The 112698-nt window shown below is 64.3% G+C and carries 105 protein-coding genes, 5 tRNA genes, 1 other RNA gene and 2 pseudogenes (1 of these 113 cut by a window edge); 59 read left to right on the forward strand and 54 right to left on the reverse strand.

Features of this window, described 5'->3' with window-relative positions; translation table 11 throughout:
- Positions 1-161: 161 nt before the first annotated feature.
- Together uvrA and HGK27_RS03745 are read left to right on the forward strand one after the other, a co-directional pair.
- On the forward strand, positions 162-3059 hold the full coding sequence (uvrA, locus tag HGK27_RS03740; protein WP_206238833.1) for an excinuclease ABC subunit UvrA: 2898 nt from the start codon (positions 162-164) through the stop codon (positions 3057-3059).
- Between the two features lie 251 nt (positions 3060-3310).
- Positions 3311-3808, forward strand: coding sequence for a hypothetical protein (locus HGK27_RS03745; protein ID WP_206238835.1), 498 nt, complete (start codon positions 3311-3313; stop codon positions 3806-3808).
- A 112-nt stretch (positions 3809-3920) separates the two neighbouring features.
- Here the strand turns inward: HGK27_RS03745 and HGK27_RS03750 are convergent, their stop codons facing one another.
- The 3 genes from HGK27_RS03750 to HGK27_RS03760 all read right to left on the reverse strand — a co-directional run bounded on the left by HGK27_RS03750 (position 3921) and on the right by HGK27_RS03760 (position 6749).
- Positions 3921-5132 (reverse strand): argininosuccinate synthase, encoded by a 1212-nt coding sequence (locus tag HGK27_RS03750; RefSeq protein WP_068080859.1) that lies wholly within the window; start codon positions 5130-5132, stop codon positions 3921-3923.
- Between the two features lie 193 nt (positions 5133-5325).
- Positions 5326-6012, reverse strand: a complete 687-nt coding sequence (locus tag HGK27_RS03755) for an alpha/beta fold hydrolase (protein ID WP_206238837.1) — start codon at positions 6010-6012, stop codon at positions 5326-5328.
- Positions 6009-6749 (reverse strand): SDR family oxidoreductase, encoded by a 741-nt coding sequence (locus tag HGK27_RS03760; RefSeq protein ID WP_206238839.1) that lies wholly within the window; start codon positions 6747-6749, stop codon positions 6009-6011. Before HGK27_RS03760 ends, HGK27_RS03755 begins: the two co-directional genes overlap by 4 nt.
- A 309-nt stretch (positions 6750-7058) precedes the next feature.
- Here HGK27_RS03760 and HGK27_RS03765 point away from each other — a divergent pair, with 309 nt between their 5' ends.
- Complete coding sequence (locus HGK27_RS03765; protein WP_206238841.1) at positions 7059-7886, forward strand: PhzF family phenazine biosynthesis protein; 828 nt, start codon at positions 7059-7061, stop codon at positions 7884-7886.
- Here the strand turns inward: HGK27_RS03765 and HGK27_RS03770 are convergent.
- The 6 genes from HGK27_RS03770 to HGK27_RS03795 form a co-directional block, all read right to left on the reverse strand.
- Positions 7819-8481 (reverse strand): hypothetical protein, encoded by a 663-nt coding sequence (locus HGK27_RS03770; protein WP_206238843.1) that lies wholly within the window; start codon positions 8479-8481, stop codon positions 7819-7821. The two genes, HGK27_RS03765 and HGK27_RS03770, sit on opposite strands and share 68 nt — an antisense overlap.
- 42 nt (positions 8482-8523) lie before the next feature.
- A complete protein-coding gene (gene rlmN / locus HGK27_RS03775) occupies positions 8524-9786 on the reverse strand; it encodes a 23S rRNA (adenine(2503)-C(2))-methyltransferase RlmN (RefSeq protein WP_206238845.1) in 1263 nt (420 codons plus the stop codon).
- A 284-nt stretch (positions 9787-10070) separates the two neighbouring features.
- Positions 10071-10559, reverse strand: coding sequence for a hypothetical protein (locus HGK27_RS03780; protein WP_206238847.1), 489 nt, complete (start codon positions 10557-10559; stop codon positions 10071-10073).
- Between the two features lie 32 nt (positions 10560-10591).
- Complete coding sequence (locus tag HGK27_RS03785; protein WP_206238849.1) at positions 10592-11437, reverse strand: hypothetical protein; 846 nt, start codon at positions 11435-11437, stop codon at positions 10592-10594.
- 43 nt (positions 11438-11480) lie between these two features.
- Complete coding sequence (locus HGK27_RS03790) at positions 11481-12797, reverse strand: ammonium transporter (RefSeq protein WP_206238851.1); 1317 nt, start codon at positions 12795-12797, stop codon at positions 11481-11483.
- Between the two features lie 634 nt (positions 12798-13431).
- Positions 13432-13935: a GreA/GreB family elongation factor gene (locus HGK27_RS03795; RefSeq protein WP_206238856.1), complete on the reverse strand. Its 504-nt coding sequence runs from the start codon at positions 13933-13935 to the stop codon at positions 13432-13434.
- Positions 13936-14063: 128 nt separating this feature from the next.
- Between HGK27_RS03795 and HGK27_RS03800 the strand changes: the two genes are divergently transcribed.
- The gene (locus tag HGK27_RS03800) at positions 14064-14999 is read left to right on the forward strand and encodes an AEC family transporter (RefSeq protein WP_206238857.1); all 936 of its coding nucleotides are present in this window, start codon (positions 14064-14066) and stop codon (positions 14997-14999) included.
- Between the two features lie 3 nt (positions 15000-15002).
- Here HGK27_RS03800 and HGK27_RS03805 read toward each other — a convergent pair whose 3' ends face one another.
- Positions 15003-16778, reverse strand: coding sequence for a cation:proton antiporter domain-containing protein (locus HGK27_RS03805; RefSeq protein WP_206238859.1), 1776 nt, complete (start codon positions 16776-16778; stop codon positions 15003-15005).
- Between the two features lie 177 nt (positions 16779-16955).
- On the opposite strand from HGK27_RS03805, the gene HGK27_RS03810 reads away from it, so the two are divergent.
- Positions 16956-17032: transfer RNA gene (locus HGK27_RS03810), tRNA-Pro, on the forward strand.
- 316 nt (positions 17033-17348) lie between these two features.
- Here the strand turns inward: HGK27_RS03810 and HGK27_RS03815 are convergent.
- The 4 genes from HGK27_RS03815 to HGK27_RS03830 form a co-directional block, all read right to left on the reverse strand.
- Positions 17349-17879: an HD domain-containing protein gene (locus HGK27_RS03815; RefSeq protein WP_206238861.1), complete on the reverse strand. Its 531-nt coding sequence runs from the start codon at positions 17877-17879 to the stop codon at positions 17349-17351.
- A 42-nt stretch (positions 17880-17921) separates the two neighbouring features.
- Complete coding sequence (gene rtcA / locus HGK27_RS03820; RefSeq protein ID WP_206238863.1) at positions 17922-18938, reverse strand: RNA 3'-terminal phosphate cyclase; 1017 nt, start codon at positions 18936-18938, stop codon at positions 17922-17924.
- A gap of 42 nt (positions 18939-18980) precedes the next feature.
- Entirely contained in the window at positions 18981-20207 is a 1227-nt protein-coding gene (locus HGK27_RS03825; protein ID WP_206238865.1) for an RtcB family protein, read from the reverse strand.
- A 627-nt stretch (positions 20208-20834) separates the two neighbouring features.
- Positions 20835-22382 carry a vWA domain-containing protein gene (locus tag HGK27_RS03830; protein ID WP_206238867.1) on the reverse strand — a complete coding sequence of 516 codons (1548 nt, stop codon included), beginning with the start codon at positions 22380-22382 and terminating at the stop codon, positions 20835-20837.
- Positions 22383-22642: 260 nt separating this feature from the next.
- Between HGK27_RS03830 and rtcR the strand changes: the two are divergent.
- A pseudogene (rtcR, locus tag HGK27_RS03835) lies at positions 22643-24160 on the forward strand (RNA repair transcriptional activator RtcR); the annotation flags it as partial.
- 96 nt (positions 24161-24256) lie between these two features.
- On the opposite strand, the gene HGK27_RS03840 reads toward rtcR, so the two are convergent.
- Complete coding sequence (locus HGK27_RS03840) at positions 24257-25168, reverse strand: acyl-CoA desaturase (RefSeq protein ID WP_206238871.1); 912 nt, start codon at positions 25166-25168, stop codon at positions 24257-24259.
- An 85-nt stretch (positions 25169-25253) separates the two neighbouring features.
- On the opposite strand from HGK27_RS03840, the gene HGK27_RS03845 reads away from it, so the two are divergent.
- Complete coding sequence (locus HGK27_RS03845; RefSeq protein WP_206238873.1) at positions 25254-25577, forward strand: metalloregulator ArsR/SmtB family transcription factor; 324 nt, start codon at positions 25254-25256, stop codon at positions 25575-25577.
- 15 nt (positions 25578-25592) lie between these two features.
- Here the strand turns inward: HGK27_RS03845 and HGK27_RS03850 are convergent, their stop codons facing one another.
- From HGK27_RS03850 to HGK27_RS03880, 7 genes are all read right to left on the reverse strand, one after another.
- Entirely contained in the window at positions 25593-26108 is a 516-nt protein-coding gene (locus HGK27_RS03850) for a hypothetical protein (RefSeq protein WP_206238875.1), read from the reverse strand.
- Positions 26109-26146: 38 nt separating this feature from the next.
- The gene (locus HGK27_RS03855) at positions 26147-26566 is read right to left on the reverse strand and encodes a diacylglycerol kinase family protein (protein ID WP_206238877.1); all 420 of its coding nucleotides are present in this window, start codon (positions 26564-26566) and stop codon (positions 26147-26149) included.
- A gap of 23 nt (positions 26567-26589) precedes the next feature.
- Positions 26590-26967, reverse strand: a complete 378-nt coding sequence (locus HGK27_RS03860) for a winged helix-turn-helix domain-containing protein (RefSeq protein ID WP_206238879.1) — start codon at positions 26965-26967, stop codon at positions 26590-26592.
- Positions 26954-27571 (reverse strand): hypothetical protein, encoded by a 618-nt coding sequence (locus tag HGK27_RS03865; RefSeq protein ID WP_206238881.1) that lies wholly within the window; start codon positions 27569-27571, stop codon positions 26954-26956. Before HGK27_RS03865 ends, HGK27_RS03860 begins: the two co-directional genes overlap by 14 nt.
- A 161-nt stretch (positions 27572-27732) precedes the next feature.
- On the reverse strand, positions 27733-28353 hold the full coding sequence (gene prfH, locus HGK27_RS03870; protein ID WP_206238883.1) for a peptide chain release factor H: 621 nt from the start codon (positions 28351-28353) through the stop codon (positions 27733-27735).
- Positions 28350-29450, reverse strand: coding sequence for an RNA ligase RtcB family protein (locus HGK27_RS03875; protein ID WP_206238884.1), 1101 nt, complete (start codon positions 29448-29450; stop codon positions 28350-28352). Before HGK27_RS03875 ends, prfH begins: the two co-directional genes overlap by 4 nt.
- Positions 29447-29935, reverse strand: coding sequence for a hypothetical protein (locus tag HGK27_RS03880; protein ID WP_206238886.1), 489 nt, complete (start codon positions 29933-29935; stop codon positions 29447-29449). The genes HGK27_RS03875 and HGK27_RS03880 overlap by 4 nt, the downstream gene beginning before the upstream one ends.
- A gap of 307 nt (positions 29936-30242) precedes the next feature.
- On the opposite strand from HGK27_RS03880, the gene HGK27_RS03885 reads away from it, so the two are divergent.
- Positions 30243-30446 (forward strand): hypothetical protein, encoded by a 204-nt coding sequence (locus HGK27_RS03885; protein WP_206238887.1) that lies wholly within the window; start codon positions 30243-30245, stop codon positions 30444-30446.
- Between the two features lie 81 nt (positions 30447-30527).
- Here HGK27_RS03885 and HGK27_RS03890 read toward each other — a convergent pair whose 3' ends face one another.
- The 5 genes from HGK27_RS03890 to HGK27_RS03910 all read right to left on the reverse strand — a co-directional run bounded on the left by HGK27_RS03890 (position 30528) and on the right by HGK27_RS03910 (position 34983).
- A complete protein-coding gene (locus HGK27_RS03890; protein ID WP_241127322.1) occupies positions 30528-31475 on the reverse strand; it encodes a GIY-YIG nuclease family protein in 948 nt (315 codons plus the stop codon).
- 17 nt (positions 31476-31492) lie between these two features.
- Positions 31493-31798 carry a hypothetical protein gene (locus tag HGK27_RS03895; RefSeq protein ID WP_206238891.1) on the reverse strand — a complete coding sequence of 102 codons (306 nt, stop codon included), beginning with the start codon at positions 31796-31798 and terminating at the stop codon, positions 31493-31495.
- A gap of 302 nt (positions 31799-32100) precedes the next feature.
- Positions 32101-32176, reverse strand: a tRNA-Ile gene (locus HGK27_RS03900).
- Between the two features lie 34 nt (positions 32177-32210).
- On the reverse strand, positions 32211-33215 hold the full coding sequence (locus HGK27_RS03905) for a polysaccharide deacetylase family protein (protein WP_407674585.1): 1005 nt from the start codon (positions 33213-33215) through the stop codon (positions 32211-32213).
- Between the two features lie 22 nt (positions 33216-33237).
- Positions 33238-34983: a HAMP domain-containing histidine kinase gene (locus HGK27_RS03910; RefSeq protein WP_206238896.1), complete on the reverse strand. Its 1746-nt coding sequence runs from the start codon at positions 34981-34983 to the stop codon at positions 33238-33240.
- A gap of 290 nt (positions 34984-35273) precedes the next feature.
- On the opposite strand from HGK27_RS03910, the gene HGK27_RS03915 reads away from it, so the two are divergent.
- Positions 35274-35741 carry an Lrp/AsnC family transcriptional regulator gene (locus HGK27_RS03915; RefSeq protein WP_068080770.1) on the forward strand — a complete coding sequence of 156 codons (468 nt, stop codon included), beginning with the start codon at positions 35274-35276 and terminating at the stop codon, positions 35739-35741.
- A 264-nt stretch (positions 35742-36005) separates the two neighbouring features.
- On the opposite strand, the gene accC is transcribed toward HGK27_RS03915, so the two are convergent.
- The 6 genes from accC to HGK27_RS03945 all read right to left on the reverse strand — a co-directional run bounded on the left by accC (position 36006) and on the right by HGK27_RS03945 (position 40458).
- On the reverse strand, positions 36006-37355 hold the full coding sequence (gene accC, locus HGK27_RS03920; protein WP_206238898.1) for an acetyl-CoA carboxylase biotin carboxylase subunit: 1350 nt from the start codon (positions 37353-37355) through the stop codon (positions 36006-36008).
- A 7-nt stretch (positions 37356-37362) separates the two neighbouring features.
- Positions 37363-37818: an acetyl-CoA carboxylase biotin carboxyl carrier protein gene (gene accB, locus HGK27_RS03925; protein ID WP_206242783.1), complete on the reverse strand. Its 456-nt coding sequence runs from the start codon at positions 37816-37818 to the stop codon at positions 37363-37365.
- A 148-nt stretch (positions 37819-37966) separates the two neighbouring features.
- Positions 37967-38404: a type II 3-dehydroquinate dehydratase gene (gene aroQ / locus HGK27_RS03930; RefSeq protein ID WP_206238900.1), complete on the reverse strand. Its 438-nt coding sequence runs from the start codon at positions 38402-38404 to the stop codon at positions 37967-37969.
- A 99-nt stretch (positions 38405-38503) separates the two neighbouring features.
- Entirely contained in the window at positions 38504-38917 is a 414-nt protein-coding gene (locus HGK27_RS03935) for a holin family protein (RefSeq protein WP_206238901.1), read from the reverse strand.
- Positions 38918-39020: 103 nt separating this feature from the next.
- Complete coding sequence (locus HGK27_RS03940) at positions 39021-40244, reverse strand: NAD(P)/FAD-dependent oxidoreductase (RefSeq protein WP_206238903.1); 1224 nt, start codon at positions 40242-40244, stop codon at positions 39021-39023.
- Positions 40245-40381: 137 nt separating this feature from the next.
- Positions 40382-40458: transfer RNA gene (locus HGK27_RS03945), tRNA-Pro, on the reverse strand.
- Positions 40459-40729: 271 nt separating this feature from the next.
- On the opposite strand from HGK27_RS03945, the gene yajC reads away from it, so the two are divergent.
- The 3 genes from yajC to secF all read left to right on the forward strand — a co-directional run bounded on the left by yajC (position 40730) and on the right by secF (position 43754).
- On the forward strand, positions 40730-41062 hold the full coding sequence (gene yajC, locus HGK27_RS03950; protein ID WP_206238905.1) for a preprotein translocase subunit YajC: 333 nt from the start codon (positions 40730-40732) through the stop codon (positions 41060-41062).
- Between the two features lie 109 nt (positions 41063-41171).
- Positions 41172-42764 (forward strand): protein translocase subunit SecD, encoded by a 1593-nt coding sequence (gene secD / locus HGK27_RS03955; protein WP_206238907.1) that lies wholly within the window; start codon positions 41172-41174, stop codon positions 42762-42764.
- A 12-nt stretch (positions 42765-42776) separates the two neighbouring features.
- A complete protein-coding gene (gene secF, locus HGK27_RS03960) occupies positions 42777-43754 on the forward strand; it encodes a protein translocase subunit SecF (RefSeq protein WP_206238909.1) in 978 nt (325 codons plus the stop codon).
- A 66-nt stretch (positions 43755-43820) separates the two neighbouring features.
- On the opposite strand, the gene HGK27_RS03965 is transcribed toward secF, so the two are convergent.
- From HGK27_RS03965 to HGK27_RS03975, 3 genes are all read right to left on the reverse strand, one after another.
- Positions 43821-45011, reverse strand: coding sequence for a glycosyltransferase (locus HGK27_RS03965; RefSeq protein WP_241126824.1), 1191 nt, complete (start codon positions 45009-45011; stop codon positions 43821-43823).
- A 49-nt stretch (positions 45012-45060) separates the two neighbouring features.
- Positions 45061-45633, reverse strand: a complete 573-nt coding sequence (locus HGK27_RS03970) for a helix-turn-helix domain-containing protein (protein WP_068080740.1) — start codon at positions 45631-45633, stop codon at positions 45061-45063.
- 340 nt (positions 45634-45973) lie between these two features.
- Positions 45974-47758, reverse strand: a complete 1785-nt coding sequence (locus HGK27_RS03975; RefSeq protein ID WP_206238911.1) for an ABC-F family ATP-binding cassette domain-containing protein — start codon at positions 47756-47758, stop codon at positions 45974-45976.
- Positions 47759-47905: 147 nt separating this feature from the next.
- Here HGK27_RS03975 and HGK27_RS03980 point away from each other — a divergent pair, with 147 nt between their 5' ends.
- The 3 genes from HGK27_RS03980 (at position 47906) to HGK27_RS03990 (ending at position 50526) form a co-directional block, all read left to right on the forward strand.
- On the forward strand, positions 47906-48241 hold the full coding sequence (locus HGK27_RS03980; RefSeq protein WP_241126826.1) for a PepSY domain-containing protein: 336 nt from the start codon (positions 47906-47908) through the stop codon (positions 48239-48241).
- 132 nt (positions 48242-48373) lie between these two features.
- Complete coding sequence (locus HGK27_RS03985) at positions 48374-49048, forward strand: response regulator transcription factor (protein WP_068080732.1); 675 nt, start codon at positions 48374-48376, stop codon at positions 49046-49048.
- Between the two features lie 32 nt (positions 49049-49080).
- Positions 49081-50526 carry a sensor histidine kinase gene (locus HGK27_RS03990; RefSeq protein ID WP_407674586.1) on the forward strand — a complete coding sequence of 482 codons (1446 nt, stop codon included), beginning with the start codon at positions 49081-49083 and terminating at the stop codon, positions 50524-50526.
- 260 nt (positions 50527-50786) lie between these two features.
- Here HGK27_RS03990 and HGK27_RS03995 read toward each other — a convergent pair whose 3' ends face one another.
- The 3 genes from HGK27_RS03995 to HGK27_RS04005 all read right to left on the reverse strand — a co-directional run bounded on the left by HGK27_RS03995 (position 50787) and on the right by HGK27_RS04005 (position 52290).
- A complete protein-coding gene (locus HGK27_RS03995) occupies positions 50787-51152 on the reverse strand; it encodes a hypothetical protein (protein ID WP_206238913.1) in 366 nt (121 codons plus the stop codon).
- A 21-nt stretch (positions 51153-51173) separates the two neighbouring features.
- Positions 51174-51845 (reverse strand): acyltransferase family protein, encoded by a 672-nt coding sequence (locus tag HGK27_RS04000; RefSeq protein WP_206238915.1) that lies wholly within the window; start codon positions 51843-51845, stop codon positions 51174-51176.
- Between the two features lie 142 nt (positions 51846-51987).
- Positions 51988-52290 (reverse strand): chorismate mutase, encoded by a 303-nt coding sequence (locus HGK27_RS04005; RefSeq protein WP_068080730.1) that lies wholly within the window; start codon positions 52288-52290, stop codon positions 51988-51990.
- Between the two features lie 180 nt (positions 52291-52470).
- Between HGK27_RS04005 and HGK27_RS04010 the strand changes: the two genes are divergently transcribed.
- From HGK27_RS04010 to HGK27_RS04045, 8 genes are all read left to right on the forward strand, one after another.
- Positions 52471-53499 carry a polyprenyl synthetase family protein gene (locus HGK27_RS04010; RefSeq protein ID WP_206238917.1) on the forward strand — a complete coding sequence of 343 codons (1029 nt, stop codon included), beginning with the start codon at positions 52471-52473 and terminating at the stop codon, positions 53497-53499.
- Between the two features lie 281 nt (positions 53500-53780).
- Positions 53781-56231 carry an ATP-dependent helicase HrpB gene (hrpB, locus tag HGK27_RS04015; protein WP_206238919.1) on the forward strand — a complete coding sequence of 817 codons (2451 nt, stop codon included), beginning with the start codon at positions 53781-53783 and terminating at the stop codon, positions 56229-56231.
- Between the two features lie 159 nt (positions 56232-56390).
- Positions 56391-56669, forward strand: coding sequence for an ETC complex I subunit (locus HGK27_RS04020; RefSeq protein ID WP_206238921.1), 279 nt, complete (start codon positions 56391-56393; stop codon positions 56667-56669).
- Between the two features lie 175 nt (positions 56670-56844).
- Positions 56845-56939: signal recognition particle sRNA small type (ffs, locus tag HGK27_RS04025), an RNA gene on the forward strand.
- A 107-nt stretch (positions 56940-57046) separates the two neighbouring features.
- Complete coding sequence (locus HGK27_RS04030; protein ID WP_206238923.1) at positions 57047-58852, forward strand: DNA polymerase III subunit gamma/tau; 1806 nt, start codon at positions 57047-57049, stop codon at positions 58850-58852.
- 1 nt (position 58853) lies between these two features.
- The gene (locus HGK27_RS04035; RefSeq protein ID WP_206238925.1) at positions 58854-59189 is read left to right on the forward strand and encodes a YbaB/EbfC family nucleoid-associated protein; all 336 of its coding nucleotides are present in this window, start codon (positions 58854-58856) and stop codon (positions 59187-59189) included.
- Between the two features lie 182 nt (positions 59190-59371).
- Entirely contained in the window at positions 59372-61774 is a 2403-nt protein-coding gene (lon, locus tag HGK27_RS04040) for an endopeptidase La (RefSeq protein WP_206238927.1), read from the forward strand.
- A gap of 382 nt (positions 61775-62156) precedes the next feature.
- A complete protein-coding gene (locus HGK27_RS04045; RefSeq protein WP_068080671.1) occupies positions 62157-62429 on the forward strand; it encodes an HU family DNA-binding protein in 273 nt (90 codons plus the stop codon).
- A 241-nt stretch (positions 62430-62670) separates the two neighbouring features.
- Here the strand turns inward: HGK27_RS04045 and rlmB are convergent, their stop codons facing one another.
- Complete coding sequence (gene rlmB, locus HGK27_RS04050) at positions 62671-63501, reverse strand: 23S rRNA (guanosine(2251)-2'-O)-methyltransferase RlmB (protein ID WP_206238929.1); 831 nt, start codon at positions 63499-63501, stop codon at positions 62671-62673.
- A 172-nt stretch (positions 63502-63673) separates the two neighbouring features.
- On the opposite strand from rlmB, the gene HGK27_RS04055 reads away from it, so the two are divergent.
- The 3 genes from HGK27_RS04055 (at position 63674) to HGK27_RS04065 (ending at position 65604) form a co-directional block, all read left to right on the forward strand.
- Positions 63674-63759: transfer RNA gene (locus tag HGK27_RS04055), tRNA-Tyr, on the forward strand.
- Positions 63760-64051: 292 nt separating this feature from the next.
- Positions 64052-64801: a phosphatidylserine decarboxylase gene (locus HGK27_RS04060; protein ID WP_206238931.1), complete on the forward strand. Its 750-nt coding sequence runs from the start codon at positions 64052-64054 to the stop codon at positions 64799-64801.
- Positions 64798-65604, forward strand: coding sequence for a CDP-alcohol phosphatidyltransferase family protein (locus HGK27_RS04065; RefSeq protein ID WP_206238933.1), 807 nt, complete (start codon positions 64798-64800; stop codon positions 65602-65604). The genes HGK27_RS04060 and HGK27_RS04065 overlap by 4 nt, the downstream gene beginning before the upstream one ends.
- Here the strand turns inward: HGK27_RS04065 and HGK27_RS04070 are convergent.
- Positions 65549-65860, reverse strand: coding sequence for a hypothetical protein (locus HGK27_RS04070; protein WP_206238935.1), 312 nt, complete (start codon positions 65858-65860; stop codon positions 65549-65551). The two genes, HGK27_RS04065 and HGK27_RS04070, sit on opposite strands and share 56 nt — an antisense overlap.
- A 453-nt stretch (positions 65861-66313) precedes the next feature.
- Here HGK27_RS04070 and rpsB point away from each other — a divergent pair, with 453 nt between their 5' ends.
- Positions 66314-67069 carry a 30S ribosomal protein S2 gene (gene rpsB / locus HGK27_RS04075; protein WP_068080653.1) on the forward strand — a complete coding sequence of 252 codons (756 nt, stop codon included), beginning with the start codon at positions 66314-66316 and terminating at the stop codon, positions 67067-67069.
- Positions 67070-67230: 161 nt separating this feature from the next.
- Positions 67231-68157, forward strand: a complete 927-nt coding sequence (tsf, locus tag HGK27_RS04080; protein ID WP_206238936.1) for a translation elongation factor Ts — start codon at positions 67231-67233, stop codon at positions 68155-68157.
- A gap of 72 nt (positions 68158-68229) precedes the next feature.
- Here the strand turns inward: tsf and HGK27_RS04085 are convergent, their stop codons facing one another.
- Complete coding sequence (locus HGK27_RS04085; protein ID WP_206238938.1) at positions 68230-69051, reverse strand: metallophosphoesterase; 822 nt, start codon at positions 69049-69051, stop codon at positions 68230-68232.
- Between the two features lie 115 nt (positions 69052-69166).
- Between HGK27_RS04085 and pyrH the strand changes: the two are divergent.
- The 21 genes and pseudogenes from pyrH to HGK27_RS04190 form a co-directional block, all read left to right on the forward strand.
- Positions 69167-69874, forward strand: a pseudogene (pyrH, locus tag HGK27_RS04090) (UMP kinase); the annotation flags it as partial.
- 157 nt (positions 69875-70031) lie between these two features.
- Complete coding sequence (frr, locus tag HGK27_RS04095) at positions 70032-70595, forward strand: ribosome recycling factor (RefSeq protein ID WP_206238941.1); 564 nt, start codon at positions 70032-70034, stop codon at positions 70593-70595.
- A 59-nt stretch (positions 70596-70654) separates the two neighbouring features.
- Positions 70655-71299 (forward strand): polyprenyl diphosphate synthase, encoded by a 645-nt coding sequence (gene uppS / locus HGK27_RS04100; RefSeq protein ID WP_241127326.1) that lies wholly within the window; start codon positions 70655-70657, stop codon positions 71297-71299.
- Positions 71289-71996: a phosphatidate cytidylyltransferase gene (locus tag HGK27_RS04105; RefSeq protein ID WP_322099017.1), complete on the forward strand. Its 708-nt coding sequence runs from the start codon at positions 71289-71291 to the stop codon at positions 71994-71996. Before uppS ends, HGK27_RS04105 begins: the two co-directional genes overlap by 11 nt.
- Positions 71997-72002: 6 nt before the next feature.
- Complete coding sequence (locus HGK27_RS04110) at positions 72003-73157, forward strand: 1-deoxy-D-xylulose-5-phosphate reductoisomerase (protein ID WP_206242792.1); 1155 nt, start codon at positions 72003-72005, stop codon at positions 73155-73157.
- A 3-nt stretch (positions 73158-73160) separates the two neighbouring features.
- Positions 73161-74267 (forward strand): RIP metalloprotease RseP, encoded by a 1107-nt coding sequence (gene rseP / locus HGK27_RS04115; RefSeq protein WP_206238945.1) that lies wholly within the window; start codon positions 73161-73163, stop codon positions 74265-74267.
- Between the two features lie 206 nt (positions 74268-74473).
- Positions 74474-77200, forward strand: coding sequence for an outer membrane protein assembly factor BamA (bamA, locus tag HGK27_RS04120; protein WP_206238947.1), 2727 nt, complete (start codon positions 74474-74476; stop codon positions 77198-77200).
- Positions 77200-77928, forward strand: a complete 729-nt coding sequence (locus HGK27_RS04125; protein WP_206238949.1) for an OmpH family outer membrane protein — start codon at positions 77200-77202, stop codon at positions 77926-77928. The genes bamA and HGK27_RS04125 overlap by 1 nt, the downstream gene beginning before the upstream one ends.
- A 21-nt stretch (positions 77929-77949) precedes the next feature.
- The gene (gene fabZ / locus HGK27_RS04130; RefSeq protein WP_206238951.1) at positions 77950-78441 is read left to right on the forward strand and encodes a 3-hydroxyacyl-ACP dehydratase FabZ; all 492 of its coding nucleotides are present in this window, start codon (positions 77950-77952) and stop codon (positions 78439-78441) included.
- 206 nt (positions 78442-78647) lie between these two features.
- A complete protein-coding gene (gene rpmE / locus HGK27_RS04135; RefSeq protein ID WP_206238952.1) occupies positions 78648-78878 on the forward strand; it encodes a 50S ribosomal protein L31 in 231 nt (76 codons plus the stop codon).
- A gap of 210 nt (positions 78879-79088) precedes the next feature.
- A tRNA-His gene (locus HGK27_RS04140) sits at positions 79089-79165 on the forward strand.
- Between the two features lie 172 nt (positions 79166-79337).
- Entirely contained in the window at positions 79338-80117 is a 780-nt protein-coding gene (gene ccmC / locus HGK27_RS04145; protein WP_206238958.1) for a heme ABC transporter permease CcmC, read from the forward strand.
- Entirely contained in the window at positions 80117-80260 is a 144-nt protein-coding gene (locus HGK27_RS04150) for a hypothetical protein (protein ID WP_206238960.1), read from the forward strand. The genes ccmC and HGK27_RS04150 overlap by 1 nt, the downstream gene beginning before the upstream one ends.
- Positions 80257-80715: a cytochrome c maturation protein CcmE gene (ccmE, locus tag HGK27_RS04155; RefSeq protein WP_206238961.1), complete on the forward strand. Its 459-nt coding sequence runs from the start codon at positions 80257-80259 to the stop codon at positions 80713-80715. Before HGK27_RS04150 ends, ccmE begins: the two co-directional genes overlap by 4 nt.
- Positions 80716-80735: 20 nt before the next feature.
- Complete coding sequence (locus tag HGK27_RS04160) at positions 80736-82718, forward strand: heme lyase CcmF/NrfE family subunit (protein WP_206238963.1); 1983 nt, start codon at positions 80736-80738, stop codon at positions 82716-82718.
- Positions 82715-83278 (forward strand): redoxin family protein, encoded by a 564-nt coding sequence (locus HGK27_RS04165; RefSeq protein ID WP_206238964.1) that lies wholly within the window; start codon positions 82715-82717, stop codon positions 83276-83278. The genes HGK27_RS04160 and HGK27_RS04165 overlap by 4 nt, the downstream gene beginning before the upstream one ends.
- A 44-nt stretch (positions 83279-83322) precedes the next feature.
- Positions 83323-83691, forward strand: a complete 369-nt coding sequence (locus HGK27_RS04170) for a cytochrome c-type biogenesis protein (RefSeq protein WP_206242794.1) — start codon at positions 83323-83325, stop codon at positions 83689-83691.
- Entirely contained in the window at positions 83688-84449 is a 762-nt protein-coding gene (locus HGK27_RS04175) for a tetratricopeptide repeat protein (RefSeq protein WP_206238966.1), read from the forward strand. The genes HGK27_RS04170 and HGK27_RS04175 overlap by 4 nt, the downstream gene beginning before the upstream one ends.
- Before the next feature lie 65 nt (positions 84450-84514).
- Positions 84515-86488, forward strand: a complete 1974-nt coding sequence (locus HGK27_RS04180) for a potassium transporter Kup (RefSeq protein ID WP_241126828.1) — start codon at positions 84515-84517, stop codon at positions 86486-86488.
- A 182-nt stretch (positions 86489-86670) separates the two neighbouring features.
- Complete coding sequence (locus tag HGK27_RS04185) at positions 86671-87288, forward strand: superoxide dismutase (RefSeq protein WP_206238968.1); 618 nt, start codon at positions 86671-86673, stop codon at positions 87286-87288.
- 182 nt (positions 87289-87470) lie between these two features.
- Complete coding sequence (locus HGK27_RS04190) at positions 87471-88436, forward strand: magnesium and cobalt transport protein CorA (protein WP_206238969.1); 966 nt, start codon at positions 87471-87473, stop codon at positions 88434-88436.
- A gap of 39 nt (positions 88437-88475) precedes the next feature.
- On the opposite strand, the gene HGK27_RS04195 is transcribed toward HGK27_RS04190, so the two are convergent.
- From HGK27_RS04195 to HGK27_RS04205, 3 genes are all read right to left on the reverse strand, one after another.
- Complete coding sequence (locus HGK27_RS04195) at positions 88476-88772, reverse strand: hypothetical protein (RefSeq protein ID WP_206238971.1); 297 nt, start codon at positions 88770-88772, stop codon at positions 88476-88478.
- Positions 88773-88948: 176 nt separating this feature from the next.
- Positions 88949-89308, reverse strand: coding sequence for a hypothetical protein (locus HGK27_RS04200; RefSeq protein WP_206238972.1), 360 nt, complete (start codon positions 89306-89308; stop codon positions 88949-88951).
- Positions 89305-90213 (reverse strand): hypothetical protein, encoded by a 909-nt coding sequence (locus HGK27_RS04205; protein ID WP_206238974.1) that lies wholly within the window; start codon positions 90211-90213, stop codon positions 89305-89307. Before HGK27_RS04205 ends, HGK27_RS04200 begins: the two co-directional genes overlap by 4 nt.
- Before the next feature lie 360 nt (positions 90214-90573).
- On the opposite strand from HGK27_RS04205, the gene HGK27_RS04210 reads away from it, so the two are divergent.
- Both HGK27_RS04210 and HGK27_RS04215 read left to right on the forward strand, forming a co-directional pair.
- Positions 90574-90768 (forward strand): hypothetical protein, encoded by a 195-nt coding sequence (locus HGK27_RS04210; RefSeq protein WP_206238975.1) that lies wholly within the window; start codon positions 90574-90576, stop codon positions 90766-90768.
- Positions 90769-90875: 107 nt separating this feature from the next.
- The gene (locus HGK27_RS04215; RefSeq protein WP_206238977.1) at positions 90876-91484 is read left to right on the forward strand and encodes a flavin reductase family protein; all 609 of its coding nucleotides are present in this window, start codon (positions 90876-90878) and stop codon (positions 91482-91484) included.
- 181 nt (positions 91485-91665) lie between these two features.
- On the opposite strand, the gene HGK27_RS04220 is transcribed toward HGK27_RS04215, so the two are convergent.
- Positions 91666-92790 (reverse strand): hypothetical protein, encoded by a 1125-nt coding sequence (locus tag HGK27_RS04220; RefSeq protein WP_206238979.1) that lies wholly within the window; start codon positions 92788-92790, stop codon positions 91666-91668.
- 219 nt (positions 92791-93009) lie between these two features.
- Between HGK27_RS04220 and HGK27_RS04225 the strand changes: the two genes are divergently transcribed.
- Positions 93010-94290: a metallophosphoesterase family protein gene (locus HGK27_RS04225; RefSeq protein WP_206238981.1), complete on the forward strand. Its 1281-nt coding sequence runs from the start codon at positions 93010-93012 to the stop codon at positions 94288-94290.
- 296 nt (positions 94291-94586) lie between these two features.
- On the forward strand, positions 94587-96491 hold the full coding sequence (locus HGK27_RS04230) for a putative bifunctional diguanylate cyclase/phosphodiesterase (protein ID WP_241126830.1): 1905 nt from the start codon (positions 94587-94589) through the stop codon (positions 96489-96491).
- 58 nt (positions 96492-96549) lie between these two features.
- On the opposite strand, the gene HGK27_RS04235 is transcribed toward HGK27_RS04230, so the two are convergent.
- The 6 genes from HGK27_RS04235 to HGK27_RS04260 all read right to left on the reverse strand — a co-directional run bounded on the left by HGK27_RS04235 (position 96550) and on the right by HGK27_RS04260 (position 102970).
- Positions 96550-97899, reverse strand: a complete 1350-nt coding sequence (locus tag HGK27_RS04235) for an NtaA/DmoA family FMN-dependent monooxygenase (protein ID WP_206238983.1) — start codon at positions 97897-97899, stop codon at positions 96550-96552.
- Between the two features lie 99 nt (positions 97900-97998).
- Positions 97999-99051, reverse strand: a complete 1053-nt coding sequence (locus HGK27_RS04240) for an aldo/keto reductase (protein WP_206238985.1) — start codon at positions 99049-99051, stop codon at positions 97999-98001.
- Between the two features lie 14 nt (positions 99052-99065).
- The gene (locus HGK27_RS04245) at positions 99066-99998 is read right to left on the reverse strand and encodes an ABC transporter ATP-binding protein (protein ID WP_241126832.1); all 933 of its coding nucleotides are present in this window, start codon (positions 99996-99998) and stop codon (positions 99066-99068) included.
- 5 nt (positions 99999-100003) lie between these two features.
- The gene (locus tag HGK27_RS04250; RefSeq protein WP_241126835.1) at positions 100004-101014 is read right to left on the reverse strand and encodes an ABC transporter ATP-binding protein; all 1011 of its coding nucleotides are present in this window, start codon (positions 101012-101014) and stop codon (positions 100004-100006) included.
- Positions 101011-101979, reverse strand: a complete 969-nt coding sequence (locus HGK27_RS04255; protein ID WP_206238987.1) for an ABC transporter permease — start codon at positions 101977-101979, stop codon at positions 101011-101013. The genes HGK27_RS04250 and HGK27_RS04255 overlap by 4 nt, the downstream gene beginning before the upstream one ends.
- Positions 101969-102970, reverse strand: coding sequence for an ABC transporter permease (locus HGK27_RS04260; protein WP_206238989.1), 1002 nt, complete (start codon positions 102968-102970; stop codon positions 101969-101971). Before HGK27_RS04260 ends, HGK27_RS04255 begins: the two co-directional genes overlap by 11 nt.
- A 390-nt stretch (positions 102971-103360) precedes the next feature.
- Between HGK27_RS04260 and HGK27_RS04265 the strand changes: the two genes are divergently transcribed.
- The 5 genes from HGK27_RS04265 to HGK27_RS04285 all read left to right on the forward strand — a co-directional run bounded on the left by HGK27_RS04265 (position 103361) and on the right by HGK27_RS04285 (position 109590).
- Positions 103361-104290, forward strand: coding sequence for an oxidoreductase (locus tag HGK27_RS04265; RefSeq protein WP_206238990.1), 930 nt, complete (start codon positions 103361-103363; stop codon positions 104288-104290).
- A 5-nt stretch (positions 104291-104295) separates the two neighbouring features.
- Positions 104296-105900, forward strand: coding sequence for an ABC transporter substrate-binding protein (locus HGK27_RS04270; RefSeq protein ID WP_206238992.1), 1605 nt, complete (start codon positions 104296-104298; stop codon positions 105898-105900).
- 38 nt (positions 105901-105938) lie between these two features.
- A complete protein-coding gene (locus tag HGK27_RS04275) occupies positions 105939-106994 on the forward strand; it encodes an ABC transporter substrate-binding protein (protein WP_206238994.1) in 1056 nt (351 codons plus the stop codon).
- 107 nt (positions 106995-107101) lie between these two features.
- Positions 107102-108397 (forward strand): MFS transporter, encoded by a 1296-nt coding sequence (locus HGK27_RS04280; RefSeq protein WP_206238996.1) that lies wholly within the window; start codon positions 107102-107104, stop codon positions 108395-108397.
- Between the two features lie 86 nt (positions 108398-108483).
- On the forward strand, positions 108484-109590 hold the full coding sequence (locus HGK27_RS04285) for a rhodanese-like domain-containing protein (protein ID WP_206238998.1): 1107 nt from the start codon (positions 108484-108486) through the stop codon (positions 109588-109590).
- Between the two features lie 66 nt (positions 109591-109656).
- On the opposite strand, the gene HGK27_RS04290 is transcribed toward HGK27_RS04285, so the two are convergent.
- Together HGK27_RS04290 and HGK27_RS04295 are read right to left on the reverse strand one after the other, a co-directional pair.
- Positions 109657-110913, reverse strand: a complete 1257-nt coding sequence (locus HGK27_RS04290; RefSeq protein ID WP_206239000.1) for an acyl-CoA dehydrogenase family protein — start codon at positions 110911-110913, stop codon at positions 109657-109659.
- A 192-nt stretch (positions 110914-111105) separates the two neighbouring features.
- A complete protein-coding gene (locus tag HGK27_RS04295) occupies positions 111106-112050 on the reverse strand; it encodes an aldo/keto reductase (protein WP_206239003.1) in 945 nt (314 codons plus the stop codon).
- 232 nt (positions 112051-112282) lie between these two features.
- Here HGK27_RS04295 and HGK27_RS04300 point away from each other — a divergent pair, with 232 nt between their 5' ends.
- Positions 112283-112698: the 5' portion of an FAD/NAD(P)-binding protein gene (locus HGK27_RS04300; RefSeq protein WP_206239005.1), read on the forward strand. 958 nt of this gene lie beyond the right edge of the window; only the first 416 of its 1374 coding nucleotides appear in the window; it begins with the start codon at positions 112283-112285; the stop codon falls past the right edge of the window.

Genomic DNA, 112698 nt, shown 5'->3' on the forward strand with positions numbered 1-112698 from the left:
AATCGCTTAACGCCGGCCCGACTTGCATGGTTAAGAAGGGCTTGTCGCGGTGGGGTCTCGTTACCACATTATGGAAGACGCGCGTGGGCTTGTGCCCTTTGCCCTTTCGGGCGAGCGCTTCGGTCTTGCCACAATCGAACAAATCTGGAACACGGGCCTTCATGAGTCTCTCCCATATTACCGTGCGCGGCGCGCGTGAGCACAATCTCAAGGGCGTGGACATCACGCTGCCGCGAGACAGTCTGATCGTCATCACCGGGCTTTCGGGCTCGGGGAAATCGTCCTTGGCGTTCGATACGATCTATGCCGAGGGGCAGCGGCGCTATGTCGAGAGTCTCTCGGCCTATGCGCGCCAGTTTCTGGAGATGATGCAGAAGCCCGATGTCGAGCATATCGACGGGCTTAGCCCCGCGATCTCCATCGAGCAGAAGACCACCAGCCGCAACCCGCGCTCCACCGTGGCGACGGTGACCGAGATTTACGACTATATGCGCCTGCTCTGGGCGCGGGTGGGTGTGCCTTATTCGCCCGCCACCGGCCTGCCGATTGCCGCGCAGACCGTCAGCCAGATGGTGGACCGCGTGATGGCCCTGCCCGAGGGCACGCGCGCCTATCTGCTGGCGCCTGCCGTGCGCGGCCGCAAGGGCGAGTATCGCAAGGAAATCGCCGAGTGGCAGAAGGCGGGTTACACCCGCCTGCGCATCGATGGCGAGATGTATGCCATCGAGGACGCGCCTGCGCTCGACAAGAAGTACAAGCATGACATCGAGGTGGTGGTCGACCGCGTGGCGGTGAAGGATGGCATCCAGAGCCGCCTGGCCGACAGTTTCGAGCAGGCTTTGAAGCTGGCCGATGGGCTGGCCTATATCGATCTGGCCGATGGCGTGGTGCCGGGGCGCGAGGGTGAGGCCAAGTCGAAGAATTTGAAGGGCGCGGGTGTGCCGCTGAACCGCATCGTGTTCAGCGAGAAGTTTGCCTGCCCGGTGTCCGGCTTCACGATTGAGAGCATCGAGCCGCGCCTGTTCTCCTTCAACGCGCCTCAGGGGGCCTGCCCGGCCTGCGATGGTCTGGGCGAGAAGCTGCTGTTCGATCCGCAGCTGGTGGTGCCCAATGAGGGGCTGTCGATCAAGGCGGGGGCGGTGGTGCCCTGGGCCAAGTCGAACCCGCCGTCGCCTTATTATATGCAGGTGCTGGCTTCGCTGGCCAAGCATTACGGTTTCGCGCTGGAAACGCCGTGGATCGATCTGCCCGCCGAGGCCAAGATCGTGATCCTCTATGGCACGGGCAAGACGCCGGTGCCGCTGACCTTTATGGACGGCAAGAAGCTCTACACCGTGACCAAGCCCTTCGAGGGCGTGATCGGCAATTTGAACCGCCGCATGCTGCAGACCGAAAGCGCATTTATGCGCGAGGAGCTGAGCAAATATCAGACCGCCCAGCCTTGCGAGGTCTGCGATGGCAAGCGCCTGAAGCCCGAAGCTCTGGCCGTGAAGGTGGCGGGCAGCGATATTGCCGATGGCGTGCGGTTGAGCGTGCAGGATGCTCTGGCGTGGTTCTCCACGCTGGAGGAGCATCTGACCGATCAGCAGAAGCAGATCGCCAAGGCCATTCTGAAGGAAATCAACGAAAGGCTTGGTTTCCTGAACAATGTGGGTCTGGATTACCTCAATCTGGATCGCACCAGCGGCACGCTGTCGGGCGGTGAATCGCAGCGTATCCGTCTGGCCAGCCAGATCGGCAGCGGGCTCTCGGGCGTGCTGTACGTGCTGGATGAGCCAAGCATCGGCCTGCATCAGCGCGACAATGATATGCTGCTGGCGACGCTGAAGCGCCTGCGCGATCTGGGCAACACGGTCATCGTGGTCGAGCATGATGAGGATGCGATCCGCGCTGCCGATCATGTCGTCGATCTGGGGCCGGGCGCGGGCGTGCATGGCGGCGAGGTGGTTGCCGAGGGCACGCTGGAGGATATTCTGGCGAACCCGAACAGCCTGACCGGCCAGTATCTGACCGGCGCGCGCAAGATCGAGGTGCCCAAGGAACGCCGCAAGGGTAACGGGCTGTCGATTGTGGTCGAGAATGCCCGGGCCAACAATCTGAAGGGCGTGACGGCGCGCTTTCCGCTGGGCACTTTCTGCTGCGTGACCGGTGTGTCGGGCTCGGGCAAGTCGACGCTGACTTTGGACACGTTGCAGGCTGGCGCAAGCCGCACGCTGAATGGCGCGCGGGTGATCGCCGGGGCGCATGACAAGATCGTCGGCCTCGAAAACTGCGACAAGGTGATCGAGATCGACCAGTCGCCGATCGGGCGCACGCCGCGTTCGAACCCGGCCACTTATACGGGCGCCTTTACTCTGATCCGTGACTGGTTTGCGGGGCTGCCCGAGGCTCAGGCGCGCGGGTACAAGGCCGGGCGTTTCAGCTTCAACGTCAAGGGCGGGCGTTGCGAGGCCTGTCAGGGCGATGGGCTCATCAAGATCGAGATGCACTTCCTGCCCGACGTTTACGTTACCTGCGAGGAGTGCAACGGCAAGCGCTACAACCGCGAGACGCTGGAGGTGAAGTTCAAGGGCCATTCCATCGCTGATGTGCTGGATATGACCATCGAGGACGCCGAAAGCTTCTTCGCCAATGTGCCGCCGATCCGCGAGCGTATGCATATGCTCAATGAGGTGGGTCTGGGCTATGTGAAGGTGGGCCAGCAGGCGACCACCCTGTCGGGCGGTGAGGCCCAGCGTGTCAAGCTGGCCAAGGAGCTGGCGCGCAGGTCCACGGGCAAGACGCTCTATGTGCTGGATGAGCCGACCACCGGCCTGCATTTCGAGGATGTGCGCAAGCTGCTGGAGGTGCTGCACCGCCTTGTCGATCAGGGCAACAGCGTGGTGGTGATCGAACACAATCTGGACGTCATCAAGACCGCCGACTGGCTGATCGATATGGGCCCGGAAGGCGGTGTGCGCGGCGGCACCATCGTGGCCGAGGGCACGCCCGAGCAGGTGGCCAAGAACAAGGCCAGCTTCACCGGGCATTATCTCAAGCCGCTGTTGAAGCGGAGGTGATATGCTCTTCCGGCGGGACGGGGCGTCTCGCCGGAAGGCTGACTGATCCAAAGGGGGAAGAGATGATGCGAGGCGGGGTGTGGCTGGGGGTGGCTGCAATCTTGGGGACCAGTGTTCTGCACGCGGGTCCGCCAGCATCTGAGAAGCCGGGCATCCAGCTTCCCCTAGCGCCCGATAAGGCGCGCTATTTTCCCGAAGCTCTGAGGCGACAAGTCTTGGCCTGTCCTGACGGAGGAGCCGATCTACCGTCGATGACGGTGATGAATGAATTTCAGGAAGGCTGGTTTTCAGAGCATCTCGCGGCTGCCGGGGAGCCGTCCTTGGCCAAGCTGGCGGAGACAGCGCCTGCTAGCGGGCGTGCGGTGGTGCGCTTCACCTGGCTGCCAAGCTTCGATCATCCGGTGACGGTGCGGCTGGAATGGGTGCCATCAGGTGCCATGCATCTGACGGCCCGAATGTTGTCGGGAGCAGGCGGATATGCGCCAGGCGTGGTGAAGCAAAAAGTCGATCGCGATCTGACTGAGGCTGAGAAGGCAACCATGAACAAGCTGTTTGCCAGCCTGCTTCTATGGCGACAGCCCGCTGCGCTTTGCGATCTGGGCAGCGACGGGGCGGAATGGATCTTTGATGGGGCGGACAGCGCGGGTTATCATTTTGTGAAGCGCTGGAGCCCGAACAATGGCCCTGTGAAAGAAGCTGGCATGGCCATGCTCAAACTGACCGGCTGGCACTTCAAAGACATCTACTGAAACGAAAAACCCCGCCGGTGAGGGCGGGGCACTTCGTTCCAACAGAAAGCAATCTCTCGTCGGAAGACGTTATGGGAGCGCGAGGGTGTAACACCCTCGCACCTATCCCTTCTTACTTCTGATTGGCCAGCAGCTTCAAACGCAGCGCGTTCAGCTTGATGAAGCCCGCGGCGTCCTTCTGGTCGTACGCACCGGCGTCATCCTCGAACGTCACATGCCGCTCGGAATACAGCGAGTGCGGCGACTTGCGGCCCACCACATAGGCGCCGCCCTTGTACAGCTTCAGCCGCACCGTGCCGGACACCTTCGCCTGCGAATGGTCGATGGCGGCCTGCAGCATCTCGCGCTCGGGGCTGAACCAGAAGCCGTTGTAGATCAGCTCGGCATACTTGGGCATGATCTCATCCTTCAGATGAGCCGCGCCGCGATCCAGCGTGATCGATTCGATGCCGCGATGCGCGCGGGCATAGATCTCGCCGCCGGGGGTCTCATACATGCCGCGCGACTTCATGCCCACGAAGCGGTTCTCGACCAGATCGAGGCGGCCGATGCCATGCTTGCGGCCCAGATCGTTCAGAGCAGCCAGCAGGGTGGCGGGGCTCATCGCCTCGCCGTTCAGGGCCACGCCATCACCCTTTTCGAATTCGATCTCGATGTATTCGGGGGCGTCAGGCGCGTCCTCGGGGTTGACCGTGCGCGAGTAGACGTAGTCCGGCACTTCCGACCACGGATCTTCCAGCACCTTGCCCTCGGACGAGGTGTGCAGCAGGTTGGCGTCGGTGCTGAACGGGCTCTCGCCGCGCTTGTCCTTGGGGACGGGGATCTGGTGCTGCTCGGCCCAGGCGATCAGCGCGGTGCGGCTGGTCAGATCCCACTCACGCCACGGCGCGATGACCTTGATACCCGGCTCCAGCGCATAGGCCGAAAGCTCGAAACGCACCTGATCGTTGCCCTTGCCGGTGGCGCCATGCGACACGGCGTCGGCGCCAGTCTCACGCGCGATCTCGATCAGGCGCTTGGAGATCAGCGGGCGGGCGATGGAGGTGCCCAGCAGATAGTCGCCCTCGTAGCGGGCATTGGCGCGCATCATCGGGAAGACGAAATCGCGCACGAATTCCTCGCGCAGGTCGTCGATGTAGATATGCTCGGGCTTCACGCCCATCAGCTCGGCCTTGGCGCGGGCCGGCCCGAGTTCCTCACCCTGGCCGAGGTCGGCGGTGAAGGTCACCACCTCGCAATTGTAGGTGACCTGAAGCCACTTGAGGATGACCGAAGTGTCGAGGCCGCCGGAATAGGCCAGGACGACGCGCTTGATGTCGGACATGAGGCAGGCGCTCCGCTGGGAGGGAAGGGATCAGCGCGGGCGACTAGCAGGGCGGGGGGGAAGGGGCAAGGAGGAAGGGTTAGGGAGGAAAGGGAAGATGCGAGGGTGTTACACCCTCGCGCTCCCATGACGTCTTCCGGCGAGAGGCTGGCGCTATGTTGAAGCCGAACAGGCCGCCTTCACCGGCAGTTTATTAGCCCTGCCACTTGCGGATCGCGCCGATAAAGGCAGCCGGGTCTTCGGCAGGCAGCATATGGCCCGCGCCGGCAATAACCGACAGCGCCGCACCGGGGATCAGCGCCGCGATTTGCTCATGCTGAACCACCGGGCTCCAGCGATCCAGCTCGCCCACGATGGAGAGTGTGGGGCAAGTGATTGAGGGCAGCAGATCCTCCACCTCGGGACGGGCCAGGAGGGCCTCGATCTGCTCCTCGAAACGGGCCTGCCCAGCGGAAATGCACATGGTGCGCAGATCAGCCACCAGCGCGGCATCGGTCAGAGCAGCAGGCGTCAGCATCGGCGGCAGCCATGCATCGACCAGCGCCGCAAATCCCTGCTCACGCCCGATATCGCGCAGGGCATAGCGCTTCTCGCGCTCCTTGGGCTGGATCGGATGGATGCCGGTGTCGGCCAGCACCAGCGCCTCGACGCGTTCGGGCGCGCGGCGCATGATCTCCAGAGCAATGCGCGCGCCCATCGAATGGCCCAGCAGCACAAAGCGCTCCGGCGCGCGGGCCAGAGCATAATCCGCCATCGCGCCAAGGCTGGTTTCGCGCCCGTAGAAATCGTCGATCCCGCTGGCGCCGGGGAAGGCCTCCATCGTGGCCGAGAACATCGACAGATTGCACAAAAGGCCGGGCAGGATGAAAAACGGGCTCATGCCCGAGCGAGGTAAAGCACGTCGCGCGGTTGCGAAAGCAGGAATTGCCCCGAATCGATAAACAAGGTCTCGCCGCTGGCCAGCACCCCATCGGCCATGAACAGCGCGGCATCGGCCAACTCGACCGGATCGGTCAGCCGCTGCAGCAGATTCATCCGCCCGCTGGTAAGATGCTCGTCCGGCTGCTGATCCCAACTGGGCATCATCGCGCCGGGCGCCAGACCGTAAACGCGATGCGCCGGATAGGCCATCGCCAGCATCCGCACCGTGGCGGAAAGCGCATGCTTGGCCATGGTGTAGCTGAAGAAATCCGGGTTGGGATTGGCCAGCTTCATATCCAGCATGTTGATCACCATACGGCCATGCGGGGTGCCCTTCAGAAAGGCCTGAGCCATCCGCGCCGGAGTCTGGGCATTCACCTGCATTGCCTCGGCAAAGATTGCAGGATCGATGGCGTCGCCCCCGTCATAGCGGAACACCGCCGCTGAATTGATCAGCAGGCGCAGATTTTGATGCGTATCGGAAAGGCGCTGCACCATCGCCACCGCCGCATCGCCATCGGCCAGATCGCATTGCGCGGTTTCGGCGCTGGGCAGGGTCTGGGCCAAGGCCTCAGCGTCCTCGCGCGAGTGGCCGTAATGGATGATCACATGCCAGCCCGCCGCTCCGAAAGCGCGCGCCATCTGCGCGCCGATGCGCTTGGCGCCGCCAGTAATAAGGACGGTGGGAGTGGTCATTCGCGTTTGGGTAAGGGGAGGGAAGGGTGGGAGCAAGAAGGAAAAGAACAATGCGAGGGTGTTACACCCTCGCGCTCCCGGGTGTTGTCAGCGTTGCGCTATGGGTTCGGCGTTGGAGCAACGTCGCCGCGCCGCAGGCAGGAAATCCCGATGCCTGCGGCGCCATAGGTGGCGCAGATGGAGAGGTTGGGGGCATCATTTCGGCACGACTGCCCATGCGTCGGAAGACGTTCCGGGAGCGCGAGGGGGTAACCCCCTCGCATCTTTCTTTTTTCCCCTTAGACTGACGTCTTGAAAGGATCTTCACCCATGAATTTCGATCTGGTCGATGTCTTCCCGAGCGAGCGCCCGCTGACTGGCAACCCGCTGGCCGTGGTCCATGGCGCCGAGGCGCTGAGCGATCAGCAGATGATCACGCTGACCCGCTGGCTGGGCTTTTCGGAGACGACCTTTCTGCTGCCGCCCACGGATCCGGGCGCGGATTATCATGTCCGTATTTTTTGCCCGCGCGGCGAGCTGCCCTTTGCCGGCCACCCCACGCTGGGCACGGCTTGGGCATGGTTGAACGCTGGCGGCAAGCCTGTGCGTGAGGGCGTGGTGATGCAGCAATGCGGTGTGGGGCTGGTCGAGGTGCGCGTCACGGGTGAAAAGCTGGCCTTCCGTGCACCGCCGCTGATCCGCTCCGGCCCGCTGGAGGAAGCTGAATTGGCCGAGGCGCTCAAGCTGCTCAAGCTGCCGCGTGAGGCGGTGCTCGATGCTGTCTGGGCGGATAATGGTCCGGGCTGGCAGCTGCTGCGACTGGCCAGCGCCGAGGCGGTGCTGGCGGTGGAATGCCCCGCACGCGGACCGGTGCCGATGGATCTGGCACTTGTCGGGCCGTCGCGGGAATTCGGCATCGATTGGGAGGTGCGGACCTTCTTTACCGGGGAGACAGGCGCGGTCGTCGAGGACCCGGTGACGGGCAGCCTGAACGCCAGTCTCGGCCAGTATCTGTTCGAAACCGGGCTGGCGACGGAGGCCTATGTCGCCGCGCAGGGGCGCTGCGTGGGCGCCGATGGCCGGGCCTATGTCAGCCGTGAGGGCGATGATGTCTGGGTCGGCGGCAGGGTGGCGGCGGTGTCGCTGGGGGCACGCTGACGGGCGTCTGATCCGGTGCGAACAGGCGCTGAAAGGCGCGGTCGTGGAAGATCCAGACTTCGGGGAAGTGGGTTTGCGCTTCGGCGCAGGCCGCTTCCCACCATACCTGCGGCGGCGTGGGCATGCCCGCAATCCATGCCGCGTGAGAGATCAGCACCAGCCCGTCGCAGCGCGCATAATGCTTGGCGCATTTCTTCGCGACCAGCCTTGCGATCTCCTGCGCATACACATCCGGCGCAACCGGGCCGGGGCCCAGCACCGCATAATCGGCCTGCGAGAGGAAGAGGTGGCAGGCGTCCAGATAGTCCTGATTGCGCAGGCGGGTCGGGTCGTCGGCCTCGGTGCTTTCGAAGAGCAGGTAGCGATTGTCGAGATGGATCGCGAAATCGGGCGTTTGCCAGTGTTTTTCACCGATCAGCCGCACGGCCTGGGCGCCGCGCATCAAGGCAAAACGCGCCGCGATCCATGCCTCACGATAGGGCTTGCCGATCTGGGAGCGGATATCGCAGGTCTCGGCCAGCTGCGCGCCAACGCGGTCCGTCAGCGCGATCAGCTCGGCGGGCGTGAACCAGTGGTCGTAGGCGATGGTGTCCATGCGGGCGCAAGGCTAGACCCGCGCCCGCATTGCGCCAAGGGTTTAGCCCAGAGCGGCCTGCTTTTCCTCGACCAGACGGTCCAGATCGGCGCGGCTCATCTTCTTGGCGGCGGTCTTCAGCTGGCCGCAGGCGGCATCGATGTCGCGACCGCGCGGCGTGCGCACCGGCGCGCTGATCCCCGCCTCGAAGACGATCTCCGAGAAACGGCGAATCCGCTCGGGCGTCGAGCATTCGTAATTCGCGCCCGGCCACGGGTTGAAGGGGATCAGATTGACCTTGGCGGGCAGCTTGTACTGCTTGATCAGGCGCACCAGCTCATGGGCGTCCTCATCGCTGTCGTTCTTGTCCTTCAGCATCACATATTCAAAGGTGATGCGGCGGGCGTTGCTGGCGCTGGGGTAATCCGCGCAAGCCTGAAGCAGCTCTTCGATGCCGTATTTGCGGTTGATCGGCACGATCTCGTCGCGCACATCCTTGTTCACGGCATGCAGCGACACGGCCAGATTGACGCCGATTTCCTCACCCGCACGGGCCATCATGGGCACCACGCCGCTGGTCGACAGCGTAATACGGCGCTTGGACAGAGCCAGCCCATCGCCATCCATCACGATCTTCAGGGCATCGCGCACATTGTCGAAATTATACAGCGGCTCGCCCATGCCCATCATCACGATGTTGGTCAGCAGGCGCCCGTCCGCCGAGTAATCGCCCTCGGTTTCCTCGTCGTCGAGCCCGTTCATCGCGCCCTTGGGCCACTCGCCCAGCGCATCGCGCGCCAGCATCACCTGGCCCACGATCTCGCCCGGCGTCAGATTGCGCACCAGGCGCATCGTGCCCGTATGGCAAAAACGGCAGTTCAGCGTGCAGCCCACCTGCGAGGACACGCAGAGCGTCCCGCGATCGGCGTCGGGAATGAACACCATCTCGAACTCATGGCCGTCCGCCGTGCTGAGCAGCCACTTGCGCGTGCCATCCTCGCTGTGCTGCGAGACGACGATCTCCGGGCGGCCCACCACAAAGCGCTCGGCCAGCCAGGGGCGCATGGCCTTGGCGATGTCGGTCATCGCCTCGAACTCGCTGATGCCGCGGTGGTAGATCCAGTGGAACACCTGCTTGCCGCGCAGCTTCGCCGCCTTCACATCCAGACCGGCCTCGGTGAAGAGGCGCGTGATCTCCGCCCGGGGCAGGCCGAGCAGGTCGATCTTGCCATCGGGCCTTGCGGTGACCGCGCGCGGCGTCACCACCGGGTCGATGTGACCGGCAATGGGCATGGAGGTGGGAAGCTGGATGTCGATGTCTGCCATGGCGCGGGCCCTTACGCCGTTTTGCGGGAAAAAGATAGGTAGGGAGGAGAAGGGGAAATGCGAGGGTGTTACACCCTCGCGCTCCCGGGTTTTGTCAGCGTTGCGCTACGGGTTCGGCGTCGGAGCAACGTCGCCGCGCCGCAGGCAGGAAATCCTGATGCCTGCGGCGCCTGAGGTGGCGCAGGTGGAGAGGTTGGGCGCATCATTTCGGCGCCACTGCCCGCGCGTCGGAAGACGTCATGGGAGCGCGAGGGGGTAACCCCCTCGCATCTTCCTTTCCTTACTTATCTATCCCCCGCACACCCCAGCAACGCCGCATCCATCGCCGTCGCTGCCCCGTCCAGCACATAACTATCGCTGAACACATGCCCATCCGCCCCATGCGCGCTCACGGTCATCCCGCTGGCCGAGCGCATCGCGGCGGTGATGGCGGCGTCCTCGCGCGGGGAGGGGGCCCATGCGTCGCCCCCGCCCGAGGCGAGGCGCCATTTCTGACCGTTGATGGACAGCACCACGGGGCGATTGGGCTCCAGATGGCGCGAGAGGCGCATATGGAACTGCCCGCGCATCCCGCGCCTGGGCCATGAGCCGACATCGGCATAGGGGGTGAAGGCGCGGGGGCCTCTGCCGGGTTCGGCCATGGCGATGGCGTAGCAGCGGGGCACGGCGGCGTCGCGGAAGGCGCCCCATGCGCCGAACATGCCGAGGCTGTCGCGGGCGAGGGCGGAAGAGGGCACAGCCAGAAGGGGGAGCAGCAGGAGCAGGCGCTTCATCGCGCCCTCATGGCAGAAAGGCATGGCGGGGGCTAGATCACCTTGCGGGAGAGGCGGCGGGGTTTGGTCTTGGTCTTGCCCGGCTTGGCGGTGTGGCTGGCGGAAGGCGGAGCCTTGCAGGCGAATTGGTCCATCGTGCCGTGGATCTGGCCTTTGTCGGCGGCGATGGTCAGCATGGAGCGGCGGTCGTTGCCGTGGTCGTTGCACTGCCAGTCGATGATGGGGGCGGGGTGGGGCGAGGCGGCCAGCGCCTGCCATTCGTGGAATTGCAGCAGCAGCGGGCGGCGTGGGTGGGCCTTGCTGGTGAAGGCGTGGAGGTGCGGGTTGTCGCGCGTGATGCCCACCACGATGGCGTAGCGGTGGCCGCAGGTGGAATTGCCCATGGGGAGCAGGAATTCGCTGGCGATGCCGTCATGGTTGTAATCGGCGAGGCGCATGATGGTGGGGGCCGGGCGGGCACGGATCTGGGCGCGCAGGGCGGTGTTGTTTTCGCTCATGCGGCCGATGTCGGAGACGTCGAAGGGCCAGCGTTGCAGCAAGGCGGTGCCGGTGTCACTGGGGCTGAAGTCCGCCTGCGCGAAGAAGGGGGCGAGGGGCAGCCGTTCCGGCCTGGCGTGGGGGCGGCGGCGTTCGAGGAAAGCGATGCCCTCCTGCGCATAGGCGAAGCTGTTGCAGGGGCAGGCGACGGCGGTGTCGAGGTCTTGCGGGCTGCAGGCGCCCTCTTTGGGCTTGCCGCGCCAGATCAGGCGCCATGTTTCTTTCACACCGTGGATGACGACCTGTCGTTCTTCGCGCACCACATCCTTGGCGGGAGCGGCGGCCAGCAAAGGCGCGGCGAAGAGGGCCAGAATCGGGGCAAGAAAAAGGGGCAGTCGCATCGACCGCCCCTTTAGCAGTTCCACTGCGTTTTAGTGTATTATTTCAATCCATCTCCCAGGCGCGTTCGCCATGGGCGGTGATGTCGAGGCCTTCGCGCTCTTCATCGGCGTCGGCGCGCATCGGCAGGATTTTCGCCACGCCCCAGCCCAGCGCCAGACTGGCCAGCGCCGACCACGCTGCGGTGACGACCACGCCCAGCACCTGACCTTCAAGTTGCTTCGTGAAATCCATGCCCGGCGCATAGCCCGCGCCGCCCAGCGAGGGGGCGATGAAGATCGCCAGCAGGATCGAGCCGGTCATGCCGCCCACGCCATGCACGGCGAAGACGTCGAGCGAATCGTCGATGCGCCAGCGGTTCTTCACCAGATGGATCATCGGGAAGCAGATCGCGACCGACAGAACGCCGAACACCACCGCAGCACCGGGAGCAATAAAGCCCGCCGCCGGGGTGACCGTGGCGAGGCCCGCAACCGCGCCCGTGGCGAAACCGATGCTGGTGGGCTTGCCGACCACGATGCGCTCCAGCGCCAGCCATGTGAGGGCGGCGGTGGCGGCGGCGGTATGCGTGGCGAGGATCGCACTGGCGGCGGCGCCATTGCCGGTGAAGGTCGATCCGCCGTTGAAGCCGAACCAGCCGACCCACAGCAGACCCGCGCCGATCATCGTCAGCGAGGGGCTATGCGGCAGCATCAGCGTCTTGGGCCAGCCCATGCGCGGCCCCAGCAGCCATGCCGCCACCAGCGCCGAAACGCCCGCTGTGGTATGCACCACGATGCCGCCCGCGAAATCCAGCGTGCCAAAGCGCGTGGCCATCCAGCCATTGCCCCAGATCCAGTGCGCCACGGGCACATAGACCACCAGCCCCCACAGGGCGCAGAAGCCCACAACCCAGCCGAAGCGCGCACGGTCCACCCATGCGCCCGCCATCAGCGCCGGGGTGATCGCGGCAAAGCAGAGCTGGAACAGGGCGAAGCTGTTTTCGGGCAAATTGGTGCCGCTGCGCACCGGTGCCAGATGAGCGAGGCCAAACTGGCCCAATCCGCCGATCCAGCCGCCGATGTCGCCGTTGAAGGTCAGCGAATAGCCCACCAGCACCCACAGCAGCGAGGCCGCCGCCGCAATCGCGCCGACCTGCACCAGCACCGAGAGGAAGTTCTTCCCCCGCACCAGACCGCCGTAAAACAAGCTGAGCCCCGGCAGGCACATCAGCAGCACCAGCGCCGATGCGGTCATGATCCACACCGTGTCCGACCCGCTGGGCCCCGTTGTGGCCGCTGCGGCCCGAGCAGGCGACGACAGCGCCAGAGCTGCCGCAAAGGGCGCCACGAAACCCGGCCGCCAGACCGCGCGAAGTTGCATCGAAATCCCTCCAGATTCGCGCCGTGCCAGCAGGCGCGACGTTTTTCATCCTGAAGCGCCTTTGTGATGTTGGAAAAGATCACGCAATGACATTTTTATGATGGAATGCGTTATCGTTGTAAAATTGCGCAGAGCGTCTGTTGCTTGAAAGATACGCTGTTGCGGGAAAGTGACGGGCCCTGCGTTTAAAAAGCATCCAAGCCGCCGGAATTGGTTTAGACAGAATACGTAAGCGAGATGCAGTCAGCGAGAGGCGCGGGCAGTCAAGCCTGTCCGCGCCATGTCTCAAGCGAGCGGGCCGCAAGGGGAAGGGAAGCTCCTTGCGGCCCGATTTCTTTTCAAGACTTTAGAAGAGATTATGCGAGGGTGTTACACCCTCGCGCTCCCTTTAATGTCTGCGTTGCGTATCGGGTTCGGCGTTTGAGCAACGTCGCCGCGCCGCAGGCAGGATTCGCGACGCGGTGCTATCCTGTTAAAGCCTGCGGCGCTTAAGGTGGCGCAGGTGGAGAGCCGGGGCGCAACAATCGGGAACCGCTGCTCTATCGTCGGGAGACGGAATGGGAGCGCGAGGGGGCGTTTTTGTTGGTCGCATTTTTCAAGAAAAATGCTCCGGGCCCCTCGCATCTTCTCTTCTTCATCCCTTAACCGGATACTCAATCCCGATCACTTCCCACTCCTTGTCGCCCCCCGGCAGCACAACCCGGCGCAAATCCCCCACAGCCGCCCCGCGCAAAGCCCGAGACAGAGGCGCCGACCAGCCGATCATGCCCTTGCCCGCGTCCTGCTCGTCATCGCCGACCAGCGTTAGCGTGCGGTGGTTGTCGTCCTCATCCGCGATGGTCACGGTCGCGCCGAACCAGCAGCGCGACTGGTCCTGCTGCCCGGCCGGGTCCACCACGCGCACGGCCTTCATGCGGCGGGCGAGATGGGCGAGTTCGCGGTCGATCTCGCGCATGCGCTTGCGGCCATAGAGGTAGTCGCCGTTTTCGGAGCGGTCGCCATTGCCCGCCGCCCAGCTGACGACTTCGACGATCTGGGGGCGCTCGGTGCCGAGGAGGTGGTCGTAGCGGGCGCGCAGCACGGCAAAGCCGGCGGGGGTGATCGGCGGGCCTTCGTTGAGGGGGCGGGTCGGTTTCATCAGGGGCTTGTGGGGCAGGGGAAGCGGCCTCGCAAGGGGGCGCTATCGACCAAAGTCTGCCGGAAAGGTGCTGGCATGGGGGAGGCGGGGCGGTTAAGCGGCTTGGCCTGGCCAGTGGAGACCTGTTGATGCTGTCGGTTGTGGGCATCGTTCTGCCCATCTTTGCGCTGATTTTCGCCGGATGGGGCGCAAGGCGGACGGGCGTGCTGGGGCCGCATGCCACCGGAGAGCTGAACCGCTTCGTGGTGTGGCTGGCGCTGCCCGCGCTGCTGTTCGACATCGTGGCGAAAGCGCATTGGCATGACATCTGGCAGCCGGGCTTTGTGGCGGTCTGCGGGCTGGGGATGGGCGTGGTCTTCGCGCTGGCTCTGGCGCTGCGGTGGCGCAAGGGGCGTCCGCTGGCCGATGCCACGATCGACGGGCTGAACGCGGCCTATGCCAACACCGGCTTTATCGGCTTTCCGCTGCTGCTGGCGGTGTTCGGGCCGAGCGCGATGGCGCCCACGCTGATCTCGGCGATCCTGACGGTCTGCGTGCTGTTTGCCGTGGCGCTGGTGCTGATCGAGGTGGGGCTGCAGGCCGAGGCGCATCCGCTGCATATGGCGCGCAAGGTGGCGCTGTCTCTGGCGCGCAATCCGCTGCTGGTGGCGCCGGTGCTGGGCGGGGTGCCGCTGGCGTTCGGGCTGGCGATGCCGGGGCCGGTGGATGCCTTCCTCAAGCTGCTGGGCGGGGCGGCTTCGCCTTGCGCGCTGGTGGCGTTGGGGCTGTTTCTGGCCGAAAAGCGCGAGGGCGGTTCCGCAGAGACCGGCGCCACCACGGTGCTGGTGGTGCTGAAGTTGCTCGCCCAGCCTGTGGCGACATGGGCGCTGGCCACCTATGTCTTCCATCTGCCGCGTCCGCTGGTGGAGATGGCCACGCTGCTGGCCGCGCTGCCCACCGGCACCGGGCCCTTTATGGTGGCCGAGTTCTACAGCCGTGAGGCAGCGATCACCGCGCGGGCGGTGCTGGTGTCCACCGTGCTGTCGCTGGTGACGGTGACGCTTTACCTCAGCCTGATCCGGTAAGCCTCAGCTCTCGGTCTCGATCGGGACGGAGGGCGTGTCGGTGATCGGTGCGGTGATGATCCTGTCACGCGCGGCGCGGATATCGCCGCCCTCGATCTGGATCTTCAGGCGTTCGCGGTCGCGGGTGCGGTACATGTCCTCGGCGCGGTTGATGGCATCGATGCTTACGCCGCTGTCCGCCAGTGCCAGCTTGGCCATCTTGATCGCCGATTCCATCAGTTCGCGCACCACGCGGCTGACGGGCGACTTCTTCAGCCGGATCAGCGCGCGGCGGTCATAGGCGCGCACATAGATCCCCGCCTGAGGGAAGGCCTGATGCACGGCCTCGACCAGATCGGGCGAAATCTGGTCGCCATCGAGGCAGAAGAGGATCAGCTGGGCTTCGTCGGCCCCTGCCTGACGCAGCAGGTCCAGCCGCGTGCCGTCACCGAAATAGACCTTGGCGCCGAAGCTTTCGGCGATGTCGATCATCTCGATGTCCATATCGACCAGTGTGACGGTGATCTCGCTGGCGATCAGCATCTGCGCCACCGTCTGGCCAAAGCGGCCATAGCCCACGATGATGGCTGTGGCCTGATCGGCGGCTTGCGGCCCCTCGCGCTCGCCCTGAGGCTTGGCGGGCTCCTTGCGCAGCGGCTTGGTCAGCGCCATCAGGAACGGCGTGGTGGCCATGGAGACGGTGACGATGGCGCCGAACAGGCTGGCTGCATCCGGGGCGATCAGATAGGCGTTCTGGGCCTGCGCAAACAGCACGAAGCCGAATTCGCCGCCTTGCGAGAGCAGCAGGCCCAGCGCCAGCGCGCCGCGCCATGTCATGCGGAAGGCAAGGCCGATCAGCGAGATCACCAGCGTCTTCATCAGCACCAGCGCCAGTGCCATGGCGATGACGAACAGCGGTCGCTCGGCAATGGCATGCAGGTTGAGCATCATGCCGACGGTGAGGAAGAACAGGCCGAGCAGGATCGAGCGGAAGGGCTCGACATCGGCCTCCAGCTCATGGCGATAGGGGGAATCGGCCAGCATCACACCGGCCACGAAGGCGCCCAGCGCGGTGGAGAGGCCCAGGGTCTCCATCACGGCGGCGGATGCCATCACGGTGAAGAGCGCGGCGACGATGAACATCTCGCGCTCGCCCAGATTGCCGATCAGGCGGAACAGGGGGCGGATCAGATAGCGGCCCGCAAGGATCAGCCCAGCCACCGCCAGCAGCGTGAAGAGCGCCAGCTGCCAGCCCGGAGGGCCATTGGCGTCCGCCGGATTGCGGCTGAGTGTGGCAATGATGGTGATCAGCGGGATGATCGAGAGGTCCTGAAACAGCAGGATGGCGAAGGTCCGCTCACCAAAGGGCGTTCGCATCCGGCCAGAAGCCTGCAGCATCGGCAGCACCTGCGCCGTGGAGGAGAGCGCCAGCGGCAGACCCAGCGCCAGAGCGGCGGTGGTGGAAAAGCCGGTGCCAAGCCAGATCATGCCCGCCAGCGCCAGCCCGCACAGCGTGACCTGCAACAGGCCGAGGCCCAGAATATCGCGCTTCATGCGCCACAGGCGGGCGGGGTTCAGTTCAAGCCCGACAAGGAACAGCAGCAAAGTGATGCCCAGTTCGGCGATGCCCATCTTCTGGTCGGCCTCACCCACCAGACCCAGCACCTGCGGGCCCACCACCGCGCCCGCCACCAGATAGCCCAGCGTGGCGCCTAGACCCAGCCGCCGGAACAGCAGCACAAAGACCATGGCGAAACCAAGCAGCAGGAAACCGTCGTGAAGCAGCGAGTGATGGGTCATGAGGGGGCAAGAATCCTTTCGCTGCCGGTGTAGCGGCAATTGCGTGACGGGCAAATGTCAGGATGGGACATTGACTGTGTCCGGGGGGCATGCACAGCTTTTGCACAGTGGTCTGTCACAGACGTGTCGCTTTCCGCTTGCGCTGTGTGTTTGGCAAACCTAAGGGCGGTTGCGCGTCGGGGAGTGGCGCAGCCCGGTAGCGCGCTTGCTTTGGGAGCAAGATGTCGCAGGTTCGAATCCTGTCTCCCCGACCATTTCCTGCTAAAGCCTTGAAAACGCACCTGTTAATTCCGGTGGAGTAGAGTCTGTACCCCAGGCTGTACCACCCGTTGTACGACGGATGTGTTTGAATATGGGTACTCCCAATCTTAGCTTATGGCGCCGCAACCTGATTGCCGGTGGTCATCGCATTCCCCTGTCGGACAGGAAATTTTATCAAGCGTGGGTCACTGCTGGAAGCCTTACGGCAGCAGTCGAGGCATTATGAATGGCTTGTGGTGCCCTTGAAGTCCTGATCAGAGCTGGGCGTCGAGGTGCCGCGAGCCATGCGCACCAGCGGCACGACCAGCTTCATGGATTGAACCCGATCGTATCCTTCGCCTTCTCGATTTGCGCCATGGCGCGGGCATGCAAGCCGGCATCGCCTTGCGTCATCGCTTCAAGCGCACGCAGCACCTCGCGCAGATATTTCATCGCAAAGCCCGGATCATGAGCCACGATGGACGCCGTGTTGCTGATGATATCGGCCAGCTTCACGGTCTGCGCGCCCGATGAGATCGTGCCAAGCCGCGCCGCCTCGGCAGCCTTGCGGGCGGCGCGATTGCCTTCATGGCACTGATCGGTCAGATCCCAGACCATCTGCGCGACTTCGGCACCGAACTCCCGCTCGACATCCTCGCGCGTGACCGGCGTGTCCTCGATCGTGTCATGCAGCAGAGCGGCGGCCAACATTACATCATTGTGATGGGCCGCCGTCTTTACGATGCCCATCACCTCGATGGGGTGGTTGATATAGGGCTCGCCGGTGTATTTGCGGATTTGCTCCACGCTGGTGTGCGCTTCGGTTGCAAAGCTCAGGGCGCGGGACACGAGATCATTCATACAAGCCCTTTCGCATGATTGCCCCATGAACCCAACGCCTTGTTAGGCCACCGTAACGAGATGCTCACCCTCCGGCTGCTGCGCCACGCTGATCCGCTTGCCCGTGAAGCGCTGGGCGATATCGATGGCCGTCAGCAGATGCTGGCTCGGCTTGACGGTGGTGAAACCGCCTCCACCCGCCAGCACGAAAGGCAGGATCAACTGATCGGCCAGATAGGGCCCGGCAAAAGCCTTCGCCTCCAGATAGCCCTTCATCCGCGCCGAGGCCGTCTTGGCCAGCCTTTCGGCAGGCACGCCCAACTGGCCGAAACCGCTGACGATCTCGGTGGTGTGAGCATAGCGCGCCTCCAGCATCAGGATGACGCCCGGCCCCTGATCCTCGGGCAACTGGCGCAAGGCGAAAGCATCCTGCGCCCAATCCGGCAAGCCTTCCGCCGCCCGTGCCAGCATCCGCTGGGCAACGTTGAAGGGCAGGCCGGTGAACAGGGCTTGGCCCGCCACATCCAGCGTTTCGCCACGATCAAGGCACTTGATCGGGCGCAGCGGAGCCGGGGCGATCTCCACCTCGATCCGCCCACCACCGCGCGGATAGAAGCCATGCCGCAGCAGACGCGCCGAAACCTGCGGCCCCATCCGGTTGATCACCGGCAGGAACACACGCTCGATAAAATCGAAGGGCGGCGCCATCATGTTATGCGTGCCGCCCTCCAGCACCAGCCGCGAGGGACCATCGGCCAGCACCAGCGGCATCAGCACCGTCTGCAGCACCAGCCCGGTGCTGCCCGCCGTACCGACAGCGAAGTGGTACTCGCCGGGCGTCACCTTGCCGGGGCGGAAGGTCAGCTCCGAGGAACCGACCGTCAGCCCGCTGCATTCGCTGCCGGAGATCGCGCAGGCGGCCTCCACTGCTGTCACATGCTGGCGCATCAGGCCGGGGCGGGAACGCTTGCCGCGAATATCGGTGATGCGGAAAGGCTTGGCCGTAACCAGCGACAGAGCGCATGAATTGCGCACCATCTGCCCGCCGCCTTCGCCTTCCGATCCATCAATCGTAATCATCTGTCTCTTCATTCAATCAGGGCAGGTGCCCTGCGCCAAGGGTTATCCCTTCACGCAGACCACCTGCTTCAACGTATGGACGATCTCCACCAGATCGGCTTGCGCCGCCATCACAGCTTCGATCGGCTTGTAGGCGCGGGGCGTCTCATCGATCACGCCCACATCCTTGCGGCATTCCACGCCCGCCGTATCGCGGATATGTTCATCGAGCGTGACCAGCTTTTTCGCTGCAGTGCGCGACATGATCCGCCCCGCGCCATGGCTGCAGCTGTCGAAGCTCTCCGGGTTGCCCAGCCCGCGCACGATAAAGCTCTTCGCCCCCATCGAGCCCGGGATGATCCCCAGAGTGCCCTTGGCCGCACGCACCGCCCCCTTGCGGGTGACCAGCACGTTCTCGCCAAAGTGGTTTTCCCGCGTCACATAGTTGTGATGGCAGTTCACCGCTTCCATCTCGGCCTCGAAAGGCTTGCTGATCTGCTTGCGCAGGGCGGCGATGACATTCACCATCATCATCCTGCGGTTCAGGGCGGCAAAGTCCTGAGCCCAGCCGACCGCCTCGACATAATCGTCGAAATGGTCGGTGCCTTCCGGGAAGTAGGCCAGATCCTGATCGGGCAGGTTGATATGCCATTTGCGCATGTCCTGCTTGGCCAGCTCGATGAAGAAGGTGCCGATGGCATTGCCCACTCCCCGCGAGCCGGAATGCAGCATCACCCAGACCCGCGCCTCAGTATCAAGGCACAGTTCGATAAAGTGATTGCCCGTGCCCAGCGTGCCCAGATGCGTCAGATTGTTGGTGTTCTTTAGCCGGGGATGCTTGGCGCAGATCCGTTCGAACCGCACGGCCAGCGTGGCCCAGGCCTCGACGATCGTCGGGGGCGGACTGCCCCATGAGCCATTGTCGCGCTGGCCGCGCCCCACGCTGCGCCCATGGGGCACAGCCTGCTCGATGGCGCTGCGGATGCCCTCCAGCGAGTCAGGCAGATCATGCGCCATCAGCGAGGTGCGCGCCGCCATCATGCCGCAGCCGATATCGACACCCACTGCCGCCGGGATTACCGCGCCCCTGGTGGGGATCACCGATCCCACCGTGGCGCCGATCCCCACATGCACGTCGGGCATCGCCGCCACATGCTTGAAGACAAAGGGCATCTGCGCGGCGCGCGACAGCTGGTCGCGCGCTTCGTCCTCCACGGGAACGCCGCGCGTCCACATCTTCACAGGCACACCGCCTTCACGGGCCATCACATCATAGGTCGTCTGGGTCATGGCTGACCTCCTTTGCGTATCATGGTGCCGGCGACGAGATTTGGCGAGACTTCCGGATTGCTCCGGCGCGGAATTGAACCGCTCGGCCCTTGGGCCTTACCCGATGTAGTCCCACCGGCATTCGCCAGCGTTAAAATGGGTCACGGCGACGAGGTATGGGAAAGACATTGCCCAAAAGGGCGCCGCTCTGCCGTTAAGCTACGGGGCCTCACAGTGGTGGCCCCGGCAGGATTCGAACCCGCACCTGCATCGTGAGAGGATGTAGTCCTTGCCCGGCATTCGCCGTGAATGAACAGTGGGCCGTGGCGACGAGGTATGGCGAGACGCGGTCCTTAAGCTACGTGTCGTCGGCGGGATTCGAACCCGCATCTCCCTTTCGGCATCAGCCTCAAGGGCGCTTTGACTCGTCGGACCTCGGTTTGGTGACATGTAGTCCCGCCGGCATTCGCCACTTCTATCTAGTAAAATGGTTCGATAGGATCACGGCGACGAGGATTGGAACAGACCGCCCCGAAGGGCTGGTGCTCTACCAGGCTGAGCTACCGCCCGTTTCCGGGCGAGCGGGATTCGAACCCGCGACATCCACAGTGACAATGTAGTCCGTTCCGGCATTCGCCGTGATCTTTCTCACACCTCCGTTTGGTTGACGATGCTGATCCAATCGCGCGTCTCACCCCTGGCGAAACGTGCCATCGCGTCGAACACCGCATCGGTGAAGCCACCGACATTCATGATGTCCTTGCCGTCCCTGGCCTGCGTGGTGCCATAGGGCTGGATGTCGATGCAGATCAGCTTCGCGCCCGGGTTGCGGGCCTTCAGCTTGCTCCACTCCGCCATCGTCGCCGTAGCGCCGTATCGCGAGGGATCGACCCAGGACTGATTGTCCGAGACGATCACCACCATATCCACCTTCGCCCGCTCCTTGTTGAGGAGCGCCAAAGGCGCCGAGACATTGGTGCCACCCCCGCCGATCCCCGCCAGCTTCGCCGCATTCACGGCAACGCGGGCATGGGGATCGAGGTCCAACGCCACCACCTGCTGCTCGAAGGGGATGACCCGAGCCTTGCTGTTCCGGCGCAGCACAGCGGCGGCAACCAGAGCGGCAACATCGATGCAACGCACCTTCGAACTGGCACCCTTGCGATAGCCGGTGACAGGCGAACCCATCGAACCCGACACGTCGGGGCATATCGCGATCCGCCCTTCCAGCGCGGGCACCAGCGCCAGCGAGGTTTCCAGCGCACTTTCCAAAGCGGCCTGAACCGCTAGTGGCACGCCATCACCAGCCTGCCCCAACGCCACCATCAGCTGATAGGGCATGGGGCGAACGCGCGCGATGGCCTCCACATCGGCCAGCCTTGCGGCCACCGCTTCGGTCACGCCCGTCACGCTGAAAGCACCGTTACGCGCCAGCGTGTTGAGGTTCATGCGCAGCGCCTGCCAGCCCATGCGGCTGGCCAGCACGGCCCACTGCTTGCCCGAAAGCGGGAAAGCAGTCAGCCATTCGAAAGGCACCGGAGGCAGTTCGCCCTTGGGCTCACGCTTCCATGCTTCGAAGGCGGCGATCTCCTGCGGCAGGGCAGCGACATCATAAGGCTTGCCGATCAGCCAGCCATAGAACGCACGCCGCGCCGCATCCGCCGGAGCGGGATGCACCATCTTTACCACATCGGCCAGACTGGGGCTGGTGCCCGTCGCCGCCGCCATCAGGCGAGGCATCGAGGCCTGCTCCAGCCATTCCTTGACCAGCCGCTTGGGGCGGGTGCCCAGCGAGGTGCGGCCCACCTGACCCGAACGCATGATCTGCACAAAGCTGCGCAGCATGCGCCCATTGTCGATCACGCGGCGGAACACGGGAACCGCCAGATCGGGATCGGCGACGGTCAGCCAGGCCGCCAGCAGGGCAGGCATATCCTTCATCGCGCCGGAGGTGCGGGCATAGACCGCAGCCTTGGCCACAAACTCGGGCGAAACCGCCTGAGCCACTGCCAACACATCGGCCAGCTGAGCCTCGGCGCCGGAATAGAAGCCATCGGCCAGCGTGCCCGTTGCAGCCAGCTGGGCCAGCTTGGCCTCGGGGCCATAGGCGTAGGCGGGCGCGCCGGACTGGTTGGCCATATCGGCGCGCGGCCAGACCTTGGCGGTCGGCGATGCAAAAAGGCTCTGATTGGCCATGACGAAAAATCCTTCCGGTCTTCCGGGGCGGATGGCCTATTCCATCCGCCCCGTCTCACCTGCCTGTCGGGCTGTTCGACCGACCCGACGCCCAATGAATTGCAGAGGGCGTGCCAGTTTGAAGAAGGGGCTTTCCAGAAAAATACATAACGCTGGTTTTAAACGATAATTTTTTAAATTCCCAAGATTGGCGCAAAGAATGCTGTTTTGAGATTTCTTGAATTTGTATCCTATGGGATAAGATGATAGAAATCTGGCGCATGAAGTCGACCACTGTCATCAGCTTTCTTGGCTCCACGCTGGATGCCTCCAAATTCGGCCCTTCGCGCTGGACTAAATGGCGGCCCTCGGTGGGGCTGTGCATGCATGAGGATCTGCGGATCGACCGCTTCATGATGATCCATGGCTCGGGCCACAGCCGTCTGGCCGACTATGTGGCGGAAGATATCGCCTCGGTCTCACCCGAGACGCTGGTTGAGCGCCACACCATCGACTTCAAGGACCCTTGGGATTTCGAGGAGGTCTATGGCAAGCTGCTGGACTTCGCGCGGGCCCAGCCCTTCGATCCGGAGGCGGAGGATCTGCTGATCCACATCACCACCGGCACGCATGTCGCGCAGATCTGCCTGTTCCTGCTGACCGAGGCGCATTACCTGCCCGGCCGCCTGCTCCAGACCCAGCCCAAGCGCGGCGCGCCCGATGCCCTGGGCACATGGAGCGTGATCGACCTCGATCTCTCGCGCTACGACAGCATTGCGACACGCTTCGCCAGCGAAAGCGCGGAGAGCACCTCCTTCCTGAAATCGGGCATCGAAACCCGCAACCCGGCCTTCAACACGATGATCGACGAGATCGAGCAGGTCGCCAGCCGCACCCGCGCGCCGATCCTGCTCATGGGGCCGACGGGGGCAGGCAAGAGCCAGCTCGCCCGCCGCATCTTCGATCTGAAAAAGCTGAAGCGCCAAGCTGGCGGCGCTTTCGTGGAGGTCAACTGCGCCACCTTGCGCGGCGACAGCGCCATGTCCGCCCTGTTCGGCCACAAGAAGGGTGCCTTCACCGGGGCTGCGGCGGATCGCGCGGGTCTGCTGCGCAGCGCCGATGGCGGCATGCTGTTCCTCGACGAGATCGGCGAACTCGGGCTGGACGAGCAGGCGATGATCCTGCGCGCCATTGAAGACAAGCGCTTCCTCCCCGTCGGCGCAGACCGGGAAACGGAAAGCGATTTCCAGCTGATCGCCGGCACCAACCGTGATTTGGCCCGCTGTGTGGCCGAAGGGACCTTCCGCGAGGATCTGTTCGCCCGCCTCAACCTCTGGACCTTCGCTCTGCCGGGTCTTGCCCAGCGGCGTGAGGACATTGCCCCCAATCTCGATTACGAACTCGACCGCCATGCTGAGCGCGAGGGCGAGCGCATCACCTTCAACAAGGAGGCGCGCACCCGCTACCTCTCCTTTGCAACCTCGCCTCTGGCGCGTTGGCCGGGCAATTTTCGTGATCTGGCGGCCAGCGTCACCCGCATGGCCACCTTTTCGCCCAAAGGTCGCATCGATGTGGAGACAGCGGCAAAGGAAATCACCCGCCTCACTCACCTCTGGTCCGGCGCGGATCACGGCACTGATGGGCTCGACGCCCTGCTGGGCGCTGAAATGCTGGCTGAGATCGATCCCTTCGACCGCATCCAACTCGCCTATGTGATCGAGACCTGCCAGGCCAGCCGCTCGCTGTCGGAGGCCGGGCGGCAGTTGTTCGCGGCCTCACGCGAGAAGCGCGCCAGCACCAATGATGCGGACCGGCTGCGCAAATATCTGGCTCGATTCGCGCTGGATTGGGAAGCGATCGGTAGAGCCAAAGGCTGACGTCTACGTCAGCTCCGGCTAGGCAGGCCCCACCCGTGCCAGCACCTTGTCGCGCCCCAGATCTTCCGGCAGCGCGATATTCCAGGCGACGCCCATCGCGGCCAAGGCGCGAATAAAGGCATAGCCCCAATCGCTTTGCCCCGGATAAAGCCCGATGCGGGCCGAGCCCGGAAAGGCATGGTGATTGTTGTGCCATGCCTCGCCCATGGTGGGGATCGCGGCCCATGGGATATCATGAGCCTGCACGCCTGCGTCCTTGACCAGCCAGCTTTGCGGCCCCCGACGATGCGCCAGATGACCGACATACCAATGCCCCGTCACCGAGGCGCTGACGCGCACGCACACGCCCCAGATCACCCAACCCCATCCTCCACCCAGATAGAGCAGCAAGGCGAGGGGAAGCTGCTGGGCCATCCATGTGGCCTCCAGAAAGCGATAGAAGCGGTCCTTGCCTGCGGCTCCCAGATCGAAGGCGGGCGGATGATCCAGCGTCAGGCGGCAATGCAACTGCCACCATGCATCGATCAGCATAGGTTGGCGGTGGGCAAGATAGTCATGGCAATGGGCCTGGCGCTGGGCCCAGTCGCGCAGGTCATGGGTGCGAATCATCCAGAAAGGGCCACTCATGCCGACGCAGTTGCCCACCCAGACCAGCGCTCTTTCCAGCCATAAGGGGCAATCGAAGCTGCGATGGATCAGCCGCCGATGGAAGCCGACACTGTGCCCCAGCAACAGCGAAGCGCCGGTCAGGACAAGGAAGACCGTGACCGCTCCCCAACTGGCATAGACCGGGGCGAGCAGCAGGGCGGCGGCCAGCATGCCGCCGTTCCACAAGGAATGAACAGGGTCCCAGCGGACAGCGCCCGCACTTGGATCGCATCCGGGCACCTCCCTCAGGCTGTTCACGGTGCAGCGATCGGTGGTGTCCATGGCGATGACTCCAAGGTATTTAACTTATTTCTTAAATATCGATTGGAGCTTGTCAAGCAGTTAGCTTATTCCTTAAATGCTACCCATGCAGAAGGTTTTCGAAGCACTGGCCTCGGCCCCGCGCCGCAAGATCCTGGCCTATCTGGCGCATACCGAGCTGAATGCCGGGGACATCGCGTCGCGGTTCGAGATGTCCAAGCCGGCGGTGTCCCAGCATCTGGGCGTGCTTGAAAATGCCGGGCTGATCACCAGCGAGAAGCGCGGGCAATATGTCTATTACAGCCTGGTGCCGGACAGTCTGGCGAACACGCTCAACGCCTATGTACAGGAGGTTTGCCCGGTGGCCAGACCGCTCAAGGCGGAAAGCGCGCAGATCGCCAGAACGCGTGACGATGCTTCCGAAAGCTGAGCGCGGAGGAGGGGGCTATTCGAGGAATGCGATGCCATCGAACGGGCAGTCGGTCGTTTCGATGAGGTAGAGCCCCCGCCATATCCGTTGGCTGGCCGAGACCGGGCAAACCAGTTTTAGCCTTTTGCGCCAGCGTTCAGCACCGTCGGTGGAGCGGCTGTCATCAAGCCTATCGGCGATGACATAGCTGAAGGTCGATCCTCCGGCCCATCCCCGATCAGACCAGCCTGTCACGATGGCATCCTTGCCTGAGGCGCTGGCGATCTCCTGCTCGTGAGACAAGCTCCAGATCGCGACGCTGCTCCAGTCCCATGCCGACTGAACGAGCCGCATCATCGGCAAGGTGGCCGTCAGGATCAGCACGGCCAGCGCAGCACTGCGCCAGCCTCGGCGTTTGGCGATGCTCCAGCCGATACAGCCCAATGTCACGACCAGCAGGATAAGCGCAATCAGCAGGCCGAAGAGGAACCAGAGGAAATCCTGGCTGATGGCGATGATCATCATCACGCTGAACAGCAGCGCTGCAGCCATGACCTCCGGTCCCAACCAGCGCCGATGCTCGTGGCTGGTCAAGCCATGCTCCCGGCAAGATGCGGCCAGAGCACAGTCATGCCGATCAAGGCTGCTGTCAGGGCCGCCAGCAGCACCGCTCCTGCGGCCAGATCCTTGATCCGCTTCACCTGCGGATGAAATCCCGGCTGCACCAGATCGCAAAGCACCTCGATGGCCGTGTTGAAGGCTTCGGCCATCCAGACCAGTCCGATGGCCAGCAACAGCCAGCGCCATTCGTCCCATGTGCAATGGAGCCGCCAGCCCGTCAGCACCACAGCGCCGGTGGCGAACAGATGGATGCGGGCGTTATGTTCTTCGCGGATCAGGGTCACGATCCCTTGCGCCGCATAGGACACGCTGCGCAATCGAGCCCTGATACTGAATCTGCCGGAAGGGGCGGGGCAGGGGATCTGATTGGTGTGTAAATTACTTTGCATTGCAAAGTCCCCAGATAAAATGATCAGCTTGTCTGGGGACTCGTTTTCAAACCCCCATGACCGTGCCCTGCGGTCGCCAGCGAGGCTTGCCGCAGCACATGTTCCAGTTCGGCCAGATACTCCATAAACCGCGCTCGCCCCTGATCGGTCAGGCAGCAGCTTGTGTGCGGTCGCTTGCCGTCGTAACCTTTGTTCAAGGCCACGAAGCCTGCCTCTTCAAGCACCTGAAGGTGGCGACTCAGATTGCCGTCGGTCAGTCCGCACAGGGCTTTGAGATCGGAAAAGCTCAGCCCCTCGGCATGCCCTGCCAGTGATGTCGCAATGCCCAGCCGCGCCTTCTCATGGAAGATCCGGTCCAGCCCCGTATAGGCAAAGGGAGGCTTGCGGTCAGAGGCGGACATGGCGGCGCTCCATATCACGATGAAGGATCAAGGCGACGGCGGCCTGTCCCAGCGAGAAGGGAAGGCCCATCATCCATGGCGACAAGGGCGTGCCCCGGCTGGCCAGATCAAGCACGATCACGCCGCAGAGGAAATACCACCCCGCAGGCCAGATGATCGCGCGTGGCAGCGTGGACAGTGATGTGAAGCCGATCAAGGCGATCAGCATCTGCCACAAGCCCGGCATGATCCACAGGCTGCCCGGCGCCGAGCGATAGAGGATCAGGGTGATCATGGCTCCGGCGATGCCGAAAGGCGCCATCTGTCGCGCGGCTCCGGCCACCATCATGGAGGCCATGGTGCCATGCATACGGCCGATCCGGGCCAGCCCCTCGGTGGCAATCAGGCCCGAGGCGGCGATTGCCACCGCCACCCAGACTTCGACATAGCGCATTGGATCGCTGGCCAGGCGCTCGGGCCAGAGGGTTTGTGCCGAGGCCGCCAGAAAGGCGAGGGCGCCGCTGCCCATGATCGCAGCCGGAGCAAAGCCATGGAAGCGTGTGCTGGAGGCCAGTTGGGCACGGATCCCGGCGATGTCCGACAGTGCTTGTTCGATATCGCGCATAGGAGGCCTCTTGCTTTGGATTGCAAAGTACTTGGCTAGAGGAGTGAGTCAAGCCGGCTCGTCTGCGTGAGGTGATGGTTGCGGAATGCTGCCTCACAACTGGCGGCGGTTCTGTGCGAAAGGATTGGGTGGAAGAGCATCCCACCCAATCTCCGAAATTCTTATCCTTTCAGGGCAAATTTCGGCCCGGCATAGACCCTGACCGCATTGCCGCGCTCCAGATCCTGATGGACCTGCCATTGCGACCGGAGCGCATCGTCTTTGGCCTGCCCGCGCCGTTCCTCCAGCATGATGGCCAGCTTCAGCCGGGCCAGCTTGCGGTTGGCATGCTGGGACCGCTGTTCCTGAGCCACAGCAACAAGCCCGCTGGGCCGATGCGTGGCCCGCACCGCGCTGTCGGTCTTGTTGACGTGCTGGCCGCCCGGTCCGCTGGCACGCATGGCCTGATAATCGATATCCTCCTCCCTCAGGTCAGTGAGGGCCTCGGGCTCTGGCGCGGGGGCCACACCCACGAACCAGTTGCGGCGTTTGTGGCCGGGGCGGAACGGGCTGTTGCCGATCCACTGGATTGTGCCGATGCGCTGGGCGGCAAAGGTTGTCGCAGCCTCGCCATCGATGCGCAGCAGGATCGAGGAGGGCGACTCCGCCAGCCCGTCCAACATCTCCCAGCCGAGTCCCATGTCTTTGGCCTCACGGGCAAAGGCGCGCGCCAGTTGCGCCACCACCCAGCGGCATTCCTGCGGACCTTTGCCCGCCGTGATATGCAGGATGATCTCTTTCATGCGGCCCTCGTCTTATAACTGAGCAGGGGGCGAAGCCGGGCAATCACGCGGATAAGCCCGGCCTGCTCCAGATTGGCGATCACCATGGCGATGTCCTTATAGGCATCGGGCGCTTCTTCGAAGATCAGCCGGCGATCCTCACAAATCACATGGCTGCCCAGATCGGTGCGCTGCATGTCGGCCACTTTGAAGCGGCGCGACAGGCGGGCATGGGCATCCTTGCGGCTCCATTTGCGGCCCGCGCCATGAGCCAGCGAATGCAGGGCATGATCGGCCTTGTCGGCGATCGGCTCGACCAGATAGCTGAAATCCCCGCGCGAGCCGGGAATGGTGACCAGACCGCGATCGGCTGGCGCGGCGCCCTTGCGGTGCAGCCATCCGCTCTGATGCGGCGTCACGCTGTTATGGCAGATATCCAGCACGCGGCGTCCGGTCAGGCCAAGGCAGGCGCAAAAGCGCTCGGCGATGATCCGGCGGTTGAGGACGGCCCAGTCCAGCGCGGCATCATGCTCGGCCAGATAGGCCGTTGCTGCTGGACTGCTTGCCGCGATGCCTTCGGTGATCTCCGCTTGGCGATGCGCCTGCAGGATGGCCTGACCCAGCCCGCGCGAGCCGCTGTGGACCATCATCCACACCCGATCCTGCCGCAGGCCCAGCGCGGCGAAGCGCGCCTCGTCCACCATCTCCTCGATGCGCTGAAATTCGACGAAGTGGTTGCCTCCGCCGATGGTGCCCAGCGCCGGGCTGGCCAGATCGGCTGGCAATCCGGCATCTGCCAGAGCCGCCGCGCCATCGCCCGGCCACGGTGCATCCAACCCATGCAGCTTGCGCTCGATAGAGCCCAGCCTGAACTTGCGCAGGGAGCAGTCGGTTTCCCACAGGGCCATGCCGCATCCGATGTCGCTGCCCACCAGATGCGGCCAGATGCGGTCCGGCGACCAGAAGGCCGCGCCCACGGCGATGCCATTGCCCGCATGCAGATCGGGCAGACCCACGATGCGCGCCATTCCACCATAGCGCGCAGTGGCCTGAAGCTGGTCCAGCGCCAGCGGATCGAAACGCGCGGGATCGCTGGCGATCAGAGTGATCTGGCTCATGATGCGCCTCCCTTGCTGGAGGATTGGTTCGAGGCCAGCATCGCCTCCAGCACCGCCATATCCTTGAGGATGCCGTCACGCGGATCGACAAACAGCTCGCGGCGGCGGAACCATTGGCCCTTGCGCCCCAGAACCTGCCCCTGGAACATCCACTCGCCGCGCCGTCCGATCGAGATGCGCGTCAGCACGAAATCCTCGATATGCTGGCGGACATGCATCTTGACCGTGCTGCCCGTGTCGAGGCCAGCGCAGATCTCGCTGAAGACGGCATCCCAGGGGCGGCCGCGCTGGCGGCGCAGATAGCGCACCAACGGAGCCAGATTTTCATTCAAGGACTTGGTGTAGCGCGCAGCAATCCTGGCATGGCGCTTGAGCCCGATATGCTGCGTGTCGGCGAGGGGCATCCTTTTCAATTTTGGTGAGGCGGCGTGGCTCGCGCCCCAGCGGGGACGCTCGACAATCACCTTGAACATATCATCGCGCATGACGCACCTCCCCGAAAAGAGGAGCAATCAAATATGCGGTGGCGAAGGGTTTGGAAAAATCAGCGGCGCAAGCACCGCGAAAAGCAATCAGGCGAAACGTGTCGCCCTTGAGGCAATTGCCCATGCAATCTGTTCCTGAACACAGGGAAATAGGATCTGACGTGAGGTGCGAGCGAAAGCTGCTTGCATGGTCTTCTCCTTTCCTTGGTTCGAAACAGGCCGATACTGGCTGGCGGCGCTCTTAATGCAGATTGACGATGGGCACAAGAGACACCTATTCATTTAACCAATGTCTCAGGGATCACACTTGAAAACCATCCTGTTCATTTGCAGAAAGATCTTCAATGATGCCATGCTCTGGCAAGGCGGGCGCATCCTGCAGGACCAGGATAGCAGCGCCGCCGGCTCCTTTAATCAGATGTGCATGAATCTTGTATTGACTGGCTGGTGGAACGTGAAGCCGGTGCTGAGCGCTGAGCGGCTGATACCCTCGTTGACAATGCTTCGTTAAGGCTCTTCGTCGGGTTGATGCTCACAAAAGGCTCTATGATGTCGTCAATCAATGTTTCAGCCCGGCCTACCTATAAGCCACTCATACGCTTACCTCGTCGACAGCAATTCGCGCCTGCTTCACATCGTTGTAGGTCCGCTTTTCACCTTTGACCTTCCACTCAGACAGGCCATTGCTGCTACGATCCAGCACGACGGCTGCCGCGGCAGAGGGGCTAGAAAAGCTATAAGGCTTCACAAATATATACCGCCCCTCGGCGCTGGCTTGCAGCACGCCCCGTTTCACTAAGTTTTCTTTCAACGTGGTATAGCTTTGCTGGACATAGCCAGTGTCTTTCAATGCCTGCGAACCCTCTAGAACGACAAATTCGCCATCTTCCTCCACGGCCTCCGCTTGAATGCCGGAGCGATGGCGGATTTCAAAAGTGATTTCGCCACTGGTGCGCTGCGCCACCGGCGTAGCCGTTTGTGTCACTGCACGCGGCTGCGGTTTCAGCATATCCAGCCCGACTACGGGCAATATGATTTTCAGATTGGCGAGGAACTGTTCCATGTTTGCTTGATCGGCTTCGGGTAAGCGACGGCGATTGCCGCCGGGCGCGGTGCCATTGTCCAGCGTAACTCGGTTTGCCGCATGTGCCAATTCGATTAACCGGGCTTCAAGATATTCGACATGACCTTTCGACAGATCATCGTCGCTGGTGGTAACGGCAATTGCCGTTTCCCAGAATTCCCGCTGCTGTGCGCTCTGCTTGATCCGCTCACGCACGCTGTTGGCCGAACCGATATAGGTTCGCGTGCCGCCCACTGCCTCGGGATCGGGACCAGCGAGGATGTAGATGCCGGTTCGATCCAGTTCTGGCCGAGCAGTGAGCGCGGCAAAGGTGGTGCTCGTGGCGACGAAGGTCAGACCAGTCCAACCATGAATCGTGGCCTTGCGCAAGCCGGTGGGTGTGCCATCAACCAGGAAAAGTTGGATGGTGCGGCCGAAAATTTCGCCCAAAGTCTGTTCGAAAGCGTTTGAAATCATCACTCAACTTCTCCGCATTAAGTCAGTGCGTCAACCACAACTTTGATTTCCTCCTGTGCAACAAGCCCATGCCCCAAGATGGCGGCTAATATATCGTCAGGCTCGGCCAAGCCTTCCTCAATCTCGTTCTCGTTTTCGCGCAGCCTACTGTTGTCGAGATTGACATCGCGCAGACACCTGCAACTGGCCGACCAGATACTCGCGCAAGGGGCTGGCATCGACAAAGGCTTCAGCCCTTGCTTGATCGCCCAGTAGTCCGGCTGCAAAAAGTGGCATGACCCGTCGTCAGTATTTTGATGGCTTGCCGGCGATGTGCGCTGCATGGCTGGGCCAAGTGGATGCCTTAACTCGCCATGGCGGCGCGAGCCCGCTCGGCATACGCATCCCAAGCTTTGGCATGGACGTTCGGGCCTCGCCGATCGTTGTAGTCATAGGCATCTTGTGTTCGTAGCACTTGATGTGCCAGAGATTCTCGACATTTGGGCTGGGGATGTTGGCCCAATCGGCATGCCTTTCCTTAAGGGAAAAGGTGAGCAGCTCGCCCATTGTGTCACGATAATGTGTCACAGATCGACTCAAAAGCTTTTCGTTTTCCAATAATTTTTTCAGGCACTTATCAAGGCATTGGTGGGCCCGGCAGGATTCGAACCCGCGACCTAGCCGTTATGAGCGGCCAGCTCTAACCGCTGAGCTACAGGCCCCACCGGTGGATGTCCGTTAGCGGCGCGAAGCGCGCTAGGCAAGTACCACCGATTCCATGATTTCCTTTACCGATGTCGGTTTCACCCGCGCCGCGATCAGCCGGGTGAACACCGCGCGCCACCAGTCATACATACGGTCCAGATCGCCCGCCGTGCGCACATAGGGCGTGTAGCCGGGGCTCAGCGAGGGGCTGTGGAAGGACAAGACCACCACCGGCAATTGCGCTTCAACCGCCAGATCCACCGCACGCAGCGCTTCGGCGATGGTCACGCCTTCGGGCGTCAGCGGAATGCGGTCGAGCAGGCGCAGGCGGGCCATCGCTCCCTGCATCCGCCCCATCTGCGACACCGCCGGAAACAGCCTTTGCCCCCAGTGCCGCAGGCCGCCGGCGAAGACCGAGGTCAGCGGCAGCTCCATCAGCGTGCGTGCCTCATCCACCCACCATGGGTGAAGGCCCAGATGGCTGTAATCCGGCCCGCCGCCGGGCGAATAGTCGAAGCGGGAGCGCACCGATGTATCGATGGCAATGCCCGCTTCCTGCAGGATCGATGCGGTGTTGGGCCCGGTGCCATAGCGCCCGGCGCGGTAGATCAGCGGCTTGACGCCGAAATTGCGCTGGATCGTTTCATGCAGATGCATGAATTTGGCGCGCTCCAGCTCATAGGGCAGATTGCCCGCGAAGCTGTTGTGCTGGTTGACCTCTTCCTCATGCGGCGGGTTGACCCAGGGGTGCAACTGCACGCCCACCTCGGCGTTGCCCTGCGCCAGCGGCTCACGCAGCACCTCGGCGGCCAGCGGGGATGTGGCGATGGGGTAGTCGATCAGATAGACCGGCACCACGCCGAAGCCGCCGCAGAACTCCTGAAACTTGGTGATCCAGCCCACCGTATCGACAGTGTGCCCGCTGGCGCGCAGCGGCTGGGTCCAGTCGAACTCTTCCTCGGTGTCCACGGTCAGCAGGAAGCGCTGGCCCATACCAGCCTTGAAACGCACGAGTGCGTTTTCGGCTGGAGCGTCGCTCAGTCGAAGGCTTGCCAAATCATGCCTCATCCGGCGCGCCTCAGGCCGCAGAGATCGCGGACTGTCCCTTGTCGCCGGGATGCTCTTCGCTAGGTTCCAGCGGCATGCGGGTCAACCCCGGCAAAAGGAGCGACAATCGATCTTTTTCACGCAGCAGGCGCCCGCCCGCCGCGCGCGCCTCGGCAGCGGCCAGGCGCAGGGCAAAGCCGGTGCCAAACATGCCCGCCCAGGGTCCGCCGCCCTGGCCGTGGCCGTCACCGGTTCCGGCATGGAACAGCCCGACATTGCCAAGCCCGGCCAGAGCTGCGGGCAGTGCCATGGCGATGGTGATCTGGCCGCCGACATGCTCGGGCGCCTGAACGAGCGAGACCGCCAGCTGCTCACCCGCCACCGCATGGCTGGAGAGCGCGGCGAGCAAGCGCCAGATCAGCCTTTCGGCCTCCAGCGCGGGCAGGGCGACGGGGGCAGAGGCCTCCCCGCCCGAGAGGGCAACGCGAATCCCGCGGGTCTGCGCCTGAGGCGTCAGCCGGGCCAGCGCGGCCTTGAGGCATTCGGCCATGTCGCAGGCGCCGCTTGCCAGCTCCATGGCGCCGCTGTCGAGCCTTGCGAAACGTTCCAGCTCCTCGAAACCGGCGAGCATGCGCGCGCTGTCGGCGGCGATGACGGCGGCCAGAGCGCGATATTCATGCGGCGTGGGGCCGAAGAGCTGCTGCTGGATGATCTCGGCAAAGCCCTGAATGGCGTTGACCGGCGTGCGCAGCTCATGAAGCACCTGACGCAGGCGGTCGCCCTCGCCGGAGGGAGGCGCCTTTTGCGCCTCATTGCCGACAGGGCGGCGCAAGCGGCCCATATGGCCCACGAAACGCCCGCTCAGCGCATCGAAGCGCGGCACACCATCGACCTGCCAGTCACCCGCGACGCCCTGAGCGCCCTCCAGCGTGACTGAAATCGCCCGGAAGGGCTGATGCTGCCGCACCGCCAGCGCGAGCGCCGGATGATGCGCCAGCAGATGGCCGACGACCATCGGCGCCATACCGCCCTCAGCCCAGGTGATGCGGCCTTCGGTGTCGCTTGTGAAATCGAAGGCGCGAATCGGGTTGAAGGGCGTGACATCGCCATCGAGCGGCAGTTGCGGCGCGTCCGAAGCGGGCGTGGAATTGCGGGCGCGGCGGAAGGCCTCGATCCGGCGGACGATGGCGCCGATGCTGCTGTCGCCGGGGGGCGGGGTAGGGGCTTCCTCTACGGGCTGGGGTTGCGCCTTGACCGGGGGAAGCTCGGCAACCAGCTCAAGCGGGGCGGCCTGCTCGGGGGCGGGTTCGGCCTGTTGGGGCGCTGCCGCCTCTTCGGGAGCGGGCAGGCCTCTTTCGGCAATGCCCAGCCGTGCCAGCAGCGCGCGGGCACGCGGCGGAAGATCGGCTCTTTCCCGCAGAGTGCCGCGTGCATGCAGCGGCAGGGCCGGGATCAGATCCAGCCATTGCTCATCGCCCAGCTCCGCCGAGCGGATCGCCGCCGTCGCCACAGCAGGCTCCATGCCGCATAGCGCGGCCATCAGGCGCGGAGATCGCAGGCGCTGCCCCGGCTGGCCCAGCATCCGCGCGCGATCCGCAGCAGGGATGTTCGCCGCCAATTCGCCCAGCCGCTGATAGGCAGCATCCACCAGCGGGCCGGTCGCCTCCGCCGGCATGGTGCCAAGCAGATCGATCAGCTGTCGCAGCTGGATGCGCGCGACACTGGCCCCCATCGGGACCAGCCGCAACACCGTGGCAAGGCGATCATCATAGAGCATCAAACGATTCGGAGCACCTCTAAGGCCCAGGGGACCATATGATTACAACGCATTTGGTTACGGCGATGCCAACGCGATAGAAACGCAGCAGGCCGAACCCCCGCTTTCGTCATGACCCTGCCTAGCAGCTTGGCCATAAGGCGAAAGACCCATCGCAGAGCACGTTGCAAAGCGGGACGATTGCGGGCATAGACAATATTATTATCAGCTGCCGCAACGCATGCAGCGTTTGTTTCCTCCAATGTAGGCTAATCCTGCATTTTGCATAGGGTGGGGTTTTCAAGACGTTTATGGCCAATCTCGACCAGATCGATCGCCGGCTGCTCGCCGAGCTGCAGGACGAAGGGCGCGTAACCAACGTCGAGCTGGCGCAGCGCGTCGGCCTCACCGCGCCGCCCTGCCTGCGCCGCGTGCGCGCGCTGGAGGAAATGGGCGTGATTCGCGGCTACCACGCCGAACTCGACGCTGCCAAGCTGGGTTTCGCTATCACCGTTTTCGCCATGGTCTCGCTGAAGAGCCAGGCCGAAGACTCGCTGAGGCAGTTCGAAGATCACGTTCGCCAACTTCCCGAAGTGCGCGAATGCCACATGCTCAATGGCGAAATCGACTTCATCCTGAAAATCGTCAGCCGTGATCTCCAGAGCTTCCAGGAGTTCCTGACCAGCAAGCTGACACCCGCGCCTAACGTGGCGAGTGTTAAGACTTCGCTGACGATCCGCACCTCGAAGCATATTCCGGGTGTGCCGTTGGAGGTTTGAGTTTTTTCAGAAGGTTGAAAAGGGAAGATGCGAGGGGATTATCCCCTCGCGCTCCCGTTAATGTCTACGTTGTGCTTCGGGTTCGGCCTTGGGTTAAGGTCGCCGCGCCGCAGGCTGTAAAACGATAAAAGGCGCCGAGGCTAATTGCCTGCGGCGCCTTTTTCGTGCCCGTGGAAAGTTTGCGCACCGTTCGGATGCCACCAACCTTCATGTCGGGAGACGTCATGGGAGCGCGAGGGGGTAACCCCCTCGCACTTCACTTCCTTAATTGACCTTCTTGGCCAACCACTCTTCCAGCCACTTGATGGTGTAATCGCCGCTGCGGAAATCAGGCTCCTGCAACAGGGCCTGATGCAGCGGGATCGAGGTCTTCGGACCCTGAATCACCATTTCTTCCAGCGCGCGCTTCAGGCGCATGATGCAGCCCTCGCGCGTGCGGCCATAGACGATCAGCTTGGCGATCATCGAATCGTAGTAGGGTGGAATGCGATAACCGGCATAGAGCCCGCTATCCACGCGCACATTCAGGCCGCCCGAAGCGTGATAATGCTCCACCAGACCGGGCGAAGGCGCGAAGGTCCAGGGGTCCTCGGCGTTGATACGGCATTCGATGGCGTGGCCACGGAATTCGATATCTTCCTGCTTCACCGACAGCGGCTGGCCGTCGGCAATGCGGATCTGCTCGCGCACGAGGTCGAGGCCGGTGATGGCCTCGGTCACCGGATGCTCCACCTGCAGACGGGTGTTCATCTCGATGAAGTAGAACTCACCCTTTTCCCACAGGAACTCGATGGTGCCAGCACCACGATAGCCCATGTCGGCCATGGCCTTGGCCACGATGCCGCCCATGCGCGAACGCTCTTCGGGCGTGATGACGGGCGAGGGGGCCTCTTCCAGCACCTTCTGGTGGCGGCGCTGCAGCGAGCAGTCGCGCTCGCCAAGGTGAATGGCTTCACCCTTGCCGTCGCCGAAGATTTGGAATTCTATGTGGCGCGGATTGCCGAGATACTTCTCGATATAGACCGTCGCGTCGCCGAAAGCGGCCTTCGCCTCGGACCCGGCCTGCTGCATCAGCGTTTCGAGGTCTTCGGGTGCATTGCACACCTTCATGCCGCGACCGCCGCCGCCGCTGGCGGCCTTGATGATCACAGGATAGCCGATTTCCTCGGCGATCTTGTGCGCTTCATCCACATCCGAGACCGCGCCGGCGCTGCCGGGCACCAGCGGCATGCCCAGATCGCCCGCCGTCTTCTTGGCGGTGACCTTGTCACCCATGGTGCGGATATGCTCGGGCTTGGGGCCGATCCAGGTGATGCCATGCGCCTCGACGATCTCGGCGAAGCGGGCGTTCTCGGACAAGAAGCCATAGCCGGGATGGATGGCATCCGCCCCGGTGATCTCGGCCGCGCTGATGATGGCGGCCACGTTGAGATAGCTGTCCTTGGCCGCCGGGGGGCCGATGCACACCGCATTGGTGGCCAGGCGCACATGCATGGCATCGGCGTCGGCGGTGGAGTGGACCGCCACCGTCTCGATGCCCATTTCATGCGCGGCCCGCAGGATGCGCAGTGCGATTTCGCCCCGGTTGGCGATCAGGATCTTTTTGATGGCCATGGGAGGCTTAGCCGATCACCACCAGCGGCTGATCGAATTCGACCGGCTGGCCGTTGTCGATCAGGATGGCCTTGACGGTGCCTGCGCTGGGGGCAGTGATGGGGTTCATCACCTTCATGGCTTCCACGATCAGCAGCGTGTCACCGGCCTTCACGGCCTTGCCCACGCTGACGAATTCGGGCGCGCCGGGCTCGGCGGCCAGATAGGCGGTGCCGACCATGGGCGACTTCACGGGCTTGCCGTCATAGGCAGGCTCGGCAGCGACAGCCGGGGCTGCAGCTGCAGCGACGGGCGCGGCGGCGGCAGGTGCGGGCGCATAGGCCACGGGGGCAGCGGCCACCACCTGGGGGGCGCCGCGCACGACGCGGATCTTGCGATCGCCATCGGCGACCTCGATCTCGGTCAGATTGGTTTCGGCCAGCAGCTCGGCCAGTTCGCGCACCAGCGTGCCGTCGATATTCATGCCCAGGTCGCCGGTCTTGCCGTCGCGGCCCGTGTTGTTGTCGTCGCTCATGGGGTCCCCTTGGCGAAAAATAGATCAGCGCGTGCCCCTAGGCCCGTGGAAACCGGCGGGCAAGGGGCAGGCGCATGGTTTTTGCCGGGCAGGCGCCTTACAGCGCCGCCACGGCATCGATGGCCAGCGTATAGGACCTTGCGCCGAAACCCGCAATCGTCGCCATGGCGGCCATGCCGATGTAGCTCTTGTGGCGGAATTCCTCGCGCTTGTGGGGGTTTGAGAGGTGAACCTCGATCACCGGCACGGTGATGCCCTTGATCGCGTCGTGAATGGCGACGCTGGTGTGGGTGTAGGCGCCGCCGTTCAGGATCACCGCCTTGGCGCCGGTGGCATTGGCTTCGTGGAGCCAGTCGATCAGAGCGCCTTCATGGTTGGATTGCAAGGCCTTGATCGTCAGACCCAGCGTTTCGCCATGAGCGACCAGACGTTCGTTGATGTCCGCCAGCGTCTCGTGACCGTAGATATGCGGTTCGCGGATCCCCAGCAGATTGATGTTGGGGCCGTTGAGGACATAAACGGTGGAGTCGGTCATTGTGATCTACCTGTTTCGGGAGTTTGCCCCGTCATACAGGCAGGGGCCAAGGGTTCAAGCATATGCAAGGGCAGGGAAGCTGCCCTTGCGAGGGCATGTTTACTTGTCGGTGCCCTTGGCCTTTCCCCACTGGCGCGCGGCGGTGTAGCCCAGATAGCCGGTGCCGAAGAGCGTGTAGAGCGGCTCGGGAATGCCTTCCAGATAGGCGTTCATCCCTGTCGAGATGGCCTTGGCCATATCGGGCCGGAAAGCCGACAGCACGCCCATGGGAATCGCGCAGAGGATGATGACATACATCACATAAAGGAAGCTGGGCCGCGCCCGGCTGGTCCAGGGATCGGTGGCATTGGCCTCGGCCACGATGGCGGAGAGCTGGGTCTGCAGCGTCTGGAGCTCCTGCGTGCCCTGCATCTGCAGCAGTTGCAGCTTGGCGGCGTCGCGCTGGGCCTTGTCGGGGATGATCCGGTCGAGCAGGGCGGAGACTGGCGAGATCAGCGTGTCGAGCAGGGGCATGGCAAGAGATCCTTCTTGGCGGACAGGATCTCGGGAAATAACCGAATGGGTGATGTTAGGAAAATGCCGCGCCGGGAAGCGGTTCCCGGCGCGGTCTTATGTTTTACAGCAGTTCCTTCAGCGGCACGGCGGTATCGGCCAGCTGTTCGGGATCGGGGCTGGCGCCAGCCTCGATCAGCTTGCGGCCCTGCACATAGTCCTTCACCACATTGACGCTGTCGATGGCGATGATCTTGCCGCCCTTCAGATAGATCACCGAAAAGGCGCGTGCCTCGGGCGATCCGCGCAGTACGGTCTGGTCATGGCCCAGCGAAATGCCCGCCGTCTGCAGCTTCAGATCATACTGGTTCGACCAGAACCACGGGAAGGCCTTGTAAGGCGCTGGATTGCCGAGAATCGCCTTGGCCACGCAGGTGGCCTGATCATTGGCGTTCTGCACCGATTCGACACGCATCACCGCGCCGCCCGCATAATCGCAGGCGAAGCTGGCGCAGTCGCCGATGGCATAGATGTCGGGCAGGGAGGTGCGGCACAATTCGTCCACATCCACGCCATTGGCGCCGGCAGCGCCCGCCTCGATCAGCGGCGCCACGGCGGCGATGATGCCGATGCCCACGATCACGGCATCGGCGGCGATTTCGCTGCCATCGCCCAGTTTCACGCCGCGCACACGGCCCTGACCGATCAGCCCGGCCACGCTGACATTGGTGCGCAGATCGACGCCATGGGCGCGATGCTCGGCCTCATAAAAGGCGGATAGTTCCTCACCCGCCACGCGGGCCAGCACGCGCGGCGCGGCCTCCAGCAGGGTGACATGGCAGCCCAGCTTGGTCAGCACAGCGGCGGCCTCAAGGCCGATATAGCCGCCACCGATCACCGCGATCTTCTTAACGCCGCCATCGACTTCGCCCATCAGCTTGTCGCAATCCTCGCGGGTGCGCACGGCATGGACGCCCGCCAGATCGGCGCCTTCGCCCGAGAGGCGGCGCGGATCGCCGCCCGCTGCCCAGACCAGCTGGCCATAGGTCACGTCTTCGCCGGTGGAGAGGGTAACGCTGTGTGCCTGCGCATCGACCTTCGTGACTTCCACGCCCAGCAGCAGCTCGATGTCCTTCTCGGCCCAGAACTGGGGCGGGCGGATATAGAGTCGCTCGAAGGTCTTCTCGCGCGCGAAATACTCCTTGGAGAGCGGCGGGCGCTCATAAGGCGGCTCATGCTCGCGCCCGATGAGCGCGATGCTGCCGGTAAATCCCCCTTGGCGCAGGGCAATGGCGCATTGCGCGCCTGCATGGCCCCCGCCGACGATCACGATGTCTTTTTTGCTCATGGCGCGCCAAGTTGGCGGAAAAATCGGCGCCGTCAATCGTCAGGAGCGATGCGGGGGATAGGAAAAGCACCGGCGGGCGGGGAAGGCCATAAAGAAAAAGCCGCTTCCTGCGTGAAGCAGGAAACGGCTTTTTTCATTGGTCGGGACGAGAGGATTCGAACCTCCGACCCCCACACCCCCAGTGTGATGCGCTACCAGGCTGCGCTACGTCCCGACCGGAGGGCGCCCTATATGCGGGGCTTTCCCGGATGGCAAGCGCCTGTTTTGCAAAAAATGATCCGAGCCATGCTCATGCCTGTGGAAAAATACCGGGAACCAGCTGCTTGCCTCGCCTCTCGGGCCGCTTCGTTGCCTTGCGCGTGAAAGCCTGCTAGGCGCCGCCGCTGGCCGGGGGCGTGCCCCGCGCGCGGTTCTTCGTAGGAACGTTGCGCGCGTGATGCATCGTTATCCGCGACCATCTCGATTCCATCACGAAAGACCGCCCGATGACTGTTTCCCTCCTGCCCGTGCTGGCCGCCGCTTCGGCAGACAGCCCGCCCGCCTGGCTGCAATTCCTGCCTTTCATCGGCATGGGTCTGGTCATGTGGTTCTTCCTGCTGCGTCCGCAGATGCAGCAGCAAAAGCAGCAGAAGGCCAAGCTGGAGGCTCTCAAGAAGGGCGATCAGGTGCTGACCGGCGGTGGCTTCATCGGCAAGGTGGTCAAGGTCGATGCCGATTATGTGGATGTGGAGCTGGCGCCGGGCCTGAAGGTCAAGGCGCTCAAGTCCACCATCGGCGATGTGATCCCGCCCGCTGGCAGCGCCCCTGCCAACGACTGAGACGGGACAGGCCCCGGGCGGTTGACGCCGCAGGGGCCGATGCCCATCTCCCGCTTTCCTCAATCTTCCCGCGCCCTGGCGTGGGAAACGCTGACAGAGCCGCAAACACATGCTCGATTTTCCCCGCTGGAAACAGCTCTGGTTCTGGTTCATCGCGCTGGCGGCGATGGCGGCGGCTGTGCCGTCCTTCGTTTCGGTCGCCGGTTACGCATGGCCTGCCGCTCTGCCCAACCCCAAGATCAATCTGGGGCTCGACCTTGCCGGCGGCAGCCATCTGCTGCTGGAGGCCAATCCTGATCAGGTGACCAGCCTGCGCCTCGAATCCAAGGAAGAAGAGGTCCGCAACGCGCTGAGCAAGGCCAGCCATCCGGTCCAGATCGGCGACATCTCGAACAAGGACGGTTCGCTCAGCTTCATGGTGAGCAACCCGGCCGATGTGGATGCCGCGCGTGAGGCGGTGCTGCCGCTGACCAATGGCGCGGGCCTTTCGGGCCAGCGTGACTGGGACATCAAGGTGGTGGACACCACCCGCATCGTGCTGACGCCCACCAAGGCCGGCATCGATCAGGCCGTCACCGACGCGATGAGCACCGCCACGGAAGTGGTGCGCAAGCGTATCGACGCGCTGGGCACCCGTGAGCCGACCATCATCAAGCAGGGCACCGACCGCATCGTGGTGCAGGTGCCCGGCCTGAAGGACCCCACGGCGCTGAAAGCCCTGCTGGGCCAGACCGCCAAGCTGGAGTTCAAGCTGGTCGATACGACCGCTTCGCCCACCGACGTGCAGTCGGGCGTGGCCCCTCCGGGTGACGAGATCGTGCCCTATGCCAGCGGCGCGGGCGCTCTGGCGGTCAAGCGTCTGGGCGGCATCAAGGGCGATCAGCTGACCAGCGCGCATCAGGTCTTCGATCAGCAGACCGGTGAGCCGCAGGTCTCGATCAACTTCAATCAGGCCGGCGGCGAGAAATTCGCCAAGCTGACCACGGAAAATGTTGGCCATCCTTTCGCCATCATCCTCGACGGCAAGGTGCTTTCGGCCCCCAACATCAACACCGCGATTCTGGGCGGCAGCGCCGTGATCTCCGGCAGCTTCACCACGCAGAGCGCCAACCAGCTGGCCATCGCGCTCAGCTCGGGCGCGCTGCCGATCGACCTCAAGGTGGTGGAAGAGCGCACCGTCGGCCCTGACCTTGGCGCCGATTCGATCCACAAGGGTGCCATCGCCATGGGCGTGGGCACGCTGGCGGTGGTGATCTTCATGGCCGTGACCTATGGCCGCTTCGGCATGTATGCCAATGCCGCCGTGATCATCAACGTGATCATGATCCTGGGCATCATGGCGGTGTTCAACACCACGCTGACCCTGCCGGGCATCGCCGGTTTCGTGCTGACCATCGGCGCCGCGGTCGACGCCAACGTGCTGATCAACGAGCGTATCCGCGAAGAACGCCACCGGGGCCGCAAGGTGTTCCAGGCGGTGGAGCTGGGTTACAAGGAAGCCAGCCGCACCATCTTCGATGCCAACATCACCCATATCATCTCGGCCGTGCTGATGTTTGTGCTGGGTTCGGGGCCGATCAAGGGCTTTGCCGTGGTGCTGATGATCGGCATCGTCACCTCGGTGTTCACCTCCGTCTATCTCACCCGCATGTGGGTGGCGTCGTGGCTGCGCAAGACGCGCCCCAACGATATTACGATCTAAGGGGCCGTTGCCATGCGCCTGCTCAAACTCGTTCCCGATCATACCAACATCCACTTTCTGAAGTGGCAGTGGCCCACCACCATCATCAGCGTTGCCCTGATGGTGCTGAGCTGGGTGCTGATCTTCACTCATGGCCTGAACCTTGGCGTGGATTTCAAGGGCGGTCAGATGATCCGCGTCACCTTCACCCAGAGCGCGACTGTCTCGACGGCGCAAGTGCGCAGCGAGGTGGAATCGCTCGGTTTCGGTGAGCCGATCATCCAGACCTATGGCGCGCCCAATGAGATCTCGATCCGCTTGGGCCTGCCCGAAGGTTCTGACAAGAACCCCGCCGCTGCCGAGGCCATGGCCAAAACCGTTTCGGCCAAGCTGAAGGCCGACCATGCCGATGCGCGCATTGATGGTGTCGATTCGGTCTCGGGCAAGGTCTCGGGCGAGCTGTGGACCATCGCCATCAAGGCGCTGGGCGCGGCGGCTTTGGCGATCTCGATCTTCATCTGGTATCGCTTTGAATGGCAGTTCGGCGTCGGCGCGCTGATCAGCCTTATTCACGACGTGACGCTGGTGCTGGGTCTTTTCGCCATCACCCAGATGGAGTTCGACCTGACGACCGTGGCTGCGATCCTGACGGTGATCGGCTATTCGCTCAATGACACCATCGTGGTCTATGACCGCATCCGCGAGAATCTGAAGAAATTCCGCAAGATGCCTCTGCCCGAGCTGCTGGACCTCTCGGTCAACGAGACTCTGGCGCGCACCGTGGTGACCTCGGGCACGATGCTGATCACCCTGCTGGCGCTGGCGCTGCTGGGTCCCAAGGTGATCTTCGGCTTCTCGGCCGCGCTGATCCTCGGCATTTTCGTCTGCACCTATTCCTCGATCTATGCTGCGGCCCCGATGCTGATCTGGCTGAAGGTGACGCCTTCCAGCTTTGTCGCCACCGAGAGCAAGCTGGACCGTCAGGAAAGGCTGGCACGCGAACAGCGCTGATTGTTTTCAGCGTTACGCGGGCTTTGAAACGCCGGGCGGCCTTGGGGCTGGCCCGGCGTTTTGCTGTCAGCGGGCGGCGTTCTGCCAGAAGCTGGCGATGGCCTGCGCATTGGCCTCCCAGCTGAAGCTGGCGGCATTGGTGGCGACATCCTGCTGGGCAGGCGGATCGGCCAGAATGGCGTGCAGAGCCTGAGCGATGGCATCCGGGGTGCGCGCGGCCAGACGGCCTGCGCTGGGGGTTTTCACCACCTCCGCCGCGCCGCCGATGGGCGGGATCACCAAAGGCGTGCCGCAGGCCAGCGCTTCGATCCAGACATTGGCGAGGCCCTCGCGCTCACTGGGCAGCACCACGGCATCGGCGGCGCACATCAGCAGGGGGAGGCGGTCATGGCTGACCTGCCCGAGGAAATGGACCCGCTCGGAGATGCCCAGTTGCTGGGCCTGAGCGCGCAGGGCGTCTTCGTCCGCACCTTTCCCGGCCAGCGCCAGATGGGCTTGCGGAATCTGCGCCAGAGCCGAAAGCGCCAGAGCCTGCCCCTTGATAGCGATCAGCGCGCCGGGCGTGACGAACAGCGGGGCGCCATCGGGCAGGGCGATCTCGGTGAGGGATGCGCGGGCCTGATCGCGCGGCGTTACCTTGAAACGCTGATGATCCAGCCCGGTGTAATGGACGGTGATCTTGTCCCCGGGCAGGCCGAAAGTGGCCATATCGGCCTTGAGCGCTCCCGACACCGCCAGCATCCCTGCAGCCTGATCCGCTGCCGCGCGAATCTGCACCAGCGCCTTGGGGCGGGTGGCCCAGTAATGGATATCCGAGCCGCGCGCTTTAATCGTCAGCGGCAGGTTCAAAGCCTTGGCGATCAGCGCCGCTGCCGGGCCATCGGGGAAGAAAAACTGCGCATCCACCACATCGAAAGGCGCCTCGGCATGCAGCCGCATGACCAGAGGCAGGATGGCGCGGGCAATGCGCCCGGGATTGCTGTCGCCGCCAATCAGCGGGATCAGCGTGAAGCGGGGGTGGTAAACCGTGATCCCGCCCAGCGAGGATTGCGCCGGGCACTTGGCCAGCGTGGCATAAGGCTCCCGCCGCGAGAGCGGGAAGGGCGGCAGGCCGATGGGGTTCACCACCGTGACATCGGCCAGACCCCCAGCGGCCACAGCCTTCATCTGATTGGCGACAAAGCCGCCGAAAGCCGGGCGCACCGGGGCCGGAAACAGCGTGCTGATCGAGAGAATGCGCAACGGCGGATGGGTCATGCCGCTGTTCCTACGCTGTGTTGATGGATCAGCGGTTAAGCCGATCCGATCAGAGCCTGCGCACCAGCATTTCGGCCACGGCCAGCCATGGCGGGCTGTCGATCACCAGCTGTCGCTGGCCCACGCCGGGCGGCAGCAGGGCGACGCGGTGGTCGTCACGGTCGATCAGGCGGCCAAAGGCGAAGCGGCCACCGGGGCGGGGCGCCAACACGTCGCGGTTGACGAGGCGCGGATAGTCCTCAGCCGAGACATGGCGCAGCCAGATCTGGTCCCCGGCGCGATATTCGCCCGCGCTGGCTTCCACGGCCATGGCCACCAGCGTGGCATCGCCCGACAGCGCGGTGGGCAGGATGGCGTCACGCGGGGCGGTCAGCGCTTCGGCGCCGCTTTCGACCAAGCGGGCGACGATGCGCGTCTGGCTATCGGTTTCCGAGCGCACCAGCACTTCGGGCTCGACTTCCAGAGCGGCGGCGATGCGGTTCATCCACACCAGAGAGAGGTTACGCGTGCCGGTTTCGAGGCGGCCGATGGTCTGCGCCGTGGTGGCGGGCACGCAGCGGGCGGCCACATCGGCCAGTGTCAGGCCCTTCTGCTTACGGATGTCGCGGATGCGGTTAATCATGAGCGGAGGGCCTCTAACCGATTTGGTTTAACTGGGTCCTACACTAGCGTGCTTCTGGCATGCTGTCTCCCAATTGTTGCACTGCAATAAGGAGAAAATTGATCCGGCACTGTCTGATAGCGCGGGAGATTGCTCGGGAAGGGATCATAACGCCGGGAGCAAACTTGCGCTGCACCCGCGAAAGAAGGGCGCGATCGGCACCGTGTGAGGGTGGTTAACGATGATCTGGCCGAATCGCCGATGAATTGCGCCGCTATTTCAGGGCGGTGTCATCGGGCGGCAGCACCTATGCGCTGGCAGGGGTGGCAGATGATCTCCGCCACCCCTGATCCAGACCGCGTTAGCCTTCCACCATTTCGGCCAGTTCCAGCCAGCGTTCCTCGGCGGAGTCTTTTTCGTGGCGGGCCTTGTCCAATGCGGCGGTCAGCTGGGCAAACCGCTTTGGATCGCTGGTGTAAAGCGCCGGATCGGCCAGAGCCGCCTCCAGCTTCACCATTTCCGCGTCCAGCTGCTCGATACGGGCGGGCAGCAGATCGTAATCGCGCTGATCCTTGTAGCTCAGCTTGCCCTTCTTCACCGGCATCGGCGGCGGCGGCGGCGCCTTCTCGCCCGTATCCGCCTTGGGCTTGACCGCATTGCGCTGGGTCCGCTGCTTCTGCCAATCGGCATAGCCGCCCGCCACGATGTCCACCTTGCCGCTGCCGTCCAGACCCAGCGTGACAGTCACGGTGCGGTCGAGGAAGTCACGGTCATGGCTGACGATCAGCACGGTGCCGTCGTAATCGGCGATCACCTCCTGAAGCAGGTCGAGCGTTTCCAGATCGAGATCGTTGGTCGGCTCGTCCAGCACCAGCAGGTTGGAAAAACGCGCGAATTCACGCGCCAGCAGCAGACGCGAACGCTCACCGCCCGACAGCGTGCCGACCCGCGCCTCGACCAGACCGGGGTCGAAGAGGAAGTCTTTCAGATAGCCATGGATATGCTTGCGGGTGCCGCGCACATTGACCCAATCGCTGCCCTCGGCCACGATGTCGCGCACGCGCTTGTCGGGCGCGAGCAGGCTGCGCTGCTGGTCGATCACCACGGCGGAGAGCGATTGCGCCAGCGTCACCGTGCCCTCATCGGGCTCCAGCTCGCCGATCAGCATCTTGAGCAGCGTCGATTTGCCGGCGCCATTGCCGCCGACCAGACCGATGCGGTCACCGCGCTGAATGCGCAGGGAAAAGTCCTTGATGACGGTGCGGTCACCGAATCGCTTCACGATCTTATCGGCCACGATCACCGATTTGGTTTTCGAGCCATCGCCGCTGATCTGCATCTTGGCCACGCCCTGCGGCGTCATCATCGCCGCGCGCGCCTCGCGCATTTCGTACAGCTTTTCGAGGCGGCCCATGTTGCGCTTGCGCCGCGCGGTCACGCCGCGCTCCTTCCAATGCTCTTCGATCTTGAGCTTGGCGTCCATCCGCTCGGCGGCGCGGGCTTCCTCGGCATAGACCTGATCTTCCCAGGCCTCGTAACCGCCAAAGCCGATCTCGCGGCGGCGCAGCGAACCGCGATCCAGCCACAGCGTCGCCTTGGTCAGGCGGGTGAGGAAGGTACGGTCATGGCTGATGACCACGAAGGCGCCATTGTAGCGCTGCAGCCAGCTTTCCAGCCAGTCGATGGCGTCGAGATCCAGATGGTTGGTCGGCTCGTCGAGCAGCAGCAGATCGGGCTCGCTGGCCAGAGCGCGGCAGATCGCGGCGCGGCGCTGCTCACCGCCGCTGGCGCTGGCGGCATTGCGCGACAGATCGATGCCCAGCTGACCGGCGATCGATTCCACCTCATGGCGCGGCGGCGCATCGGGCGCGCGCAGGCAATAATCCATCAGCGTCTCGCAACCGGTGAAATCGGGCGCCTGCTCCAGCGTGATGACGCGCGTGCCGGGCTGGACCGAGCGTTTGCCCTGGTCACCCTCCACCGTGCCCGCGATCAGTTTCAGGATCGTGGATTTGCCCGCGCCATTGCGGCCGATCAGCGCCAGCCGGTCACGCGGGGCGATGTTGATGTCGAGACCCTGGAAAAGCCAGCCCGATCCCTGAATGAGACCAAGCCCTTCCCAGCTGAGAATAGGTGCAGCTGCCATGCCGCGCGCCCTAGCGCCCTGCGCCATGCCATGGCAAGGGAAAGCACAGAGACAGGGCAGGGGTCGCGCCATGAGATTAAGCCAGGAGATAACGTTGGGAGCCGGCATTCACACAGCGTTCAATTGCCTGTTCATACATATAGCACCATGAACAAGGCCTCGTTTTCCTGCCTGGCGATGACCCTTCTGCTGGGGGGCTCCGTGCTGACCGGCGTGCTCGCCGATGGCGAAACGGCTCATGCCGGTCCGCCCGACCCGCAGAGCGAGGCAAGGCTGGCCGCGCGTTCCGGCGCGGTGCGCCCCCTGCGCCAGATCGAGCGCGAGGTGCTGCCCGGCATGGCCGGCATGCAATATCTGGGGCCGGAGTATGATCCGGCGGCGATGGCCTATCGCCTTAAATTCATCCGTCAGGGCCGGGTGGTGTTCGTCGATGTCGATGCGCGCACCGGACAGATCATCCATGCCCCGCCGCATGGCCGTTGACGGCCCCGGGCCCGGCCCGATCTCCATACGACCTTTGCGCCCGCGTGGCGGCCACTTGCTTGACGTTACGCGCGCTCACGCCCATTTCCATCAGTCCCGCTGCGGCGGGTCTCTTATCAAGGAACTTATTCCATGCGCATTCTGATCGTCGAGGACGAACCGACGCTGGGCCCCCAGCTGAAGAACACGCTGGAGCAGAATGGCTATGCCGTCGACCTGTCGACCGATGGCGAGGATGGCCATTTCCTGGGCGCCACCGAGGATTACGATGCCGTGGTGCTCGACCTTGGCCTGCCCGAGATCGATGGCCTGACCGTGCTGGGCATGTGGCGCAAGGAAGGCCGCACCTTCCCGGTGCTGGTGCTGACGGCGCGCGATGGCTGGTCGGACAAGGTGGCGGGCCTCGATGGCGGCGCCGATGATTACCTTGCCAAGCCTTTCCAGACCGAAGAGCTGATCGCCCGCCTGCGCGCGCTGATCCGCCGTGCCTCGGGCAACTCCTCCAGCGAGCTGATCGCCGGGCCGGTGCGTCTCGACACGCGCTCGGGCCGCGTCACACTGGACGGCGAGCCGGTGAAGCTGACCGCTCAGGAATACAAGCTGCTGTCCTACCTGCTGCACCACAAGGGCAAGGTGGTCAGCCGCACCGAGCTGATCGAGCATATCTACGATCAGGATTTCGACCGCGATTCGAACACCATCGAGGTTTTCGTGACCCGCATCCGCAAGAAGCTGGGTTCGGACGTGATCACCACCATCCGCGGTCTGGGCTACAGCCTGGACGAGCCCGTCGGTCAGCGCGGCTAAGGGCTTAAGCGGCGTTGAGAATGGAGGCGGCGATGACCGGGGAGGCGCACAGCAATCAGCGCCCCGCCGCGTCCGCCGCCGAGGGCGCGGCGACCTCACGCTGGGCGCTGTGGCGCCGGTCCCGCAACCGGGCGCATACCGGGTCGCTCGCCCAGCGCATGATGATGATTGCGGCGGTGTGGATTTCGATCCTGCTGCTGACCGGGGGCGTGGCGCTCGATTCCGCGCTGAAATCCTTCGTCACGCACAGCTTCGATGAGCAGCTCAGCTACACGCTGACCGCCATGGTCGGCAGCACGGAAATCGGCCCGGATGGTGAGATCTTCTTCAACCGTCCACTGGGCGATCAGCGCTTTATGGAGCCCAATTCAGGCCTCTATTGGCAGATCACCGGCAAAGGGCATGAGGATTATCCCAGCCGATCCTTGTGGGATCGCAGTCTGAAGGTCACCTCCAACCATTTCGACAATGCCCCGCATATCTATGATTCCGATCAGTTCGAGGGCGAGCCGCTGCGCATCATGGAGCGCTCGATCATCCTGCCGGGCAGCGACACCGTCTGGCGCTTCACCGTGGCCCAGCGGCGCAGCGAACTCAACGGACAGATCCACCGCATCCGCACCATCCTGATCGAGAGCTTTGCCGTGCTGGGCCTTGGCCTGCTGCTGATGGCGGCGATGCAGAGCCTCTATGGCCTCTCGCCATTGCGCCGCGTGCGTCTGGCCCTGCAGAAGATGCGCTCGACCGGCGCGAGCCGCATGGAAGAGGCGCTGCCGCTGGAAGTGCAGCCGCTGGTGGAAGAGCTGAACACGCTGCTGGCCCATAACGAACGCCAGGCCGAAGAGGCGCGCACCCATGCCGGCAATCTGGCCCATGCGTTGAAAACGCCGCTGGCGGTGGTGACCACGGCGGCCAGCGCTCAGGCCCCCGATCTGGCCGAGACCGTGCTGCGTGAGGCGGCGGCGATGCGCCGTCAGGTCGATCACCATCTGGCGCGTGCACGCGCTGTGGGCCGTCGCGGCGCGGGTCAGGCACGCGCGGGTGTCTGGGGCAGCGCCGAGGCCGTGGTGCGCGCGGTGACGCGTCTCTACGAACAGGCCCGCTTCGACCTCGACGGCAATCACGACGCCAGCGTCGCCATCGAGCGGCAGGATCTGGACGATCTGATGGGCAACCTTATCGAGAATGCCGCGAAATATGGCGGTGGCAGCGTGTTCGTCACGGTCGATGCCGTGCCGGGCGACGCGGAGTTCTGCGAGATCTGGGTGGAAGACGACGGCATGGGCATCCCCGAGGCCGAGCGCACCCGCATCTTCGATCGCGGCGCGCGGCTCGATACGGGCAAGCCGGGGACCGGGCTTGGTCTGGCCATCGTGCGCGATGTGGTGGAAATCTACGGCGGTACCGTCGAACTTGGCGAGAGCGAGGATATGGGCGGGCTGTTGGTGAAGATGAAATTGCCGCGGGCGAATGGGTAGGTTTTAGAAGAGAAGATGCGAGGGGGTTACCCCCTCGCGCTCCCATAACGTCTCCCGGCGATAGGGCAGGGGCACCGAATTGTTGTGTTCCGTCTCTCCACCTGCGCCCCTTAATGGCGCCGCAGGCAATCAATCTCGGAAGGCTTCTACTGTGCATGGACTTGCCTGCCTGCGGCGCAGCGACGTTGCCCTATGGCCGAACCCGAAGCGCCAGTGCTGACAATTAATGGGAGCGCGAGGGTGTAACACCCTCGCATTCTCTACCTTCTTCTTAACACTCCAACTTGCTCATCCCGCCATGCGCCCATGGCCCTTGCGCAAAATCTGGCAGCCCGAGCCAGCCCGCCCCGCCCGATCAGATCGGCAAAGGCGATGGCCAAGGCCAGAGCAAGGGCCTGCATCATCCGTGTCTCGCCCAGATAGCTGATGGTGAGGAGGATCGCCGGATGTGTCGTGTAGAGAGGGAAGGAGAGGGCGCCGAGGCGCTCCAGCATGGGCGTGTTATGGGCGGGAACGCGTGCCGTGCAGTTGAGCCAGAACAGGGCGGGCAGCACCAGCAGTGTGAAGAGGATATCGCCCTGCTCCATGTTGAGCGGCATAAAGGGCAGGGCGCAAAGCGCGATCACCGGCAGGGCGAGGGCCAGCCGCTAGTCCACAAGGGGGCGCCGGGGGGCTTTGCGCCATTGCCGGGCCATCCAGACGCCGATGGTGTAGGCCCAGGCCATTCTGGCTCCGCCCAGCCACCAGTTGGTCACATTCGGGCCGGAACAGGCACATCCGGCATGATGCGCGGCGGCCAGAGCGCCCAGGCCCGCAAGCGCGGCGACAAGCAGCAGGGCGCGGTCGGAGAGATGCCTCAGGCCGGCGGCATGGGCGACGTTGGCAACCAGCTCCCACACCAGCGACCATTGCGGCCCGTTGATGGGATAGGCGAGGCCTCCCGCAGTCAGCACCGGCACCAGCAGCAGGCCAAGGATCATCAGGGGAATGATGTGAAGGATGCCGTTCTGCCCGATAAAGGCCAGCGCGTGCAGGGCGATACCAAAGGCCAGCATGGGCCACAGCCTGCGCAGGCGTGCCCGCATAAAGCTTTGCAGCGACAGACCCTGTGCCAGACGCGGTTCTGCCGAGAGGGTGATGACAAAGCCGCTCAGCAGGAAGAACAGGTCAACGAAGAGGTAGAAGCGGTTGGCGATCAGCCGGTTGCCGAGAATATCGGGCACATGGAAGATCACGATGCCGATGGCGGCGATGCCTCTTAATGCGTCGAGGCCGGGCAGGCGGGTGGCTTGTGGTGTTTCCGTCTTTCCCTCGGGCATGCGCCGAACCATAGGCGGGCGGCGTTAATAAATTGCCGTTCAATCGCGGGGCCAGACTCGGCACATAAAGAGGGCGGCAAAGGTGCAAGACCCGCGCCGCCCGCTTTGATTTTCTGAACTTCCTTCAAAACCTCGGCAGGTGCTACCCGACCTGCTTGGCCTGTTCATGATGGCGGATCACCTCATCGATGATGAAGCGCAGGAACTTCTCGCCGAAATCCGGGTCGAGATGCGCGTCCTCGGCCAGCTTGCGCAGGCGCTCGATCTGGCGCTCCTCGCGGCCCGGGTCACTGGCGGGCAGTTCATGCTCGGCCTTATAGGCGCCCACGGCCTTGGTGATGCGAAATCGTTCGGCCAGCATGTGAATCAGCGCGGCATCGATGTTGTCGATGCTGTTGCGGAAACCGGCGAGCACCGGGTCGGACGTGGCGGAGAGATCGGACATGCTCTGCCCGCTAGCACGGCCTGCCTGTAAATTCCAAGATATGATGCAGCGATGCCCATATTGTTGCGCCGCTGTTGGAGGAGATCCGCTGCGCCATCCACGGTATTCGCCTCATTCGACCTTCGGCCAGCCCGATAGGACTTGCCATTGCGCCTTCAGGCGAGCAATGGCTCACCGGTGATGACTGCCCAGATTATCCCCCTCCGTGGCCAGAAGGGCGATGCGCCCGCCAAGCCCTCGCTCGACCCCATCCTGGCGCTGACCGCGCCGGGCATGAACGCCGTGAACGCGGTGATTCTCGACCGGATGCAGAGCGAGATCCCGCTGATCCCCGCGCTGGCCGGGCATCTGATCTCCGGCGGGGGCAAGCGCATGCGCCCCATGCTGACGATCGCCTGCGCCGAGCTGATCGGCTATCAGGGCAACCGCCACCACAAGCTGGCCGCCGCCGTGGAGTTCATCCACACCGCCACGCTGCTGCATGACGATGTGGTGGATGGTTCGGACCTGCGCCGCGGCAAGGAAACCGCCAACATCGTCTTCGGCAATCCCGCCACGGTGCTGGTGGGCGATTTCCTCTTCTCGCGCGCGTTCGAGCTGATGGTGGAAGACGGCAGCCTCAAGGTGCTGAAGATCCTCGCCGGCGCCAGCGCGATCATCGCCGAGGGCGAGGTCGACCAGCTGACCGCCCAGCGCCAGATCGAGACCAGCGAGGAGCGCTATCTCTCGATCATCGGCGCCAAGACCGCCGCGCTGTTCTGCGCCGCCTGCCGCATCGCCGCCGTCGTGGCCGAGCGCGGTGAGGCCGAGGAGCGTGCTCTGGACGATTACGGTCGTAATCTGGGCATCGCCTTCCAGCTGGCCGATGATGCCATCGACTACGATTCGGATGCTCACGAGATGGGCAAGGCCAAGGGCGACGATTTCCGCGACGGCAAGATGACCCTGCCCGTCATCCTCGCCTATGCGCGCGGCAATGATGAGGAGCGCCAGTTCTGGCGTGACGCCATCGCGGGCTTCTGCACCAGCGATGAGGATCTGGCCCACGCCGTGAAGCTGATCGCGAAGTACGATACGGTTTCGGCGACGCGTGAGCGTGCGCGCCATTTCGCCCAGCGCGCGATTGACGCGATTGCCGGTTTCCCCGCCAGCGAGGCGCGCGCCGCGATGGGCGAGGCGGCTTTGTTCGCGGTTTCCCGCAGGTATTAAGGAAGTTAGGTGCGAGGGGGTTACCCCCTCGCGCTCCCATAACGTCTTCCGGCGATAGGGCAGTGGCGCCGAAATCGAGTGCCTGGCCTCTCCACCTGCGCAGCCATACGGCGCCGCAGGCTTTCAAACCCCGATCCAGCGCTGAATCTCGTTCCGTGCCTGCGGCGCCGCGACGTTGCTCTTTGGCGGAACCCATGGCGCAACGTGGACATTAAAGGGAGCGCGAGGGCGATGACCCTCGCATCTTCCCTTCCTTCTTAAATTCCCCCAAAGCGCGCAGCGTGACCAACCTGCCCATCCACGCCGTCCTCCCGGACCTGCTCGCGGCTTTGCGCGCCCATCCTAACGCCGTTCTCATTGCGCCACCCGGCGCGGGCAAGACCACCAGCGTGGCGCCGGCCTTGCTCGATCAGCCGTGGTGCACGGGCAAGGTGATTTTGCTCAGCCCCCGCCGCGTCGCTGCGCGCGCCGCTGCCGAGCGCATGGCGGAAGTCATGGGCGAAAAGGCGGGGCAGACCGTCGGCTATCTCACCCGCATGGACAGCAAGCAGAGCGCCGCCACGCGCATCCTGATCGTCACCGAGGCGATTTTCGTTTCCACGATCCTGTCCGACCCCGAACTCACCGGCATCTCCGCCGTGCTGTTCGACGAGGCGCATGAGCGGCACCTCGATTCCGATCTGGGGCTGGCGCTGGCTGTCGAGTGCCAGCAGGTGTTGCGCGAGGATCTGCGCATCGTGCCGATGTCCGCCACCATCGATGGCGAACGTTTCGCCAGCCTGCTGGGCGCCGATGTTCCGGTGATCGAGAGCGAGGGCAAGGCCTATCCGCTCGAACACCGCTGGCTGGGCGCGATGCCCGACAAGCGCACCGATGAAGCCATGGCCTCCGCCATCCTGACCGCATGGCGCGAGACGCAAGGCGACCTGCTGGCCTTCCTGCCCGGCGTGGGCGAGATCGAGCGCACCCGCGACCGCCTCACCGAACGCCTGCGCGATGTGCCGATCCTGCCGCTGCATGGCCAGTGCGAACCCGCCGCCCAGCGCGCTGCGATCCGCCGCGATCCCGAAGGCCGCCGCCGCATCGTGTTGGCGACCAGCATCGCGGAAACCTCGCTGACCCTTGATGGCGTGAGCGTGGTGGTGGACAGCGGCCTCTCGCGCCGCCCGGAGTTCGACAAGGCGGCGGGTGTGACGCGGCTGATCACCACGCGCGCTTCGCATGCTTCTGCGGCGCAGCGGGCGGGGCGTGCCGCGCGTCAGGGGCCGGGTGTGGCCTATCGCCTGTGGGAAGAGGCGGCGCATGCGGGGCGGGCAGCCTATGATCCGCCGGAAATCCTCACCAGCGATTTGGCTCCCTTGGCGCTGTCATTGGCGCAATGGGGGGCGGGCGATGCCTCCGCCATGGCGTGGATCGATCCGCCGCCTGCCGCCGCCATGGGCGCGGCGCGGGCCAAGCTGACCTCGCTGAATGCTTTGGATGCCGAGGGCCGGATCACCGATCACGGTCGCGCCATGGCCGCTTTGCCGATGGGGCCGGAGCAGGCGCATATGCTGCTCTACGCCGCCGTGCATGGGGCCAGTGAGGAGGCCGCTCAAGTGGCGCTCCTTCTGCAGGAACGCGCTCTGGGCGGGCGGGGCGAGGATCTGGCCGCTCGCGCTGACCGTTGGCGCCATGATCGGGGCGCCAAGGCCGATGCGGCGCGGCAGATGGCGCGCAATTGGGCCAAACGGGCACGTTCTCTGGTGAAACAGCAAACCGACGATGCCCCGCCGCCCGGCGTGCTGCTGGCCGAGGGCTTCCCCGACAATCTGGCCAAGCGCCGCGATGCCAAGGGCGAGGAATGGATCGCCGCCGGGGGCAGGGGGCTGATTCTCGATCCGCTTAGCCCCTTAGCCCGCGCGGAATATCTGGCTGTGGGCGAAGCGCAGGGGCAGGCCAAGGGTGCGCGTATTACCGGCGCCATCGCCCTGACCGAGACCGAGGTGTTGCAGCATTTGCGCCACCGTATCGAGCGCCGTCCGACTCTGCGCTGGGTGGCGGATGAACGCCGGGTCGAGGCTTTGCTGGAGCAGCGGCTGGGGGCGATCACTTTTGCGCGGGGCAGCGATCCGTCGCCTGATCCCAAGGCGATTGCGGCGTTTCTCTGCGCGCGCATTCGGGCCGATGGGCTGGATTCGCTGCCTTTGGGCAAGGCCAGCCAGTCGCTGCTGCGCCGTGCGCGCTATGCCGGGATTGAGGCTCTGTCCGATGAAAGCCTGCTGGCTGATCTGGAGGAATGGGCCGCGCCGCATCTGGTTCGCCGTCTGGAGAATGTGAACACCGGGGCGCTGCATCAGGCCTTGCTGGATAGACTGGGCTGGGATGGCAAACAGGCGCTGGATAAACTGGCGCCTCAGGAGTTTCGCAGCCCCGCAGGCACCAGCCATGCCATCGATTATGATGATCCGGGTGGGCCCTCGATCGAGATTCGGGTGCAGGCGCTGTTCGGGCTGGATCGTCATCCGGGGTTCGGGCAGCCGAGCCAGCCCCTGTTGCTGAAGCTGACCTCTCCGGGAGGTAAGCCGATCCAGACCACGCGCGATCTGCCGGGTTTCTGGCGCGGATCGTGGCGCGATGTGGTGAAGGATATGAAGGGCCGCTATCCCAAACACCGCTGGCCGGAGGCGCCATGGGATGAAGATCCCAGCCTGAAAACGAAGAACGCCTTCGAGGCCCAGCGCAGGCCTTGAAAGGCTGCGACGTTCCCCGAGGTCGAACTCGTGGCGCGACGCTGACAACACAAGGGAGCGCGAGGGTGATGACCCTCGCATTTCCTTTTTCGTCCTGCATCCCTTCTACGCCCTAACTCCATCTTGATTTTGGCGTGATTCGCGGTCAAGGAAACCCCCATGACCGCACGCATCTATCAGCGCCCCAAGAACGCCATGCAGTCGGGCAAGGCCCTGCTTGGCCAGTGGATCCTCGAATTCGCGCCTGCCGAGGCGCGCCGGCCTGACCCGCTGATGGGCTGGGCCGGGTCGAGCGATACGCAGGCTCAGGTGACGCTGAAGTTCGGCTCGCAGGAGGAGGCTCAGGCCTATGCCGATCTTTATGGCATTGCCGCCGTGGTGCATGCCACGCCGCCGCGCCGCCTGAAGATTCAGGCCTACGCCGACAACTTCCGCTGATCCTTTCGCCATTACGGCAGTTCTTGCTGTCGCATCGTTTTCGCGAAAAACCGGTTCCCACTTTTTCGCACGATGCTTCAAAAGGCCCGCGCTTCCAAACGGAGCGCGGGCCTTTTGCGTTGGTTTTGTCATAAAACCGCCTTGCGTAATCTGTCCGACCTCGCCATAGGGCGCTCCGGGAGTCGGTCGGACGTTTGCGCTCGCCAACCTGGTCAGGTCCGGAAGGAAGCAGCCACAACGGGTTGCGGCGGGTCGGCCGGCTCCTATTGAAGCAAAGAGGCTGGTGGAAACACCGGCCTTTTTTGTTGCCGTAAACGTGGATGGCAGCGGGCTGGCCATTCGACAAACGAGCCCCCCGCGCCTAACATGAAGGCCATATGGTCGATTCATCCGACATCCACGGCGATTTCGCCGACGACGACGCACCCTCCGCCGCCGAGCTGGAGGCTGCCGGGCAATCGGCGATGTTCGGTGATCCCGAACCTGCGCCCCGGCCGGCTGTAACGCCCTCCGCTCCGCCGCCGGTGGCCGCCGCCCCGGCGCAGCCCTATCGCGTGCTGGCGCGCAAATATCGCTCGCAGACCTTTGCCGAGCTGATCGGTCAGGACGCCATGGTGCAAACACTGGCCAACGCCATTCGGCGCGAACGGCTGGCCCATGCGTTCCTGATGACCGGCATTCGCGGTGTGGGCAAAACCTCCACCGCGCGTCTGATCGCCAAGGCGCTCAACTGCGTCGGGCCGGACGGCAAGGGTGGGCCGACGATCGATCCCTGCGGCGTCTGCGAACCCTGCGTCGCCATCGCTGAGGGCCGCCATATCGACGTGATCGAGATGGACGCCGCCAGCAACACCGGCGTGGACGATGTGCGCGAGATCATCGAGGCGGTGCGCTATGCGGCGGTTTCGGCGCGCTACAAGATCTACATCGTCGACGAAGTTCACATGCTGTCGCGCAATGCTTTCAATGCGTTGCTCAAGACTCTTGAGGAACCGCCGGCGCATGTGAAGTTCCTCTTCGCCACCACCGAGGTCGACAAGCTGCCGGTCACGGTGCTCTCGCGCTGCCAGCGTTTTGACCTCAAGCGCATCCCAGCGCCGCTGCTGGCCGACCACTTTGCGGGCATCTGCCAGAAGGAAGGCGTCGAGGCCGAGCCCGAGGCTTTGGCCATGGTTGCCGAGGCCGCCGAGGGTTCGGTGCGCGATGGCCTCTCGATCCTCGATCAGGCGATTGCTCATGCCGATCTGGCTGGCGATGCCGAGGCTGGCCGCACGCTGGTCACCGCCGAGCAGGTTCAGGAGATGCTGGGCCTTGCCGACAAGACGGTGCAGCGCCGCCTGTTTGCCGCTTTGCTGGGCGGTGATGGCGCGGCTTTGCTCGATGTTGTCGCGGCGCAATTCGCTTTGGGTGTCGAGCCGCTCTCGCTGATGCGCAGCGCGATGGAACTGACGCACCGCGTGACTGTGGCGCAACTCGGCAAGGGGCAGGCCACTGCCATTTCCGAGGATGAACGCGCTGCCCTGCGCGATTGGTCCGAACGCCTGTCGCCCGGCCAGCTGCATCGCCTGTGGCAATTGCTGCTCAAGGGCTTCGAGGAGGTCAAGACCGCGCCCGATCCGCTGGTGGCCGCCGAAATGGCGCTGCTGCGCTGCGTCCATGCCGCCGATATGCCCGATCCGGGCCAGCTGGTGAAACGCATCGAGGCTGCTGTCGCCAGCGGCGCTCTGGCCGCGCCTGCCATGGCCGGTGGGGTTGAGGGGGCGCCTGTCGCTGCCATGCAAGCCCCCGCGCCCGCCGATTTGGGCTGGGAAGCGCTGGTCGAGCAGGTGGAGCATGGTTCCATTCCCCTCGGCAGCATGATGCGCATTCAGGTGCGCGTGATCGAGCTGAAACCCGGGCGTCTGGTCTATGAACAGGCGCCGGGCTTCCCGGACGATATTTCCGGCGATCTGCGCCATGGCCTCAACCGCGCCACCGGCCTCAACTGGGAGGTCGAGCGCCGCTCGGAAGGCGGCCAGCCCACGCTGATCGAGGTGCAGACCGCCGAGCGCGCCGCCAAGCTGGCCGAGCAGCGCTCTTCCCCCCTGATGCAGGCCGCCATGGCCGCTTTCCCCAAGGCCGAACAGGTCGAGGATGATCCTTCTGCCGCGCCCGCGCGCCGGCAGGGCAATTGGAGTCGCTGAAATGAAGTCGATGGAAGAGATGATCCAGGCCGCGCAAGCCGCTGCCGAAACGATCCAGAAGCAGATGAACGAAACCCAGGGCAAGCTCGACCAGCTTGAGGTCGAGGGTGCCGCCGGTGGCGGTCTGGTCAAGATCCGCGCCAGCGCCAAGGGCCGCGTGATCGGCGTTTCGGTGGATGACAGCCTGTTGGCCGTGTCCGAAAAGGGCATTCTGGAAGATCTGATCGCGGCCGCCTTCAACGATGCGCGCGCCAAGGCCGATGCCGTGGCCAGCGCCGAACTGGCCAAGGCGCAGCAGGGCATGGGTCTGCCCCCGGGCTTCAAGCTGCCGTTCTGATTAAATTTTCCCGGATGGCGCGGGCAGCGGTGTCAACAGCCCGGAACGCGCCATCCACATTCCTGATCTTTCCGCCCATTGCGCTGTTTGCCAAGGCTCCCCATATCTTCAATCGAAAGCCGGGTTGCCGTTATCAGGCATAAGGCCCGTGCAGCGTGATGATGACGCGCGATTGGATGGATATGACCGAAACGCTTCTTCCCCTTCTGCCCCTGCGAGACATCGTGGTGTTCCCCGGCATGGTGGTTCCCCTGTTCGTCGGGCGTGAAAAATCCGTGGCGGCGCTGGAAGCCGCAATGGCCGGTGACAAGGACATCTTCCTGCTGGCCCAGCTGGACCCGGCTTGCGACGACCCCCATGCCGACGATCTCTACGATGTGGGCGTGGTCGCCAGCGTGTTGCAGCTGCTGAAACTCCCCGATGGCACAGTGCGCGTGCTGGTCGAGGGCCAGAGCCGCGCCAAGCTGGCCGAGCTGAAGGAAGAGGCCGATCTGCTGATGGCGCAGGTCGAGCCGATCGAGCCTGTCGAGGCCGAGGGCGCCGAAGTTTCCGCGATGATGCGCAGTGTCGTCGATCAGTTCGGCGAATACACCAAGCTGAACAAGAAGCTCTCGCAGGATGCGGGTGACCAGCTGGGCGACATTGAGGACGCGGGCAAGCTGGCCGATTCGGTCGCCGCGCATATCAGCGCCAAGGTGGCCGACAAGCAGGCGCTGCTCTCGCAGACCGATCCGCTCAAGCGGTTGGAGATGGTCTTCGGCTTTATGGAAGGCGAGCTGGGCGTGCTCCAGGTGGAGCGCCGCATCCGTGGCCGCGTGAAGCGCCAGATGGAAAAGACCCAGCGCGAATATTACCTCAACGAGCAGTTGAAGGCGATCCAGAGTGAGCTGGGCGGCGGCGACGATGGCGAGGCGAATGAAATCGCCGAGCTGGTCGAGAAGATCGCTAAGCTCAAGCTCTCCAAGGAAGCGCGCGCCAAGGCCGAGGCCGAGGTCAAGAAGCTGAAGACCATGCAGCCGATGAGCGCCGAGGCGACCGTCGTGCGCAACTATCTCGATGTGCTGCTGGGCCTGCCCTGGGGCAAGAAGAGCAAGCTGAAGAAGGACATCGGCGCGGCTCAGGCCATTCTCGATGCCGATCACTATGCGCTCGACAAGGTCAAGGACCGTATCATCGAGTATCTGGCGGTTCAGGCACGCACCAACAAGCTTAAAGGTCCCATCCTGTGCCTCGTCGGCCCGCCGGGCGTGGGCAAGACCTCGCTGGGCAAGTCGATCGCCAAGGCTTGCGGGCGCGAGTTCATCCGCCAGTCGCTGGGCGGCGTGCGTGACGAGGCCGAGATTCGTGGCCACCGCCGCACCTATATCGGCTCGATGCCGGGCAAGATCGTGTCCAATCTGAAGAAGGCTGGCACGGCCAATCCGCTGTTCCTGCTCGACGAGATCGACAAGCTGGGTCAGGATTTCCGTGGCGATCCGGCTTCGGCGCTGCTGGAAGTGCTCGATCCCGAACAGAACGCCAAGTTCCAGGACCATTATCTGGAGCTGGACATCGATCTGTCGGACATCATGTTCGTCTGCACCGCCAACAGCCTGAACCTGCCTCAGCCGCTGCTCGACCGTATGGAGATCATCCGCCTCGAAGGTTACACCGAGGATGAAAAGGTCGAGATCGCCGAGCGCCATCTGGTGGCCAAGCAGGTGGAGGCCCATGGCCTCAAGAAGGGCGAGTTCGAGCTGACCGAGCCTGCGCTGCGCGACCTGATCCGCTATTACACCCGTGAGGCGGGCGTTCGTACCCTTGAGCGCGAAGTGGCGCGTCTGGCCCGCAAGAGCCTGCGCCGCATCCTTGAGGGCAAGGAGACCAAGGTTACCATCACGCCGGAAAATCTGGACGACTATGCGGGTATCCGCAAATTCCGCCATGGCGTTTCGGATGAGGAAAATCAGGTCGGTGCCGTCACGGGCCTCGCCTGGACCGAGGTCGGCGGCGAGCTGCTCACCATCGAAAGCGTGACGGTGCCCGGCAAGGGCGCGGTGAAAACCACCGGCAAGCTGGGCGAGGTGATGAGCGAAAGCGTGCAGATGGCCTTCAGCTTCGTTAAGGCCCGGGCGCCCGCCTATGGCATCAAGCCCTCGCTGTTCAACCGCAAGGATCTGCACATCCACCTTCCCGAAGGCGCCGTGCCCAAGGACGGTCCTTCAGCGGGCATCGGCATGGTCACGGCCATGGTGTCCACGCTGACGGGCATTCCGGTGCGCGCCGATGTGGCGATGACCGGCGAAGTCACCCTGCGTGGCCGCGTGCTCGCCATCGGTGGTCTCAAGGAAAAGCTGCTGGCCGCGCTGCGCGGCGGCATCAAGACCGTGCTGATCCCCGAGGAGAATCGCAAGGATCTGGCCGAAATCCCCGCCAACATTCAAGAGGGGATGGAGATCGTGCCGGTCAGCCATGTCGATGAGGTGCTGGCGCGTGCTCTCACCAGCCGCCCCGAGCCCATCGAATGGACCGAGGCGGACGATCTGGCCAGCCAGCCGGGTGCGGCGCCGATTGCGCCTGCCGGGCCTGCTGCCACGGCGCATTAAGAAGGAAGGGTAGGTGCGAGGGCGGAGTCTTTGATCGGTCGCATGTCTCAAGAGACATGCTCCGGGCCCTCGCGCTCCCATTCCGTCTTCCGGCGATAGGGCAGGGGCGCCGAAATGGCGTAGCGAAGCTCTCCACCTGTGCAACCGTTAACTATGTTGCAATGCCGCGACTCGCATTTGTGTGAGGCGCGGCATTTGTTTGTTCCGTGAGGGCTTGGCTTTTGGTCGCATGCAGGCCCCTGTATGGCCTCAAAACAGGGGATAATGGGGGGTTTTGCGACATGTTTGGCTTTGACAGCCGCGGTGAAAGAAGCTCAATTCCGCGGCTCTTCGAGGCGATTCAAGATTTTCAACTTTTAAACACTCCTAGGGGGTTCCCATAATGAACAAGAACGATCTCATCGGCGCTGTTGCCGAGGCCAGCGGTCTGTCGCGCAACGACGCCACCAAGGCGGTCGAGGGTGTTTTCGATTCGATCACCGGCGCGCTGAAGGCTGGCGATGAAGTGCGTCTGGTGGGCTTTGGCACCTTCTCGGTGGCCAAGCGCAAGGCGTCGACCGGTCGCAACCCCCGCACCGGCGAGCCCATGCCGATCAAGGCCTCTTCGCAGCCCAAGTTCAAGGCTGGCAAGGGCCTGAAGGACGCGGTCAACTGATCGCGCCGGGCAGGGCCTCCTTCGCCTCGGGGCCTGCCTGATCTGAAGTCTGACAGACTCGAAAAACCCCGCGTCGGAGCAGACCGACGCGGGGTTTTGTTTTTGCGAGCCTGTGGGCGCCGCAGGCAATCAAATCATGGAATGCTGCCGCAGCAACGTTGCTCTGCCGCCGAACCCGAAACGCAACGAAGACATTCCCGGGAGCGCGAGGGGGTAACCCCCTCGCATATCCCTTTTACCTTCAATCGTCCGAAGCCATCTCCCGCGTCGCGGCGGCATAAAGCGCGATGGCCGCCGCGTTGGAGACGTTCAGGCTCTCCATCGCCTCATGAATCGGCAGACGAGCCAAAGCATCGCAATGCTGGGTGATGTTGTGGCGCATGCCTTCACCCTCGGCGCCCAGCACCAGCGCGACGGGACCGGCGGGCAGGGCCTCGGCCAGCGTGCCCTCGGCCTCGCCGGCCAGACCGATGCGCCAGTAACCGGCCTCGGCGATTTCCTCCAGCGCGCGGGCCAGATTGACGACGCGCACCCATGGCACGATTTCCAGCGCGCCGCTGGCCGATTTGGCGACCACACCCGATTCGGGCGGAGCGTGGCGGTCCTGCGTGACGATGGCTGCCGCGTTGAAGGCTGCCGCCGAGCGCAAAATCGCGCCGACGTTATGCGGATCGGTCACCTGATCCAGCACGACGATGGGGCGCGTGGGATCTTCATCCAGCACATCGTCGAGGAAAATGTCTTCGAGCGGCTCGCATTCCAGCACCAGACCCTGGTGGGGGGCATCCTTGGCCACCAGACGGCCCAGATCGACGGGCTGGCAGTAATCGACGTTGAAGCCCTCGGGCAGTTCGCCGTCGAGGCTGGCGATGCCTTCGCGCGTGGCCCAAAGCTTGCGATGCATGCGATTCGGGTTCTTGAGTGCCGCCTCGACCGCGTGGCGGCCCCACAGGCGCACGGGGCCCTTGCTGGTGCGACCGCTGCCGCGTCCGCCCTGCATACGGCCTGCGCGGCCGCGCATGGCCTTGCCGCGCTTTTCGCCGCCATGGTTATCGTCGCCATGTCTGGCCATCGGATGATCCTTTTTTCAAAAATTTTTCCGCCCATGCCAAGACTGGTGTTGACAGGCAAGGCTCATGTCCTCATAGGGCCGGTCCTCGGCTGAACGGACCCACTCAAAAGGGTCCAACGGGGGAGACCCCAAACACAGCAATCTCAGTCATTTGACTGCGATTATACGGTGTGGACAGATGGCCGAGTGGTTAAAGGCAGCAGACTGTAAATCTGCCCGCGTGAGCGTACGCTAGTTCGAATCTAGCTCTGTCCACCACCGTTTCCCAAGCCTCGGCGAGGCTTGGATTTCTCGGTACTCCGATGTGCTTCAGGCAGCCGGAACCTTCGGGTTCGGCGCCGGGTTGGCTTTCCGGATTTCCCCGCACTCTCTTTGCATGGCGCACCCGCATCACGGGGCTCTGGCTTGTGTGTTAAATGTGTAATACACATAGCTGATGCCGCATCGTTTTGGCGAAAAACCGGATTCCACGTTTTCGCGCGATGCTCTTTCCCCGGCGCAGGATGGCAAGTCGCTTGTCGCCACGCCCGCCAAGCCCTAGAGGACGCGCATGCCTGGTGAACTTCTCGACAATCAGGGCCGCGGCGCGGCCAGCTGGCACTGGCCGGCAGTCCATCCCGAAGCGCGCAAATTTGCCGCTGTTTCCGCAGTGGCGGCGCTTGCCGCGCTGTTTCTGGTGGGGCAGTGGCTGGCCTGGCCGCTCGGCATCCTGACCTATTGCATCTGCGCCTTTTTCCGCGATCCGCTGCGCGTCACCCCCAAGGGCGACCGGCTGATCGTGGCGCCTGCCGATGGTCTGGTGACGCTGATCCAGAAGGTGCCGCCGCCGCGCGAACTGGCGATGGACGATGGCACCGGTTCGCCCAGCCTCGGCACCGCGCCCGTCACGCGCATCTCGATCTTCATGAGCGTGTTCGATGTTCACATCAACCGCTCGCCGATCGGCGGCACGGTGCGCCGTGTGGTCTATATTCCGGGCAAGTTCCTCAACGCCGACCTCGACAAGGCCAGCGAAGAGAATGAGCGCCAGCACATCCTCGTCGATCAGGGCAATGGCACGCTGATCGGCTTCACGCAGATCGCCGGTCTTGTGGCGCGCCGCATCGTGCCCTTCGTCAAGCCGGGCGACATCATCGCCGCTGGTCAGCGCATCGGCCTGATCCGCTTCGGCAGCCGCGTCGACGTCTATCTACCCGAGGGCACCGAATCGCTGGTACTGCTGGGCCAGAAGATCGTGGCGGGTGAAACCATTCTCGCGCAGATCGGCAGCGCGCCGCTGATCGAGGGCGTCAGCCAGTGAAGCCACGCCGCCGTTTTGACCGCAGAGCGCGTCTGCCCGGCGGCTTGCCTTTGCGGGCGGTGATTCCCAATGCCATCACCTCGGGCGCGCTGTGCTGCGGGCTGACCGGCATCCGCTTCGCCATTCAGGGCGACTGGCAGAAGTCGGTGTTGGCGGTGATTCTGGCCGGCATGCTCGATGGCATCGATGGCCGTGTGGCCCGGATGCTCAAGGCTCAATCGCGTTTCGGCGCCGAGCTGGATAGCCTGTCGGATTCGATTTCCTTCGGCGTGGCCCCGGCGCTGATCGTCTTTTTGTGGTCGCTCAAGGATGTGCCGCGTCTGGGCTGGTTCGCGGCTCTGGCCTTTGCCATCTGCTGCGTGCTGCGTCTGGCCCGCTTCAACGCCCAGATTGACACGCCCGACCTGCCGCATAAGTCGGCGGGCTTTATCACCGGCGTTCCCGCACCTGTGGGCGCGGGGCTGGCCTTTCTGCCGATGTATCTGTGGCTGGCCAGCGGCAATGATCTGTTCCGTCAGCCTGTGCTGGTCGGCTGCTGGATGGCGGCCACCGCTTTCCTGATGATTTCCAGCCTTGCGACGCTCAGCTGGCAATCCTTGCGTCCGCGCCGCAGCATCAGGCTGGAAATGCTCGCGCTGTTCGGCCTGGTCTTCGCGGCTTTGCTGAGCGAGCCTTGGCTGACGCTGGCTGGCATCTGCATCGTTTATCTGGCTTTGGTGCCCGTGGGGCTGGTGTCCTACGCGCGGGTCAAGCGGCAGCGCGCAGCGCGGCTGCAGCAGGACGGCGAAGCGCCCGCGGCTTGATGTTGCTGGCGCCCAGCGATGCGGTCTGGTTGCTCACCACACCGAATTCCGGACGATAGATCATCGCGGGTGCCGGATCGGCCGAGGTGGAGAGGGTGAGGGCGGTCATCGAACGCACCGTCTCGCCCTGAGCCATCTCGTTACGCAGTTGAGCGAACAGCAGCTTGAACTGCTGCCAGCTTCCGGCGATCGAGCGGCCAGCGAGCAGGGTCGTGCCGATCATGGCGCCATCGATCAGAAGTGCAGACATCGTCATCACTGAACCCTCCACATGGCGCCGATGGCTTGCATCACGCGCCGATCAAAGCTGTTGCCCCGAATTTCGTCGACTTAAGAATCTCGTTGCCAATGCGTTCCACCCGTTTATACCCTGTGGATAACGCTTGAGTAATCATGCTGATCCATCGTGGATCTTTGTGATGACGTCGATATTCACGTTTTGTTCCGTTCCGTCAAGCGGAATCTGCGCCAGTGCGATGCGTGTTTGCGACCAATCTTTGCAGAATTCTCTGCTGGATTTTCTCCAAAACCGGGGCTAAAGGCGCCGCGTCGAGCGTTTCTTTCGTGATTCCCACGGGAGAAACCGCGCGGCCGGCATGGCACAGGCCATGGCGTCAATCCCACATGGGAAGCACTTACACCGGTGCCGCAGCGGGTTGTTCCGCACGGTTCCAGCTTCCCAGAGGACCAACCGGACAAGGAATTACATATGGCGGCTCCGACCGTTACCCTTCATCAGCTCATGGAAGCTGGCGCCCACTTCGGCCACCAGACCCACCGCTGGAACCCCCGCATGAAGCCCTACATCTTCGGGGCTCGCAACGGCGTTCACATCCTCGATCTGTCGCAGACCGTTCCGCTGTTCTCGCGCGCTCTGGACTTCATCTCGGCCACCGTTCAGGCTGGCGGCAAGGTGCTGTTCGTGGGCACCAAGCGTCAGGCTCAGGAGCAGATCGCTCAGGCCGCCCGCGCTTGCGGTCAGCACTATGTCAACCACCGCTGGCTGGGCGGCATGCTCACCAACTGGAAGACCATCTCGGGCTCGATCAAGCGCTTCAAGGCGCTGGAAGAGAAGCTTTCGGGTGACACCACCGGCCTGACCAAGAAGGAAGTCCTTCAGATGACGCGCGAGCGCGACAAGCTTGAGCTGTCGCTGGGCGGCATCCGCGACATGGGCGGCATCCCCGACGTGATGTTCGTGATCGACGCCAACAAGGAAGAGCTGGCGATCAAGGAAGCCAACGTGCTGGGTATCCCGGTCGTCGCCATCCTCGACTCGAACGTTTCGCCCGATGGCATCGCGTTCCCCGTGCCCGCCAACGATGACGCCAGCCGCGCCATCCGCCTGTATTGCGACGCCGTGGCCGCTGCTGCCACCAAGGGCAACCGCGCTGCCGTGGTCGACTCGGGCGTGGACATGGGCGCTCTGGACGTGCCGGTGGCTGAGGAAGTCATCCAGGCCTGATTTCGGCCGATGCCGGGGCTAAGCGCTTCGGCGTCATGAAATTGCAGTGCGCCGGGTCCATGTGACGCCCTTTGCGGGCCTCGCGGGCCCGGCGCCTTACCATTTCAGGCGTGTCGGCCTTGTTTGACCGGCCCGTCGCATCACCACAAAGGATATCGGACATGGCTTACACTGCCGCCGACGTGAAGAACCTGCGCGAGCGCACCGGCGCCGGCATGATGGATTGCAAGAAGGCCCTCGACGAGGCCGCTGGCGATTTCGAAGCCGCTGTCGACGCGCTGCGCGCCAAGGGTCTGGCCGCCGCCGCCAAGAAGTCGAGCCGCACCGCCGCTGAAGGTCTGGTGGGTCTGGCCGTTTCGGGCACCGCCGGCATCGCCGTCGAGGTGAACTCGGAAACCGACTTCGTTGCCAAGAACGAGCAGTTCCAGGACTTCGTGCGCAAGGCCACCCAGGTCGCTCTGGACGGTTCGATCACCGAGGTCGAGGCCCTCAAGGCCGCCGCCTATCCCGACGGCGAGACCGTTGGCGACAAGCTGACCAGCAACGTGGCCACCATCGGTGAGAACCAGCAGCTGCGTCGCATCAAGCTCGTCAAGGTCGGCGCCGGCCTGGTCGTGCCCTACATGCACAACGCTGCCGCTCCCAACCTGGGCAAGATCGGCGTGCTGGTCGCTCTGGAATCGGACGCCGCTGCCGACGTGCTGGAGCCCCTGGGCAAGCAGATCGCGATGCACATCGCCGCTGCCTTCCCGCTGGCCCTGAACGCTGACGATCTGGACGCCGAACTGATCAGCCGCGAGCGCAAGATCGCCGCCGAGAAGGCCGCCGAATCGGGCAAGCCCGCCGAAGTGCAGGCCAAGATGGTCGATGGCGCCGTGGCCAAGTATGCCAAGGAGAACGCTCTCCTGTCGCAGCTGTTCGTCATGGACAACAAGAACACCGTTCAGCAGGTCGTGGACGCTGCCGCCAAGGCTGCCGGCGCCAAGATCGCTCTGGTGGACTATGTCCGCTTCCAGCTGGGCGAAGGCATCGAGAAGGAAGAATCGGACTTCGCCGCCGAAGTGGCTGCCGCCGCTGGCCTGAAGTAAGATCTTCCACGCAGGCTTCGGCCTGCGTCGAGACGAAGGGGGCTCGCCAGCGATGGCGGGCCCTTTTTCGTGTCAGGGTTTCGGGGGCGAAGGGGCTGGCGTCATTGTCATCAGCCACACATCGCCATGCACGCCGAAGCGGAAGGGCAGGTCGCTGGTGCCAAGTCCTGCGGTGACGATCAGCGTGGCGCCATGCTCCTTCACCAGCCCGCAGGCATAGCGCTGGCCGTAACGCGATCCGGTGATGGGCGTGCCGATCAGGGGCAGGGCGATCTGCCCGCAATGGGTGTGCCCGGCCAGCATCAGCGGAATATCCGGCGGCAGATGCGCGAATGTATCGGGCTCATGGGTGAGGAAGAGATAGGGTGGGCCTGACCGGCGCATCGCCTGCAAGGTCAGATCCTCGCGCGCGTGATGGCTCCATGCGTCGGTCATGCCGCCGATGGTCAGCCCGCCGATGCGCGCCGCCTCATTCACCAGCACGCGGATGCCCAGATGCTCCAGCGCGGCTTTGGTGGCGACCGGATCGCGGTAATAATCATGATTGCCCAGCACGGCCACCGTGCCCAGACGCGAACGCAGGCCCTTGAGCGGCGCCACCGCCTCCACCAGCGGATAGTGTTTGGTGGAGATCAGCTTGTCGCTGAGGAAATCGCCGGCGATCAGCACCAGATCGGGGTGAAGCCGGTTCAGCCCCTCGATGATCTGCGCCAGCCTTTCGGGCGGCATGTCGGGGCCCGAGACATGAATGTCGGAGATCAGCAGCACGCGCAAAGGCGTGCTCAGGCCGGGCATGGCGACCTGCGTTTCGCGCACCAGCGGCGGCTCCATCGTGTCGTGATGAGCCTTGATCCCCAGCGCGACAAGGCCTGTCAGGCCCAGTGCCAGTGCCATTCGGCGCCGCCAGGACTTGCGTACTGCACCCATTTTTCCGATACGCTCCCTTTACGGCCCGTGCCTCTGGCGGCTAAGAGCCCGCCAGTCCAGTTTTCGCGCGGATATTTTCACCATGACCGATCCCAACTACAAGCGTGTTCTCCTCAAATTGTCAGGCGAGGTCCTGATGGGTGAGCAAGCCTTCGGCATCGATCCCGGTTTCGTCACCGAATTGGCCCGCGAAGTGAAGGCCGCCAAGGAGACCGGGCTGGAGATCTGCCTCGTCATCGGCGGCGGCAACATCTTCCGCGGCATGGCGGGCGCCGCCAAGGGCATGGACCGGGCGCAGGCCGATTATATGGGCATGCTGGCCACGGTGATGAACGCTCTGGCGATGCAGAATGCGCTTGAGCAGCTCGGCGTGCCGACCCGCGTGCAGTCCGCCATCGAGATGGACAAAGTCTGCGAGCCGGTGATACGTCGCCGCGCCGAGCGCCATCTGGAAAAGGGCCGCGTGGTGATCTTCGCCGCCGGTGTGGGCGCGCCATATTTCACCACCGATTCCGGCGCCGCGCTGCGTGCTGCCGAGATGAAGTGCGATGCCCTGATCAAGGGCACCAGCGTCGATGGCATCTACAGCGCGGACCCCAAGACCGATCCGTCAGCCATTCGTTATGACACCATCGATTATGACACGGTTCTGGCCCAGAACCTGAAGGTGATGGATGCCAGCGCGGTGGCGCTGTGCCGTGACAACAAGATTCCGATCGTCGTCTTCTCGATCCGCGAGCGGGGCAATCTGGCCCGTGTGCTTCAGGGTAAGGGGACCCAGACGATCGTGGGTACGCCCGCTGAGAAGGCAGCCGTCAAGGCAGCGGCGGCCCCGAAGAAAAAAGCCGTGAAGGCACCGAAAGTAGACAAGACCAAGGCTGTGAAAAAGCCGAAGGCTGCGAAAGCGGCTCAGGCTTAAGCCCGCAAGGCATTGAAGGAGAACACCCATGGCCACCCCGAAATATGACAAGGCCGATCTGGAACGCCGCATGAAGGGCGCTGTCGAGGCGCTGGTCAGCGATCTGGCGGGTCTGCGCACCGGCCGCGCCAATGTCGCGCTGCTCGATCCCATCGTGGTCGAGGTTTACGGCAGCAAGATGCCGCTCAACGGCGTTGCCAGCGTTTCCGCCCCCGAGCCGCGCATGCTGGCCGTGCAGGTGTGGGACAAGGGCACCGTCAGCTCGGTGGAAAAGGCGATCCGTTCCGCCGGTCTGGGCCTGAACCCCATCACCGACGGCCAGACGCTGCGTCTGCCGATCCCTGACCTCACCGAAGAGCGTCGCAAGGAACTGGCCAAGCTGGCGGGCAAATATGCCGAGAACGCCCGTATCGCCATTCGCAACGTGCGCCGTGACGGTATGGAAGCGGCCAAGGCCGACGAGAACAAGAAGCTGATCGGCGAGGACGAGCGCAAGCGCTACGAAACCGAGATCCAGAAGCTGACCGACGACCAGATCAAGGCCGCTGATGACGTCGCCGCTGCCAAGGAAAAGGAAATCCTGGGCAAGTGAGCGCTTTGGCTCTCAGCAGCGGCGATGCCGGGCCCGGCGTGCGCCATGTCGCCATCATCATGGATGGCAATGGACGCTGGGCCAAGCAGCGGTTTCTGCCGCGCGCGATGGGCCATCAGCGCGGCGGGGAGGCGGTGCGCCGCCTGATCCGCGGCGTGAAGGATATGGGGCTTGAGGCGCTGACGCTTTATGCCTTTTCCTCGGAAAACTGGCGGCGCTCGGCGGAGGAAATCTCCGATCTGATGAGCCTGATGAAGCGCTTTATCCTCAATGATCTGGATGAGATCGCCGCCCATGGCGTGCGCATCCGCATCATCGGGGATTACAAGGCGTTTTCGCCCGATGTGGTGGCGCTGCTCGACAATGCGATCGAGAAGACGGCGAACAACCGCGTGATGACGCTGGCCGTGGCGCTGAACTATGGCAGCCAGCAGGAAATCGCCCGCGCCGCCACCGCCGCTGCCGCCAAGGGCGAGATCACGCCCGAGAGCATCGAGGCGGAACTCTACACCAGCGATCTGCCGCCGCTCGATCTGCTGATCCGCACCAGCGGCGAGGTGCGCCTGTCGAACTTCCTGCTGTGGCAGGCCGCTTATGCCGAAATGTGGTTCACCGATGTGCTGTGGCCCGATTTCACGCCCGAGCATCTGAAGGAAGCCATGGCCGCCTTCACCCAGCGGGAGCGCCGTTTCGGTGGCCGCTGAGAGCCTGTCGCCGGGGCGCTCGCGCTCTGAGCTGAAGACGCGTACCCTCTCGGCCATCGTGATGGTTGCCGTGGCGGGGATCGCGCTGGCGCTGGGCGGGCTGGTCTGGCAGCTTTTCGTGCTGGCCGTGGCCGTGGGCGTGCTGTGGGAGTGGAACAAGCTCGTGCGCCGCATCGCGGTCAGCCGCTGGGCGCGGCTGATCTGGCTGGTGGCGGGCGTGGTCTATGTCGGCACGGCGAGCGAGGTGCTGGCCTCGATCCCGCTGATGTTCGGCGCGCTGGGGCCTTTGATCCCGGTGGCGCTGGTGGTGGCCACCGATGTGGGCGCCTATTTCGCGGGCCGCACCTTCGGGGGCCCCAAGATCGCGCCCATGATCAGCCCCTCGAAAACGTGGTCCGGCCTGGCGGGCGGGGCGCTGCTCTCGGCGCTGGCCTCGCTGGGCTTGCTGGTGCTCGCAACCGGGCGTATTTTGTTCGATGAGGCGCAGGTTCTGGCTCAGTTCATGATCGCTGGTGTTGCTGTGGCGGTGATCGCTCAGGCCGGTGATTTCTTCGAGAGCTGGATGAAGCGCCGCGCTGGCGTGAAGGACAGTGGTTCGCTGATCCCCGGCCATGGCGGTCTGTTCGATCGGGTGGACGGTCTGCTGGCGGTGCTGTTCGTGGCGGGCCTGCTGTCCGCGATAAGAAGGTTTTTCTAAAGTATGATGCGCAGTCTGTCCGTTCTGGGCGCCACCGGCTCGATCGGGGCCTCGACACTGGATCTGGTGCGGCGCCAGCCCGAGGCATGGCGCGTGGTGGCGCTGACCGCCAATGGCAATGCCAAGGCGCTTGCCGAACTCGCCCGTGAATTCAAGGCGCAAGTGGCGGTTGTTGCCGATGAGGCTCAGCTGCCCGCCCTGCGTGAGGCGCTGGCCGGCAGCGGCATCGAGGCGACGGGCGGCGAGGCCGCGCTGGTCGAGGCAGCGAGCCGTCCCGCAGATATCGTGATGGCCGCCATCGTCGGCTGCGCGGGTCTGGCCCCCACCATGGCCGCCATCGAGCAAGGCCGCACCGTGGCACTGGCCAACAAGGAAGCGCTGGTCTCTGCTGGCGAGGTGATGACCGCCGCCGTGGCCAGGCATGGCACCACGCTGCTGCCGGTCGATTCCGAGCATAATGCCATTTTCCAGTGCCTGTCCGGCAACAGCCACAAGGATGTGCGCTGGATCACGCTGACCGCCAGCGGCGGGCCCTTCCGTGACTGGGATGCCGAGCAGCTGCGCCATGCCACGCCTGCTCAGGCGATCAAGCATCCCAACTGGTCGATGGGCGCCAAGATCAGCGTCGATTCGGCCACGATGATGAACAAGGGTCTGGAGTTTATCGAGGCCTATCACCTCTTCCCGGTGGGCCTCGACAAGCTGCGCATCATCGTTCACCCGCAGTCGATCATCCACTCCATGGTGGAATACCGCGACGGCTCGACGCTGGCGCAGCTGGGGCCGAGCGATATGCGCGTGCCCATCGCCAGCTGCCTGGCCTGGCCCGCCCGCATGGACACGCCGCTGTCGGACCAGCTCGATCTGGCCACCATCGGCCAGCTGACCTTCCGCGCGCCCGATGAGGAGCGTTTCCCCGCCACCCGTCTGGCGCGTGAAGCCGCGCGGGCAGGGGGGGGCATCCCCGCTGTGCTCAATGCCGCCAATGAGGTGGCCGTGGCCGCTTTCCTCGATGGCCGCATCGGCTTCACCCGGATCGCGGCGATGGTCGAGGATGTGCTGGGGCGTTACGCGCCGCCGCCGCCCGCCACGCTGGAGGATGTCCATGCTGTTGACGCCCGCGCCCGTATCGAGGCGAAATCCCTGATGGAGATCGCGTAAGCCATGCTGGGGTCGATCTTCAACGGGGTGCTGGGCTATATTCTGATGCTCGGGCCGCTGGTGCTGTTGCATGAGCTGGGCCATTATCTGGTGGGCCGCTGGTGCGGCGTGCATGCCGATGCCTTTTCCATCGGCTTTGGTAGCGAGATGTTCGGCTGGACCGACAAGCGCGGCACCCGCTGGAAGGTCTCATGGCTGCCTTTGGGCGGTTATGTGAAGTTTGCCGGCGATATGAACGCCGCCTCCATGCCGATCGACGATATTCCGCTCAGCCTTGAAGAGCGCGAGCGTTGCTTCCAGTTCAAGCCGCTATGGCAGCGCGCCGCGATCGTGGCGGCGGGGCCGGTCACCAATCTGCTGATCGCTCTGGTGATCTTTTCGGCCTTCAACGTCGCTTTCGGGCGTTATGTCGCCGATCCGGTGATCAAGGCTTTCCCCGAGCATTCCGCCGCTCAGGCTGCCGGGCTGCAGCTGGGCGACCGCATTGTTGCCGTCGATGGCGACAAGACCCCCTATTTCGATGATGTGGCGATGCATGTCGCGCCGTTCCCCGGCGAGACGGTGCAGGTGACGGTGCAGCGCGGCGCGGGCCAGCTTACGGTGCCGGTCAAGCTGGGCAGCATCGCCCAGCAGGACGGCAAGGGCCATACCAGCAACTACGGCCTGATGGGCATCCAGCGCGGTGACGTCTATCGCCTGCGCTATGGCCCCATCGACGGCGTGGGCCACGCCTTCGAGCAATGCACCCAGATCGTCGAGCTGACGGTGACCGGCCTGCGCCAGATCATCTTCGGCCAGCGCAGCGTGCGCGAGCTGGGCGGGCCGGTGAAGATCGCCGGTGTCGCGGGGCAGGCGCTGAGCATGGGGCTGTTGCCCTTTGTTTCGATGGCGGCTTTCATTTCAATTAATTTGGCATTCATCAATCTGCTGCCAATTCCGGGGCTGGATGGTGGGCACCTTGCTTTTTATGCGGTGGAGGCTCTTCGCCGCAGGGCAATGACGGCACGCACGCAGGAATGGGCCTTCCGCACCGGTTTGGCTTTCCTGCTGGCGCTGATCGTCTTCGTAACTGTCAATGATGTGGTGCCGGCCAGATTTTTCGGTTCATGATGGGGAAATAAGCGGGGCTGACGCCTTGTAACGTGCCAAGATGCCTTGATCGTGGATCAAGCATCGGGCACAGGGCGGCTGTGCTTTAGGGCGGGCCGTGGCTTTCGGGCGGATGGTCCGCGCGAGGGCAAACAGGGGTAGTTCGGTTGGCGGCGTGCCGCCGACTTGGGGAAATGGGAACTGCCGTGTCGAAGATGGGACGAATTATGGGTCAACGCGCTGGGATTTGCAGCACCTCGCATCTGGTGGTTGCCCTGTTGGGCAGCTCGATTCTCGCGGGGGTGCCGCAAATTGCCCTGGCTGCGCCTGCCCCCAAGGCGGCGCCTGCCAAGAAGGGCGCGCCCGTTCCTGCCGGTGCGGCCCAGCCTCTGGGTGAGGACAAGGCGCCTGCCGCCGCGCCCGCAGCCGGCACCGGCCAGGTCATCCAGTCGCTGACGGTCGAGGGCGTGCAGCGCCTCGAACAGGACACGGTGCTGTCCTATGTGAAGCTGCGTGTCGGCCAGGTCTATTCGCAGGTTGCCGCTGACCAGGCGCTCAAGGATCTGAACGCCACCGAGCTGTTCTCCGACCTGCAGGTCCGTAACGACAATGGCCATGTGGTCATCACCGTTCAGGAAAACCCGGTCATCAACCGCATCGTTCTTGAGGGCAACAAGCACCTCAAGGAAGACAAGATCAACCCTGAGATCAAGCTGGCCCCGCGCCAGATCTTCACGCGTTCCAAGGTGCGCGCCGACGTGGCCCGCATCATCGAGCTGTACAAGCGTCAGGGCCGTTTCGGCGCCAGCGTCGAGCCCAAGATGGTCAAGCTCGACCAGAACCGCGTCGATATCGTGTTTGAAATCACCGAAGGGCCCAAGTCCAAGGTCCGCCAGATCAACGTCATCGGCAATGAGGCTTTCACCGACAAGGAGATCGCCGCGGTCATGATGACCAAGGAGGCGCGCCCGCTGCATATCTTCCGCAGCGGCACCTCCTACGATCCGGACAAGCTGGCCTATGACCAGCAGAAGCTGCGCCAGTTCTACCTGACCAACGGCTATGCCGACTTCCGCGTCGTTTCCGCCGTGGCCGAGCTGACGCCGGACAAGAAGGACTTCATCGTCACTTACGTGGTCGAGGAAGGCAAGCGCTACAAGTTCGGCGACATCAAGGTGGAAAGCCAGCTGCGCGACTTCGATGGCGCCACGCTGGTCAAGGCTCTGCCCGAAAAGAAGGGCGCCTGGTACAACGCCAAGCAGGTTGAGGACACGATCGACCAGCTGAACGACACCGCCGGTGCCTTCGGCTATCTCGCCGACGTGCGCCCTCAGTATCAGCGCGACCCCAAGACGCTGACCATGGGCGTCACCTTCAACATGACCGAAGTGCCGCGCGTTTACGTGGAGCGCATCGACGTCAACGGAAACACGCTGACCCAGGACAAGGTGGTCCGTCGCGAATTCCGTCTGGCCGAAGGCGATGCCTTCAACACGGTGCAGATGAAGCGCTCGACCAACCGCATCAAGGGTCTGGGCTATTTCCAGGAGAAGTTCGAGGTCAAGCAGACCGCCGGTTCGGCGGCTGACCGCGTGGTGCTCGAAGCCAATCTGGAAGAAAAGCCCACCGGCGAACTGCAGCTTTCGGCAGGTTACTCCAGCCTTGAAAGCTTCATCTTCTCCGCGGCGATCAAGCAGAACAACTTCCGCGGCCGCGGCCAGACGGTGGGTCTCTCGGGCTCGATCTCGCGCTATTCCAAGAGCCTGGTGCTGTCCTTCGCCGAGCCTTATCTGATGGATAAGAGCGTCTCGCTGGGCGTGGACATCTACCGCCGCGACTACAACAACTACAATTACTACAGCAGCAATTCGAACTCGCTGTATGAAAGCTCGACCACCGGTTTCCAGGCGCGTCTGGGCTTCCCGCTGACCGAATACACCTCGCTGGTGACGCGCTACACGCTGAACTATGACAAGGTCTCGCTCGATCAGACGCAGTTCTATTCGCAGAACTCGTCGGGCGTGCTGGCGTGTAACCCGATCCTTGCGGGCCGCTATCTCTGCGAATCCGAAGGGTCGCGCACCAGCTCGATCGTCGGCGCCTCGCTGATCTATGAAAACCTCGACAACCGCGTCCATCCCTCCAAGGGCAAGACCGGGTCGATCGGTGTCGATATTTCGGGTCTGGGTGGTTCGGTGCGCTATGCGCGCCTGCGTGCCAACGTTGCGCGTTACTGGCCGGTGGGCAAGGGCTTCATCGGCTCGATCACGGCCGAGGGCGGCGCGATCCATGCGCTGGGCAGCGATACCAAGTCGGCGGGCGTGGATGCCATCCAGCTGACCGACCGTTTCTATCTGGGCTCGCCCCAGATCCGCGGCTTCGACATTCGCGGCGTGGGCCCGCGCATTGTGCGCAAGAACCAGACGGGCACCGATTCCAGCGGCAACCCGACCTATTCGGCTGACCGCAATGACTGGACCGAAGACGCGATCGGCGGCAAGTATTACTATCTGGCCCGCGCGGAGCTGGAAATCCCGCTGGGTGCCGGCGCGAAGGAAATGGGCATTCGTCCCTCGATCTTCCTCGATGCCGGTGCTGTCTGGGGCATAACCAAGCCGCAGACCCAGTATTACACCACCAGCACGCTGATCCCGACCCGCGATTCGAAGGGCAATGCCCTCTATTCGCAGACCAATCTGGACGGCAGCGTGGTCACCACCACCAATGCCACCAACCCGGCGACCAACGCGGCCAACACCGCGCTGGGCACCACCGTGGCTCCGTTCCAGGAATTCTATTACGGCGATACGCCGACGCCCCGCATCGCGATCGGTGTGGGCTTCAACTGGAATTCGCCCTTCGGGCCGTTCCGCATCGATATTGCCAAATCGCTTTTGCACGCCACTGGCGACGATACCAAAGTCTTCACTTTCAACGTGGGAACCCAGTTCTGATGAAAATGCTCGTGAAATCCTTCGTCGCCGTGGCCTTGCTGGCCGGTACGGCTCAGGCTGCTCTGGCTGCCCCCAAGCCCGCCGCCGCCGCTCCGGCTGCCGCCCCCGCCGCTGCTGGCGTGAAGGCCGGCGTGAATGGCATCGCCTTCGCCTATCTGGACGCCATCATCGAGAATTCGGCTGCCAACCGCGCCGCCGATGCTCAGCGCCCCACCACCTACAAGGCGCAGATCGATCAGGCCGAAGCCCGCCGCAAGCAGCTGGTCGCCCAGATCCAGCCGATGGTCGACAAGTACAACAAGGACGCAGCGGCCCCCGGCGCGAACGCCGCCGCCATCCAGCAGCAGGGTGAAACCATCCAGAAGCTGCAGGAATCGGGCCAGCAGGAGCTGCAGAAGATCCTGGAGCCGGTGAACCTGTCGCGCGCCTATGTGCGTGAGCAGATCCTCGACAAGCTGGATGCCTCGATCCAGGCCGCCATGCAGAAGAACGGCGTGACGCTGCTGCTCGATCCGCGCGCCAAGCTGGCTTCCAGCAACGCCTATGACCTGAGCCGCGCGATCCTGACCGAAGTTGACGCCGCGATCCCCAACGCTCAGCTCGTGCCGCCCGCCGGCTGGCTGCCGCGCGAAGTGCGTGAGCAGCAGGCCCAGCAGCAGCAGGCTGCCGCCGCCGCTGGTGGCGCTGCTCCTGCCGCCGGTCGCCCTGACGCCGGCGGTGGCCGCTAAGGCGCGGACCGGGAACCCCTGATGAGCGAGACCACTCCCGCGCCGCTGGGCGTTTCGGCGCCCACTCCGGTGGATTATGACATCCGCAAGATCCTGGCTGCGTTGCCGCATCGCTATCCGATGCTGCTGGTCGACCGGGTGGTCTCGATCACGCCTGACGAGTCGCTGCATGCCGTGAAGGCGGTCAGCTTCAACGAGGGCTTCTTTCAGGGGCATTTCCCGGGTCGCCCGATCATGCCGGGCGTGCTGATCGTCGAGGCGCTGGCGCAGGCCGCCGGTATCCTCGCGATCGAATCGCTTGGTCTGGCCGGTTCGGGCAAGCTGGTCTATTTCATGGCGATCGAGGACGCGAAGTTCCGCGCTCCGGTCGAACCGGGCGTGCTGCTCGACCTGCATGTGGGCTTTATCCAGAAGCGGGCACGGGTCTGCAAGTTCTGGGGCAAGGCCATGCTGGGCGACAAGCTGGCCACCGAGGTCAGCTTCACTGCCATGATCGCGGATCAGCCCGCCTAAGAACAGATGGAGAGGCAGCGCGCTCGGATCGGGTGCCAATGCCGCTTCGTCGGGAGACGTTATAGGAGCGCGAGGGTGTAACACCCTCGCATCTTCTCTTTCTTGTCTCCTGAATCCAGAGCTGGACAAAAGCGCCGCTCCTCGCTAGGGGCGGCGCTTCCATTTCGGGCCGGTCGGAACCGGCACTTCAAACGAAAGATATTGCCATGAAGGCCAACACCCACCCCGATTACCACTTCATCACCGTTCAGATGACTGACGGCACCACCTTCCAGACCCGTTCGACCTGGGGCAAGGAAGGCGACGTGCTCGCTCTGGACATCGATCCCACCTCGCACCCGGCCTGGACCGGCGGCAGCGGTCGTCTGCTCGACCAGGGTGGCCGTGTGGCCCAGTTCAACAAGCGCTTCGGTGGCCTCAGCCTCAAGAAGGGCTGATCCTCGCGCTTGCAGGATTGTACGAAAAGGGCTCGGGAAACCGGGCCCTTTTTGCGTATGGGGGTAAGCGGGCTGCGGGGCAGGGCAATTAATTTTCGAGCCGCTGCATTTTTCGCTTTTCAAACCTGCCGATCTCATGCAAAGGCGCGCCTCCCGACAGGCAAGGCCTTGACGGAAACATAGCCCGCTGCCGCTAAGGCAGCCTGTGTGGCGACTGTAGCTCAGTTGGTTAGAGCGCCGGTTTGTGGTACCGGAGGTCGAGGGTTCGAACCCCTTCAGTCGCCCCATTTCTCTCATGAGAAAATCTCGATCATCGCAGAAGACCGGTATAACCGGCGCGCGCGGCCCTCTTGGCCTTTATGCCCCTTGCCGATGGGGGCGCCCCCTGCCAAAGCAACAGGTCTGTTTTTCGCGCCTGAGGCTGTGAGGCCCTGTCGCCAGCTTTCGGTTCGCTTGCCCATGCATGGCTTTGCCAATCCTGCCCGTTTCCTGCGCATCGCCACCTGGGCGACGCCGCTCTGTTTGATCGCGGGTCTGCTGATCGCCAGCGCGGCGCTGGTGTGGGGTGTGGGCTTCGGTCCGGCCGATGCGCTTCAGGGCGATGTGGTGCGGATCATCTATCTGCATGTGCCCACGGCTTGGCTGGGGATGATGGGCTGGTCCTCGATCGCGATCGCCAGCTTCGTCGAGATCGTCTGGCGTCACCCGCTGGCGGGGATTGCTGCGAGGGCGGCTGCTCTGCCGGGCGCGGTGTTTACCGCGCTGTGCCTGATCACCGGCTCGATCTGGGGGCGCCCGGCCTGGGGCACCTGGTGGGTGTGGGATGGGCGGCTGACAAGCATGCTGGTGCTGCTGTTCCTCTATTTCGGCTATATGGCGCTGGCGGGCGCGACCCAGCATGACGATGCACCCGGGCAGGGGCAGGGCAGGATGGCCGCGATTTTCGGCCTGATCGGCGCGGTGAACATTCCGATCATTCATTATTCGGTGCTGTGGTGGAACAGCCTGCATCAGCCGCCCAGCCTTTCGGTAAGCGGTGTGGTGACGGGCACGGGCCCTATGGCCACCAGCTTCGTGGTGCCGCTGCTGACCAGCGTTCTGGGCTTCACCCTGATCTACACCGGCGTGGTACTGGCCCGCATGCGCATGATTCTGGCAGATTCGCAGGCTGAGGCCCGCTTGCGCCGCAAGGCGATGGCGGCGCAGGCGCGTAGTGGCGCTCTGGCGGAGGGCTGGTGATGCGCGAGGCACTTGATCCGTGGCAATTCGTGGTCGCCGCCTATGCGATAGGGGCGATCACCACGCTGGCGATGGTCGCCGGAAGCTGGCTCTCGATGCGCCGCGCTGAAAAGCGGCGCGATAAGGTGCGTGAAGGCAAATGACGGGAACGGGATTGCGGGCCAAGCATCAAAGGTTGGTGCTGCTGGGTGTGGCGCTGGTCGTGCTGCTGGTGGCGGGACTGCTGGCGGCCTGGGCGCTGCGCAATCAGGCCAGCTATTTCTATGTGCCGAGCGAAATCCTCGCCAAGCCGCCCGAGGCGGACCGTTCGGTGCGCCTTGGCGGCATGGTGGTGCGCGGCAGCATGAAGGACGCGCCCGATGGGGTGACGGTCAATTTCCTCGTCACCGATGGCAAGCAACAGGTGCCGGTGCGCTTTGCCGGCATCCGCCCCGCGCTGTTCGTGGAAGGATCGGGCGTGGTGGCCGAGGGGCACTGGACCAACGGTCTCTTCACGGCCGACAATCTGCTGGCCAAGCATGATGAAAAATACACCCCCCGCGAAATGCAGGGCATGACCACCGATCAGGCCCATAAAACCATCGCGGAAACCAAATAAGATGAAGACGGGAGACGCGCGTGCTCGCTGAACTGGGCCTTGCCATGCTGTGGCTGGCCGCCGCCCTTGCCGGGCTGCAACTTGTGGCGGGCAGCGTTGCGCTCACCAAGGATGGGGAAGGGCTGGGCGGCATTGTGCGCCCCGTCGCGGTGGTGCAGGGCGTGCTGGCGGCAGCGGCCTTTGCCAGCCTGATCTGGCTTTTCGTGCAGACCGACACCTCGGTGAAGCTGGTGGCGGAGAACAGCCATTCGGCCAAGCCGCTGATCTACAAGATTGCGGGCACATGGGGGAACCATGAAGGCTCGATGCTGCTGTGGGTGACGGTGATGGGGCTGGCGGGCGGCTTTGTCGCGCTGGTCGAGCGCCGTTTGCCGGAACGCACCATGATGGCCACGCTGGCCGGGCAGGCCTTTGTCAGCCTTGGTTTCTATGCCTTTCTGCTGTTTGCCTCCAACCCGTTTCAGCGGCTGAACCCCGCGCCTCAGGAGGGCAATGGGCTTAATCCGCTGCTGCAGGACCCGGGCCTCGCCTTCCATCCGCCCACGCTGTATCTCGGCTATGTCGGGCTTTCGATCGCCTTCAGCTTTGCCATTGGCGCGCTGGTGACGCGCGAGGTCGGCCCGGCCTTTGCCCGCGCCATGCGGCCATGGGTGCTGGGGGCGTGGATTTTCCTGACTCTGGGCATCACGGCGGGCAGCTATTGGGCCTATTATATGCTGGGCTGGGGCGGCTGGTGGTTTTGGGACCCGGTCGAGAACGCCAGCCTGATGCCTTGGCTGGCGGCGACGGCGCTGCTCCATTCGGCCAGCGTGCTGGCGGCGCGCAATGCGCTGCGGGCCTGGACGGTGATGCTGGGCGTGGTGGCCTTTTCCATGTCGATGGTCGGCACCTTTCTGGTGCGCTCGGGCATTCTGACCAGCGTGCATGCCTTTGCGGTCGATCCACGGCGCGGCGGCTTTATTCTGGCGCTGCTGGCGATCAACATCGGCGCGGCGCTGGTGCTCTTCGCCCTGCGCGCGGGCACCGTCACCGAGGGCGAGCGCTTCGAGGTGACCAGCCGTGAGGCCTCGCTGGTCTTCAACAATGTGATGCTCAGTTCCATTCTGGGCATCGTGCTGCTGGGCACGCTCTATCCGCTCGTCACCGAGGCGATGGGGGTGAAGGTTTCCGTCGGCCCGCCCTATTTCACGCCGATGAGCGCGGTCTTTGCCGTGCCGATGCTGGTGGTGCTGGCCATTGGGCCGCTGCTGCGCTGGCGCCATGACCGCTTCAAGCGGGTGAGCCCGGTGCTGGCCGCGCCTCTGGCGGTTACCATCATCGCCGCCATCGGTTTTGCTGTCGGCGGTGTGACCTCCACCATGTCGCTGATTGCGCTTTCGCTGGCGCCCGGTCTGGCGGTGGCCAGTGTGCTGCCGCTGCGCGGGCGCCATCTGGGCCGCGCGCCGCTCTCGCTGTGGGGCATGGTGATCGCGCATCTCGGGCTGGCGGTGGCGCTGTTCGGCATGGGCGCGGATGGCGCCTTTACCAAGGAGCGCTTGATCGCCGCCCGCGTCGGTGAAAGCGTCGATGTCGGCCCATGGCAGGTCAAGCTGGGGGCGATCACCCCGGTCGCCGGGCCGAACTGGACCGCGCTGGAGGCCGATCTGGTCGCTAGCTATGATGGCGCGTCGCCCGATCATCTGAAACCCCAGTCGCGCACCTTCTGGGCGCCGCCGCAGACCACCTCGGTTTCGGCGCTGCACACGCGCTGGAACGGGCAGCTCTACACCGTGCTGGGCGAGGAGACGCATGATGCCTCCAGCGCCGCCATGCCCACCGGGCGCTGGCAGCTGCGCCTTTGGTGGAAGCCCTTTGTGCCGATGATCTGGCTGGGCGGCATTCTGGTGGCGCTCGGCGGATTTCTGGCCCTGCTCAGCCGGGTGAGGCAGGATCTCAAGCGCCGTACCGTGCGTGCGCGCGGCGATATCCGCCGGGGCGATCGTGAGGAAAGGGAAGCGGCATGACCCAAAGCGAAGCACCCCGCGCGCCCCGCGCTCCGAGCTGGACCTTGTGGTTGCCGCTGGCGCTGTTCGTGCTGTTTGTCGGCGGCGTGGCGATCTCGCTGATGCTGCCCAAAAGCACCGACATCAACAGCCAGATGATCGGCAAGCCGCTGCCCACCTTCTCGCTGCGACCGGCGGCGGATGGGCGGCCCGGGCTCTCCAATGGCGATTTCGCCACGGGCAAGCCGCGCCTGCTCAACATCTTTGCCAGCTGGTGCGTGCCTTGCGGCGTGGAAGCGCCGGTGTTGGCCGAATTGCAGCGTCAGGGCGCGCAGATCGACGGCATCGCCATCCGCGACCACAAGGACGATCTCAACGCCTTCCTCGCCAAGAACGGCAATCCCTATCAGCGCATCGGTGCCGATGATGTCTCGGCGGTGCAGCTGGCGATCGGCTCCTCGGGTGTGCCGGAAACCTTCGTGATCGATGGCAAGGGCGTGATCCGCTACCAGCATATCGGCGACATTCGCGCCGAGGAAATCCCGATGATGCTGGCCAAGCTGAAGGAGGCCGAATCGTGATCGCGCGCTTCCTGCTCCCTGCCGCTCTGGCGCTGGCGCCGGTGATGGCGCTGGCCGATGACACCATGCCGCCCGCGCCCTTCGCCTATCGCCAGCTGAGCGATCCGGCCAAGGAGGCCAAGGCCAAGGCGCTGATGGAAACGCTGCGCTGCCTGGTCTGCCAGAGCCAGTCGATTGCCGATTCGGATGCGCCCATCGCGGGCGACATGCGCAATCAGGTCCGCCTGCGCATCGATGCCGGTGAAGATCCCGAGGCGATTCGCAGCTGGCTGATCCAGCGTTATGGCGATTACGTCAGCTATGCGCCGCGCGTCACCGCCGCGACATGGCCGCTGTTTGCCGTGCCGCTGGGGCTGATCGTGGTGGCTGCCGCCGTGATGCGCCGCCGATTTGTCAAAAGGAATGCCGCATGACCTGGCTGGCGATTGCCGCTCTGGCGCTGGTGGTTCTGCTGGTGCTGACTCTGGGCTTCCGCGCGCCCCGCAGCGGGTGGGAGGCGATTGCCTCCGCTCTGGTGCTGGGGCTGGCGGGCTATGCGCTTCAGGGCCATCCGGGGCAGGCCGGGCAGCCTCATGACGAGGCGCAGAAGCCCAACATCTTCGCAACCACGCTGGTCGATGAACGCCGCAAGGTGGTGGGCAACGATATGCAGCCCACCAGTTGGGAAATGGTTGGGGACGCGCTGATGCGCCATGGCGATTATGCCGCCGCCGCCACCATGCTGAACGGCGCGGTGGAGAAGGACCCGAAGAACAGCGACGCATGGCTGGAAATGGCCAGCGCGCTGGTCGGCCATGCTGAGGGTTCGCTTTCTCCGGCGGCGCTTTATGCCTTCCGCAAGGCTTCCGCCGCCGATCCCAAGGCGCCCGGGCCGCCGATGTTCCTGGGGCTGGCCTTGGCCGGTTCGGGCCAGTTTGACGAGGCGCGCTCGCTCTGGGCGGGCCTGCTGGCCCGCGCGCCGGCCGATGCGCCATGGCGGCCCGATCTGGTGTCGCGCATGCAGCGGCTCGATCAGATCATTGCCATGACTCGCGCGGCGCAGGGGATGCCGCAAACCCTCCCTCAGGGGCCTGCCCAGCCAGAGGCGCCCGCTCTGAAATCGAATGTAAATTCGGCCAATTCCGGCGATTCTTCAGCTTCTGTGCAGGGAACCGCACAGGGCTTGCGTTGATTGTCCTTGTTGCAGGGCCATGAGCGCGCTAATCGGCGGCGCTCCGCAACGGCGGAGAGTGTATTATGGCCAGTAGGGGGTCGGGCCGCATGAATGTTTCGGCAAGCTCGGCGGAGTCGCCTGCCGTTCCCGCGTCGCAAGGCGCCGTGGAATCGGGCGGTGCCCACGGCCACCACGGTCACCATGGCGCGCTGCCCAAGCTGGCGCTTGGCGCGCTGGGTGTGGTCTTCGGTGATATCGGTACCAGTCCGCTTTACGCCATTCAGGCGATCATGACCGGTGAGCATCCGCTGCCGATCGATCTGCTCAACATCTATGGCGTCATCAGCCTGATTTTCTGGACGATGGTGACGGTGGTGACGTTGAAATACGTCCTGCTGGTGCTGCGGATGGACAACAATGGCGAGGGCGGCTCGCTGGCCCTGCTGGCGCTGATCAACCGCAAGCTGCCGCAATTGCGCGGCACGCGCCTGCTGGTGGCGGGCGGTCTGCTGGCCACCGCGCTGTTCTATGCCGACTCGATGCTGACGCCCGCCATTTCGGTGCTCTCGGCGGTCGAGGGTCTGGGCGTGGTCAGCCATGCCTTCCATCCCTTCATCCTGCCGATCTCGCTGGCCATTCTCGTCGGCCTCTTCGTGATCCAGAGCCATGGGACCGAGCGCATGGGCCAGATGTTCGGCCCGGTGATGCTCACCTATTTCCTGTCGATCGCGGCGATGGGGGTGGCCAACATCCGCATGCACCCGCAGGTGCTGTGGGAGCCGCTGAACCCGCTCTACATCTTCTATTTCTTCAAGGCGCACCCCTATCTGTCCTTCGTGTCGCTCTCCGCGGTGGTCTATTCGATCACCGGCGTCGAGGCGCTCTATGCCGATATGGGCCATTTCGGGCGCAAGGCGATCAGCTGGGCCTGGGTGATCGTGTTCCCCTCGCTGGTGCTCAACTACATGGGGCAGGCCGCGCTGCTGATCACCGATCCGGGCTCGGCCTCGAACCCCTTCTTCAACATGGTGCCTGACAGTCTGCAGCTGCCGCTGGTGGTGCTGGCCACGCTGGCCACCGTGATCGCCAGCCAGGCAGTGATTTCCGGCGCCTATTCGGTCACGCATCAGGCCATCCAGCTGGGCTATCTGCCGCGCGTGCAGATCAAGCACACCTCGCATTCGATGGCCGGGCAGATCTACATTCCGGCGATCAACTGGTTCCTGGCCTGCATGGTCGCCGCTCTGGTGCTGACCTTCGAGAGCAGCGCGGCGATGCTGCCCGCCTATGGTCTGGCCGTGGTGGGCACGATGAGCATCACCACCGGCATGGCCGTGGTCGTGGTCTTCCGCATGTGGAAGATCCGCTGGTGGGTTGCGGCGCCCGGCTTCGCGGTGCTTTTCGCCATCGACTGGTCCTATCTGGCGGCAGGCTCGGCCAAGTTCTTCGAGGGCGCGTGGTTCCCGGTGGTGGTCGGCATGATCATCTTCCTGCTGCTGACCACCTGGTCGAAGGGCCGGATGCTGATGCGCCAGAACATGGCCGAGGATTCGCTGCCGATCGAGGTCTTCGCCCGTTCCGCCCATTCCAGCGCGACTCGCGTGCCGGGCACGGCGGTGTTCATGTCGACCGCGCGCAATGGCGTGCCTTCGGCGCTGCTTCACAACATCAAGCACAACAAGGTCCTCCACGAGCGCGTGGTGGTGCTGACCGTGCTGATCGAGGAGGTGCCCTATGTGCCCGAGATCAAGCGCGTGGCCGTCAGCGAGATCGGGCAGGGCTTCTACAAGATCATCCTGCGCTTCGGCTTCCTTGAGGAAACCAATGTGCCCGAGGCTTTGCGCGGCGTCTCGGTCTGCGGTGGCGAGCCGTTTGACATGATGAAGACCAGCTTCTTCCTCAGCCGCCAGACGCTGATCGCCTCCTCCAAGCCGGGCATGGCGATCTGGCGCGAGAAGCTGTTCGCCTGGATGCTGCGCAATGCCGCCAGCGCGATGGAGTTCTTCCGTCTGCCGATCAACCGCGTGGTGGAACTGGGCAGCCAGGTCGAGATTTAAGCGGGGCGGGTTGTTGAACCCTTTGACTTGCCCGCTCCTTACGTCTTTGGCATGACCAACAAAATCTTTGGAGCGGGCCGGCCCTGGCTGGCCTATCTCTTCGCCGCAGCATGAGGGCCGTTACCCACCGGCTTTCTTCCGATCACCCATCAACCACCCCCTGACAGCAGTGGAGTTTGCACATGGCTTTCGCTCTTCCCGAACTGCCTTACGGCAAGGATGCCTTTGGCGACGTTCTCTCGGCCGAGACCTTCGACTATCACTATGGCAAGCATCATCAGGCCTACATCACCCAGGCCAATGACCAGACCAAGGGCACCGACCTTGAGAATGCCAGCTTGCTGGACGTGATCGCCGCCGCCAAGGCTGCCGGCAACAAGAAGCTGTTCAACGCCAGCGCCCAGATCTGGAACCACAGCTTCTACTGGCTGGGCCTTTCGCCCGAAAAGAAGCAGCCCTCCGAGGCGCTGCTGGCCAAGATCAATGAGGATCTGGGCGGTCTGGACGCCTTCAAGGCCGCCATCAAGGCCGAGAGCGCCGGCCACTTCGCCAGCGGCTGGGGCTGGCTGGTGCTGGAAGGCGGCAAGCTGAAGGTGACGTCTTACCACGACGCCGACACCCCCGTCGCTTACGAGGGCGTTGCTCCGCTCTTCACGCTCGACGTGTGGGAGCATGCCTATTACATCGATTACCGCAATGCGCGCCCGAACTACCTCGACGCGCTGCTCGATCACATCGACTGGGATTTCGTTGAGGCCAACCTCGACGGTCAGGGCGCCTCGCGCGCCGATCAGGGCTGATTTTCAGCTTTCGATCGACCAGATCAACAAAGCCGCCTCGGACCCTCGGGTCCGGGGCGGTTTTGCGTTTGAAGCTCCGCGTTTACGATCAAAGGCTCTGAAAACACGGCTGCCCGGGGCAGGGGGTTTTGCGCGTCCGTCAAAAGGGTTTAGGCCCGCGCAGACACTGTCACGGAGTTGTCATGAGCGTCGTTTCCGCTTCTCTCTACCATCAGGGCAAGCCGCAAAAGATCGAGTCGCTGGATTGCCCGCCGGTTCTGCATGGCCCTGACGATTTTATCTGGATCGGCCTGCTCGAACCCACCGAGGAGGAGTTGCGGCTGCTCCAGCAGCATTACGGCCTGCATCCGCTGGCGGTGGAGGATGCGCTCAAGGCCCATCAGATGCCCAAGGTGGATGTCTATGGCGACCAGCTCTTCACCGTCGCCCGCACCGCCCATCTCTCGGGCGACGAGATCTGCTATGGCGAGACGGCGATCTTCACCGGGCGCAACCATATCATCACCGTGCGCCATGGCTCGGCCCGGGCGCACAGCGCCCTGCGCGCCCAGCTGGAGGCCGCGCCTTTGCTGCTGATGCATGGTACGGATTACGTGCTTCACGCCATTCTCGACTTTATCGTCGACGGCTTCTTCCCGGTGATCGAAACCATCGAGGATGAGGTGGAGGCGATGGAGGCCCGCGCGCTGGACGCCTTTCTCAACCGGGATGAGATCACCCGCATCTTCACCCTGCGCCGCACGCTGATGCGTTTCCTGCGCATGCTGGGCCCGATGTCCGAAGTGGCCAGCAAGCTGGAGCATCAGGACCTGCCCTGCCTCGATCCCGAGGTGCGCCCCTATTTCCGCGATGTGCTGGACCATGTGCGCCGCGTGGAAAACCGCACCGATGCGCTGCGCGACATTCTGGGGTCGGTGCTGGAGGTGAGCAATCTGCTCGAATCGCAGCGGCAGGGGGTGATCACCCGGCAGTTGGCCTCATGGGCGGCGATTCTGGCGGTGCCCACGGCGATCGCGGGCATTTATGGCATGAATTTCGAGAACATGCCGGAGCTGAAAACCCATAATGGCTATTTCGTGGTGTTGAGCGCGATGGTCGCGATTTGCGCCGGGCTCTGGCTGCGCTTCAAGCGCACCGGCTGGCTGTGAGGGCGGGGCGGGCGCCATGACGCCCGCCCCGCCACCTGCTTAATGCTTGATTTCGGTCGAGGAGCTGTGATCGCCGTTCGAGCTGACCGAGCGGGTCTGGATGGTCTTGGTGGTGCGGGTCTTGTGGCCCACCTTCACGCCGAGGATCTTCTTGGGATGGCGGGTCTTCACCTTGCGCACATGCTCCACCTTGGTGGTGCGGGTGGCCACACCGTTCTGCATGGTGGTGTCGTGGCTGACCTTGGTCTCATTGCTGACCTGCGCCGAGGCAGGCACGGCAACCAGAGTAACGCCAAGACCCAGAGCCATGGCTGCGAGGGTGCGAGAAACTGTCATCAAACAATCCTTTCAACGCTGTGCTTGCCTGGTCCCGCAGGATCGCGCCGTGTTGTCGCCCCGTCGCGCACGGGCACGATGAGCAAAGCTCTGGCAGCGCGGATAGGTCCATGAAAAAAGCCGAGTCGAGCAACGCGAAAGGCTGGTGCCGGATCAAGGGTCCGGGCGGCGCAGCTTTACCGGGGCTGGTGTGCGGGCGCAGATGCGCTCAAGGGCCGCCGCGCGATCTCGGGCGATTGGGTTTTCGCGGGCGGGCGCTTCACTTTGGGCCAGTGCATGCGGATGCGCCAGACCGGGGCATTGGCGGGGGTGACCTGTCGCTCCGGCTCGCAGCGGCCCTGGGCGAAAAGCCGATCATAGCCCAATCCATGCACCGGCGGCGCATGGCTGACGCGCGCCCGCGCCGCATCGAGCTGCTGCTGGCACTCTGCCGCGCTGCCGAAGCTGGCGTCCAGCAGAGCGGCAGCGCTATGCGGGGTCCAGTCCTCAGCTGCGGGAGCGGCCAGCAGGGCCAGAAGCATCAGCGCGCCGCTCATCCGCCGATCTCCGGCGCCCCGGCCATGGTTCCTGCTGTTGCAACGCTGGCGCTGCTCTGGGCAAGCGCGCATGCGCGCATGCCGCTTTCGCCGCCCGTCGCGGCCAACAGGCGCAGGGCTTCGGCCTTCAGGCGGTCAGGATCGATGGGCCAGCCGATGTTGATGCTTTCACGGCTGTGCGGGAAGACGGTGTAGGCGATGCGGCCCCGCGGCAGGCCCTCGCCATTGCGGGCATTGGGCGGCCCTTCGCCCAGCGCGGCCCAGAAGGCCATCGAGGCCTCGCCCAGCGGCTCGACCGGGCCTTCGTCAGCGATGACGAAAGGCGTGGCACGGCCCGTGTCGAGGTTGATGGCATAGCCGATGTCGCCCATCGCCCCCATGCCCTCGGTACGGTAGATCGGTGCGGGCAGCACGATATAGGGCGTGGCCGAGGCATCGACATAGCTGGCCGGATTGGCCGGGCCGCCCCACGCCACATTCTGCAGGGACGTCATCGAGACGAAATAGCCCTTGAATTTGCCCTTGCGCTGGATGGCGGGGCGGTCAGGCGCGCGCGGGTCCGCGGCCAGCACCGTCTGCCACCATGAGCCATGGGGATAGCCTGCCGCCTCAAGGCAATCGAGGCCCCGGCCATTGTCCGGGCAGGCGTCTTCCATATCGGCGGGATGATATGCGTTGGGCGCGCCATCGGCGTCCACGATCTTCATGGCTGTGACATAGGTGTAGGCGCCGGGGCCGCCATGGCGGTCAACGCGCGTGCCCATATAGTCGAAGGAGGAATCGGCAGGGGAGGGTGAAATCGGGCAGATCGGGGCTGCAGCGGCAGATTGGGTGGCGATCAATCCTGCAAGCGATCCGGCGATCACCCTTTTCGCGAGCTTTCCTGCTCGCCCCGACATGGTCACGATCGAACTCCTGTGCGTGTGCATTCACCCATGGAATGCGCGAAACCCCCGTAAGGTTGCTTAGGCGTACGCTTGCCTGGACCAAGGTGCGAATGGCCGCAGTCAGCGTGCTGCCCGGCACCGGGGGGGGCGTGCCGGGTGAGTCGCTTGGCTGCGTGATGTGGCTGGCCTGAAAGATGGAATGAGGCGGATGACGTAGGGGTGAACGAAATAATATTACAAAAACGCTGAGTGTCGCACACGATTGCAGGATCAATCCGGCGCATGAAGGTGCCAATTCGGCGCAGGGGGGCTTTTCTGAACGGATATTCAGGCCCATCCTATAGTCTACAGAAAAGATAGAAGTTTGGAGTCCCTTCGATGAGCTGGTTCTGGAACCGAGATTTCCTGACGCGCCGGATCGACCGCTGCTATCTGATCGCAGCGGGCACGAAAAAGCCGCATAAGCGTGAGGCGCATCTGGAACTCGCCCGGCGCTATCGCCGTCTGCTGACCTCGGTCACCGATTACACGGTGATCCCGCAGGAGGCCTCCGTCGCCAGCGTTGTGAATTGAACGATCCGGCGGGGCGGGGGGCTGCCGCCAACATGGATTGCTGAAGCGGAGCCGATAGGCCTTCCTCCTGCTTTCGTCTCTTTGAGGGCAAAAGCAGGAGATGCACCATGGCACACCCGGCAGGCCATACCCATGCCAGCGCCGCCCAGGGCGCTGTCCATGCCGCCAGAGATGACTTCCCCGTTTCCCGCGCCCGGCGCTTTCTTGAACCCGGGCCGATTGTGCTGGTCTCATCCCATCACGCCGGGCGCCGCAATGTGATGACGCTCGGCTGGCATATGGTGCTGGAGTTCACGCCCTCGCTGGTGGGGCTGATGATTTCGGCGGGCAATCACAGCTTCGAGATGATCCGCAAAAGCGGCGAATGCGTGATCAATGTGCCCACCGCAGCGCTGGCCGACACCATTGTGGGCATCGGCAACACATCGGGCCGCGGCACTGACAAATTCGCCCATTTCGGTCTGACCGCTCAGAAGGGCAGCATCGTGGAGGCGCCGCTGATCGGCCAGTGCCCGGTCTGCTTCGAATGCTGCCTCCATGACGACACGCTGGTCGCTGCCCGCAACCTCTTCATTGTCGAGGTGGTGAAAGCCCATGCCGCCGTCACGCCCGAGGAGATCGAGACACTGCATTACACCGGGGGCGGGATTTTCAGGCGATCGGGCGGGGCGCTGGATAAGCGGGCGCTGTTTCGGCCCGAGATGCTGGAGGTTTAGGAACAGCAGAAAATGCGAGGGGGTTACCCCCTCGCGCTCCCATGACGTCTTCCGACGAGGCGTTGGTGGCATCCTTTCGGTGCGTAACCTTTCCATGGGCACAGAAGTTTAAATGCCTGCGGCGCTGTGGCCTTGTTCGGGGGCTGAATGCGAGGGTGTAACACCCTCGCATCTATCCTTCCTACCGTGCCGGGATCGTCACCACCGTCCCCGAAGGCTGGGTGGTTTCTGCCAGGGACACCAGCGTCTGCATCACCGAAAAGGCCAGCTTGCTGTCGAAATCGGTGTCGGCGATCCAGTACCAGCGGTCGTGATAGCGCACGCTGGAAAAGGCGTCGTGGGGCGGTTTGTCGCCATTGTGGATGATGATGGTGGGGCGTGAGAGGATGGCGGAATCGTCCACCGTGGGAATGGTGCGATGCTCGGCCACATCCTGAGGCGAGACCTGAATTTCCGAGGCGATCTGGCCCAGAACGCCCAGAATGGGCCGCGTCAGGATCGAAACCGTGCCGGGTGAGGGCGATCCGCTGCCATAGACCACCTCGGCCTCGGTGCGCGTGGCGGAGAGGCCCAGCATTGTGCGCGTGGCCACCACCACCTGCTGCAATTGGGGATCGTCGCTGTCGGGCAGCGAGATGATGAGGTTGGTGGGGGCCTTGGTGGAATCCTTGGGTTCGGCCGCCTTGGTGGGATCGCCGCCACTCTCGGTCTGGCCGAGGCGAAAATGCACCAGCCCGGCGATCTGCAGCCGCCGCAGGTTGATCAGCAGATGGGCGAAGCCGGGCGATCCGGTGCGGTTGGCGGTGTCCAGCATGGAGGAGTTCTGCAAGCCGTTCACCGATTGCACCGCCAGGCGGAACAGCACATCGATGGGCGTGCCGGAAAGGCTGAGCGGCAGCAGTTCGGCGGGGGAGAGGGGCTGGATCACGCTTTGCGCCAGTGCCGCGCCGGTCACCGGCTGGAAGGTGAAGGTGGGGCTTTGCGTCATGGTCACGCCTGGTGTGCCGGCCACGGTGTTGGCCGGATTGTTGCCGGGCAGGATCGTCAACGTGCCTGACAGGCTGCGCTGCAGCGAATAGCCGGAAATCACCTGCGTGGTGTTGAGGAACACCGGCGAATCCCCATAGCGAATGCGCACGGCATTGAGCAGCGTCTGGGCCTTCTGGCTGTCGCTGAGCGAGCCGGAATAGCCGATCTGGTCGTCATAGAGCCGCTTGGGCGCAAAACCGGCGCAGGCGGACAGCAGCAGGGGCAGCACCAGCACCAGAACGGGCCCAGGCCTGGGCCGCAGGGGGATCGCCATCATGCGTCGCTCCGCTAAAGCATGGTCCCGGGCGGAAAAATCCCCGCCCGATTTATCACAACGCGGCAAATTGCTCCCGGTTCAATGGCCAGCCCCCGGATCAGCGACCGATGCCCCCCTGCATCTGATGGATCGAGGCTTTTCCTTGAACGCTCCGCGCCATCCTCTTGTCTTTGTCACGCAAAACGGCATCATCCCCTTCGTTGGGGGAGAGAATGGGCCATGGCTCTGGGACCGGATGGCAAGCCGTACAAGACACGCGCCGATGTGCATATGGCGGGGGAATCGCCCGCCCGCGCCTTCGCCCGCCGCCGTGAAGCGCTCACCCTCAAGAAGGAAATTCTCAAGGGGGGAGGTCGTAAACAGGAAGCCGGGCCAAGCCTGCTGGCCGAACTGGCGCCCAACATCCCCGTCACCAGTCTGGAAAAGACCAACAAGCTGGCCTGGATCCTGACCTATCTGGCCCATCGCTTCGGCCCGCGCGAAAAGCTGCGCAGCTATGCCGGCACCGGGCAGAGCGGCATCCATAGGATGGCCGACACCGGCACGGTGGCGCTGTATGGCGATTGGGCCAGCGGCACTCTGGCCGCCGCGCAAGTCGCCACGCGCATCCGCGAGCACAGTCCCGAACACACCATCCATATGGGCGACATCTATTTCGTGGGTGATGAGGATGAAGCCCGCGAAAACTTTCTGGGCGAGGAGGTTGCGGGCAGCCCATGGCAGGCGGTGGCTTTCCCGCGTGGCAGCCAGCGCTCTTTCGCGCTCAATGGCAACCATGAGATGTATGCGCGCGGGCGCGGCTATTTCCGCCGCGTCCTGCCCGCGCTGGATCAGCAGGCCAGCTTCTTCGCGCTGGAGAACGAGCACTGGCGCATCATCGGGCTGGACAGCGGCTATCACTCGATCACCTGGCCCTTCCGGGAGCTGCTGTTCCGGCCCGACTGTCATCTGCCCGATGCCGTGGTGGACTGGCTGAAGGAGATCGTCACCACGCCCCGCCGTGAGGACATGGGCTCCGGCGACGCGAAGGACCCGCGCGGCACGATCATCCTCACCCATCACCAGCCTTTCTCCTTCTATGAGCCCGGCTTTCCCCGGCTGATGGAGCAGATCGGCGCCGTGCTGGGCGGACCGGTGCTATGGTTCTGGGGGCATGAGCACTGGATGTCGGTCTATGCGCCCGTCGAGCGCGCCGGGCTGGAAATCCACGGGCGCTGCATCGGCCATGGCGGCATGCCCTGCGAGCCACCGGGCACCAAGCGCGATCCGTCCTATCCCATCCTGCTGGAGGATCACCGCATTCTCGATACGGGGGCTCAGGTGGTGCTGTGGCCCAATGGCTATGCCATGCTGGGGTTCGATGGGCCTGATCTGCGCGTCGATTACCGCGATGTGGCAGGCACGCTGGTTGCCCATGAGGCCTGGACAGTGCGTGACGGCACAATCGTTATGGCAGAGGCGCCTGTCGCCGATGTTGAAGGTGTCGGGCCGCCTCTCTGACGGAGTTTGGCGTGAGGCTGGATAGGGCAGCACGCCGTTCTGCTCCATACCACAGCTGCACGGGCTCGTGTCGCTGACGGGGCTTTTGTTAACGTTTTGGGCCCTGATCTAGGGGTGATGGGTGATGTTCATGATTCTGTAGCCATAAAATATCTATAGTATGGCTGCTTTATAAGAACTATGCACCAATACCTGCGCCGTGTTTACCTTGTTGCTTACCATGCATGGTGGAGCCGGATTTACGTTTCAGGCCTAGCTTCGTCCAATCCCTTCTTGCATCTTTCGGGAAGCTGGGCGTGCTGCTTATTCAGAACAAAATCCTCGGAATGATTGCCAATGGCGAGCCGCTGGATCAGACGGCGCGCCAGCTGTGCCTCAATCTGGAGCAATTGCTGCCCGGCGTGGCCTGCTCCATCCTGACGGTGGATCGCGGCGGCTTGATGCATCCGCTGGCCGCGCCCAGCCTGCCTTGCACCTACAGCGCCGCGCTGGAAGGGCTGATGATCGGGCCGGAGGTCGGCTCCTGCGGCACGGCGGCCTATCGCCGCGCGCCGGTGGTGATCGAGGATATCGAGGGCGATCCGCGTTTCTCCCGCTTCTATCCCCTTCTCGAACGACCTCATTTGCGCGCCTGCTGGTCCTTCCCGGTGATGGACGCGATGGGGCAGGTGATGGCGGTGCTGGCGATCTACTCGCATGAGCAGCGCGGCCCTTCGCAAAAGGAGCGCGATCTGGCGCAGGGCTGCGCCGATCTGTGCGGCACGGCGCTGCGCCGTCAGGAGCGCGTGATCGACCGCGAAAGGCGCGCCACCATCGATGCGCTGACCGGCTTGCCCAACCGGCAGGCCTTCAGCACGGCTCTTACCAACATCGCCTGCGAGGAGCCGGGATCATGGGCGCTCTTCGTCCTCGATCTCGACAATCTCAAGGTGGTGAACGACACTTTTGGCCATCTGGCGGGGGACGATCTGATCCGTGCGGCGGCGCGCCGCCTCTCTCAGGCGATGGCGCCCGATGTCGCCTTCCGGCTGGGGGGCGATGAATTCGCGGTGATCATCCAGTCGGCCAGCCAGCTTGCCGATCTTGACGCCGCGGCGGCCAATATCTTTCGCCTGCTCGATTCCCCGGCGGTCTGCGATGGCCATTCGGTGGTCCCTCAGGCCACGATTGGCGGTGCGGTGCTCAGCCATGATCAGGCCACGGCCATTGCGGTGAATGAGGCGGCCGATTTCGCGCTCTACCACGCCAAGGAAACCGGGCGCGGCGGCTTTGTGCGCTATTGGCCCGGCATCGGCACCCGCATCACCCTGCGCCGCGATGCCATCCGCGATGTGGCCGAAGCCTTGGCCGAGGAGAGGATCGAGGCTTTTTACCAGCCCATCGTGCGCCTCGACACCGGCAAGATCATCGGGCTGGAGGCTCTGTGCCGCATGCGCGCCGCCGATGGCAGCATGATCGATGCGCGCCATTTTCAGGATGCCACCGCCGACGCCCATGTCGCTGCCGAAATGACCCGCCAGATGGTCGATGCGGTGGCGCGTGACATGGTCTACTGGCGCGATCTGGGCCTGTCGCTGCAGCATGTGGGGGTCAATGTTTCCACCGCCGATTTCTACACCGGCAGCCTCGCCGCCAAGCTGACCGAGGCTTTCGAGCGCACCGGCGCCCCGCTCGACCGGCTGGTGCTGGAGGTGACCGAGGACGTCTATCTGGGCCGCCGCGATCAGGTGGTGCCGCGTGAGATTGCGGCGCTGCGGGCGGCGGGCGTGAAGGTGGCGCTTGACGATTTCGGCACGGGCTATGCTTCGCTGACGCATCTGCTGCATGTGCCGGTGGACATCATCAAGATCGATCAGGCCTTCGTCGCGCGGCTGCGCCCCGGCGATCCCAGCCAGATCATCGTTGACGGGCTGATCGACATTGTGCGCCGCCTCGGCATGGAGGTGATCGCCGAGGGGATCGAGACCTCGGCGCAGGCGCGCCAGCTCTGGACGATGGGCTGCAAGTTCGGGCAGGGCTTCGCCTATTCGCGCGCCATCGACCGTGAGGCCATCGTCACCCTGCTGCGCAACCATGCCGAGGAGAATGATGTCACGGGGCTGCATCCCTCGCGCCATTGCGATGTGCTGTCGGGTCAGCCGCGCACGGGCCTGCCGATCCAGCCGGTGGAGGTCACGCCGCAGCGCGTCGTGTCGTTCTGAACGGACAACGCCACCAGTCTTGTGAAGACCGGTGGCGCCGCGCTGTTCAACGTTACGATCAGGCCAGAGCTTTATCTTTGGCCGGGGCGGGCTCCGCCGCATGGGGCCAGGGCAGGCCATAGCGTTCACGCACGGTTTCATCCGGCGTGTAAGCCTTGGGGTAGATGCCGCGGTCCTGCAGAATGGGGACCACCTTCTCCACGAATTCCTCGATATCGTCGGGCGCGCGGGGCGGCTGGAAGGTGTAGCCATCGACCGTGCCATCGGCCCAGAGGTCGATGATCTGATCGGCCACCTCTTCCGCCGTGCCCAGCACCAGCCGGTGATTGCCCGCCGAGCGCCGCACGGCCTGTCGCGCGGTGAGCTTTTCATGGCGCAGCAGTTCGACAAGGCCTTGCGTAAAGCCCACCGCCATCACGCGGTTCTGATCGGGGATGAAATCCTCGGCGTTGAGCACCTTGTCCGGATCGAAGCCCTGCGGATCGATGCCATGCTCGCGGATGAATTGCGCGATCAGCGCGTCTTCCGACCCGGCGCCGGAAAACAGCTCATGCTTGCGCAGCGCCTCCTCGCGCGTCTCGCCGATGATCGCCACAAGGCCGGGCACCAGACGGATGGTCGAGGGATCGCGGCCATGGACCAGCGCGCGCTCATTGACCTTGCGGCGGAACTCCTGACCCGCGCCGCGTGAGAGAATGTTGCAATAGATAATCTCGCCATGCTGCGCGGCCAGATCGATGCCCAGATCCGACCCTCCGGCCTGAGCGATCACCGGCTGGCCCTGCGGGCTGACCGGCACATTGATCGCGCCCTTCACCGAGAAATGATCGCCCTTGTGGTTGGCGGGCTGCACCTCGGCCTCCGGGTCCCAGAACTGGCCTTTGGGCAGGGGGCGGGCGCGCTTGGGGTCCCAGCTGCGCCACAGCTTCTTGGCCACGGTCACGAATTCGGAAGCGCGCGGATAGCGTACCTGACGCGGGGGCAGGGGATCGTCGCCGAAATTGGCGGCCACCTCGGGCACGAAGTTGGAGACCATGTTGACCACCAGCCGCCCGCCCGACAGCACATCGAGCGCCTGTGTGCGCCGCGCCAGATTGAAGGGCGAATTGTAGGTGGAGGACATGGTGGCGACGAGGCCGATATCCGGCACCTGACCCGCCAGCCATGTCAGCAGGATCAGCGGATCGAGTGTGTGCAGTGGCCGCCCATTGGGATCGGGGCGCAGCAGCGGCATGTCCGAATAGAACACCGCATCGAACACGCCTTTATGGGCGAGCCGCGCAAGGCGCAGATAATAGGCCGGGTCATAGATGTCATGGCGCGTGCCGGTGCGATAGGGCCAGGCATTCCCCAGATAGCCAAGCGTGTTCAGCCCGACATTGAGGTTGAGGCGGCGTTGATAAGACATGGATCATGCCCTTGTTTCTGAAAGGATAAGGCACCGGCAGCGCTGGTCTGAAAAAATGGCCGGCATCTGGCCCCGCAAGAACCGGATGCCGGCCAAGGCTCAGGCCAGTTCAGGCTGACGTGCAGAGATGGGCTGGGCCGGATTGGCGTAAGGCACGCGGCCCTCGATGGGATGGCTGGGATCGTTGAAGCCATGCGTGGAGGCGTGGCCGGTGGTCACCAGATCATTGATGAAAGCCTCATCCGCATCGTTAAGTTTGACGTCCAGAGCCTTGATATAGCTGTCCCAATGGGCCTGCGTGCGCGGGCCGGTGATGGTCGAGGTGACCAGCTGGTTGTTGAGCACCCAGGCGATGGCAAAATGCACCGGATCGATGCCGCGATCCCGCGCATAATCGGCAATCTTGGCCGCCAGAGCCACCGACTCCGGGCGCCATTCGGTTTCCAGAATGCGCTTGTCGGCGCGGCCCGCGCGGGTGTCGGCGGCGGGGGTCTGGTCGGGGCGGTATTTGCCGGTCAGCACGCCGCGTGCCAGCGGGCTGTAGGAGACAACGCCAAGGCCGTAGTGCCCGGCGGCGGGCAGTTGTTCGGCCTCGGCCACGCGGTTGAAGATGTTGTAGAGCGGCTGGCTGGCGATGGGCCGGTCGATGTTGAACTGATCGGCCAGATGAGCGACCTCGGCAATGCGCCAGGCGCGGAAGTTTGACACGCCAAAGTAACGCAATTTGCCCTGCTGGATCAGGTCTCCGATGGCGCGCACGGCCTCGCCCAAGGGCGCGTCGAAGATGGCGCGGTGGAAGTAGAGGATGTCGATATAGTCGGTGCCCAGACGGCGCAGGCTGTTCTCGACATTCTCGATGATCCATTTGCGCGACTGGCCGCGCTGGTTCGGGCCTTCGCCGCGCGGATTGGCGAATTTGGTGGCCAGCACCCAATGGTCGCGCTGCGCCTTGATGCCGCGCCCGACGACCTCTTCCGACGCGCCCTTGTTGTAGCCATCGGCGGTGTCGATGAAGTTGATGCCCTGTTCGCGCGCAGTGTCGATGATGCGATGCGAGGTGGCCTCATCGGTCTCGCCGCCGAACATCATCGTGCCGAGCGTGAGGGGCGAGACTTTCAGGCCGCTGCGGCCCAGATAACGATATTCAACCATGGATTTGGCTCCAGTTAGGCGTGGTGACAGGCGATGGATTGCCCATCCCCGGCATCGCGCAATTCAGGTTCGTTGCTGCGGCACAGATCTGTGGCCAGCGGGCAGCGGGGGTGGAAACGGCAGCCCTGCGGAATGTCCTGCGGGCTGGGCAGATCGCCCTTGAGCGGCAGGGCGACACGGCCCTGAGCGGGATCGGGCACGCTGGCCATCAGCGCTCGGGTGTAAGGATGCAGGGGCCGGGCCCAGAGGCCGCGCGTCGGCGCGCTCTCCACGATGCGGCCCAGATACATCACCACCACGCGGTCGGTGAAATAGCGCACCACCGAAAGATCGTGCGAAATGAAGATGTAGGACAGGCCCAGATCCGCCTTCATCCGCGCCAGCAGATTGAGCGTCTGCGCCTGAATGGACAGGTCCAGCGCGGAGACCGGCTCATCGCAGATCACCAGATCGGGTTCGAGGATCAGCGCGCGGGCGATGCCGATGCGCTGGCGCTGCCCGCCGGAGAACTCATGCGGATAGCGGTCGAGCGCATCGGTGCCGAGGCCCACGCGGCGCAGCATATCCTCGATCCGGCGGCGGCGCTCATGCAGCCCGCCGATGCCGTGAACTTTCAGCGGATCGTTCAAAATCTTGCCGATGGTGTGGCGCGGATTGAGCGAGGCGAAGGGGTCCTGAAACACCATTTGCGCGCGGCGGCGATAAGGCGACAGTTTGCCGACGGGCAGGGCAGTGATGTCTTCGCCATCGAAGGCGATGGCGCCCTGCGTGGGCTCGACAAGGCGCAGGATGGTTTTGCCCAGCGTGGATTTTCCGCAGCCGGATTCGCCCACGATGCCAAGCGTTTCGCCCGCCTCAACCTCCAGCGAGACGCCATCGAGCGCGCGCAACGCGCCATCGGGCAGGCGGAAATGGGTGGAGAGATCGGTGATGGAAAGCAATGCCACGGGGCTTAATCCTGATGAGCCAGCGGGCAGGCGACCTTGCGCCCTTGGTCGAGAATACGCAGCGAAGGCACAGCAGCGCTGCAAGCCGCCACGGCCTGAGGGCAACGCGGCGCAAAGGCGCAGCCATCCTGTCCTGCCGCGGAAGCGATCGAGCCGGGGATCTCCGCCAGCGGCCCTTGCGTGTAATGCTGCGCATCCTCCAGCCGGGGCGAGGCGCGCAGCAGCCCCTGCGTATAGGGATGCAGCGGCAGGGCGAAGAGCGCGGAAGGGTCGCCTTCCTCCACCTTGCGCCCGGCATACATCACCGCCACGCGGTCGGCCCATTGGCCCACCACGCCCAGATCATGGGTGATGAGCAGCACCGCCATCGAAAGGTCGCGCCGCAGCCGGTCGAGCAGTTCCAGCACCTGCGCCTGAATGGTAACATCCAGCGCGGTGGTGGGTTCGTCGGCAATCAGCAGGCGCGGCCCGCAGGCCACCGCCATGGCGATCATCACCCGCTGGCGCATCCCGCCCGAAAGCTGGTGCGGATAATCCTGAAATCGGCGTTTGGGATCGGGGATGCGGACCAGGTCGATCAGCTCCAGCGCGCGGGCCTTCGCCGCCGCGCGGGAGAGCGGTTGATGCTGGCGCAGGGCCTCCACGATTTGCCCGCCGATGGTCATCACCGGGTTCAGGCTGGTCATCGGCTCCTGAAAGATCATGCCGATCTCGCCGCCGCGCAGGGCCCGGCGCGCCGCTGGCGACAGCGTCGAAACATCGCGCCCGGCAAAGCGGATCGTGCCGCTTGCCCGCCCGCCATCGGGCAGCAGGCCCATCACCGACAGCGCGCTCATCGATTTGCCCGAGCCGGATTCGCCCACCAGCGCTAGAGTCTCGCCTTCATGCACGGTGAAGCTGATGCCGCGCACGGCATGCTTGCTGCCGAAATGAACCTGCAGATCCTGCACCTCCAGCAGCGGGGTGATGGCATGCGGGATCGGGAAAGCGGGCAGGGAGAGCGAAGGATGGCTCATGCGCGGCCTCCCTTTTTGCGGGGGTTGAGCGCCTCATTCAGCGCGTCACCGATCAGATTGAGCGCCAGCACCGTCAGCATGATCGCCAGACCGGGCAGGGCGCTGATGTACCAGGCGCTGCGCAGATATTCGCGGCCTTGGCCAATCATGCTGCCCCAACTCACCACATTGGGATCGCCAAGGCCCATAAAGGACAGTGCCGATTCCATCAGGATCGCCGAGGCCACCATCACCGAGGCCGTCACCACGATGGGCGGCAGGGCATTGGGCAGGATTTCATGGCAGATGATGCGCGTGTGGCTGTAGCCCAGCGAGCGCGCCGCCAGCACGAAATCCTTCTCACGCAAGGATCGGAACTCGGCGCGGGCCAGACGCGCCACGGTGGGCCATGTCACAATGGCGATGGCGGCCGAGAGTGTTCCCGCGTTGGGCTCGGTGATGGCCACCAGCACCACCAGCAGCACAAAGCTGGGGACCGTCTGGAAGATCTCGATCAGGCGGGAGATGACGGCGTCGGTCCAGCCGCCTTTGTAACCGGCCAGAGCGCCCGCCGCCACGCCCAGCACCAGCCCGAGCGCCGTGGCAGACAGCCCGATGCGCAGCGAAACCCGCGCGCCATGGGCGATGCCCGCCAGAATATCGCGCCCCAGCGAGTCGGTGCCCAGCGGATGGGCGATGCTGGCGAAGGGCCAGAGGAAAGGCTCGCCGGTGATGGCCAGCGGATCGCCGGGGAAGAGCAGCGGCGACAGCAGGGCCAGCAGCACCACGCTCGCCAGAATGGCCGTGCCGATCAGCGCGGGGGGATGGCGGCGCAGTGTGGCCGCCAGAGCGTGGACCAGACCATTGCGGCTGGGGGCAGGAGCTGAAACATGATCCTCGGCGCGAAAGGCGGTCAGAGGCTGCGCATCCGAAGGGGCAGGGGTGTGATCGTTGCCCGGCGCGGCAAGGATGGCTTTAGGCGGCATGGCTCACCCCCACGCGCGGATCGAGCAGGCCTTGCAGAATGTCCACCAGCGCATTGGCCACGATGACCAGCAACGACGACAGCAGCAGAATGCCCAGCAGCACGCGAAAATCGCGCCCCATCACCGACTCGTAAGCCAGCCGCCCAAGACCGGGCCAGCCATAGACCGTCTCCACCACCACGCCGCCGCCCAGCATACCGCCCAGATGCATGCCGGCCACGGTGGTGAGCGGCAGCAAGGCGTTGCGCAGGATATGGCGGATGAGGATGCGGCTTTCGCTCAAGCCCTTGGCGCGGGCGGTGCGGACGTAATCCTGCGCCTTGGCCTCGATCATCGCCACCCGCACGAGCCGGGCGTAAATGGCGATGTAGAACAGCGAGAGCGAGGTAACCGGCAGCACCATATAACGCGCCCGGTCGAGCAGGCCCGCAACGCCGTCCTCGGGCCCGCCGATGGTCTGCGATCCGCCACTGGGCAGCCAGCCGAGATGGATGGAAAAAACCACGATCAGCATCAGGCTGATCCAGAAAGAGGGCAGCGAATAGAACAGCAGCGCCGCCACCGAGAGGCCGCGATCGGCCCAGCCGCCCTCGCGCGCGGCCATCAAGGCGCCCAGCGCGGCGCCGATCAGCACCGAGACCACCAGCGCCGTGCCCGAAAGCAGCAGCGAGCCCGGAAGGCGTTGCAGGATCAGGCTCGTCACCGGCACGTTGAAACGCGCCGACCAGCCCAGATCGCCATGCGCCAGACCGGTGAGATAGGAGGCAAGCTGGGTCAGCACCGGCTGGTCCAGCCCGGCATGATGGCGCAGCGCGGCGGCGGCCTGCGTGGAGATGCCGCCGGATTCTCCGGAGAGCACATCCACCGCATCGCCCGGCGCCTGTTGCAGCAGGAAGAAGCCCAGAATGACGATGCCGATGGCCGTCGGCAGCGCGCGCAGACCGGCATGGCCGGCAATGCGGGCTAGGCGTGGCAAATGGCGTTTCATCATGGCTCCGTTCTGGCGGGTAAGGGGACAGGCATCAGACCCGATTGCGTCCCTGATCCATTAATCCTGATTATATAGGTAGGAATTGTCAATGTTGGCGCGGCGAGTGGCCCCAAGAAGATGTTTCAGGGCTCAAACGCCGGTTTTTCTCAGGGCTGCAAAGTTGCCTCCCGGGTTGACCGGCGAGGGGCGAGTCGTGCCGAACACCCTGCTTTTAACATTGATCTATAAGGATATCTTTATCGCTTGCCGCGCTGGAAAAGAAAAATATACTTTTCCCATAGGATTTATTTTACGGCTTTCGGGGCCATCTCTCCTAATCATCGCGGCTTGTGATCTTGTCCGGGCTTCTCAGGCCTCTGTCCTGAAGGCCCAATGCGCAGTGGGGGTGCCATGCGACTGTTCGAGCCTTTCCGTTTCTCGGCCTTCGGATCGGACAATCGCATCGTGTTGAGCGGCGAGAACGAACCGGCGCCCGTGCCATCACTGGCCGGGCTTACCATCACGCCACGCCTGAATGTCGAGGCCGGTGCGGCGCCGGTGCAAGGCTGGCGCCCGGCGGTGGAGGCGGTGCGCCGCGCGGGTGGGCGCATCGTGCTTCAGCTGTCGCATCCCGGGCGCGTCAGCCATCCCTTGCTGCGCGCCGGCGCTCAGCTGGTGGCGCCGTCCGCGCTGGCCGGGCGGGGCACCATCGATACGCCTGAAGGCCCGCAGCCGCTGCCCGTGCCCCGCGCGTTGGAGCGTGAGGACATCGCCGCGCTGGTCGAGCAATTCGCCGCCGCCGCCGCTCTGGCGCAGGCAGAAGGCTTCGACGGGGTGGAAATTCACGCTGCTCAAGGCTGGCTGATCGATCAGTTCCTGCGCACCGGCAGCAACCGGCGCGAGGATGATTATGGCGGCTCGCTGAGTGGCCGCACCCGCTTTCTGCTGGAGGTGGCCGAGGCCGTCAGCGCCGTCTGGGGTGTGGGCCGGGTCGGCGTGCGCGTCTCGCCGTGGAGTGCCGACCACGGCATGGCCGATGGCGAACCGCTGGAAACCTTCACCCATGTCGCCGCCGAGCTGGATCAGCTGGGCGTGGCCTGGCTCCATCTGGTGGAGCCCTGGCGGCGCAAGGCCTCGGTGCTGGGGCAGTTGCGCAGCCATTTCGGCGGGGCGGTGATCGCGGCGGGGGACCATACGCCGCAGAGCGCCGAAGAGGTGATCGCCGAAGGTCTGGCCGATTGCATCGCCTTCGATGCGGCCGGGCTGGCGGCTCTGGTGCCGGACGCGGGGCTGCGGCCCGATGCCCCGATCTCTCCTGTCTGTTCGGTTCGAGGATTTTGATCCGCATGTTTGTTGCGTCGCGTCGTGATGTGTTGGTGGCCGGTGGTGTGCTGGGTCTGGCCGGGCTTGCGGGCTGTTCCTCGGGTTCGGGCTCGGGCTCGGGCGGGCGGGGCACGCTGGTCATCGGCTTCAACCCCGAGCCGCCCACGCTGACCAGCGCGGGCACCACGGCAGGGCCGACGCAGGCGGTTTCGACCAAGATCTTCGACGGGCTGGTCACCTTCGATGCGCAGGGCAAGCCTCAACCCCAACTGGCCACCCGCTGGGAGCAGGCGAAGGACGGGCTGAGCCTGACCTTCCATCTGCGCCCCGGCGTCACATGGCATGATGGCAAACCCTTCACCTCAGCCGATGTCGCCTATTCGCTGCAGGAGGTCTGGAAAAAGTACCACAGCCGGGGCCGGTCCACCTTCCTGCCGGTGCGGCAGGTTGAAACGCCCGATCCGCAGACGGTGGTGCTGCGGCTCTCCACCCCGGCGCCCTATCTGATCTCGGCGTTGGGATCGCCCGAAAGCCAGATCGTTCCGGCGCATCTCTATGCGGGCAAGGATTTCCTGAGCAATCCGGCGGGCAATGCGCCCATCGGCACCGGGCCGTTCAAATTCGTGGAATGGCGGCGGGGGGAGTTTATCCGGCTGGAGCGCAACCCCGATTACTGGGCGCCGGCTGGCGCAGGGCTCGATGCCATCGTCTTCAAAATCTACAGCGATGCCGCCGCCACCGCCGCCGCTCTGGAGACGGGTGAGATTCATCTCTCAACCAGCGGGCAGCTGAGCCTCGATGATGTGCGGCGCTTTTCCCAAAAGCCGGGCTTTGCCGTGATCGATCAGCAGAGCGCCTTTGCCGCGACGCTGGCCACCTTCGAGTTCAACCTCGACAAGCCCGAATTCCGCGATCCGCGTGTGCGTCAGGCCTTCGCCCATGCCATCGACAAGGACTTCCTGCTGCGCAACGCCTGGAGCGGCTATGGCAAGGTGGAGGATTCGCCCGTCACCAGCGCGGTGCCCGATTTTTACGATTCCCGATCGGGCCATTATCCTTACGATCCGGGCAAGGCGATCGCCCTGCTCGATGCTGCCGGGCTGAAGCCTGATGCTCGGGGCGTGCGGCTGCGCATCCGCCACGATCCCGCGCCCACCGGCGGCCAGCTGCTCAAATCCGCCGAGGCGATCCGTGACCAGTTGCGCCGCGTCGGGGTGGAGATGACCATCCGCACCGGCGATTTCGCCACCTTCATCAAGCGCATCTATACCGACCGCGATTTCGACACGATCCAGTATCTGGCGGGCGCCGGCCCCGATCCGGCGATTGGCATTCAGCGCTTTTACTGGTCGCACAACATCGAGCGCGGCGTCGCCTTCTCCAATGGCGCGCATTACGACAATCCGCAGGCCGATGCCCTGTTGGCAAAGGCGCAGAGCGAGAACGATCCCGCCGCTCGCCGTGCCGATTATGTGGGTTTTCAGCAGCTTGTCGGGCGCGATCTGCCGCGCATTCCGCTGATCTGCTCCGCCGTGCAGGTGGTGACCAGCGCGCGCGTGCGGAATTTCCCGCGCACCGCTTACGGCCTCTACGACAATTTCGCCGGGATCACGCTGCTGCCCGCCTGATCGCACCATCCTGAAGGCCCAATTCCGAGGAGAGTATCATGACCGAGCCCACGACCATCTGGTACACCCGCTGCCCCGTGCCCACCACATCGGGCATCGCCCAGCATTTCCGCTGGCTGCATGGCGAATTTGCCAGACATGGCCTGGCGCTGGAATCGATCCGTGCTGCGCAGGACAAAGCCGTGCGCCTGTCCCACTTCGACCACAGCCATGAGAACCAGTTCCGCGAGGGCGGCAATGTCCCCCCGCTCTGGGCGAAGGGCGAGGGGCGCGATACGGTGGTGGTCGGCATCACCTGGGTCGATGAGGAGCAGCTGATTCTGGTGCGGGAGGATAGTCCTTTGCACACCGTGGCCGATCTGCGCGGCGCCCGGCTGGGCCTGCCCAAGCATGACAGCCAGATCGTCGATATTGGCCGGGCGGAGGATCTGCGTGGGCTGCTCACCGCGCTGAAGATCGGCGGGATCGGGCGCGATGAGGTCACTTTCGTCGATCTGCATGGCGGCGATTTCGATCTGCGCGAAGACAGCGCTGCCGAGCGCGATGTGGGCGCCAGCCCCAAGCTGCGGCTGAACGCTCAGGGCCTGCTGGAAGGCAAGGTCGATGCGGTCTATGCCAAGGGCGCCTTCAGCGCCACGCTGATCGAACGCCACGGCTTCCGCCCGATCCTCGACATCAACGAGCAGAAAGACCCGCTGCTGCGCGTCAACGCCGGCACGCCACGCCCGATCACGGTGAACCGCGATCTGGCGCAGAACCACCCGCAGATCGTGGCGCGCTATCTGGCGGTGCTGCAGAAGACCGCGCAATGGGCACGCACGCATCATGACGAGGTGGTTCAGGCCATTGCCGCCGAAACCGGCGCCACACAGGCTGCGGTGGAGCGCGGCTTCGGCCCGCATGTCCATGAGCGTTTCACCGTCACCCTGTCCGACATCAGCGTGGCAGGCCTGCGCGCCCAGAAAGACTATCTGGTGGCCGAAGGCTTCATTCAGGACTTCGATTTCGACAGCTGGATCGACCCGGCGCCGCTGCGTCTGGCCGAAACGCTGGTGGAGCAGGTTCAGCTCTCCGCCGATCTGCAACCGGCCTGATCATAACCCCATCGCCGGGCGCAGAGTCGCTCCTGCCGCCCGGTGATCTGCCGCCGCTCTGCCTGCGGGCCGGGCGGCGGCTTTGCTCTGCTTGAAGGAACGCTGGCTTGTCGTCCCAACCTATCCCCGCCGCTGCCCCGCAGCCGGAAGGGGGAGCCTATGCGCCCTTTGCCCATCGCGATTTCCGGCTGTTCTTTCTGGCCCGGCTGGTCAATTCCTTCGGCACCAACATCATGATGCCCGCGCTGGGCTGGCAGATTTATGCCATGACCCATTCGCCGCTGGCGCTGGGGGTGATCGGCATTGTGGTCTTTGTGCCGGTGATGCTCACCTCGATCCCCGCCGGGCAGATTGCCGACCGTTTCGAGCGCCGTACCGCCTATCGCGCCGCGCAAGTGGTGCTGGTGGCCAATGCCGCGCTGTTTTGCGGGCTTAGTCTGGCGGGCACGCGCCAGCTCTGGCCCTTCTATCTGGGGGCGGCGATCTTCGGGGCCGGCAAGACGCTCTCCATGCCGGTGGCGACGGCCTGGATGCCGCATCTGATCCCGCGCGAGCAGTTTCCCCGCGCCGTCAGCTGGACCTCATCGACATGGCAGATCTCCAGCGCCACCGGGCCGGTGCTGGCCGGATGGGCGATCTATGCCGGGGGCGAGGCGCTGATCTATGGGCTGGCGGCTTTGTGCTATGGAATGTCGCTGCTCTGCGCCCATGGCATTGCCGTGCGCAGCAAGGGCGGCGGGGCGAAAGGCACGGGGCTGGCGGGTCTGTTCGGGGGGCTCTCCTACATCGGCGGCAACCGGCTGCTGCTGGGGCTGATCAGTCTGGACGTTGTGGCGCTGTTTCTGGGCGGGGCCACCGCGCTGTTGCCCGCCTATGCCTATGATGTGCTGCATGTGGGCGAGCGTGGCTTTGGCCTGCTGCGCGCCGCGCCTGCCTGCGGATCGCTGGCGATGGGCATGCTGCTGGCGCATCGGCCCTTGCGGCGCGGCGTGGGGGTGTGGCTGTTCGGATCGGTGGCGCTTTATGGCGTGGCGACGGTGGCGTTCGGCTTGTCACGCTCGCTGCCTCTGTCACTGGCAGCGCTGCTGGTGCTGGGCAGCGCCGAGACCACCGGCAATTTTATCCGCCAGACGCTGGTGCAGCTCTCCACCCATGACGATATGCGCGGGCGGGTAACAGCGGTGATGATGATGTTCGGCAGCGCCCGCAGCGAGCTGGGCGAGATGGAATCGGGCTTTCTCGCCTCGCTGATCGGGGTGGTTCCGGCTGTCGCGGCGGGGGGTGTCGCGGTGGTGCTGGTGGCGGGGCTATGGCTGCGGATGTTCCCGGCGCTGGGGCGGATCGACCGATTGCTCGATGCGGTGGTGGTGCCGGACAGGCCGCAATTTCGGCGCATCAAATAAAAACCTATCTATGAAATAGGATTTATGTCTCGGGCTTGGGGCGGGGCGGGGTTAGACTGCCGCCCTATTCCCGAGGAGAGACGAGCATGACCCAAGCTTCCAGCCTTTCGATCGCGCCTGAAACCTTCGCCCAATGGCTGGAGGATGGCGCGGAACTGGCCGTCGTCGATATTCGCGCGCCCAGGGACATCCAATATTACGGCAGCCCGCTGTTCGGCAAGAATGTGCCCGAGGATGTGCTGCTGGAGCAGATCGGCCTCTATGTGCCGCGCAAGGTGGTGCGTACCGTGCTGGTCGATGGCGGTGACGGCAGCGCCGAGGGTTTCGCGCGCATTCTGCAGGGGCAGGGCTGGACCGGCACGGTCGCGCTGGAAGGCGGCTTTCCCGGCTGGGTGGAGGGGCCGCATGCCCATCTCTCCTTCGACATTCCGGGCAAGGACTTCACGCTGGCGGTGCGCGATGAGCGCGGCACGCCCGCCTTCACCGTGCAGCAACTGGCGCAGGCCCGTGAGAAGGGCGAGGATGTGATCGTGATCGACACGCGCACCGTTCCCGAATTCACCCGCGATCATGTGCCGGGCGCGGTGAACATTCCGGGTGCGGAACTGCTGCTGCATGTCTCCGATGTGGTGCCCTCGGCCTCGACGCATATCGTGGTGTCCTGTGCTGGTCTGCCCCGCGCCATTCTGGGAGCGCAGACGCTGATCGATGCGGGGGTGGCCAACCGCGTCTCCTATCTGGAGGACGGCACCGCCGCATGGCGCCGTGCGGGCTGGGAGTTGGAAACCGGCGCCACCCGTGTCTATGGCCCCACGACCGAGGCAGGCCGCGCCTTTGGCCGCGATCATGCCGCGCGTTTCGAGACGAAAACCCGCTTCCCGCAGATCGATCTGGCCACGGCGCGGGCCTGGGCGCAGGACAAGACCCGCACCACCTATCTGCTCGATGTGCGCACCCCCGAGGAATACGCCGCCGAGCATCTGGACGGCACGCTTTCGGCGGAAGGCGGCCAGCTGCTGGGCCTGTCGAGCCGCACCATCGCCACGCGCGGCGCAAGGCTGGTGCTGGTGGATGATGAGGATGGGGTGCGTGCCGCCACGGTTGCGCATTGGCTTTCGCGCCGCAACTTCGAGATCGCCATCCTGCACCACGCCTTCGCCCGTGCCGATACGGCGGCGGAAGCTGTGGCCTGATCCATAAAAGGGGCGCCAATCCAGTCGATTGGCGCCCCTTTCTGGGTTTGAGGATGAGGTGCCTTTTTAAAAGACCCGGCCCTCATCGAAATCGTCGCGCGTGCCGTTGAGGTAGTAATCCCCCAGCACCCGCCCGCGCAGCAGCGCTGGATTGTGGTTGAGCAGAGTGCGCACATTGCGCCAGTGCCGATCGAAGGCCTGCTTGCGCGAAATGGCCGAGCCGCCGCCCGTGTCGAACAGCCGCTCGGCAGCCTGCTGCGCCAGACGGCCCACCATGATCTGCGCCTTGGAATTGGCCAGCTGCGCCGCGAAGACCAGACGGTCCAGCACCTCGGGATCGGTCTCGCCCGCCGCAAAGGCCTCGGCGCTGCGGTCGAGATGGCGGCCCACATCGGCGATGGTCACATCGATCACATGCGACAGGGCCGAAATATCGCCCACCGTCTGCTGCACAAAGGGATCGCCCGAGGCCTTTTCCGCGCTGCTGTGCTTGGCGGCGCGCGCCTTTTTGGTGGTGAACTGGATGGCGTCGGCCAGCACATTGCGCACAATGCCGCCCATCACCGCCACCAGATGCAATTGCGCGCGGGTGGCGCCATGGCGGCGGCGGAAGGGATCGTTGCCGCCGCGCGCGCCGATCTCCTCGGCGAAGACCTGCACATTCTCCAGCAGCACCGTGCCGCTGGCCGAGAGGGTCTGGCCCATGCCGTCCCAGTCATCGAGCAGCTTGACCCCGGGGCGACCCGCGGGCAGCAGCACATGGGTCACCTCATCGGCATCGTTCATTGCGCTGAAGCTGTGGAAGTCGGCGAAGATCGCGCCGGTGGCGTAATATTTCTCGCCGTTGAGGCGGTAATGATCGCCTTCACGGGTCAGGCGGGTGCGAAACTGGTTGGGGCGTGGCGTGTTGATCTCCATATGCGCGCCGCCGAAAATCTTGCCCGCCAGCACCTGAGGCGCGCGCTTGCGGCTGGCCTCGGAGGCGGGATCGATCGCCAGACTTTCGATAAAGGCGAAATGGCTGCGCAACGCATGGGCCACGCCGGAATCCGCCGAGGCCAAAGCGACAGTGACCTCAAGCTGGTCGGAAAAACTGCCGCCCGGGCCGCCCAGCGCCTCGGGCACGCGCAGAAAGGTGAGGCCGGTGGTGCGCAGATAGTCGAAGAGGTGGAAGGGCAGTTCCCGGCTGCGCTCACGCTCGGCGGCGCCCTCGGCCACGGTGTCCAGCACCTCGGGCAGGCGGGCCAGAATGGCCTCGCGCGTCAGGCGGGCAGGGGCCTCACCGCGTGGCGGGGCCTCGGCAAGCGTCAGGGCTTCGGGCATGCAAACTCTCCTTGAAACCTGGGGCGCAGCATAGGGCGCGGGGCATGGCGGCCAGCGCGATCATGCCGGGACTCGGATTAAGAGGCCCTCATATACACCTTAAAGCCTATTGGCGTGGTAGATATATTACTGCTCGCCATGGAGCAGCTTCATGCCCCGGGCCGCATCCGGCCCGGGGCATGGCATCATCGCTCAGGCAGGCTGGCTTTCCGGCAGGCTGCCCATCTGCTCTTCGGGATAGCGGTCGCCCGCCGTGGTGCCGCGCGGGAAGGCGCTTTCCAGCTCCGCGATGGTGGCCGGATCCAGCACCACATCATTGGCGGCCCAGTTGCTTTCCAGATGATGGATATGGCGCGTGCCGGGGATCGGCACCACGCCCTTGGCCAGCACCCAGGCGATGCTGATCTGCGCCGGGGTGACGCCATGGCGCTGCGCCACGCTGTCGATCAGCGCGCGGCGGGCGCTGTTGGCGGCCACGGCCTCTTCCTGAAAGCGCGGGTGGATGTTGCGGCGGTCGCCTTCCTCGGTGGGGGCGGCCCCGGCCAGAAAGCCCCGGCCCAGCGGCGCATAGCCGACAAAGCCGATGCCCAGTTCCCGCGCGGTGGGCAGGATTTCATCCTCGATCTCGCGGGTCCAGAGCGAATATTCGCTCTGTAGCGCGGTGATCGGGTGTGTGGCATGGCCGCGCCGCAACGCATCGGCGCCCGCTTCGGAAATGCCGACAGCGCCGATCTTGCCCGCTTCAACCAGACGCCCAAGCTGGCCGATCGACTCTTCCACCGGGATCTGCCCATCGATGCGGTGCAGGTAATAGAGGTCGATATGGTCGAGGCCGAGACGCTTCAGGCTGGCCTCCACCGCGTCCTGAGCGGTGATCACAGGGCCTTCGCCCCGGCGATGCGTGAACTTGCTGGCGATCACCAGCCTCTCGCGATGCGGGTGCAGGGCGCGGCCCAGCAACTCCTCATTGTGCCCCGACCCATAGCCGGTGGCGGTGTCGAAAAAGGTGATCCCCAGATCCACCGCGCGATGCAGCGTGGCAATCGAGCCCGCCTCATCGGCATGGCCATAGACATGCGAGAGGCCCATCGCCCCGAAACCCTGACGGCTGACCTCCAACGAACCGATAGATGGCATGCTCTGCTCCTGCTCCAACCTGCGTATGCGGGGGCCATGAGCCTGTGGCCGCCCGCCGCGCGAGGCATAAAAACTTGGGGCCCGAGAATTAATCATAGTTATCCCATAGGCAATGTGATTTTATTCCGGATGCGCTTCCCGGCCCGATCCCGGCAGCTTGCGTGATGGATGGAGCGCGGCATGGGGCAGGCCGCCCTTTACGGCTCTCATGGCCCGCCTTAAGCAGCGGGGCATGAGCCTCGACGCATCCCTGCCGACCACCCCGACCTTGCCCATCGCCATCGTGGGGGCAGGCTTTTCCGGCACGCTGCTGGCGATCAATCTGGTGAGGCAGGGCGCCCCCGTGGTGCTGGTGGAGCGCGAAGGCGCCCATTTCGCCAAGGGCGTGGCCTATGGCACGCGTCAGGTGGGGCATCTGCTCAATGTGCGCGCCGCCAACATGAGCGCCTTCCCCGAGGACCCAGACCATTTCCTGCGCTGGCTCGATTACGACAAGGGCGAGAAGGCCAACCGCTTCGTCCCGCGCGTTACCTATGGCCATTATCTGCATGAGCTGCTGATGGCGGCGCTGACCGCTTCGCCCGAGCTGCTCTCGATCCGTCAGGGCGAGGCATGCGATGCCACGCTCAGCGCCACCGGCGTGGATGT

Source organism: Novosphingobium terrae (assembly GCF_017163935.1).
GTDB classification, from domain to species: Bacteria; Pseudomonadota; Alphaproteobacteria; order Sphingomonadales; family Sphingomonadaceae; genus Novosphingobium; species Novosphingobium terrae.

Bases quoted from the DNA above. Each gene is read 5' to 3' on its own strand.
- uvrA (WP_206238833.1), top strand. From the start codon at position 162: ATGAGTCTCTCCCATATTACCGTGCGCGGCGCGCGTGAGCACAATCTC.
- HGK27_RS03745 (WP_206238835.1), top strand. From the start codon at position 3,311: ATGACGGTGATGAATGAATTTCAGGAAGGCTGGTTTTCAGAGCATCTC.
- HGK27_RS03750 (WP_068080859.1), bottom strand. From the start codon at position 5,132: ATGTCCGACATCAAGCGCGTCGTCCTGGCCTATTCCGGCGGCCTCGAC.
- HGK27_RS03755 (WP_206238837.1), bottom strand. From the start codon at position 6,012: ATGAGCCCGTTTTTCATCCTGCCCGGCCTTTTGTGCAATCTGTCGATG.
- HGK27_RS03760 (WP_206238839.1), bottom strand. From the start codon at position 6,749: ATGACCACTCCCACCGTCCTTATTACTGGCGGCGCCAAGCGCATCGGC.
- HGK27_RS03765 (WP_206238841.1), top strand. From the start codon at position 7,059: ATGAATTTCGATCTGGTCGATGTCTTCCCGAGCGAGCGCCCGCTGACT.
- HGK27_RS03770 (WP_206238843.1), bottom strand. From the start codon at position 8,481: ATGGACACCATCGCCTACGACCACTGGTTCACGCCCGCCGAGCTGATC.
- rlmN (WP_206238845.1), bottom strand. From the start codon at position 9,786: ATGGCAGACATCGACATCCAGCTTCCCACCTCCATGCCCATTGCCGGT.
- HGK27_RS03780 (WP_206238847.1), bottom strand. From the start codon at position 10,559: ATGAAGCGCCTGCTCCTGCTGCTCCCCCTTCTGGCTGTGCCCTCTTCC.
- HGK27_RS03785 (WP_206238849.1), bottom strand. From the start codon at position 11,437: ATGCGACTGCCCCTTTTTCTTGCCCCGATTCTGGCCCTCTTCGCCGCG.
- HGK27_RS03790 (WP_206238851.1), bottom strand. From the start codon at position 12,797: ATGCAACTTCGCGCGGTCTGGCGGCCGGGTTTCGTGGCGCCCTTTGCG.
- HGK27_RS03795 (WP_206238856.1), bottom strand. From the start codon at position 13,935: ATGAAACCGACCCGCCCCCTCAACGAAGGCCCGCCGATCACCCCCGCC.
- HGK27_RS03800 (WP_206238857.1), top strand. From the start codon at position 14,064: ATGCTGTCGGTTGTGGGCATCGTTCTGCCCATCTTTGCGCTGATTTTC.
- HGK27_RS03805 (WP_206238859.1), bottom strand. From the start codon at position 16,778: ATGACCCATCACTCGCTGCTTCACGACGGTTTCCTGCTGCTTGGTTTC.
- HGK27_RS03815 (WP_206238861.1), bottom strand. From the start codon at position 17,879: ATGAATGATCTCGTGTCCCGCGCCCTGAGCTTTGCAACCGAAGCGCAC.
- rtcA (WP_206238863.1), bottom strand. From the start codon at position 18,938: ATGATTACGATTGATGGATCGGAAGGCGAAGGCGGCGGGCAGATGGTG.
- HGK27_RS03825 (WP_206238865.1), bottom strand. From the start codon at position 20,207: ATGACCCAGACGACCTATGATGTGATGGCCCGTGAAGGCGGTGTGCCT.
- HGK27_RS03830 (WP_206238867.1), bottom strand. From the start codon at position 22,382: ATGGCCAATCAGAGCCTTTTTGCATCGCCGACCGCCAAGGTCTGGCCG.
- HGK27_RS03840 (WP_206238871.1), bottom strand. From the start codon at position 25,168: ATGGACACCACCGATCGCTGCACCGTGAACAGCCTGAGGGAGGTGCCC.
- HGK27_RS03845 (WP_206238873.1), top strand. From the start codon at position 25,254: ATGCAGAAGGTTTTCGAAGCACTGGCCTCGGCCCCGCGCCGCAAGATC.
- HGK27_RS03850 (WP_206238875.1), bottom strand. From the start codon at position 26,108: ATGGCTGCAGCGCTGCTGTTCAGCGTGATGATGATCATCGCCATCAGC.
- HGK27_RS03855 (WP_206238877.1), bottom strand. From the start codon at position 26,566: ATGCAAAGTAATTTACACACCAATCAGATCCCCTGCCCCGCCCCTTCC.
- HGK27_RS03860 (WP_206238879.1), bottom strand. From the start codon at position 26,967: ATGTCCGCCTCTGACCGCAAGCCTCCCTTTGCCTATACGGGGCTGGAC.
- HGK27_RS03865 (WP_206238881.1), bottom strand. From the start codon at position 27,571: ATGCGCGATATCGAACAAGCACTGTCGGACATCGCCGGGATCCGTGCC.
- prfH (WP_206238883.1), bottom strand. From the start codon at position 28,353: ATGAAAGAGATCATCCTGCATATCACGGCGGGCAAAGGTCCGCAGGAA.
- HGK27_RS03875 (WP_206238884.1), bottom strand. From the start codon at position 29,450: ATGAGCCAGATCACTCTGATCGCCAGCGATCCCGCGCGTTTCGATCCG.
- HGK27_RS03880 (WP_206238886.1), bottom strand. From the start codon at position 29,935: ATGCGCGATGATATGTTCAAGGTGATTGTCGAGCGTCCCCGCTGGGGC.
- HGK27_RS03890 (WP_241127322.1), bottom strand. From the start codon at position 31,475: ATGATTTCAAACGCTTTCGAACAGACTTTGGGCGAAATTTTCGGCCGC.
- HGK27_RS03895 (WP_206238891.1), bottom strand. From the start codon at position 31,798: ATGCAGCGCACATCGCCGGCAAGCCATCAAAATACTGACGACGGGTCA.
- HGK27_RS03910 (WP_206238896.1), bottom strand. From the start codon at position 34,983: ATGCTCTATGATGATCGCCTTGCCACGGTGTTGCGGCTGGTCCCGATG.
- HGK27_RS03915 (WP_068080770.1), top strand. From the start codon at position 35,274: ATGGCCAATCTCGACCAGATCGATCGCCGGCTGCTCGCCGAGCTGCAG.
- accC (WP_206238898.1), bottom strand. From the start codon at position 37,355: ATGGCCATCAAAAAGATCCTGATCGCCAACCGGGGCGAAATCGCACTG.
- accB (WP_206242783.1), bottom strand. From the start codon at position 37,818: ATGAATATCGACGGCACGCTGGTGCGCGAACTGGCCGAGCTGCTGGCC.
- aroQ (WP_206238900.1), bottom strand. From the start codon at position 38,404: ATGACCGACTCCACCGTTTATGTCCTCAACGGCCCCAACATCAATCTG.
- HGK27_RS03935 (WP_206238901.1), bottom strand. From the start codon at position 38,917: ATGCCCCTGCTCGACACGCTGATCTCGCCAGTCTCCGCCCTGCTCGAC.
- HGK27_RS03940 (WP_206238903.1), bottom strand. From the start codon at position 40,244: ATGAGCAAAAAAGACATCGTGATCGTCGGCGGGGGCCATGCAGGCGCG.
- yajC (WP_206238905.1), top strand. From the start codon at position 40,730: ATGACTGTTTCCCTCCTGCCCGTGCTGGCCGCCGCTTCGGCAGACAGC.
- secD (WP_206238907.1), top strand. From the start codon at position 41,172: ATGCTCGATTTTCCCCGCTGGAAACAGCTCTGGTTCTGGTTCATCGCG.
- secF (WP_206238909.1), top strand. From the start codon at position 42,777: ATGCGCCTGCTCAAACTCGTTCCCGATCATACCAACATCCACTTTCTG.
- HGK27_RS03965 (WP_241126824.1), bottom strand. From the start codon at position 45,011: ATGACCCATCCGCCGTTGCGCATTCTCTCGATCAGCACGCTGTTTCCG.
- HGK27_RS03970 (WP_068080740.1), bottom strand. From the start codon at position 45,633: ATGATTAACCGCATCCGCGACATCCGTAAGCAGAAGGGCCTGACACTG.
- HGK27_RS03975 (WP_206238911.1), bottom strand. From the start codon at position 47,758: ATGGCAGCTGCACCTATTCTCAGCTGGGAAGGGCTTGGTCTCATTCAG.
- HGK27_RS03980 (WP_241126826.1), top strand. From the start codon at position 47,906: ATGAACAAGGCCTCGTTTTCCTGCCTGGCGATGACCCTTCTGCTGGGG.
- HGK27_RS03985 (WP_068080732.1), top strand. From the start codon at position 48,374: ATGCGCATTCTGATCGTCGAGGACGAACCGACGCTGGGCCCCCAGCTG.
- HGK27_RS03990 (WP_407674586.1), top strand. From the start codon at position 49,081: ATGACCGGGGAGGCGCACAGCAATCAGCGCCCCGCCGCGTCCGCCGCC.
- HGK27_RS04000 (WP_206238915.1), bottom strand. From the start codon at position 51,845: ATGCCCGAGGGAAAGACGGAAACACCACAAGCCACCCGCCTGCCCGGC.
- HGK27_RS04005 (WP_068080730.1), bottom strand. From the start codon at position 52,290: ATGTCCGATCTCTCCGCCACGTCCGACCCGGTGCTCGCCGGTTTCCGC.
- HGK27_RS04010 (WP_206238917.1), top strand. From the start codon at position 52,471: ATGACTGCCCAGATTATCCCCCTCCGTGGCCAGAAGGGCGATGCGCCC.
- HGK27_RS04020 (WP_206238921.1), top strand. From the start codon at position 56,391: ATGACCGCACGCATCTATCAGCGCCCCAAGAACGCCATGCAGTCGGGC.
- HGK27_RS04030 (WP_206238923.1), top strand. From the start codon at position 57,047: ATGGTCGATTCATCCGACATCCACGGCGATTTCGCCGACGACGACGCA.
- HGK27_RS04035 (WP_206238925.1), top strand. From the start codon at position 58,854: ATGAAGTCGATGGAAGAGATGATCCAGGCCGCGCAAGCCGCTGCCGAA.
- lon (WP_206238927.1), top strand. From the start codon at position 59,372: ATGACCGAAACGCTTCTTCCCCTTCTGCCCCTGCGAGACATCGTGGTG.
- HGK27_RS04045 (WP_068080671.1), top strand. From the start codon at position 62,157: ATGAACAAGAACGATCTCATCGGCGCTGTTGCCGAGGCCAGCGGTCTG.
- rlmB (WP_206238929.1), bottom strand. From the start codon at position 63,501: ATGGCCAGACATGGCGACGATAACCATGGCGGCGAAAAGCGCGGCAAG.
- HGK27_RS04060 (WP_206238931.1), top strand. From the start codon at position 64,052: ATGCCTGGTGAACTTCTCGACAATCAGGGCCGCGGCGCGGCCAGCTGG.
- HGK27_RS04070 (WP_206238935.1), bottom strand. From the start codon at position 65,860: ATGACGATGTCTGCACTTCTGATCGATGGCGCCATGATCGGCACGACC.
- rpsB (WP_068080653.1), top strand. From the start codon at position 66,314: ATGGCGGCTCCGACCGTTACCCTTCATCAGCTCATGGAAGCTGGCGCC.
- tsf (WP_206238936.1), top strand. From the start codon at position 67,231: ATGGCTTACACTGCCGCCGACGTGAAGAACCTGCGCGAGCGCACCGGC.
- HGK27_RS04085 (WP_206238938.1), bottom strand. From the start codon at position 69,051: ATGGCACTGGCACTGGGCCTGACAGGCCTTGTCGCGCTGGGGATCAAG.
- frr (WP_206238941.1), top strand. From the start codon at position 70,032: ATGGCCACCCCGAAATATGACAAGGCCGATCTGGAACGCCGCATGAAG.
- uppS (WP_241127326.1), top strand. From the start codon at position 70,655: ATGGATGGCAATGGACGCTGGGCCAAGCAGCGGTTTCTGCCGCGCGCG.
- HGK27_RS04110 (WP_206242792.1), top strand. From the start codon at position 72,003: ATGCGCAGTCTGTCCGTTCTGGGCGCCACCGGCTCGATCGGGGCCTCG.
- rseP (WP_206238945.1), top strand. From the start codon at position 73,161: ATGCTGGGGTCGATCTTCAACGGGGTGCTGGGCTATATTCTGATGCTC.
- bamA (WP_206238947.1), top strand. From the start codon at position 74,474: ATGGGTCAACGCGCTGGGATTTGCAGCACCTCGCATCTGGTGGTTGCC.
- HGK27_RS04125 (WP_206238949.1), top strand. From the start codon at position 77,200: ATGAAAATGCTCGTGAAATCCTTCGTCGCCGTGGCCTTGCTGGCCGGT.
- fabZ (WP_206238951.1), top strand. From the start codon at position 77,950: ATGAGCGAGACCACTCCCGCGCCGCTGGGCGTTTCGGCGCCCACTCCG.
- rpmE (WP_206238952.1), top strand. From the start codon at position 78,648: ATGAAGGCCAACACCCACCCCGATTACCACTTCATCACCGTTCAGATG.
- ccmC (WP_206238958.1), top strand. From the start codon at position 79,338: ATGCATGGCTTTGCCAATCCTGCCCGTTTCCTGCGCATCGCCACCTGG.
- HGK27_RS04150 (WP_206238960.1), top strand. From the start codon at position 80,117: ATGCGCGAGGCACTTGATCCGTGGCAATTCGTGGTCGCCGCCTATGCG.
- ccmE (WP_206238961.1), top strand. From the start codon at position 80,257: ATGACGGGAACGGGATTGCGGGCCAAGCATCAAAGGTTGGTGCTGCTG.
- HGK27_RS04165 (WP_206238964.1), top strand. From the start codon at position 82,715: ATGACCCAAAGCGAAGCACCCCGCGCGCCCCGCGCTCCGAGCTGGACC.
- HGK27_RS04170 (WP_206242794.1), top strand. From the start codon at position 83,323: ATGGCGCTGGCCGATGACACCATGCCGCCCGCGCCCTTCGCCTATCGC.
- HGK27_RS04175 (WP_206238966.1), top strand. From the start codon at position 83,688: ATGACCTGGCTGGCGATTGCCGCTCTGGCGCTGGTGGTTCTGCTGGTG.
- HGK27_RS04180 (WP_241126828.1), top strand. From the start codon at position 84,515: ATGGCCAGTAGGGGGTCGGGCCGCATGAATGTTTCGGCAAGCTCGGCG.
- HGK27_RS04185 (WP_206238968.1), top strand. From the start codon at position 86,671: ATGGCTTTCGCTCTTCCCGAACTGCCTTACGGCAAGGATGCCTTTGGC.
- HGK27_RS04190 (WP_206238969.1), top strand. From the start codon at position 87,471: ATGAGCGTCGTTTCCGCTTCTCTCTACCATCAGGGCAAGCCGCAAAAG.
- HGK27_RS04195 (WP_206238971.1), bottom strand. From the start codon at position 88,772: ATGACAGTTTCTCGCACCCTCGCAGCCATGGCTCTGGGTCTTGGCGTT.
- HGK27_RS04200 (WP_206238972.1), bottom strand. From the start codon at position 89,308: ATGAGCGGCGCGCTGATGCTTCTGGCCCTGCTGGCCGCTCCCGCAGCT.
- HGK27_RS04210 (WP_206238975.1), top strand. From the start codon at position 90,574: ATGAGCTGGTTCTGGAACCGAGATTTCCTGACGCGCCGGATCGACCGC.
- HGK27_RS04215 (WP_206238977.1), top strand. From the start codon at position 90,876: ATGGCACACCCGGCAGGCCATACCCATGCCAGCGCCGCCCAGGGCGCT.
- HGK27_RS04220 (WP_206238979.1), bottom strand. From the start codon at position 92,790: ATGATGGCGATCCCCCTGCGGCCCAGGCCTGGGCCCGTTCTGGTGCTG.
- HGK27_RS04225 (WP_206238981.1), top strand. From the start codon at position 93,010: ATGGCTCTGGGACCGGATGGCAAGCCGTACAAGACACGCGCCGATGTG.
- HGK27_RS04235 (WP_206238983.1), bottom strand. From the start codon at position 97,899: ATGTCTTATCAACGCCGCCTCAACCTCAATGTCGGGCTGAACACGCTT.
- HGK27_RS04240 (WP_206238985.1), bottom strand. From the start codon at position 99,051: ATGGTTGAATATCGTTATCTGGGCCGCAGCGGCCTGAAAGTCTCGCCC.
- HGK27_RS04250 (WP_241126835.1), bottom strand. From the start codon at position 101,014: ATGAGCCATCCTTCGCTCTCCCTGCCCGCTTTCCCGATCCCGCATGCC.
- HGK27_RS04255 (WP_206238987.1), bottom strand. From the start codon at position 101,979: ATGCCGCCTAAAGCCATCCTTGCCGCGCCGGGCAACGATCACACCCCT.
- HGK27_RS04260 (WP_206238989.1), bottom strand. From the start codon at position 102,970: ATGATGAAACGCCATTTGCCACGCCTAGCCCGCATTGCCGGCCATGCC.
- HGK27_RS04265 (WP_206238990.1), top strand. From the start codon at position 103,361: ATGCGACTGTTCGAGCCTTTCCGTTTCTCGGCCTTCGGATCGGACAAT.
- HGK27_RS04270 (WP_206238992.1), top strand. From the start codon at position 104,296: ATGTTTGTTGCGTCGCGTCGTGATGTGTTGGTGGCCGGTGGTGTGCTG.
- HGK27_RS04275 (WP_206238994.1), top strand. From the start codon at position 105,939: ATGACCGAGCCCACGACCATCTGGTACACCCGCTGCCCCGTGCCCACC.
- HGK27_RS04285 (WP_206238998.1), top strand. From the start codon at position 108,484: ATGACCCAAGCTTCCAGCCTTTCGATCGCGCCTGAAACCTTCGCCCAA.
- HGK27_RS04290 (WP_206239000.1), bottom strand. From the start codon at position 110,913: ATGCCCGAAGCCCTGACGCTTGCCGAGGCCCCGCCACGCGGTGAGGCC.
- HGK27_RS04295 (WP_206239003.1), bottom strand. From the start codon at position 112,050: ATGCCATCTATCGGTTCGTTGGAGGTCAGCCGTCAGGGTTTCGGGGCG.